Origin of the sequence: Proteus sp. fly-1089 (assembly GCF_040138965.1) — a bacterium.
GTDB classification, from domain to species: Bacteria; Pseudomonadota; Gammaproteobacteria; order Enterobacterales; family Enterobacteriaceae; genus Proteus; species Proteus vulgaris_B.
Genome location: NZ_JBEETS010000010.1, coordinates 1 through 115,343, shown reverse-complemented (window position 1 = coordinate 115,343; position 115,343 = coordinate 1). Strand labels below are relative to the sequence as shown.

General features: G+C 37.6%; 94 protein-coding genes and 7 tRNA genes (1 of these 101 running past the window's edge). 69 read left to right on the top strand and 32 right to left on the bottom strand.

Annotation, left to right across the window (positions count from 1 at the left end):
- The 4 genes in view from ABN080_RS17575 to sdhC are tightly spaced (at most 34 nt apart) and all read right to left on the bottom strand, a layout consistent with a single transcriptional unit that may run on beyond the window.
- Nucleotides 1-632 carry the 5' portion of a succinate dehydrogenase iron-sulfur subunit gene (locus ABN080_RS17575; protein WP_006537662.1) on the bottom strand. The gene continues 85 nt to the left of window position 1, outside the view, so only the first 632 of its 717 coding nucleotides appear in the window; its start codon is at nt 630-632; its stop codon lies beyond the left edge, outside the window.
- 34 nt (nt 633-666) lie between these two features.
- Nucleotides 667-2,433: a succinate dehydrogenase flavoprotein subunit gene (gene sdhA, locus ABN080_RS17570; protein WP_072070206.1), complete on the bottom strand. Its 1,767-nt coding sequence runs from the start codon at nt 2,431-2,433 to the stop codon at nt 667-669.
- Nucleotides 2,433-2,777, bottom strand: a complete 345-nt coding sequence (gene sdhD / locus ABN080_RS17565) for a succinate dehydrogenase membrane anchor subunit (protein ID WP_006537664.1) — start codon at nt 2,775-2,777, stop codon at nt 2,433-2,435. The genes sdhA and sdhD overlap by 1 nt, the downstream gene beginning before the upstream one ends.
- On the bottom strand, nt 2,771-3,151 hold the full coding sequence (sdhC, locus tag ABN080_RS17560) for a succinate dehydrogenase cytochrome b556 subunit (protein ID WP_129586864.1): 381 nt from the start codon (nt 3,149-3,151) through the stop codon (nt 2,771-2,773). The genes sdhD and sdhC overlap by 7 nt, the downstream gene beginning before the upstream one ends.
- 630 nt (nt 3,152-3,781) lie before the next feature.
- Here sdhC and ABN080_RS17555 point away from each other — a divergent pair.
- Nucleotides 3,782-5,065, top strand: coding sequence for a citrate synthase (locus ABN080_RS17555; RefSeq protein ID WP_196553422.1), 1,284 nt, complete (start codon nt 3,782-3,784; stop codon nt 5,063-5,065).
- Between the two features lie 76 nt (nt 5,066-5,141).
- Here the strand turns inward: ABN080_RS17555 and ABN080_RS17550 are convergent, their stop codons facing one another.
- Entirely contained in the window at nt 5,142-5,903 is a 762-nt protein-coding gene (locus tag ABN080_RS17550; RefSeq protein WP_072070207.1) for an AraC family transcriptional regulator, read from the bottom strand.
- A gap of 101 nt (nt 5,904-6,004) precedes the next feature.
- Here ABN080_RS17550 and ABN080_RS17545 point away from each other — a divergent pair, with 101 nt between their 5' ends.
- The 7 genes from ABN080_RS17545 (at nt 6,005) to ABN080_RS17515 (ending at nt 21,013) form a co-directional block, all read left to right on the top strand.
- A complete protein-coding gene (locus ABN080_RS17545) occupies nt 6,005-7,135 on the top strand; it encodes a multidrug effflux MFS transporter (protein ID WP_349441634.1) in 1,131 nt (376 codons plus the stop codon).
- A gap of 110 nt (nt 7,136-7,245) precedes the next feature.
- Nucleotides 7,246-9,864: a DUF4132 domain-containing protein gene (locus ABN080_RS17540; protein WP_349441633.1), complete on the top strand. Its 2,619-nt coding sequence runs from the start codon at nt 7,246-7,248 to the stop codon at nt 9,862-9,864.
- Between the two features lie 397 nt (nt 9,865-10,261).
- Nucleotides 10,262-13,990 (top strand): DUF4132 domain-containing protein, encoded by a 3,729-nt coding sequence (locus tag ABN080_RS17535; protein ID WP_349441632.1) that lies wholly within the window; start codon nt 10,262-10,264, stop codon nt 13,988-13,990.
- Between the two features lie 25 nt (nt 13,991-14,015).
- The gene (locus tag ABN080_RS17530; protein ID WP_197269425.1) at nt 14,016-15,125 is read left to right on the top strand and encodes an ATP-binding protein; all 1,110 of its coding nucleotides are present in this window, start codon (nt 14,016-14,018) and stop codon (nt 15,123-15,125) included.
- A gap of 98 nt (nt 15,126-15,223) precedes the next feature.
- Nucleotides 15,224-17,806 (top strand): DUF5682 family protein, encoded by a 2,583-nt coding sequence (locus ABN080_RS17525; protein ID WP_197269426.1) that lies wholly within the window; start codon nt 15,224-15,226, stop codon nt 17,804-17,806.
- The gene (locus ABN080_RS17520; RefSeq protein ID WP_072070213.1) at nt 17,793-18,947 is read left to right on the top strand and encodes a VWA domain-containing protein; all 1,155 of its coding nucleotides are present in this window, start codon (nt 17,793-17,795) and stop codon (nt 18,945-18,947) included. Before ABN080_RS17525 ends, ABN080_RS17520 begins: the two co-directional genes overlap by 14 nt.
- Complete coding sequence (locus tag ABN080_RS17515) at nt 18,944-21,013, top strand: SWIM zinc finger family protein (RefSeq protein ID WP_349441630.1); 2,070 nt, start codon at nt 18,944-18,946, stop codon at nt 21,011-21,013. Before ABN080_RS17520 ends, ABN080_RS17515 begins: the two co-directional genes overlap by 4 nt.
- Nucleotides 21,014-21,082: 69 nt before the next feature.
- Here ABN080_RS17515 and ABN080_RS17510 read toward each other — a convergent pair whose 3' ends face one another.
- The 7 genes from ABN080_RS17510 to seqA all read right to left on the bottom strand — a co-directional run bounded on the left by ABN080_RS17510 (nt 21,083) and on the right by seqA (nt 26,256).
- Nucleotides 21,083-21,826, bottom strand: a complete 744-nt coding sequence (locus ABN080_RS17510) for a type 2 GTP cyclohydrolase I (RefSeq protein ID WP_349439380.1) — start codon at nt 21,824-21,826, stop codon at nt 21,083-21,085.
- Between the two features lie 225 nt (nt 21,827-22,051).
- Complete coding sequence (locus tag ABN080_RS17505; RefSeq protein WP_072070216.1) at nt 22,052-22,258, bottom strand: YbfA family protein; 207 nt, start codon at nt 22,256-22,258, stop codon at nt 22,052-22,054.
- A 325-nt stretch (nt 22,259-22,583) separates the two neighbouring features.
- A complete protein-coding gene (gene nadS / locus ABN080_RS17500; RefSeq protein ID WP_197269428.1) occupies nt 22,584-22,868 on the bottom strand; it encodes a NadS family protein in 285 nt (94 codons plus the stop codon).
- 1 nt (nt 22,869) lies between these two features.
- A complete protein-coding gene (locus tag ABN080_RS17495) occupies nt 22,870-23,202 on the bottom strand; it encodes a type II toxin-antitoxin system RelE/ParE family toxin (RefSeq protein WP_340895608.1) in 333 nt (110 codons plus the stop codon).
- A gap of 163 nt (nt 23,203-23,365) precedes the next feature.
- Entirely contained in the window at nt 23,366-23,848 is a 483-nt protein-coding gene (locus tag ABN080_RS17490; RefSeq protein WP_072070218.1) for a YehS family protein, read from the bottom strand.
- 141 nt (nt 23,849-23,989) lie between these two features.
- The gene (gene pgm / locus ABN080_RS17485; RefSeq protein WP_196553431.1) at nt 23,990-25,630 is read right to left on the bottom strand and encodes a phosphoglucomutase (alpha-D-glucose-1,6-bisphosphate-dependent); all 1,641 of its coding nucleotides are present in this window, start codon (nt 25,628-25,630) and stop codon (nt 23,990-23,992) included.
- A 74-nt stretch (nt 25,631-25,704) separates the two neighbouring features.
- Entirely contained in the window at nt 25,705-26,256 is a 552-nt protein-coding gene (gene seqA, locus ABN080_RS17480) for a replication initiation negative regulator SeqA (RefSeq protein ID WP_072070220.1), read from the bottom strand.
- A 460-nt stretch (nt 26,257-26,716) separates the two neighbouring features.
- Between seqA and ybfF the strand changes: the two genes are divergently transcribed.
- The 4 genes from ybfF to fur all read left to right on the top strand — a co-directional run bounded on the left by ybfF (nt 26,717) and on the right by fur (nt 29,446).
- Entirely contained in the window at nt 26,717-27,499 is a 783-nt protein-coding gene (ybfF, locus tag ABN080_RS17475) for an esterase (protein WP_349441629.1), read from the top strand.
- Between the two features lie 203 nt (nt 27,500-27,702).
- Nucleotides 27,703-28,011, top strand: coding sequence for a LexA regulated protein (gene ybfE / locus ABN080_RS17470; RefSeq protein WP_109410031.1), 309 nt, complete (start codon nt 27,703-27,705; stop codon nt 28,009-28,011).
- Between the two features lie 271 nt (nt 28,012-28,282).
- Complete coding sequence (gene fldA, locus ABN080_RS17465; RefSeq protein WP_115351382.1) at nt 28,283-28,810, top strand: flavodoxin FldA; 528 nt, start codon at nt 28,283-28,285, stop codon at nt 28,808-28,810.
- A 189-nt stretch (nt 28,811-28,999) separates the two neighbouring features.
- Complete coding sequence (fur, locus tag ABN080_RS17460; protein WP_006537692.1) at nt 29,000-29,446, top strand: ferric iron uptake transcriptional regulator; 447 nt, start codon at nt 29,000-29,002, stop codon at nt 29,444-29,446.
- An 84-nt stretch (nt 29,447-29,530) separates the two neighbouring features.
- On the opposite strand, the gene ABN080_RS17455 is transcribed toward fur, so the two are convergent.
- The 4 genes from ABN080_RS17455 to nagE form a co-directional block, all read right to left on the bottom strand.
- Nucleotides 29,531-30,370 carry a DUF817 domain-containing protein gene (locus ABN080_RS17455; RefSeq protein WP_072070223.1) on the bottom strand — a complete coding sequence of 280 codons (840 nt, stop codon included), beginning with the start codon at nt 30,368-30,370 and terminating at the stop codon, nt 29,531-29,533.
- 490 nt (nt 30,371-30,860) lie between these two features.
- Nucleotides 30,861-32,255, bottom strand: a complete 1,395-nt coding sequence (chiP, locus tag ABN080_RS17450) for a chitoporin ChiP (RefSeq protein WP_115351380.1) — start codon at nt 32,253-32,255, stop codon at nt 30,861-30,863.
- 646 nt (nt 32,256-32,901) lie between these two features.
- Nucleotides 32,902-34,569 (bottom strand): glutamine--tRNA ligase, encoded by a 1,668-nt coding sequence (gene glnS, locus ABN080_RS17445; protein ID WP_115351379.1) that lies wholly within the window; start codon nt 34,567-34,569, stop codon nt 32,902-32,904.
- Between the two features lie 197 nt (nt 34,570-34,766).
- Entirely contained in the window at nt 34,767-36,809 is a 2,043-nt protein-coding gene (nagE, locus tag ABN080_RS17440) for an N-acetylglucosamine-specific PTS transporter subunit IIBC (RefSeq protein WP_349441628.1), read from the bottom strand.
- A 354-nt stretch (nt 36,810-37,163) separates the two neighbouring features.
- Here nagE and nagB point away from each other — a divergent pair, with 354 nt between their 5' ends.
- From nagB to fghA, 13 genes are all read left to right on the top strand, one after another.
- The gene (gene nagB, locus ABN080_RS17435) at nt 37,164-37,970 is read left to right on the top strand and encodes a glucosamine-6-phosphate deaminase (RefSeq protein WP_196553434.1); all 807 of its coding nucleotides are present in this window, start codon (nt 37,164-37,166) and stop codon (nt 37,968-37,970) included.
- A 124-nt stretch (nt 37,971-38,094) separates the two neighbouring features.
- Entirely contained in the window at nt 38,095-39,258 is a 1,164-nt protein-coding gene (gene nagA / locus ABN080_RS17430; RefSeq protein WP_196553435.1) for an N-acetylglucosamine-6-phosphate deacetylase, read from the top strand.
- A gap of 9 nt (nt 39,259-39,267) precedes the next feature.
- A complete protein-coding gene (nagC, locus tag ABN080_RS17425) occupies nt 39,268-40,500 on the top strand; it encodes a DNA-binding transcriptional regulator NagC (protein WP_082151829.1) in 1,233 nt (410 codons plus the stop codon).
- 410 nt (nt 40,501-40,910) lie between these two features.
- A tRNA-Met gene (locus tag ABN080_RS17420) sits at nt 40,911-40,987 on the top strand.
- A gap of 8 nt (nt 40,988-40,995) precedes the next feature.
- Nucleotides 40,996-41,080, top strand: a tRNA-Leu gene (locus ABN080_RS17415).
- A gap of 27 nt (nt 41,081-41,107) precedes the next feature.
- Nucleotides 41,108-41,182 (top strand) — tRNA-Gln (locus tag ABN080_RS17410).
- 41 nt (nt 41,183-41,223) lie between these two features.
- Nucleotides 41,224-41,298, top strand: a tRNA-Gln gene (locus tag ABN080_RS17405).
- A 20-nt stretch (nt 41,299-41,318) separates the two neighbouring features.
- Nucleotides 41,319-41,395, top strand: a tRNA-Met gene (locus ABN080_RS17400).
- A 4-nt stretch (nt 41,396-41,399) separates the two neighbouring features.
- Nucleotides 41,400-41,474, top strand: a tRNA-Gln gene (locus tag ABN080_RS17395).
- A gap of 50 nt (nt 41,475-41,524) precedes the next feature.
- Nucleotides 41,525-41,609, top strand: a tRNA-Leu gene (locus tag ABN080_RS17390).
- Nucleotides 41,610-41,848: 239 nt separating this feature from the next.
- On the top strand, nt 41,849-42,124 hold the full coding sequence (locus ABN080_RS17385) for a metal-sensing transcriptional repressor (RefSeq protein WP_036938507.1): 276 nt from the start codon (nt 41,849-41,851) through the stop codon (nt 42,122-42,124).
- A 20-nt stretch (nt 42,125-42,144) separates the two neighbouring features.
- A complete protein-coding gene (locus tag ABN080_RS17380) occupies nt 42,145-43,257 on the top strand; it encodes an S-(hydroxymethyl)glutathione dehydrogenase/class III alcohol dehydrogenase (protein WP_196553436.1) in 1,113 nt (370 codons plus the stop codon).
- A gap of 53 nt (nt 43,258-43,310) precedes the next feature.
- The gene (fghA, locus tag ABN080_RS17375) at nt 43,311-44,141 is read left to right on the top strand and encodes an S-formylglutathione hydrolase (protein ID WP_349441627.1); all 831 of its coding nucleotides are present in this window, start codon (nt 43,311-43,313) and stop codon (nt 44,139-44,141) included.
- 53 nt (nt 44,142-44,194) lie between these two features.
- Here fghA and ubiF read toward each other — a convergent pair whose 3' ends face one another.
- Nucleotides 44,195-45,382: a 3-demethoxyubiquinol 3-hydroxylase gene (ubiF, locus tag ABN080_RS17370; RefSeq protein WP_196553438.1), complete on the bottom strand. Its 1,188-nt coding sequence runs from the start codon at nt 45,380-45,382 to the stop codon at nt 44,195-44,197.
- Nucleotides 45,383-45,587: 205 nt separating this feature from the next.
- Between ubiF and miaB the strand changes: the two genes are divergently transcribed.
- The 6 genes from miaB to ABN080_RS17340 all read left to right on the top strand — a co-directional run bounded on the left by miaB (nt 45,588) and on the right by ABN080_RS17340 (nt 51,807).
- Entirely contained in the window at nt 45,588-47,018 is a 1,431-nt protein-coding gene (miaB, locus tag ABN080_RS17365) for a tRNA (N6-isopentenyl adenosine(37)-C2)-methylthiotransferase MiaB (RefSeq protein WP_072070231.1), read from the top strand.
- A gap of 28 nt (nt 47,019-47,046) precedes the next feature.
- The gene (locus ABN080_RS17360; protein ID WP_036912056.1) at nt 47,047-48,108 is read left to right on the top strand and encodes a PhoH family protein; all 1,062 of its coding nucleotides are present in this window, start codon (nt 47,047-47,049) and stop codon (nt 48,106-48,108) included.
- Nucleotides 48,101-48,568: an rRNA maturation RNase YbeY gene (ybeY, locus tag ABN080_RS17355; RefSeq protein WP_349441626.1), complete on the top strand. Its 468-nt coding sequence runs from the start codon at nt 48,101-48,103 to the stop codon at nt 48,566-48,568. Before ABN080_RS17360 ends, ybeY begins: the two co-directional genes overlap by 8 nt.
- Nucleotides 48,569-48,639: 71 nt before the next feature.
- Entirely contained in the window at nt 48,640-49,521 is an 882-nt protein-coding gene (gene corC / locus ABN080_RS17350) for a CNNM family magnesium/cobalt transport protein CorC (protein WP_023581153.1), read from the top strand.
- Between the two features lie 7 nt (nt 49,522-49,528).
- Nucleotides 49,529-51,052 carry an apolipoprotein N-acyltransferase gene (lnt, locus tag ABN080_RS17345; protein ID WP_349441624.1) on the top strand — a complete coding sequence of 508 codons (1,524 nt, stop codon included), beginning with the start codon at nt 49,529-49,531 and terminating at the stop codon, nt 51,050-51,052.
- Between the two features lie 71 nt (nt 51,053-51,123).
- Entirely contained in the window at nt 51,124-51,807 is a 684-nt protein-coding gene (locus ABN080_RS17340) for a hypothetical protein (protein WP_349441623.1), read from the top strand.
- Between the two features lie 8 nt (nt 51,808-51,815).
- Here ABN080_RS17340 and ABN080_RS17335 read toward each other — a convergent pair whose 3' ends face one another.
- From ABN080_RS17335 to ABN080_RS17320, 4 genes are all read right to left on the bottom strand, one after another.
- Entirely contained in the window at nt 51,816-52,319 is a 504-nt protein-coding gene (locus ABN080_RS17335) for a protein disulfide oxidoreductase (RefSeq protein ID WP_196553442.1), read from the bottom strand.
- Complete coding sequence (locus tag ABN080_RS17330; RefSeq protein ID WP_196553443.1) at nt 52,319-53,050, bottom strand: DsbA family protein; 732 nt, start codon at nt 53,048-53,050, stop codon at nt 52,319-52,321. Before ABN080_RS17330 ends, ABN080_RS17335 begins: the two co-directional genes overlap by 1 nt.
- On the bottom strand, nt 53,050-55,089 hold the full coding sequence (locus ABN080_RS17325; RefSeq protein ID WP_349441622.1) for a protein-disulfide reductase DsbD family protein: 2,040 nt from the start codon (nt 55,087-55,089) through the stop codon (nt 53,050-53,052). The genes ABN080_RS17330 and ABN080_RS17325 overlap by 1 nt, the downstream gene beginning before the upstream one ends.
- Before the next feature lie 85 nt (nt 55,090-55,174).
- On the bottom strand, nt 55,175-55,564 hold the full coding sequence (locus tag ABN080_RS17320) for a metal resistance protein (protein WP_115351371.1): 390 nt from the start codon (nt 55,562-55,564) through the stop codon (nt 55,175-55,177).
- A 365-nt stretch (nt 55,565-55,929) separates the two neighbouring features.
- Between ABN080_RS17320 and ABN080_RS17315 the strand changes: the two genes are divergently transcribed.
- From ABN080_RS17315 to nadD, 8 genes are all read left to right on the top strand, one after another.
- Nucleotides 55,930-56,823, top strand: coding sequence for an amino acid ABC transporter substrate-binding protein (locus tag ABN080_RS17315; RefSeq protein WP_196553445.1), 894 nt, complete (start codon nt 55,930-55,932; stop codon nt 56,821-56,823).
- Between the two features lie 114 nt (nt 56,824-56,937).
- Nucleotides 56,938-57,678 (top strand): amino acid ABC transporter permease, encoded by a 741-nt coding sequence (locus ABN080_RS17310; protein WP_072070240.1) that lies wholly within the window; start codon nt 56,938-56,940, stop codon nt 57,676-57,678.
- Nucleotides 57,678-58,352, top strand: a complete 675-nt coding sequence (gltK, locus tag ABN080_RS17305; RefSeq protein WP_349441621.1) for a glutamate/aspartate ABC transporter permease GltK — start codon at nt 57,678-57,680, stop codon at nt 58,350-58,352. Before ABN080_RS17310 ends, gltK begins: the two co-directional genes overlap by 1 nt.
- Complete coding sequence (locus ABN080_RS17300) at nt 58,353-59,078, top strand: amino acid ABC transporter ATP-binding protein (protein WP_349441620.1); 726 nt, start codon at nt 58,353-58,355, stop codon at nt 59,076-59,078.
- A gap of 327 nt (nt 59,079-59,405) precedes the next feature.
- A complete protein-coding gene (leuS, locus tag ABN080_RS17295; protein ID WP_349441619.1) occupies nt 59,406-61,988 on the top strand; it encodes a leucine--tRNA ligase in 2,583 nt (860 codons plus the stop codon).
- Between the two features lie 12 nt (nt 61,989-62,000).
- Nucleotides 62,001-62,549 carry an LPS assembly lipoprotein LptE gene (lptE, locus tag ABN080_RS17290; protein ID WP_349441618.1) on the top strand — a complete coding sequence of 183 codons (549 nt, stop codon included), beginning with the start codon at nt 62,001-62,003 and terminating at the stop codon, nt 62,547-62,549.
- Nucleotides 62,546-63,580 (top strand): DNA polymerase III subunit delta, encoded by a 1,035-nt coding sequence (gene holA / locus ABN080_RS17285; RefSeq protein WP_349441617.1) that lies wholly within the window; start codon nt 62,546-62,548, stop codon nt 63,578-63,580. The genes lptE and holA overlap by 4 nt, the downstream gene beginning before the upstream one ends.
- A complete protein-coding gene (gene nadD / locus ABN080_RS17280; RefSeq protein WP_349441616.1) occupies nt 63,573-64,244 on the top strand; it encodes a nicotinate-nucleotide adenylyltransferase in 672 nt (223 codons plus the stop codon). Before holA ends, nadD begins: the two co-directional genes overlap by 8 nt.
- A gap of 6 nt (nt 64,245-64,250) precedes the next feature.
- Here nadD and ABN080_RS17275 read toward each other — a convergent pair whose 3' ends face one another.
- Entirely contained in the window at nt 64,251-64,997 is a 747-nt protein-coding gene (locus tag ABN080_RS17275) for a YbgA family protein (RefSeq protein ID WP_349441615.1), read from the bottom strand.
- 513 nt (nt 64,998-65,510) lie between these two features.
- Here ABN080_RS17275 and rsfS point away from each other — a divergent pair.
- The 10 genes from rsfS (at nt 65,511) to crcB (ending at nt 74,402) form a co-directional block, all read left to right on the top strand.
- Nucleotides 65,511-65,837 (top strand): ribosome silencing factor, encoded by a 327-nt coding sequence (gene rsfS, locus ABN080_RS17270; RefSeq protein WP_006537732.1) that lies wholly within the window; start codon nt 65,511-65,513, stop codon nt 65,835-65,837.
- A 2-nt stretch (nt 65,838-65,839) separates the two neighbouring features.
- Entirely contained in the window at nt 65,840-66,310 is a 471-nt protein-coding gene (gene rlmH, locus ABN080_RS17265; RefSeq protein WP_072070247.1) for a 23S rRNA (pseudouridine(1915)-N(3))-methyltransferase RlmH, read from the top strand.
- 38 nt (nt 66,311-66,348) lie between these two features.
- Entirely contained in the window at nt 66,349-68,244 is a 1,896-nt protein-coding gene (gene mrdA / locus ABN080_RS17260) for a peptidoglycan DD-transpeptidase MrdA (protein WP_072070248.1), read from the top strand.
- 5 nt (nt 68,245-68,249) lie between these two features.
- A complete protein-coding gene (mrdB, locus tag ABN080_RS17255) occupies nt 68,250-69,362 on the top strand; it encodes a peptidoglycan glycosyltransferase MrdB (protein ID WP_072070249.1) in 1,113 nt (370 codons plus the stop codon).
- 10 nt (nt 69,363-69,372) lie between these two features.
- Entirely contained in the window at nt 69,373-70,344 is a 972-nt protein-coding gene (gene rlpA, locus ABN080_RS17250; protein ID WP_349441614.1) for an endolytic peptidoglycan transglycosylase RlpA, read from the top strand.
- Nucleotides 70,345-70,464: 120 nt separating this feature from the next.
- Nucleotides 70,465-71,676, top strand: a complete 1,212-nt coding sequence (gene dacA / locus ABN080_RS17245) for a D-alanyl-D-alanine carboxypeptidase DacA (protein WP_072070251.1) — start codon at nt 70,465-70,467, stop codon at nt 71,674-71,676.
- 200 nt (nt 71,677-71,876) lie between these two features.
- A complete protein-coding gene (gene ybeD, locus ABN080_RS17240; RefSeq protein ID WP_036912266.1) occupies nt 71,877-72,140 on the top strand; it encodes a DUF493 family protein YbeD in 264 nt (87 codons plus the stop codon).
- 162 nt (nt 72,141-72,302) lie between these two features.
- The gene (gene lipB / locus ABN080_RS17235) at nt 72,303-72,944 is read left to right on the top strand and encodes a lipoyl(octanoyl) transferase LipB (protein ID WP_196553452.1); all 642 of its coding nucleotides are present in this window, start codon (nt 72,303-72,305) and stop codon (nt 72,942-72,944) included.
- A 104-nt stretch (nt 72,945-73,048) separates the two neighbouring features.
- The gene (gene lipA, locus ABN080_RS17230; protein WP_349441613.1) at nt 73,049-74,014 is read left to right on the top strand and encodes a lipoyl synthase; all 966 of its coding nucleotides are present in this window, start codon (nt 73,049-73,051) and stop codon (nt 74,012-74,014) included.
- Between the two features lie 13 nt (nt 74,015-74,027).
- Entirely contained in the window at nt 74,028-74,402 is a 375-nt protein-coding gene (gene crcB / locus ABN080_RS17225; RefSeq protein ID WP_072070253.1) for a fluoride efflux transporter CrcB, read from the top strand.
- 133 nt (nt 74,403-74,535) lie between these two features.
- Here the strand turns inward: crcB and cspE are convergent, their stop codons facing one another.
- Complete coding sequence (gene cspE, locus ABN080_RS17220) at nt 74,536-74,745, bottom strand: transcription antiterminator/RNA stability regulator CspE (RefSeq protein ID WP_023581133.1); 210 nt, start codon at nt 74,743-74,745, stop codon at nt 74,536-74,538.
- Between the two features lie 197 nt (nt 74,746-74,942).
- Nucleotides 74,943-75,416: a methylated-DNA--[protein]-cysteine S-methyltransferase gene (locus ABN080_RS17215; RefSeq protein WP_349441612.1), complete on the bottom strand. Its 474-nt coding sequence runs from the start codon at nt 75,414-75,416 to the stop codon at nt 74,943-74,945.
- A 283-nt stretch (nt 75,417-75,699) separates the two neighbouring features.
- Here ABN080_RS17215 and ABN080_RS17210 point away from each other — a divergent pair, with 283 nt between their 5' ends.
- The 8 genes from ABN080_RS17210 to ABN080_RS17175 all read left to right on the top strand — a co-directional run bounded on the left by ABN080_RS17210 (nt 75,700) and on the right by ABN080_RS17175 (nt 84,245).
- The gene (locus tag ABN080_RS17210; RefSeq protein ID WP_072070255.1) at nt 75,700-75,924 is read left to right on the top strand and encodes a glutaredoxin family protein; all 225 of its coding nucleotides are present in this window, start codon (nt 75,700-75,702) and stop codon (nt 75,922-75,924) included.
- Nucleotides 75,925-75,935: 11 nt separating this feature from the next.
- A complete protein-coding gene (gene nrdI / locus ABN080_RS17205) occupies nt 75,936-76,355 on the top strand; it encodes a class Ib ribonucleoside-diphosphate reductase assembly flavoprotein NrdI (RefSeq protein WP_349441611.1) in 420 nt (139 codons plus the stop codon).
- A gap of 5 nt (nt 76,356-76,360) precedes the next feature.
- Nucleotides 76,361-78,487, top strand: coding sequence for a class 1b ribonucleoside-diphosphate reductase subunit alpha (nrdE, locus tag ABN080_RS17200; RefSeq protein WP_349441610.1), 2,127 nt, complete (start codon nt 76,361-76,363; stop codon nt 78,485-78,487).
- A gap of 24 nt (nt 78,488-78,511) precedes the next feature.
- Nucleotides 78,512-79,480, top strand: coding sequence for a class 1b ribonucleoside-diphosphate reductase subunit beta (gene nrdF / locus ABN080_RS17195; protein WP_349441609.1), 969 nt, complete (start codon nt 78,512-78,514; stop codon nt 79,478-79,480).
- A 620-nt stretch (nt 79,481-80,100) separates the two neighbouring features.
- Nucleotides 80,101-81,300 (top strand): glycine betaine/L-proline ABC transporter ATP-binding protein ProV, encoded by a 1,200-nt coding sequence (gene proV / locus ABN080_RS17190; RefSeq protein WP_109409502.1) that lies wholly within the window; start codon nt 80,101-80,103, stop codon nt 81,298-81,300.
- Nucleotides 81,293-82,492 (top strand): glycine betaine/L-proline ABC transporter permease ProW, encoded by a 1,200-nt coding sequence (gene proW / locus ABN080_RS17185; protein ID WP_349441608.1) that lies wholly within the window; start codon nt 81,293-81,295, stop codon nt 82,490-82,492. The genes proV and proW overlap by 8 nt, the downstream gene beginning before the upstream one ends.
- Nucleotides 82,493-82,613: 121 nt before the next feature.
- Nucleotides 82,614-83,609, top strand: coding sequence for a glycine betaine/L-proline ABC transporter substrate-binding protein ProX (proX, locus tag ABN080_RS17180; RefSeq protein WP_340895532.1), 996 nt, complete (start codon nt 82,614-82,616; stop codon nt 83,607-83,609).
- 285 nt (nt 83,610-83,894) lie between these two features.
- Nucleotides 83,895-84,245 (top strand): ribonuclease G, encoded by a 351-nt coding sequence (locus ABN080_RS17175; RefSeq protein ID WP_196553458.1) that lies wholly within the window; start codon nt 83,895-83,897, stop codon nt 84,243-84,245.
- Between the two features lie 105 nt (nt 84,246-84,350).
- On the opposite strand, the gene ABN080_RS17170 is transcribed toward ABN080_RS17175, so the two are convergent.
- Nucleotides 84,351-86,684: a TonB-dependent hemoglobin/transferrin/lactoferrin family receptor gene (locus ABN080_RS17170; protein ID WP_349441607.1), complete on the bottom strand. Its 2,334-nt coding sequence runs from the start codon at nt 86,682-86,684 to the stop codon at nt 84,351-84,353.
- A gap of 546 nt (nt 86,685-87,230) precedes the next feature.
- Here ABN080_RS17170 and ABN080_RS17165 point away from each other — a divergent pair.
- The 8 genes from ABN080_RS17165 to emrB all read left to right on the top strand — a co-directional run bounded on the left by ABN080_RS17165 (nt 87,231) and on the right by emrB (nt 96,789).
- The gene (locus ABN080_RS17165) at nt 87,231-87,866 is read left to right on the top strand and encodes a CDP-alcohol phosphatidyltransferase family protein (protein WP_349439797.1); all 636 of its coding nucleotides are present in this window, start codon (nt 87,231-87,233) and stop codon (nt 87,864-87,866) included.
- Entirely contained in the window at nt 87,863-89,632 is a 1,770-nt protein-coding gene (locus ABN080_RS17160) for a bifunctional alpha/beta hydrolase/class I SAM-dependent methyltransferase (RefSeq protein ID WP_349441606.1), read from the top strand. The genes ABN080_RS17165 and ABN080_RS17160 overlap by 4 nt, the downstream gene beginning before the upstream one ends.
- 107 nt (nt 89,633-89,739) lie before the next feature.
- Complete coding sequence (locus tag ABN080_RS17155) at nt 89,740-91,071, top strand: phosphatase PAP2/dual specificity phosphatase family protein (RefSeq protein ID WP_349441605.1); 1,332 nt, start codon at nt 89,740-89,742, stop codon at nt 91,069-91,071.
- A 10-nt stretch (nt 91,072-91,081) separates the two neighbouring features.
- Complete coding sequence (locus ABN080_RS17150) at nt 91,082-91,489, top strand: hypothetical protein (protein WP_349439794.1); 408 nt, start codon at nt 91,082-91,084, stop codon at nt 91,487-91,489.
- A 167-nt stretch (nt 91,490-91,656) separates the two neighbouring features.
- The gene (locus ABN080_RS17145; RefSeq protein WP_072070266.1) at nt 91,657-92,865 is read left to right on the top strand and encodes an MFS transporter; all 1,209 of its coding nucleotides are present in this window, start codon (nt 91,657-91,659) and stop codon (nt 92,863-92,865) included.
- 492 nt (nt 92,866-93,357) lie between these two features.
- The gene (mprA, locus tag ABN080_RS17140) at nt 93,358-93,885 is read left to right on the top strand and encodes a transcriptional repressor MprA (RefSeq protein WP_197269448.1); all 528 of its coding nucleotides are present in this window, start codon (nt 93,358-93,360) and stop codon (nt 93,883-93,885) included.
- 192 nt (nt 93,886-94,077) lie between these two features.
- Nucleotides 94,078-95,256 carry a multidrug efflux MFS transporter periplasmic adaptor subunit EmrA gene (emrA, locus tag ABN080_RS17135; RefSeq protein WP_349441604.1) on the top strand — a complete coding sequence of 393 codons (1,179 nt, stop codon included), beginning with the start codon at nt 94,078-94,080 and terminating at the stop codon, nt 95,254-95,256.
- A gap of 15 nt (nt 95,257-95,271) precedes the next feature.
- On the top strand, nt 95,272-96,789 hold the full coding sequence (gene emrB / locus ABN080_RS17130) for a multidrug efflux MFS transporter permease subunit EmrB (protein WP_072070269.1): 1,518 nt from the start codon (nt 95,272-95,274) through the stop codon (nt 96,787-96,789).
- 93 nt (nt 96,790-96,882) lie between these two features.
- Here the strand turns inward: emrB and ABN080_RS17125 are convergent, their stop codons facing one another.
- On the bottom strand, nt 96,883-98,007 hold the full coding sequence (locus tag ABN080_RS17125) for a tRNA/rRNA methyltransferase (protein WP_349441603.1): 1,125 nt from the start codon (nt 98,005-98,007) through the stop codon (nt 96,883-96,885).
- Nucleotides 98,008-98,181: 174 nt separating this feature from the next.
- The gene (locus ABN080_RS17120; protein WP_349441602.1) at nt 98,182-99,246 is read right to left on the bottom strand and encodes a C48 family peptidase; all 1,065 of its coding nucleotides are present in this window, start codon (nt 99,244-99,246) and stop codon (nt 98,182-98,184) included.
- A 142-nt stretch (nt 99,247-99,388) separates the two neighbouring features.
- Between ABN080_RS17120 and ABN080_RS17115 the strand changes: the two genes are divergently transcribed.
- From ABN080_RS17115 to ABN080_RS17100, 4 genes are all read left to right on the top strand, one after another.
- Complete coding sequence (locus tag ABN080_RS17115; protein ID WP_349441601.1) at nt 99,389-100,072, top strand: tRNA-uridine aminocarboxypropyltransferase; 684 nt, start codon at nt 99,389-99,391, stop codon at nt 100,070-100,072.
- 46 nt (nt 100,073-100,118) lie between these two features.
- The gene (locus tag ABN080_RS17110) at nt 100,119-102,761 is read left to right on the top strand and encodes a GNAT family N-acetyltransferase (RefSeq protein ID WP_196553467.1); all 2,643 of its coding nucleotides are present in this window, start codon (nt 100,119-100,121) and stop codon (nt 102,759-102,761) included.
- A gap of 205 nt (nt 102,762-102,966) precedes the next feature.
- Entirely contained in the window at nt 102,967-104,325 is a 1,359-nt protein-coding gene (gene pssA / locus ABN080_RS17105; protein WP_349441638.1) for a CDP-diacylglycerol--serine O-phosphatidyltransferase, read from the top strand.
- A 127-nt stretch (nt 104,326-104,452) separates the two neighbouring features.
- A complete protein-coding gene (locus tag ABN080_RS17100) occupies nt 104,453-104,797 on the top strand; it encodes a YfiM family lipoprotein (RefSeq protein ID WP_349441600.1) in 345 nt (114 codons plus the stop codon).
- A 71-nt stretch (nt 104,798-104,868) separates the two neighbouring features.
- Here ABN080_RS17100 and ABN080_RS17095 read toward each other — a convergent pair whose 3' ends face one another.
- Genes ABN080_RS17095 through ABN080_RS17075 form a run of 5 tightly spaced genes read right to left on the bottom strand, consistent with a single transcriptional unit; the run spans nt 104,869 to nt 114,964 of the window.
- Entirely contained in the window at nt 104,869-109,860 is a 4,992-nt protein-coding gene (locus ABN080_RS17095; RefSeq protein WP_349441599.1) for an RHS repeat-associated core domain-containing protein, read from the bottom strand.
- A 50-nt stretch (nt 109,861-109,910) separates the two neighbouring features.
- Nucleotides 109,911-110,366 (bottom strand): hypothetical protein, encoded by a 456-nt coding sequence (locus tag ABN080_RS17090; RefSeq protein WP_349441598.1) that lies wholly within the window; start codon nt 110,364-110,366, stop codon nt 109,911-109,913.
- Nucleotides 110,367-110,392: 26 nt separating this feature from the next.
- Entirely contained in the window at nt 110,393-112,027 is a 1,635-nt protein-coding gene (locus ABN080_RS17085; RefSeq protein ID WP_349441597.1) for a TULIP family P47-like protein, read from the bottom strand.
- Nucleotides 112,028-112,045: 18 nt separating this feature from the next.
- The gene (locus ABN080_RS17080; protein WP_349441596.1) at nt 112,046-113,320 is read right to left on the bottom strand and encodes a TULIP family P47-like protein; all 1,275 of its coding nucleotides are present in this window, start codon (nt 113,318-113,320) and stop codon (nt 112,046-112,048) included.
- Between the two features lie 18 nt (nt 113,321-113,338).
- Complete coding sequence (locus tag ABN080_RS17075) at nt 113,339-114,964, bottom strand: TULIP family P47-like protein (protein WP_349441595.1); 1,626 nt, start codon at nt 114,962-114,964, stop codon at nt 113,339-113,341.
- Nucleotides 114,965-115,343: the final 379 nt, after the last annotated feature.

Sequence of the window (115,343 nt, the reverse complement as noted above, 5' to 3'; positions counted from 1 at the left end):
TTCATAATGCCATGACAACGGAATACGCTGAACGCATCGTTAAGATCATCAAGGCGAGATTCTGTTTCTGTATCGCGACTATCAATCAAGAAACGATATGCAGCTAACAATCCAGCTGGCCCGATAAACTTATCTGGATTCCACCAGAATGACGGGCAAGATGTTGAACAACAAGCACAAAGGATACAATCGTAAAGCCCATCAAGCTTTTCACGTTGTTCTGGTGACTGTAAGTTCTCACGAGCAGGAGGATTTTTGCCATTATTAATTAAATACGGACGAATTTTCTCATACTGTGTATAGAACTGAGTCATATCCACTATTAAATCACGAATTACTGGTAAACCGGGTAACGGTCTGATCACAATTTTCTTACTTCCTTTCTGTAAAGATGAAATAGGTGTGATACAAGCCAAACCATTTTTACCATTCATGTTCACGCCATCAGAGCCACAAACACCTTCACGACAAGAACGACGGAACGATAAGGTAGGATCTTTTTCCTTTAATTGAATTAATGCATCCAACAGCATCATGTCACGCCCTTCTGGAACTTCGAGGGTGTAATCTTGCATATGCGGCGCATTATCAACGTCGGGATTGTAACGATAAATCGAAAATTCAAGTTTCATATTTAAGTCTCCGCAACTTCAATAACACCGCTAATTAATATGTACGCACTTTTGGTGGAAAGGCTTCACGCAGTTTTGGCTGCATATTGACTTCACGGCGTGTCATTGTTTCGGTTTGCGGTTGATATAATGTATGGCATAACCAGTTCGCATCATCACGTTCTGGGAAATCGAAACGGCTATGAGCACCACGGCTTTCTGTACGGAAGTTTGCAGATACCGCTGTGGCATAAGCTGTTTCCATCAGGTTATCTAATTCTAAGCATTCAATACGCTGAGTATTAAACTCGCTTGAATTATCATCCAGTCGTGCATTTTGTAAGCGCTCACGAATAACTTTTAGTTCTTCTAAGCCTTTTGCCATTGCATCGCCTTCACGGAATACTGAGAAGTTATGTTGCATACAAGATTGCAGTGCTTTACGGATCTCAACAGGATCTTCACCAGAGCGATTGTTTTCCCAGCGATTTAAGCGTGTTAATGCTGCATCAACATCCGACTCGCTTGCATCACGCATCGTGCCTTGTTCCATCAGAGACTCTTTTAAGTGAACCCCTGCTGAACGACCAAATACAACGAGGTCTAACAGTGAGTTACCGCCTAAGCGGTTGGCACCATGAACAGATACACAAGCAATTTCACCGACAGCAAACAGTCCAGGAATAACAACATCTTCGCCCTTCTCATTTACACGAATGGCTTGGCCTGTCACTTTTGTTGGAATACCCCCCATCATATAGTGACAAGTCGGAATAACTGGAATTGGCTCTTTGATAGGATCAACGTGTGCAAATGTACGAGACAAATCAAGAATACCCGGTAAACGTGATTCAAGGACTTCTTTACCAAGATGGTCGAGTTTCAATTTCGCATGAGGACCCCAAGGGCCATCACAACCACGGCCTTCACGAATTTCAATCATGATTGAACGAGCCACTACGTCACGACCAGCAAGGTCTTTAGCGTTTGGTGCATAACGTTCCATAAAGCGTTCACCGTCTTTATTCAACAGATATCCGCCTTCACCACGACAACCTTCGGTCACTAACACACCCGCGCCTGCAATACCCGTTGGGTGGAATTGCCACATTTCCATATCTTGCAGTGGAACACCTGCACGAACCGCCATACCAACCCCGTCACCTGTGTTGATATGTGCATTTGTCGTAGATTGATAAATACGGCCTGCACCACCTGTGGCTAAAATAGTGGCATTAGCTTTGAAATAGACAACTTCACCTGTTTCGATGCAAATTGCAGTACAACCAACAATATCGCCATCTTGGTTTTTCACGAGATCCAGTGAATACCACTCTGAAAAGATAGTTGTATGATTTTTTAAATTTTGCTGATACAGGGTATGCAACAGTGCGTGCCCAGTGCGGTCAGCAGCCGCTGCAGTACGCGCAGCTTGTTCGCCACCGAAGTTCTTAGACTGACCACCAAACGGACGTTGATAAATACGGCCATCGTCTAGACGAGAAAATGGAAGTCCCATATGTTCCAGCTCTAAAATTGCTTCAGGGCCAGTTTTACACATATATTCGATTGCATCTTGGTCTCCGATATAGTCGGAACCTTTTACTGTATCGTACATGTGCCATTCCCAGTTATCCTCATGAGTATTACCTAGCGCAACAGTAATACCGCCTTGAGCTGAAACAGTATGAGAACGAGTAGGGAAAACTTTAGAAATTAGCGCACAAGACAAGCCCATTTGGGAAATCTGTAAAGCAGCACGCATACCCGCGCCACCAGCACCAATAACAACGGCATCAAACTCTCTTACTGGCAGATTCATTACACACCCCACACCACAATTGTTCCATAAATAAGATAAACCAACAGCGCAACAACAATAATCAGTTGTAAAGTCAGGCGTAATGCCAGCGGTTTAATATAGTCCGTTAACACTTGCCACATGCCTATCCACGCGTGGATAAGAATAGAAAGCAACGTCAATATGGTGAACACTTTGGTTAGGGATGAGCTAAAGAACCCACGCCATACTTCATAGGTAATTTCTGTGGTTGCAATAAAACCCACAAGATAAAGAACATATAAAACGATGATGATGGCTGAGGCACGCAGAAATAACCAATCCTGTATACCAGTACGGCCTAAAGTAGAAGAATTACTTACCATACTAATACCCCCGCCAATATTGATAAGATTACTGTAATAACCATAGATGCAGCCGCTGAATTGCGACCCACAATCAAGGTTTCATCAATAAAGCCGAAGTCCATTAGCATGTGACGAATACCACCACAAATATGGTATGCCAATGCCGTCAGGATGCCCCACAAAATAAATTTCGCGAAGAAGCCAGTCATTATTTCAGCAGCTTGCTGAAAACCTTCAGGAGAAGAGAGAGAGGTGCCAAGTAACCACAGTAAAATGCCAACTGCGACTAACATGATAACCCCAGAGACACGATGCAAGATCGATGCGATAGCAGGGAGTGGAAACTGTATCGTCTGTAAATCCAGATTGACAGGTCTTTGTTTTTTCACAATTTATGCCCACACAGCTTTTATAATTTTTCCTTCCTCCGGACCTGGATGGAAATCAAACAGCGAATGGGGTACAAAGGCACATTTTAAGTAAAATGTTAAATCCGTCTATTTTACAAAAATTGTGGATTCGTTACGCTGGTTCTCCATACAACAAAGGTTCCGGAGACCTGCGCGCAGTATAAGTGCTTCACAAACTTATTACAATTACCACACAACTTGTGTGCCAGACATTTGCCTCGAACAGTGAGAGGGATCACTATTTAATATATCTGATGCAAAAATGATTATCATTTTTGACACACGTACAACATTTTTATTACATTTAATGCATAATTTTAATGTTTATGTTTTTTTTGTGCGCAAACACGCTTCCAGAAACCTCAAACTTATGTAAAAGTGTTGTCAGTACTAATTCTAAGTGCATTGCATAAAAAAGCACCTAAAAAAACATAACATCAAAAGCTCCTTAACATAAGTGACACACTATAGACCTAGATATGACGGGCATAAAATAAAACCCGACTGGGTACCTTACATCAACTATAGTTTCACTATCGAAGTGCATCTTTATTCTTTATGGAGATACCCTCGACTTTGTTAGGAGACATATAAGCGCTAAGGAGATTATAAATGGCTGATAACAAAGCTAAGCTAACGATTGATGAAACATCTGTAGACTTGGACGTTCTATCCCCTACACTCGGTTCCAAAGTTATTGATATTCGTACTCTCGGCTCCAAAGGTTATTACACCTATGATCCCGGCTTTACCTCAACCGCCTCTTGTGAGTCAAAAATCACCTTTATTGATGGTGATAACGGTATCTTACTTCACCGTGGTTTCCCTATCGGGCAATTAGCGACTGAATCAACATACTTAGAAGTTTGTTACATCCTGCTGTACGGTGAAGCACCGACCCAAGAGCAATACGATAATTTTAAAACAACTGTCACCCGTCACACGATGATCCATGAACAAATCACCCGCCTGTTCAATGGTTTCCGTCGTGACTCTCACCCAATGGCTGTATTGTGTGGTGTAACAGGGGCTTTAGCGGCGTTCTATCATGATGCATTGGATGTCAGTAATCCGGTTCACCGCGATATCACGGCTTATCGCCTATTATCCAAAATGCCAACAGTGGCAGCAATGTGTTACAAATATTCTATTGGTCAACCTTTTGTATATCCAAAGAATGACCTTTCTTATGCGGGTAACTTCTTGCATATGATGTTTGCAACACCATGCGAAGAATATGTTGTCAATCCAGTACTTGAGCGTGCTATGGATAGAATTTTCATCCTTCATGCTGATCACGAACAAAACGCGTCAACATCTACAGTACGTACCGCAGGCTCTTCAGGTGCAAATCCATTTGCCTGTATCGCCGCGGGTATCGCGTCACTTTGGGGACCTGCTCATGGCGGTGCGAACGAAGCATGTTTACGTATGCTAGAAGAGATCAAAACAGTTGAACACATTCCTGAGTTCATTAAACGTGCAAAAGACAAAAATGACTCCTTCCGTTTAATGGGCTTTGGTCATCGTGTTTACAAGAACTACGATCCTCGTGCAACAGTTATGCGTGAAACCTGTCATGAAGTGTTAAAAGAATTAAATCTCAATGACAGCTTACTTGAAGTGGCAATGGAATTAGAACGCATCGCATTAAACGACCCGTACTTTATTGAGAAAAAACTGTACCCTAACGTAGACTTCTACTCTGGTATTATCCTTAAAGCGTTAGGTATTCCATCCAATATGTTTACTGTTATTTTTGCGATTGCACGTACAATTGGCTGGATTGCTCACTGGAATGAAATGCACGAAGATGGACTGAAAATTGCGCGACCTCGTCAGCTTTATACTGGTTATGATGAGCGCGATTTCAAAAGTGAAATTAAAAAGAAATAATTGAATTCTATTAATTATTTATCTTGATAAGCCCCGTTTAAATCGGGGCTTTATAATTTTATTTACTAAAAATTAATCAGCTTTTTAAATATTCTTGTGGTGTCTGACCTGTCATTTTCTTAAAAAATGTAATAAAGGCACTGTCACTGGCAAATCCTAAAATCTGACTAATATCTATATAACGATGATGAGTTGCTAATAATTCAATGGCTTTCATTAATCGCCATTGTTGACGCCATTGCTGGTAACTTAAACCTGTTTCTTTATAAAATAAACGTGTGATCGTTTTTTCACTCGCTCCCACATATTTCGCCATATCTTGTAATGCTGGAGGCAAATCATCAAATGATAAACGCTTTAATCGCCTATCTTTCGGCATAAATAAATGATTGGGTTGTCGTTGAGCCTGCGTAATTTCATCAAAGAAAACAGCTAATAGATTCGCATAACGCCCTTCTTCCCATTGTGTATCAAAATCAGCCACAGAAATACGTTCAAGAATTTCTCGCAAAAGAGGAGAAAGCGTAAATATCTCACTCTCACTGGGAAATTTATCATGATATTTATCGGAAATATAAACAGAGCGATATCCCACAGAGGCATACATTTCGACTCGATGTTCTAACTTTGCGGGGATCCACGCAATTCTCATGGGAGGTAAAACAGAAACTCGAGAGGCTAAAGTAATTCGCATACATCCTGACTGCGTAAATAATAATTGTCCTCTATCATGAGAATGAAATCCTGAATCGTGCTTTCCCATTTCTGCTGCAATACCCACAACTGATGCAAGATGCTCTTCCGGCACAAAGTGGTCGTATTGATTAAGCCAAGCCATTACTTGTCCTATTTGAAATATAATATGTCTTTATGTTTATAACAAGACATTCATTATCTCTGTATTCTGCTCATCAAGATTTAAGGATGTAGGATAAGAAGATGAACAAAAAACTCTCTTTATGGTTAGCAATTGCGTTAATGATGTTTCCACAAATTGCAGAGACCATTTATAGCCCAGCACTTACTGATATTGCAAACGGCTTTCATGTCAGTGCAAACGAGGCTGGACAAACACTTTCGCTCTATTTCTTTGCGTTTGCATTAGGGGTCATTATATGGGGTCGGTTATGCGATGTCATTGGTCGTCGTCCGACAATGTTAGCTGGATTGTTTATTTATGCTATTGCTTGTCTTAGTGTTTTCATGACACAAGATTTTTCAGTATTACTTGGATTGCGCATGCTTTCCGCTTTTGGTGCTGCGGTAGGCTCAGTAGGCACACAAACCATTATGCGTGATGTTTATAGTGGTGATGAGTTAGCAAAAGTATTCTCAGTTATGGGAGCCGCTATCGCATTAAGTCCAGCAATAGGTATGTTAAGTGGTTCATTATTAGTCAGCTATGCAGGTTACCAAGGCGTATTTAGTGGTCTAGCTCTCCTAGCTGTGATTTTACTGTTATGGAGTACTTTTGCTTTACCTGAAAGTCGCCCTGAAACAATAAAAACAGCTCAATTAGGAGAAACTGCAATAAAAATGCTTAAGGATAAGCAAATTGCTAAAACAGTATTATTAATTGCCTTTTTTAATATCAGCCTTTTTGCTTATTATCAGTTAGCACCTTTTATGTTTGATAAACAAGGTTATAGTGCAAGCGCCTTTGGATATAGTGGCATTGTATTAGCAATAGGTGTCGGTATTGGCTCTTATATTAATAAAGTATTATTAAATCGTCATTGGTCATGTGGAAAATTAGTTTTACTTGCTAGCTTTATTGCATTAGTCAGTGCTGTGGGTGTTTATTTTTTACATGACCACATTAGCTTTATTATTCCAATGATGACGAGCGTTATTGCTTATGGCATTGCTATTCCAAATATCTTAGCCACAGCATTAGCACAGTATAAAGATCGTTTAGGCACTGCGGGGGCATTATTAGGCTTGTTCTACTATTTGTTAATTGGTGGTGGACTTGCACTTGCAGGGTGGGGACAAGATCTAGCCATCACCTTACTAATTTGTAGTCTAGGTTCATTGCTACTCTCTTTTTCTCATCAAACGACAAAATAATAAATTCGAAAGAACTTCTTATATCCATAAGAGGTTCTTTTTATTTTGTGATATTTATATAAACTCAAAAGGAGCAACATCAACAAATTAAAAATGAAGAAGGATAAAAAATGGCAAATGGAATAAGCGTGGCACAAAAGAATTTAGACAAAAAACTAGCACAATTTAGTAACGAAAATAATCTTTATTCCATTGAGATACCAGCATTAATTCAATTAGAAGACACACCTTTGCCTGATAGGGTATATGAGATAATTATCACCTCATATCAAGCACTATTAAAAGAAATGAAGCAAAAAGCAATTGAGGAGAAAAAATGGAATAAACACTCTTCATTTGTTTATAAAGAGGCTCAAGAAAATTATGATGCTTTTTCTCAATATAATGAAAGTAGCTTAAAAAACATTCTTATTCAGATTAATTCAAGTAACGGTATTTTAAATAAGTTTGACTGTCAGATCATTACCTATAAGAATGGCATTCCAAGCTCACCTGAGTTCACCCTTTTTCATCTTATTCGCTCATTAGATAACGATCCTTCATCGAAATATATTTCCAGTTATACTATTAATGATTATGGTTCAGCCCATATTTTTGAACATATTGAATTACGTCATATTGAAGAAGTTCTGATCCAACGAAATTACCCTAATGCTTCACGTATTGTTGCTGATTTTTTCCTTGGGCAATACGGCATAGAAGAGTTCTTACGACCTGAACAAATCTGGCCATTTTATTACCAACACCCAGAATATATTGCTGAAGCATTAAAGCTTATCCCAAATCAAGGCAGTAGTGAGAGCGATCAATTTAGCCTTGATAATGCCCTTCGTGTGCTAGAAACCTATCCTATTATTCCATCGCAATTTGTTCCTAAAATATTACAATTGGCTTTAGGTGATACACAAATTTATCGCTTTGATGCACAAAAACTTATTGAAAAACTCCCAGAGCCTCACTTATTTATTCAAGAAGGTCTAATTTCAAAGAAAAAAAACTCTCGAATTATTGCAATAAATTGGTTAATTGCACTCAATAATCATGATGCCGTACCCGCTTTAGCCACTTTATTAAAAACAGAAAATGATGAGGTCGTTCGGACTCTGTTAATTACTGCACTCGAACATTTTGGCGAAGATATATCAGATTATCTCGATCAATTAATGTTATTGGCAGAAGCTGAAATTGGCCTGAAAAATAAGATTCCTGATAATTTAGCGTGGTTTAATTTTAACGCCCTCCCTCAACTGACATGGAAAAATAATAAAACTGTTGAACCAAGAATTATTCAGTGGTGGATAGTATTGGCAGTAAAATTAAAGCTCCCTGCGAGTAACTCATTATTACACCATTATATCAATTTGCTTTCTTTGAAAAGCCAACAAACACTGGCTCAATTCTTATTAATTGCCTTTATTACTCAAGATGTTGATACGCCATCAGAAGAGAGAATTTACTTAAGCTCAGGAGTGTCTTATTCAGCATCTATGTCAGCAATTAAAGAAAAAGGGATGTTAGGACTTATTTTTCCAATTGAAGGGCATATTGCTGTACCTTTATTGCGAAATTATATGCGTGACCATTATGAACGCCGAGCACAAATAGAAGCGATGATTGACGCTATTGGTGGAAGTAATGACCCAATTATTATTCAATTTTTACTTTCTATTTCTCGCCGTTATCGTGCAGCATCTATTCAAACTAAAGCACGACAGTTAATCTCCCAAATAGCCCAACGCAATAATTGGACTGAAGATGAACTGGCAGATAGAACCATACCAACTGCCGGACTTGATGACTCAGGTGTACTGACTTTAGATTATGGTGAACGCACATTTACTGCAAAAATTAACGACAAACTGCAATTTGTCCTATTTAACACCGAAGGCAAAGTGATAAAAGCATTACCAGCTCCTCGCGTTAGTGATGACAGCACACTAATTAAAGAGACAAAAAAACACTTCACATCAAGTAAAAAAGAGTTAAAGCAGATTATCGAATCACAGACATTACGTTTATACGAAGCAATGTGCGTTCAACGCCAATGGCTAAGCACTGACTGGCAAGAATTTCTTCAAGCTAATCCGATTATGCATAAATTAATGGAGCGATTAATTTGGCAAGAAATTAAGAATGATAAAATCATTAATACATTTCGTCCTTCAAATGATGGTGCTTTATTAAATATTGAAGATGAAGAAATTACATTACAAAGTGATTCATCTCTTCGTTTAGCACATTGCGTATTTTTAAATAAAGAAGAAAAACACACATGGTTAGCACATTTTCAAGATTACAAAGTAAGGTTTTTATTCACCCAATTAGAACATGACATGCCAATATTAGAAGATAAACAAACTCAGATCGCAGAGAAAAAAGGTTGGTTAACAGATGCCTATACATTAAGAAGCGCAATGACAAAATTAGGCTATCAACGTGGCTCAGTAGAAGATGCTGGATTTTATAACTGTTATCACAAATATTTTTCTGGCTTAGATCTCAGTGTCATTATCAACTTTAGTGGTAACTGCGTACCTGAAGAAAATGTCACTGTCGCATTATTAGAGTTAGTTTTTGAAAAAGGTCGCCAAAGTGGATTAGATAGGCATCAATTAGCTATCAAAAATATTCCACCTATTTTATTAGCAGAAAGCTATGCGGAATACTTAAAAATCGCAGATGCTTGCGCGGGTTTTTCTTCTGATTGGGAAAAGAAGCTACCTTGGTAAACACTATTCACTGATGATTTTCTTATCCCGTACTAAATAAAAAGTACGGGATTTTTTCCAGCAGAATTAAGCTTCATTTTTTGCTGTTAATTTTCAATCAGTTTAGCTAAGGGTTAACGCTTACTTTATTAAACAGACAATTCTTAAATTTTTTAAATACCACAAAAAATGCCTTTATTATCACTTCTTCATTTTCAGCACTTTTTCCTGATATAGTGTTTTATATATTGCAGAATTGAATATTAATAAAGCTAGGTTAGCTTTTTTAGCGTTTATATCTATAAATTTAACAAATGATATATCTTGCCCACGATCCCAACTGTAATAATCAAATTGTTCGTTTCGCTATTTCATGGTAAAAAAAACTGTTTATCCATACATAGCTTAAGGAACTGGCGTGATAAAAAAAATCTTAGACATTTTTCCTATTTTTGGGAAAAAAGACGTCGATATTACTGAGAAATATCTCCAAGAATCTCTTGTACTGCTTGCTATATTTGATGAAGGATTACCTAAACGTGCATTAGATTATGTACTTACAGGTAAAAACCCTGAAATTCTTTTTGAATTAAATAAACTAGATGCAGCAAAAGCAGCCGTTTATTTTCATCGTGCAGGAACATTAGAATGGTGGTATGCCAGTAATATTGATACAGGAAAATATAGTAAAGTTATCACCCAAGGTCTTAATGCCCGCCATAAACTCTACTCTAAAGTTGGCGAAAGCTTTTCCTTAGAACAAGTTGCTCGTTATGCGAAAGTCATTGCAGCCGCATGCCAAGATATCAATATCAAAGTAACAACAACTGAAGTGCCAACTTGGGTTATTTACCTGTTAGTTGATGCGTTTTACACCACTTATGATAATGCACGTAATCTTAATTTAGAGCATCGTAAACATTGGAGTATGGAATTTATCGCCAAAATGGCCGAAGCAGAGGCCAATATTGCAGGCGAAAATGCATTATTCGCGGTATTCGATAGAAAAGATATCTCTGAATATTATGCTTCTAATCTTAAGCGTATTTATGAACTCCATGATTTAAAAGATTATCTGCTTTCACATCAAGAGTTTATTAGAACAGAATTAATTGAAAAACTTTCAGCAAATGGTTTAGTTGAGCTAATTAACTATCTAAATAAAAATACGATATTACGCGATACCTTTGCAGATATTATTGTTTTACTTGCCACCAGCAGTTTAAAAACAGTGAAAAAAGCCGCAGAACCTATTTTGAATACCTTACCGGCTAAAATTGTAAAAGAAAATTTAACCCATGTTTTAATGAATGGTACGCCAAAACAACGTACACAAGCAGCTGATTTATTTGCTCGCCAAGGTGAAAACCGTGATGCACTTGAAGAAGCATTAAAACATGAAACCTCAAAAGCAGTCATCAAGAGCATTGAAAGTGCCCTACAACGTTTTAGCGTTGCTGATAACGCAAACACCGTTGATGCCATCGAAGCGCCTGATTTTACGCCATTAGAAGATACTCCATTACCCGATAGTGCCCGTGATATTATGGTCAGTAACTTCAATGAGATGTTAGCTAAAGCGAAAGAAAATGCTGAACGCGAAATTGAAGAAAATAAAACATCGAAGCACTCTTATAATTGGGCACAACGTCATTATAAAGATTTATCTAAAATCGATGAAAAACAATGTCGTGCATTAGTTGATAAACTCAACAGCGGGCAAGGTACTATTCAGTCGAATGAAATCCTAATTATTAAACACAAAAATCGTATTCCTAATTTACCAGAATACACATTCTTCCATGCTGTGCGTGTGATAACCAACAACCGCCAACATGCCGATCACTTTTCTTCTCACTACTTTAATGGCGATATTCCTGAGCGTTTATTTAGTGATATTGAATTACGACAAGTTGAAAATGCATTAGAAAGATGTAGCTTCAAACGCGCAGCCCGTATCACCGCCGCACTATGCTTAGAATCTTATCAAGATGGCTTACGTCGTTTTCGTAAACCAGAACAAGTTTGGCCTTTTTTCTCTCAACATACTGATTATATTGCAGAAGCACTAAACTTAATGCCAAACCAAAGTGAACATCGCTATCGCCAATTTGAAACATCACAAGGTATTGAAGTATTAGGTCGTTTCCCAACAATTCCGGCACAATTTGTTCCACGTATCATGGAATTGGCATTAGGTGAAAATAAAACACACCGCGTTTCTGCACAAAAATTATTAGAAACACTACCTAATATTCATTTAAGTGCACAAGAAGGATTAACCTCTAGTAAACAAGAGATCCGTGTTACAGCCATTGAATGGTTAGCTCGCTTAAATAATCCGGATTCCTTACCTGCACTTAATGCCTTATTGAAAAAAGAGAAACGCGAAGTAGTTCGAGCCTCTTTACTCACTGCATTAGAGCAATTAGGTGAAGACATTTCAGGCTACTTATCGCCAAAAACGTTATTAGCAGAAGCTGAAAAAGGCCTTAAAGCCAAAGCACCAGCAAGCCTTGCTTGGTTTAACTTTGAGGCAATCCCAGCACTCACATGGGAAAATAAAAAAGCGGTTGATCCCGCGATTATCCGTTGGTGGATTATTCTGGCAGTAAAATTAAAAATGCCAGGAGGCAACGCGTTATTGCAACGTTATATCGGACTGCTTTCTACCGATAGCCAACATAAACTTTCAAGTTTTATTCTACATACCTTCGTTGCTCAGGATATTAAAGGGCCATCACTGGAAGAAGCGATGGTAGAAGCACAACGTGAAGCGCCGGGGCGTTTAAGTAATTATCAAAACTGGGCTAAACGTTATCCTGAATATTATGCTAAATATGAAAATTTCACTTTAGAACAAGTGGTTGAAGAGATTAAAAACGAGGTATTACGTCGTTATTTAGGCTCAGCAATCAGTGATAAAGGTATGCTTGCGCTTATCTGCGGAATTGAAGGCCATGTTGCGGTATCTGTATTGCGCAACTATATGCGCGATCATTATCAGCGCCGTGCTCAAATTGAAGCGATGATTGATGCGGTTGCTTCAAGCAATGATCCTATTATCATTCAGCTTCTTCTTTCGTTATCTCGTCGCTATCGCACTGCATCTGTTCAGGAAAAGGCCCGTAATTTAGTTACGCAAATCGCAGAGCGTAATGGCTGGAGTGCTGATGAATTAGCCGATAGAACTATTCCAACCGCAGGTTTTGATGATACCGGAACATTAGTGCTGGAATATGGTGAGCGTATCTTTACCGCAAAAATGGATGCAAAACAAAAGCTTGTTCTATTTAATCCAGAAGGTAAAGAAGTTAAAGCATTACCTGCCGCGCGCAAAAATGATGATGCAGAGTTGATTAAAGAAGCGAAAAAACTTTTCACTTCAAGTAAAAAAGAACTTAAACAAGTTATTGAATTACAAAGTGTGCGTTTATATGAAGCCATGTGTGCTCAACGTCAATGGTTAAGCGCAGATTGGCAGGAATATATTTTAGCTCACCCAATTATGCATAAATTAATTGAACAATTAGTTTGGCAGGAAGTAAAAGATGGCGAAGTGATCAATACGTTCCGCCCTTCTGATGATGGCGCATTACTTAACCTTGAAGATGACGAAGTCACTTTACAAAACGACTCATTTATTCAATTAGCCCACGCGGCATTAGTTAATGAAGATGAACGTAAAGCATGGATTGCTCACTTTAAAGATTACAAAGTGAAGTTCTTATTCTCACAAATGGAACATAAAATCCCTGAGTTAGATCTAAAACTGACTGAGATTGAAGATAGAAAAGGTTGGATCACTGATACCTTCACACTACGTGGCATTTTAACCAAAATGGGCTATCAACGTGGGCCAGCTGAAGATGGTGGTTCGTTCTCTCACTATTACAAATTCTTCTCTAGTTTAAACTACTATGTAAATATCGGTTTCAGTGGTAGCTATGTACCAGAAGAAAACATCCCTGCGGTCTTATTTGATTTAAGTTTTGAGAAAAATCAGCAAGATTACTGGGATCGCAATAATATTGAGCTAAAAGAAGTTCCGCCAATTTTATTAGCAGAAAGCTATGCTGATTATCTAAAAATCGCTGAAGCTTGTGCAGGATTCGATCCTGAATGGGAAAAGAAAACACCTTGGTAATAATTAGGGATAACTAGGAAAGAATATGGCTAAAAAAGCACCCACGGAACAACAAGCAATCAGGGAAAGTGCTGAGGTTCGATTTGCTCAAGAGCTAGAGCGTTTAACAAAAGCAGATGTTAATAATCCTAAACCACAAGGATGGCTTCGCTCTCCTCGTGCTGTACGCCAATTTATTTTAGGTGATGATGTGTTAGGTATCACGCCTAAATTTTTCGGCGACGATGCCTTGGTTGATCGCGCAATTGTCACATTATTAGGCAAGCAAGGTTTAATGCTAGTTGGTGAGCCAGGTACAGCAAAATCAATGCTCTCAGAGCTTTTTGCAGCCGCCATCAGTGGTGATTCAGGACTAACTATTCAGGGTACTGCGGGCACAACAGAAGATCACATCAAGTACTCATGGAACTATGCGTTGTTATTAGCAGAAGGCCCAACAGAACGCGCTTTAGTGGGATCGCCGCTTTATCAAGGTATGTTACAAGGTAAAATTGTTCGCTTTGAAGAGATAACCCGTTGTCCTCCAGAAATTCAGGACGTACTGGTTTCTTTGATGTCAGAAAAACAGTTAATGATCCCCGAAATGGGTGACGGTGCGCGTATTAGTGCAAAACCTGGGTTTAACCTTATCGGTACAGCAAACTTACGTGATCGCGGTGTCCACGAGATGTCTGCTGCATTAAAACGTCGTTTTAATTTCGAAACTGTAAAACCCATTCGTGATCCGGCATTTGAAATCAGCTTAATTCAATCACAGTTAGAAAATGAATTAGGCTCTTTAGCCAATGAAGTGACTGTACCTGCTGATGTAGTGGAATTGCTGGTAACCACCTTCCAAGAATTGCGTTCAGGTAATACAAAAGATGGCGGTAATATCAAAACCCCTGATGCGGTTATGTCTACCGCAGAAGCGGTCAATATTGCTTATGCTTGTGCATTAGAAGCACATTACTTAGGTGATGGCGTAATGAATGCGGGTGCGATTGCGCGCCAATTAATCGGGGTTGTTTTAAAAGATAATGCTGATGATATTAAACGTATTCGTTATTACATGGACAATGTAGCTAGAGAACGCGCAAGAAATAGTAAAGAGTGGAAAGCGTTCTTTGATGCATCAAAAGAGTTTTGGCAATAACACGCTGAGATTAATTGCTACAAAATAAATACGTTATTTATCAATTAAAGGCAGAGTTCACTGACTCTGCCTTTTCACCCAGAAAAGGGATCGACACGGTGACGCTACCTTCAATACCTTTGCCAGAAAGAATTGACCAAGCACGACTGAAATGGACGTCGTTACAGCAACAACATCTCTATTTTGCCCCTGTACGCCATCACAGCCCCGCTTGTGCTTATGCCGTCTTATCACTAATTGATTCGGTAAAGCCTGACTATATTTTAATTGAAGGCCCTGATACCTTTAATTCTCTTATTCCAAGCCTAATTGATAAAGATACCCTGCCTCCGGTGGCTATTATGGGGCAAGCAGAATATTTGCATAATGATGGTAACCAAGAAGAACGAGAAAAATCACTGCACTCTGCCTATTTTCCATTTTGTGAATACTCACCTGAATGGCAAGCATTGCGAGGTGGTTTACGCATCAATGCAAAAACACGCTTTATCGATTTGCCTTGGGGCGCTCAAGTTAATAACGAAGAATATAGTGATTCACAAAGTCGTAGCTTACAAAAAGAACGTTATTTAGCCCATAGCCAATTTATTGCACAATTAGCCAAAAAATGTCATTGCCGTGATCATGATGATGTTTGGGAGCATCTTTTTGAGCTACGCAATATTGAAGCTTTAGCAGATTGGCAAGCACTCTTTAATGATACCTTTATTTGGTGTGCACTTGCGCGTCTTGATTATGAACCTGAAGTGCTTGAATCTGAAGGCTCTTCGCAACGTGAAGCACATATGCTCACTCATATTCAAACCATCAAACAACAAGAGCCCAATGCCAAAATTTTAATCGTCACAGGGGGATTCCATACCCTTGCATTAATTGAAGGTCTAGCCGATCCACAATCTCAATCTTTCGCCATTTCTAGCACAGAACAAAAGCAATTCACTAAAATGCAAAAAATGGGTGAAAATGAACAAGCTTGGCTTATTCGCTACAGTTTTGACAGATTAGATGCACTTAATGGCTATTCTTCTGGTATGCCATCTCCGGCTTTTTATCAACAAGTTTGGCAAAGTTTGATGCAACAACATCATGATAAATTAGAGAATAATGATGCTGCAAAACAACCAACTCAAATTTATCGCAATAAAATGGGGATTGCTTTTCTAAGCTCGGTAGCTCAGGCGATCAGAGAAAAACAATTTGATAATCCGCCTAGCTATTTAGCTGTAAAACTGGCGGCTGAACAGAGTTTACGTCTCGCTTTACTTAGAGATCACGCTGGTATGGGTCGCTATGATTTGCTTGATGGTTTACAAAGTGCCTTTATTAAAGGCAGTTTAGATGATAGTCAAAACGAGTTGTGGACAGAAATTAAAACCTGTTTTTCCGGCTATCTATTAGGCAAAATTCCATTAGGCACGGCAACCCCACCGTTGGTAAATGAAACCTATGAACGTGCTAGAGGTTTTCGTTTTAAACTTGATGATACATTAGCAAAAACCACTAAATGTGATGTGTACCGCAATCCTCAACATCGCTTAAGAAGTCGTTTTTTACATTTACTGGCCTTCTTAGAAATTCATTTTGCACACCGTGTAAATGGCCCTGATTTTCTTTCTGGTCATCAACTAGATCTGTTATTTGAAGAGTGGCAATACGCTTGGACACCCAATGTAGAAGGTGAGCTGATTTCATTATCAGAGAAAGGCTCACAACTTGAAGCTATCGCCCTAAGTAAGCTGTTATCAATGGAAAAACAGCTTGAAGAACAAGGGCAAAGCCGTTCAAGCCAGAGTGCGGTCACGTTATTAATCCAAGCAGCATTAATTGGCCTCCACCAGCGTATTCCATCACTCTTTAAACTATTAGATAACTATATTCAGCAAGATTTTCGTCTTGAGTCATTAACTCAATGTGGACATAAATTGATCCATTTATGGCGAGGTCGTCAATACCTTGATATTACCGATGAACTGGCACTGGAAAATCGACTACATCAAGTTATCCCTCAAGCATTTTTTTGCTTAGAACAACTCGCTCAAGGTGATGAACAACAACAAGAAAGCAATTTACAAGCCTTGCTCTCTTTACGTGAACTGATTGAATTTATGCCATCACTTAATAATCCACATGATTACAAAAGTGATTTCTATCAGCAGCTCAATCGCCTTGATGGTCAACTAGATGCAGTGCCTTTATTAAAAGGTGCTGTTGATGCATTGCGTTATTTAGGCTCATATATTGATGAAACCACTCTAACAAACGCATTAAATGCCACGTTTAGTACCGGAAGTTCTCCTGAGCAGGCTATTGGCTATTTTGTCGGAATTATGCGAACAGCACCAGAGCTTGTGATCCGCTTACCTTTATTGGTTGATCACTTAAATACCTTGTTACAACAATGGGATGAAGAACGTTTTATTCAGATCTTACCTGATCTGCGTTTTGCCTTTAGCCAACTTAATCCCAAGCAAAATGCAGAGCTTGCACAATATATTGCCAACGATATTGGTTTAGACACACAAGCGCTATCATTATGGCAGTCAGAATTTAGTGCTAAACAAATGATTGAAGCCACAAAACTCAATCAAAAACTGCAACAGCGTATAACGGAACAAGGCATGATTTCTTGGTTTGATACTAAGAAAGCAGAGAAAGGAGACAATGTCCATGAGTCAGCATAATGACGATATGCCAGAAGATAAAATACAACAAGCAAAGCGCTGGCGCCTGATTTTAGGTCAATATGCGGATGATGCTCTGGGGCAAGCGACTTTTAATGCTGATGATTTAAAAGTTGAACGTACACTCGACTTTCTCTATCGCCGAGAATATCAGCGCCGAGGGCTTCGCCAAGAGCGAGGACGTCATGGTTCACTCGATGCATCGCAACTTACTGCGGTAAACTGGCTAAATCAAGCACGTAAGCTATTCCCTAATAGCACCTTTGAACGTATGCAATCACAAGCTATTGAGCGTTATCAAATCAGTAGTTTTCTTAAAGATCCCAATACGTTAAAAGCAATGGAGCCTACAAAAGCGTTAGCCAAAACACTATTAAGCTTGCGTGGGCGAATGAGCGAAGAAACACGAGATGCTGTTAAAACTATTATTCGCAAAGTAGTTGAAGACATTTTACGTCAGATTCGTAATAATTTTCGCCAATCATTAACGGGACGTCGTAATCGCTTTAGACGCTCTTTGGTGCCTAATAGTCGTAACTTTGATTGGCGTGCAACGATTGCCGCAAATTTAAAACATTACGATACCCAAAATCGTCGCTTAGTCATTGAAACGCCTTATTTTAACTCACGGATGCAACAGCATTTTCCCTGGGATGTTATTCTCTGCGTTGACCAAAGTGCATCAATGTCTAGTTCCATTATGTATGCGGCTGTTTGTGCCAGTATTTTAGCTTCATTGCCTGCCGTAAATGTCTCTTTAGTCGTTTTTGATACTCAAGTTGTCGATTTATCTCATTTAGCAGATGATCCTGTTGAGGTTTTAATGACCGTACAATTAGGAGGCGGTACTGATATTGCTGGTGCAATGCAATACTGTGAAAGTTTGATCAAAAACCCTAAACGTACAGTTATTTCACTGATCAGCGACTTTGAAGAAGGTGGCTCATTAAACCGCTTATTAGATTGCACACAACGCCTTAATAGCCAACAAGTTAAATTATTAGGGCTTGCGGCACTTGATGATGAGGCTCAACCTGTTTATGACTCTGCGATTGCACAAAAACTCGCGGATAGAGGTATGCAAGTTGCAGCCTTAACACCAGAACATTTCGCGCAATGGCTAGCAGAGGTAATGCAATGAGTTGGCAAACAGTTTACTTTCATTACGATGAAGATGCGCTAACGGTCTTTGCAAATGCTGGATTGTTAAGACGCGCAAAAAAAGATGTTGATAACGAAAAAGTTTCACTCACTGATCCCAATACAGGGCAGTTTAGTAGTGATGGACAACATGTTTTTTTACACGAAGCGGGTATTCAACAAGCAAGTTGCGATTGTTCTGCTTCTGGTTGCTGTAAGCATATTTTAGCTGCTGTTTTATGGCTCCAAGCTAGTAATGTCGATCATTCAAACAGCGATAATAGTATTGAAACATCATCAGAAACTATTAATGAATCTGTTGAAATCGCCCCTCTGTTACCCACGCTATTTGCTCTTGAGCCGGAAGCCTTAATCAAAAGAGCCGGAAAACCAGCCTGTCGTGCGGCCATTAAATTAGTTGAGCAGTGGGAAACGACAACATTAAATTTAGAAGACACAGGGACACAGTTAAAAATTCAACTCCCTGATGTTGAAGAGCCTGTTATTTTCTTACAAGGCAGTGGTTACGATGGCATGTTATCGCCTTTTTCTGACTCACAGAAAAAAGCATTCCACCTTGCTATTGTGGCTAAAATATTTGAACAACATGCTCAACCTTGGGTTTGGCCTGAAGATTTAATCATTGTGCAATCTTCAAAACGCCCTCTTAATGATGAAGAGTCAGCGTTAATAACAACCATTGAACAGTTTATTTATGATCTCTTACGCCAAGGGTTATCACATATCAGCTTAAGCAGTGCCACACAGTTGCACTTATTGAATATGTCGGCTCGAGCAGAAGGTTTACCTCGTTTAGCGTCTTATTTACGAACATTAAGTACTCAAGTTAAACTGTTAGCAGAAAGACATTTCACCATGGATGAAAGCCGTGTCTTGCGTTTATTAGCCCATATTTCTGCCTATCTATTCCAATTATCTAATGCAACACCAGAACAGCTAAAAGTGTTACGAGGACAACTTCGTCGTCAATATGACGATAAAAAAACGAGTCTCTCGCTTATTCCAATTGGTGCAAATTGGTGGACAGCACAAAGTGGCGCATTAGGAGCAACATTTACCTTTTGGGATAGTGAAGAAAAACAGCTATTACAAGCAACACAAGCTCGCCCTAATCAGTTAGATACCTTGTTTAATCGTTATGGTGTTTGGAACAGTTTGTCATTATGGAAACAAACTGCGGATAAATTAATGCGCCGTCCTTTTTTATTACAAGAGCCTCGTATTTCTGATGAAGGGAAACTTGCCACCATTGGTGATAGTTTTGCTCAAAATCAAGCGGATTTTCTTGGTATTACGGACTATAACAATTTACAAACTGAGCTAGGCATCAATAATTGGCAAGATTTACCCGATTACTTCGCCCATCAAACAGAAGGATTTCTCTCCCCTCTTGTTCTGCATATCAAAAACTACAAACCTTTAATTTGGTATGAGGTAGAGCAATGTGTAATTTGGGAAGTATCCGATAATCATGAAAACTCAGCATTCTTGCGCCTTTATTGGGAAGGAACAACACAAAATAATCTAGAAGAGTTGCGCTTTATTACCAAAAAAGAGTTAGAAATTGTCGCAGTCACAGTACAACCCGTTCGACGTGATCTCAATTTAGACTTATTACCAACGACCATTTGGATCAAAACAGAAAAAGGCATTGAACTGTTTTATCTCGATTTTGACCAATTTCCACGTAAGAAAAAACAGTCAGGCTTTATTAGCCGTATTCAAGAATATATGGCTAAACGTAAGCAACAAACAGCAATGCATCACAGTGAGCCGACCTTGGCACAAAAATTCTGTCGCCCTATTTTGTCAGTATTAGAAGCCCAAGCATGTACTGGGCGGGAGTTACTCTCTGAAATGCAAAAAGAGCAATTAGAAATAAGCAAACACACCGCAGATGATTTAGGAATGACATTAATTGCTGATCAATTAGCTTATTATTTGACATTAACTTCCCGTGACTCACGGGCGTTATTACAGTTAATTTGGCTATGCGATAATCTGCAACAATTGCAAAGTCCATTACCTATTCAATTTAACGAGTAATTGGTATTAACAAAAAAAGCTATCTCTCAAATTAAAGAGAGATAGCTTTTAAGATAACAATAAATGGGTTTACGCTGGATTATCAATATCAACAAATGTCACATCTAAATGATGTGTTTGAGTCAGCCATTCACCTAATGCTTTAATGCCATAGCGCTCTGTTGCATGGTGCCCCGCAGCAAAGAAATGAACCCCCATTTCTCTTGCGATATGAATGGTCTGTTCTGAGACTTCGCCTGTCACAAAAGCATCTACACCATGCTCTGCTGCATCTTGAATAAAGCCTTGTCCGCCTCCTGTACACCAAGCAATAGTACGAATAGTATCAGGTGCATTATCACCGCAATGTAATACATTGCGTTGTAATGATTTTTCTAAACGTGCTTTTAATTCAAGCGGTGCTAAAGGTAAATCAAATACGCCTTTAGGAACTAAAGGCATGATTTCACCTTCAACTTTAATGCCCATTTTTAATGCTAATTGAGCATTGTTACCTAAGATTGGGTGCGCATCTAATGGCAAGTGATAACCAAAAAGATTAATGTCATTGCAAAGTAATGTCTTTAAGCGGTTACGCTTCATTGAACGAATTACAACCGGCTCATTTTTCCAAAAATAGCCATGGTGAACTAAAATCGCATCCGCATTTAATCGTACCGCTTCATCAAGTAATGCTTGGCTAGCGGTCACCCCTGTGATTATTTTTTGAATATGAGGGCGCCCTTCGACTTGAAGGCCATTAGGTGCATAATCTTGAAAGTTTTCAATGCTTAGTTTCTCATTAATCACTCGTTCCAGATCAGTGTTTTTCATTTCATTCATCTCCCTGTTATCACGAATGCCACTATTTATATAACAATCTAATAAATAGCAATAGGTTAAAGCACCCGTTTAAGTAAACTATTATTCTTTATTGTAACGTAAAATTTGCGAATTATTTGAAGTTAAGAAAAAACGAGAAGATAGCATTGCTAAAATGCTTAAGAAAGAGAGGATAAAAATAACGCCTACATATGTAGGCGTTATTTTAATGTTCTGTTATTTGTGGCTATTTAATGCCACTTCTGATTTTGCCAGCCAAACTGGTTTATCACTTGTTTTAGACCATACACGATGTATATAGCTATAAAATTGTGCGCGTTTAGGATGAAAAACCATAACAGGAAATGCCGCAACACCTAGCGCAACAGCACCAGTACGACGGGCTAAAACATGTTTTTTTGTATATTCGTTATAAGCTGGCATAGTGCTCTCCTGTATAGAGATTAATTTGATGTTGAAATTTTACCTCATTTGATGAAATTTTACTACTGATCAGACCACTCAATTCGTGCGAAAAATCACCTTTATTTTGCTTGATATGTAATTAAATTTCAGAATATAAACATAAATAACATAATTGTTAACAAAATAAGATCAGTGTTTTTACTTAACTGAGTGAATAGTAAATAATTTCGAGGATAAATTATCAAAAAAGAAAAAAATCAAATCAGTGAGGAGATATGCAATATTCTAAAATAGGGGTTTACTGCCAAATAAGACAAATTTAGCAGTAAAAAAGTTAAAGGAATTAGATACTAGCTAACTCTTTAAATAAGCTAGGATTGTTATGAATTGCGATAAGCACTTTTGCGGTAAGCCCTGTTGGATTACGTCTTTTCAGTTCCCAACTTTTGACTGTATCAACACTAGTCCCCAGCGCATTTGCAAACTCGCTTTGTGAAACGTTAAGTTGTTTTCTAATTGCTTTTACATCAGCAACTTCAAAACGAGTAACTTTCGATGCCTTTTTATCGCCATTTTTAATTTCTACGGCTTCTTCTAAAGAGGCTTTTAAATCATTGAAGAAACTCATATCACATTTCGCCTTTAAGTCGTTTTGTGAGCTTTTTTAACTCCATCTTTTCTAGATCAGTTAAACTCACTTTTACTCTTTTTGGGTATGCCATAACTAAATAGATAACTTTTTTAGTTGCTAGAAAATAAATAACTCTAGCACTTGCGCTCTTTCCTTGGTTACCTACCGCCATTCTTATTTTACGTAACCCGCCAGTTCCTTGAATTAGATCGCCTTTATCAGGTCTACCTATCAGTTCATTTTGAAGTGTTCGTATTTCTTCATCTGTAGCTAATAACTTGATTTGCTGAGTAAACACTGACGTTTCAATAAATTCTATTGCATGACTCATTAAGTTCCCTTTCTAATCCGTCACCAAGAAGTGTACAATGTACACTATAAAAGTTCAAGATTAAATACGGGTTCTCGTACTACAGAGCGTTTTAAAAAAATCCCTCTATTAATAAACTGGGGTCAGTTCATTAAAGAGGGAATAATTATTAATTAAGATTTGTTTATTTCTTAACTGCTTTACCTTTGCCACGTAGAGTTTCGGTTAAGCCTTTCAGAAAATACCTTACCAGCTGATCACCGCAATTACGGTAGTTTTTATGTCCTGGTTTACGAAATACAGCACTAAGTTCTGGCTTAGAAACACGGAAGTCAGCAAGCTCATAAATTTTTAGAATATCCACATCTTTGAGTTCAAAAGCGACGCGTAATTTTTTCAAGATAATGTTATTTGTAATACGCTTTTCAACTTCAGGTGCTGGGAAGTTTTCATCTTTTCCGCGACGATAAAAAATAAGACCATTCAAAAAATGCCCCATTGCATTATCGTCACACTCGACAAATTCAGGTTCATCATCTTTTTTCAACCAACTATTAACTAATTCTTTCGTAACGGTGTAATCAGCTAGCTTCATGATCTCAACCATATGTGCATCACTGAGATCCAGCATGTAACGTACACTGCGTAAAACAAAATTATTTTGCATTGATTATCCACTCTATTTTTAATTCTAAATCAACCTCAATGATGGATATCAATGCTGTGATCTAAAAATATTTAATGATTAAAAAAATACACTCTACCTTTTGGTAGAGTGTATTCTATATAAATAGCTTATTACACTAACTTATTTGTTAGCAAAGACATTATTTACTATTTCAATGGCTTCTTTTTCAATTAACTCACGATGCTCAGGACCACGGAAGCTTTCGCAGTAAATTTTATACGCTTCTTCAGTGCCTGATGGACGAGCCGCAAACCAGCCATAATCTGTCATCACTTTTAAACCACCAATAGAGGCACCATTACCTGAAGCATGTGTTAAACGAGCCGTAATTGGGTCGCCCGCTAAGGTGCTTGCTGTTACCATTTCGGGTGATAAACGTGACAGCAATGCTTTTTGTTCATGAGTTGCTGATGCTTGAATACGGTTATAGCTTGGTGAACCAAAACGCTGCGCTAGTTCATTGTAATGCTCTTGTGGATCTTTGCCTGTGACTGCTTTCATTTCAGCAGCTAACAAACATAAAATGATACCATCTTTATCGGTTGACCATGGTTTACCGTTAAAACGCAAGAAAGATGCTCCTGCACTCTCTTCACCACCAAAGCCAAATTCACCACTAAATAAGCCTTGAACAAACCATTTAAAACCAACTGGCACTTCAACTAGCTCACGACCTAAGTCAGCTACAACACGGTCAATCATTGCACTTGAAACCAGTGTTTTACCTACTTTTACATCGTTAGCCCATTGCGGACGATGACGGAAAAGATAGTTAATCGCAGCCGCTAAATAGTGGTTTGGGTTCATTAAACCTGACGGCGTCACAATACCATGACGGTCATAATCAGGATCGTTGGCAAATGCTAAGTCAAATTTATCACGCAATTGTAATAAACCTTCCATTGCCCATGGTGATGAACAGTCCATACGAATAACGCCATCATGATCGAGAGTCATAAAACGGAATGTCTGATCGACTTGATCGTTAACCAATTCAAGATCAAGACCATAATATTCACCAATGCGTTTCCAGTACTCGATACCGGAACCACCTAATGGGTCAACACCTAATTTTAAGCCTGCTTTCTTAATGGCTTCCATATCAACAACGTCACCTAACGCTTTGACATAAGGCATAATTAAGTCTTGAGCTTCAATATAACCACTCACCAATGCTTCATCATAAGAAAGACGTTTGATCCCTGCTAAATTATTTTCAAGCAGTTCATTAGCGCGTTTTTCAATAACAGAAGTTAAATCGGTATCAGCAGGTCCACCGTTTGATGGGTTATATTTAATACCGCCATCTTCAGGGGGGTTATGTGATGGAGTGATCACAATACCATCAGCAATATCTTGATGCGCATCGTTGTAAGTCAAAATAGAAAAAGAGACCGCTGGCGTCGGTGTATAACCATTATTTTCTTGGATAATCACTTTCACTTTATTAGCAGCGAGTACTTCTAAAACAGAAATAAATGCAGGCTCTGACAGTCCATGGGTATCTTTACCCACGTAACATGGGCCTGTTACTCCATTTTTTGCGCGTACTTCAGCAATAGCTTGTGCAATTGCCAAAATATGGGCTTCATTGAAACTATGGCGATTTGCACTTCCGCGATGGCCAGATGTACCGAACTTCACACGATGAGCATTAATGCTAGCTTGTGGTTTAAGTGAATAATATTGCGACGTTAATTGCGCCACATTAATCAGATCACTTTGACGAGTATGCTGCCCTGCTCTTGGATGAATTGCCACAAATCTTCTCCTATTTGACATCACAAGCACGCTTTAAACAAAAGCCTTTGCAATGCATCAATTAACAATAGTGGTTAGATAGTTCCACACACCTTATCAATCTCATTCGCAGGAAATTGCATATCCTGCATGATGCTTTGTACCATTGTTCTTTTACGCTCTGTATTGGAGTTAGTAATAACCCAAAATGGCGTGCCTGAAATATGGCGCGGTTTTGTATGACGTCCACTATCGAGTAATGTTTGTTCATCACCAGCAAAATAGATGCGTGTTCGTCCATGTACTGTTTCAGCAGATTGAGTAAAAGTAGCGCTATCTAGGCTATATAACGTAGAAAGGATCTGTAAAAAACGATCAACTGATTTTGTTTTTTCTGCATAACTGTCAGATAACAACAGTTCTCGCATTTCACGGACCGGATTTTTTGCTGGTGTAATCGATTTAGGTTCAGCTTCCTGTTTAATAACAGGTGCTTGTACTGACTCAGTGACAACGACTGGCTGTACGGGCTGTTTGGCATCAAGCTTCAGTAGACGCCTTAAAATATCTGAAGCGCTTTCACCGATATGTCTAGTTTCGCTAGCAATATAGCGGTAAAGTTCGTCATCAATTTCTATCTTTTTCATTGCTACCCAGTACTGTTTTCAAAAAAAAGTAATTAGGATTATAAGATATAATCTTTAAAAACAAAATAGGTAAAATTTCAATAACTTAAAGAAGATCTATACAAGATCCAGCCATTTCAATGGCTAAGCTTGGTATTTATCCTATTGTTTATCTCGGTATCATCTTCTATTCTTTGAACTTATTCAAACAAAGTCTACTTCAAATACCGCCTTCTTACGCCACACCAGCCATCAAATAATATAAAATTCTAAATATTTATTTTTGAGCAATGTCAATATTTCAACTTTTTAAATAAGTTTGGAATAAACATCCAAATAATGTCAATTATGTGGTTTTTTATAAATTCCCCTTATCAATTATTTCTACTCTTAATCACTCACGCATATTATTACGATAAGTTGGCTTAGTATCTTGTGCATGTCATCATAGAAAAATCGTAATTATTTTTTGGTCATTAACATGAAACTCAATACATTATTAAATTATCAATTACATCAGCCTGAAACAGCACCTGCATCCAATTTACCTATTGTTTTGATCCACGGCCTTTTTGGTGACTTAAATAATTTAGGCGTCTTAGGGCGTGATCTACGCCAAGACCACACAGTGATCCAAATTGATGTGCGTAATCATGGACATTCCCCTCATAGTGAAAGTATGAGCTATCAAGATATGGCACAAGATGTACTTACATTACTTGATAGTTTACATATCTCAAAAGCCATCATTATCGGGCACTCCATGGGGGGCAAAATTGCAATGGCAATGACAGCATTAGCGCCTGAGCGAATTGCTCGCATTGTCGTAATAGATATGTCACCTGTAGCTTACAATGTTCGCCGCCACGATAACATTTTTGCGGCACTCGAAGCCGTCACTAAAGCTCAAGTTACACGACGTCAAGATGCAGTAGAAATCATGAGTCCCTTTATTAAAGAAGAGGGAGTTATTCAGTTTTTACTTAAATCATTTAAAAGTGGTGAATGGCTATTTAATTTATCTGCAATCAAAAATGCCTATTCAGAGATTATTGGTTGGCAAGAAGTCCCTACTTGGAATTATCCGGTGCTATTTATTCGTGGTGGTTTGTCGCCTTACATATTAGATGAATATCGTAATGATATTGCACGCCAATTTCCGCAAGCTAGCGCTTTTGTCGTAGCAAACACTGGACATTGGGTACATTCAGAAAAACCTAACACTGTTATTAACGCTATTCGTCGTTTTTTATCAAAAGCATAATTTATTACTGAAAGTGGCGTAATTAAGGAAGTAATAATTTATCTGAATGTATAATTATTGTACTTAATCACACAGTCTGTCGATAAAAACACCAAATGACAATAGGTTAAACTCAGGAAGCAGTGGCAGGACGTCACTATGTGGGGTATTATTGGGCGTTTCGCAATTTAGTCATTGGTATACGCCCTTTCACAGCAAAATTTATGGCAAAAGAACAAACTGATCGCACCACACTGGATTTGTTCGCAGATGAACGCAGACCTGGGCGACCTAAAACAAACCCGCTTTCTCGGGATGAACAGCTTAGAATTAATAAACGCAATCAATTAAGACGAGACAGAGTCAATGGTTTACGTCGAGTTGAATTGAAATTAAATGAAGATGCTGTGAATGCACTTAATGAGTTGGCGACTGCAAGAAATGTTAGCCGTAGCGAACTTATTGAAGAAATATTACTAGAACAATTGGCGCAAAATCACGCCTTGAAAATACATCAAAATGAGAATAGCTAGTAGCTAAACCACACAAATTTGACAGAATTACCCTGCTATTTTCGTCAAAATACGTTTTTTAGTTTTCTATTATGAAAACAAGATGTTTATTTTTCACTAGTAATTGTTCAAACACAGACAAATATACTCTAACTATTTCGAAGTGTGGCTAATTGGCAAGTAAAGGCGTTACTGTTACATACAAAGTATGTAATCAGTACGAATCAACGTAGTCAACAACGCGACAATTTGAAGTATAACGAATATAGAATAAAAGAGGTTATCTCACTTTATGGCAATCATAGGTATATTCTTCGGCAGTGATACCGGCAACACTGAAAATATTGCCAAAATGCTTCAAGAAAGACTGGGCGCTGATAATGCCGAAGTTCATGATATCGCAAAATCCAGTAAAGAAGATATCGAAGCATTTGATATTCTGTTACTAGGTATTCCTACTTGGTATTATGGTGAAGCACAATGCGATTGGGATGACTTTTTCCCAACACTAGAAGATATTAATTTTGAAGGTAAGTTGGTTGCACTGTTCGGTTGTGGCGACCAAGAAGACTATGCAGAATACTTCTGTGATGCAATGGGCACAATTCGCGATATTATCGAACCTCGTGGTGCTGTCATTGTGGGTCACTGGCCAACAGAAGGTTACCATTTTGAAGCCTCTAAAGGGCTTGCAGATGATAATCACTTTATCGGCCTTGCGATTGATGAAGACCGTCAACCAGAATTAACCGAAGAGCGTGTTGATGCTTGGGTTGCTCAAATCAAAGAAGAAATGAGCCTAGATGAAATTCTGGGATAAATAAATACTCAATATTGAGAATGATAATTATTCAATGGTGTGCTAAGATAGTGTGATAGGTAGGGGTGTTTATTTTTAAATATCATGCCTATAATCAATAAGGTTATTTATTCACCCGAGTGTTAATGAATCAACCCTATTAGTGAGCACAAAAATTAAATTCACCATTAGCAACAGGATTAAATCCGCATGACCGACAATAATAAAGCGTTAAAAAATGCTGGGTTAAAAGTTACACTTCCTCGCTTAAAGATCTTGGAAGTGCTCCAGGATCCTGAGTGCCATCATGTCAGTGCTGAAGATCTCTATAAAAAACTCATCGATATCGGTGAAGAGATTGGTCTGGCAACCGTGTATCGCGTCTTAAACCAATTTGACGATGCTGGTATTGTTACCCGACATAATTTTGAAGGTGGTAAATCAGTATTTGAATTAACTCAACAACACCATCACGATCATTTAATTTGTCTTGATTGTGGCAAAGTTATCGAGTTTACAGATGATGCGATTGAAGTGCGCCAAAGAAACATCGCTGAACGTCATGGTATCAAGCTTTCCAATCATAGCCTTTATTTATATGGCCACTGCGCTGAAGGCAATTGTAAAGAAGATAGCCACGCACATGATGAGAAATAATTCATTCTGGATAATCTCTCAGTAAAAAAAAGGAACTGTTCACAGTTCCTTTTTTATTACCTTAAATTTGAGGATAAAATAACTCTACTTAGGCACACTGATACTGTGTTTAATATGTTTTAAATGAACCACGATAGTAAATGTAACAATGACTAACAGTGACCAAGAGCCCCATTTCCCTGCATGCACAGCAGACCAAGCACCAATCTGGTTAGGATATTGCCAAACACCAAAAAATGTACCGAAATTCTCAGCAAGCCAAATAAAGAAACCTATCAGAACAAAAGCCAATAATAGTGGCATTTTTCGCTCTGTATCATAAGGCGTAAAATAAACCACACTACGAGCATAAAGACCTAAAATAAAAGCAGTTAAATACCAGCGATAATCACCGATAAAGTGATGAGAAAAGAAATTAATATAGATAGCGAGTGCAACTAAAGTTGCCATCCAATAAGGTGGATAATGTTCAATTCGTACTTTTAAAAAACGCCATGCTTGAATTAAATAACTTCCTACCGCGGAGTACATAAATCCTGTAAATAAAGGCACTTCCCACAATTTAGTGTAAGCAAAATCAGGGTATTTCCACGATCCAATTGCTGCTGATGTTTTAAATAATTCCATCACAAAACCAACGATGTGGAAAAAACAGATCGCTTTTAATTCATCCCATGTTTCAAGTTTTCCCCATACCATCCATAATTGGAAAGCAATAGCGAGAATAAGTAAAACGTCATAACGAGGTATCCCTAATATTCCTTTACTTGGTGTTGCAAATAAAATAAAAAAGAAAAATCCCGCAAATAAACAAGAACGCGCCTCTTTCACACCAAAAAAAAGAAATTCAACAATAAATCGTTTTATACCTTTAAAGGGCTTCAATGGTGGTTCTAATAAAAAATCATCCAATCGCTTTAACATGCTTCTTCCTGAAAACGTGCATTATCGAACTACATTCAATGCAGAATAATAAATAAGATGAGATAAAATGAATGGCAAGAAATTTGCCATAGAATAAAAAAACCTACAAGGATGAAAAGGACGAAAAAGGAAGGAATGAAAAAAATAAAGGTATTTACCCCCCACTACGATACCCACTCTGACTGCCTTTACTTAGGGTAAATACCTTACGCAAATTTTGCGAAATAACTGAAACACAAGAGATAAACATAACCCACTCACATTTATCTCAGACGACATGACATGACGACTTTACTTCATTACTTTTACTATATACTGCGATTTTAAAACGACTCTTTACTACTTTTTACTTCGACTCTTCTACTTCTTACTACTACTGACAATTTCACTTCATTAATGAGGTTTGTTTTTACTTATCGTAATCGTATTTAGCTTTTTTAGTTTTATTCAGGATAAAGTGTAATGAATACACTTTATCCTTATGCTGATATTAGAAAATAGTAAATGGCATTATCACGTTAAATTTAACGTCTTTTTCATCTTGGAAAATATTACCAAAACCACCTTCATAACTTGGAATATCGGAGTGGTTATCATAACGGGTATAGTGAAGTTTAAAGAGAGTGCCTTTAGCTCGACCTTCTTGAACCGTATACATAATATCCGCATTCCATGCGCTTTCTCTAATACGCTGACCTTGATCATAAATGGCTTTACCACTTGGCTTAGCATCCCATGCGTAAACATAAGAAGTACCTACCGCCCAGCCAGATAGATCCCAGTTTTTCAGATCGTACATTACACCCGCATAAAGTGCTTTTTCACCATTAGCGTTAAAGTCAGAACGACCATCCCACCAGACATCAAGACGACCATTAGATGTTGCCCAACCCGGAGTCATACGCTGTAAAAAATAACCTTGATTACCTTCAGCTTTAACCCACGTTCCTTCTACTTTGAAGTCAAATACATTGTAGGTATAACCAAAAGTCAGTGCTTGTAACCATGCCAGCCCATCATAAACATCATTAACGCCACCACCGGTCACTTTATCTTTAGCACCGTAGAATTGGTAAGACGTTCTTAATGCATTGTCAGCAATTGGGAAATCATAAGAAACTTTACCAAAATACTGATCGATATAACCATCGGCCTGACCAAATGCAGCTTCTAACACTAGGCTGTTTTTAAAATCATATTTGGCGCCGAAAGAGTGAAGATAGCTAATATTCGTTTCTAGATCAGCTTTGCGAAAGTTATACATATTCCGATACCATGGTGCTTTGTATTCATCTGTCCACATATAGGAGAAAGATAATTCACCACTTTTATCGAAATCGAAAACTGCTCCAGCTTCCGCCCCACGATAAGTTCCCGGTAAGAAGCTCCAGTGCGGGCGTAATAAACTTTGGCCTTTAGGTTGAATATATCCACCTTGTGCCCAGAAATTACCTAATTTGAATTTTGCAGCGGCTTTATACACGCTCATACCACTGCGATCGCCTGTCCATTTTTCATCCCAGCGACTTTTTGCATCACTAAAACCGATTTCATTAGGTGCCGCAGGGCCACTGTTATTCAATTCAGCAGCACCAAAGGCGGCTAAATCAATACCAATAAAATCACCAAGGTAACCTGATGAGAAGTCTAGATTAGCGTTAAAAGTAGAATGGTGTAAGTTAGCTTTGTATTTGCCGTAATCAGGACTATTTGGTGTTAACTCTTTTCTATCACGGTCACGTTGCCAATAAAAAAGACCACCCGTTAAGGTTGAGTCATCAATAAATCCTTCAGCATGAGACATTTTTGCAGGTAGTGCAGTTACAAGCAATGCGCCCATAACGACAAGTGCCACCCTGCCTGGTTTAGCATGTTGCATAACCATAGCATTGTTTCCTCTTTGACTTTGACTAAAAAAGAAATAAGCACAATGCCTATTTCCAAATATAAAACCCCAAGTGGGGAAAAACCTAAATTAGGTTAGAAACAGCATATTTTTCGCGACGCGAATTATCAACCAAAAAAAAAGAATTTTTATCAAAATATGACCAAGGGCACATAACTAAATAATCGTTTCATTTTCTTTCTTTTATAATCCCTCGTTAAAAACAAATATAACAAATTGATTTTATTTGTTTTTTATATCAATCTTTAAACAATATTAGATTTCGTTTTTATTAAAAAGAATAATAAGTAGCGCTTATAAATAAACTTTTTTAACGATGTGAAATATGTGCATTAAATCACACTTTTCTTACTACAGTCTTATTTAATGAGATGTTATGAAAAAACAGAAGAATAAAGTGATAACAAGTTAATTATTTCAAATGAAACAAATAAAAAATTATCATTTAAAATGAAAAAATTAAGATTAATTAATCCCTAAAGAATAAATACTGGATATAAATAGATGAAAAATTGTACGACATTAAAAAGAAAAATAGATAAAAAAATGCTCGATAAATAATTACCGAGCATTCTATTAATTTTGGCGCTAACTATACTTAATGTAACTCAAAATAAGGTTCAAATTAACCTTGTTGAGAAATCTTAGCCCAAGTGTCACGTAAGCCTACTGTACGGTTAAATACTAACTTATCTGCTGTTGATAGCTTATCAGCACAGAAGTAGCCTTCACGCTCAAATTGATACGCTTTTTCAACCGCCGCATCTTTTAAACTACGTTCAACAAAACCTTCACGAATAACTAAAGACTCAGGGTTAATTGTTGATAAGAAATCATCTTCTGCCGCTGGGTTTGGTACACTAAATAGACGGTCATAAAGACGAATTTCAGCAGGAACAGCATGTGGAATGCTTACCCAATGAATAACACCTTTTACTTTACGTCCATCAGCAGGATCTTTATTTAATGTTTCTGCATCATAAGTACAGTAAATGGTTGTGATTTCACCTTGCTCGTCTTTTTCAACACGCTCAGCTTTAATAACATAAGCATTACGTAAACGAACTTCTTTACCTAGTACCAGACGTTTATATTGACGATTTGCTTCTTCTTTAAAGTCAGCGCGATCAATATAAATTTCACGGCTAAATGGTACTTCACGCGTACCCATTTCTGGTTTATTTGGGTGATTTGGCGCAGTTAAAATCTCTTCGCCTTCTGGCATATTTTCAATAACCAAACGAACTGGATCGATAACAGCCATTGCACGAGGTGCATTTTCGTTTAAATCATCACGAATACAAGATTCTAATGCCGCCATTTCAACATTATTTTCTTGTTTCGTTACACCAATACGTAAACAGAATTCACGAATAGAGTCAGCGGTATAACCACGACGACGTAAGCCTGAAATCGTTGGCATACGAGGATCATCCCAACCATTGACGATATTTTCTGTCACAAGCTGATTCAACTTACGCTTTGACATCACAGTATATTCAAGGTTAAGACGAGAGAATTCATATTGACGAGGATGGCAAGGGATAGTGATATTATCCAGCACCCAATCATATAAACGACGGTTATCTTGGAATTCTAACGTACATAAAGAATGAGTGATATTTTCCAGTGCATCTGAGATACAGTGGGTAAAATCATACATTGGATAAATGCACCATTTATTTCCAGTTTGGTGGTGTTCGGCGAATTTAATACGATAAAGCACCGGATCACGCATAACAATAAAAGGTGATGCCATATCAATTTTCGCACGTAAGCACGCTTTACCTTCTTCAAAGCCACCCGCACGCATTTTTTCAAACAGCGCTAAGTTCTCTTCTACGCTACGTGAGCGATAAGGACTGTTTTTACCTGGCTCTTTTAATGTACCGCGATATTCACGAATTTCTTCAGCGCTCAGCTCATCAACATAAGCTAAGCCTTTATTAATCAACTCAATCGCATATTGATAGAGTTGATCAAAATAATCTGAGGAGTAATGAACGCTACCTTCCCATTGGAAACCTAACCACTGAACATCTTTTTGAATTGAGTTGATGTACTCAATATCTTCTTTTACTGGATTGGTATCATCAAAACGTAAATTACATTTACCCTGGTAATCTTTAGCAATACCAAAATTCAGACAAATTGATTTCGCATGGCCGATATGAAGATAGCCATTAGGTTCAGGTGGGAAACGCGTATGCACGCTATCATGTTTCCCTGTTGCCAGATCTTCATCAATTATTTGACGAATAAAGTTAGTTGGGCGGGCATCTGCCTCATTCATGGTCATTTTTTCCTCAAAGCAAAACGCATAATTAACCCACTATAATCCAATAAGCAGGTTTCATAAATACCTTAGCTAAATACACCCCTGAGATATTTATCAAAATAGAGATAAAAAAACGGGAAGTTTGAAAGACTCCCCGTTTTATCGTCTTATTTAACCATCTCTTTATAGAGGATTAAATATCTGTATAGAATTTATTTTAATACTTTGTAGATAACGGTTTTATTTCCAACCACTTCACCTGTAACTTGTTCAGCAATTTGATCAAAATCATCAATATTACTTACAATCACAGGACTTATCATCGATTTAGCATTAGCGTTTAGATATTCAAGATCTAATTCTAAGATAGGTTGACCGACTTTAACGTCTACTCCTTCTTCAACTAAACGCTTAAAGCCTTTACCGCCTAATGCAACCGTATCAATCCCCATATGAACGATGATTTCAACGCCATTATCGGTTTCAATACAAAATGCGTGGTTAGTATCAAAAATCTTAACAACCGAGCCTGTTGCAGGTGCCAATACAATATTAGAGGTTGGTTTAATTGCAAGCCCATCCCCTACAACACCACTTGAGAAAGCTTCATCCGGCACATCTTTTAATGCCACAACTTCACCATCAAAAGGCGCAACCATTTCAAGTAATACTTTTGCATTAGCATTAGCTTGTTTTACAGGTGTTTTTTCAGTAGACACGGTTGAAGCCGATGAGCCTTCATAAGCAGCAACTGGACCCTGTGTTAATACATCACGCATTGCGTTAGCCACAAGCTCTGCACGTGTACCCACAATCACTTGAACACTTTGCTTGTTTAAGCGAATAACCCCTGATGCACCTAAGCGTTTTGCATAGCTATCATTAACAATGGTTGCATCTTTTACATTTAAACGTAAACGCGTAATACAAGCGTCGATACCCGTTAAGTTGTCAGAACCACCAATTGCAGCGATATATTGACGGGCTTCTTGCTGGATGCCTTCTTTGCTATTTGCAGGGGCTGTTGTGATATCTTCATCATAACCATCGGCAGTTTCATCACCAGATACTTCATCTTCACGACCTGGTGTTTTTAGGTTGAATTTCGTGATAGTGAAACGGAAAATACCGTAGTAAATGAAGAAGAACACAATACCTTGAACAATAAGCATGTACCAGTGTACAGCAAGTGGGTTACGTGAGGATAAGAACATATCCACTAAGCCTGCACTAAAGCCAAATCCTGAAATCCACTCCATACTTGCAGCGATATAAACGGAAATTGCCATTAAGAATGCGTGAATAACATAAAGCACTGGTGCAACAAACATAAATGAGAATTCAAGCGGTTCTGTGATACCAGTGAAGAATGCAGCAAATGCACCCGCCATCATAATACCAGCAACTTTTGCTTTATTTTCTTTACGTGCACAGTGATAAATCGCCAGTGCAGCACCTGGCAAACCAAACATCATTACAGGGAAGAAACCAGCTTGGTAACGACCCGTTATACCCACTGTCGCTAAGCCTGAATCAATAGATTTCTGACCAGCAAGGAAATTAGGAATATCATTGATACCGGCAACGTCAAACCAGAATACAGAGTTCAATGCGTGGTGTAGACCAACAGGAATTAATAGACGGTTAAAGAATGCGTAAATACCAGCACCCAATGCCCCCATATCTTTAATACTTTCACCGAAGCTCACTAATCCACCATAAATAACAGGCCAGATATACATCAAAATAAAGGCAACGATGATCATGAGGAATGACGCTAAAATAGGAACTAAACGTCGACCACTAAAGAAAGAGAGTGCGAGAGGCAATTCAACTTGGCTAAAACGGTTATAAAGTTCCGCTGAAAGCACACCCACTAAAATCCCCACAAATTGGTTCTCTATTTTACCAAATGCGGCTGGTACTTCCTCTAATGGGATACCTTTGATCATAGAAACGGCCGCTGGCGAACAAAGTGTGGTTACGACTAAAAACCCGACAAATCCAGTTAATGCCGCTGCACCATCTTTGTCTTTCGACATACCATAAGCAACACCTATAGCAAACAAAACTGACATATTATCGATGATTGCGGAGCCTGATTTAATCAGTAAGGCTGCAAGCGCGTTATCGCTACCCCAGCCTACTGGATCAATCCAGTAGCCAATCCCCATCAGAATTGCAGCTGCAGGTAATGTAGCAACAGGCACCATTAGTGCCCGTCCTATCTTCTGCAGATAACTTAAAATATTCACAAACTCCCCCTTGGATAGCCCCTATACGGGATCTTATTCATACTCATTCATATTTTATAAAAAAATTGATGAGCTAATTATTTAATTCCATTTTCAGTCTAAAAAAATTATTTCGTATCGCAAATTAATTAGTCATAATTTGTGATTGAAGTCACCAATATCGTATATTTTTTAGCTGAAATGCTGGCTAAGTCAGAAAGCTTATTTTATGATTAAAAATATCTTTTGGCGGGACAATTGGGTCATCGACTAAAAATGAAAAGAAATTCGTGTTATAGATGAGCCACTGATAATCACACAATGAAATAACATGTTCCTGAATTATCAGATTTGTCTTTTTTCTATGAGGTTACTATGAGGTTAATCCCCCTATCCACGGCAAAACAAGTTGGTAAGTGGTCTGCAAATTACATCGTTGAAAAGATCAACGAATTTAATCCAACCGCAGATCGCCCTTTCGTGCTTGGTTTACCAACTGGTGGCACGCCATTGGCGACATATAAAGAGTTAATTGAATTACACCGAGCTGGAAAAATCAGTTTTCAACACGTTGTGACATTCAATATGGATGAATATGTTGGTATTCCATCAGATCATTCACAAAGTTATCGTACATTTATGTATGAAAATTTCTTTAATCATATTGATATTAAAGATGAAAATATCAATTTATTAAACGGCAATGCAGAAGATCCACAAGCAGAATGTGCACGTTATGAGGCTAAAATAAAGTCTTATGGCAAAATCAATCTGTTTATGGGGGGCGTTGGTAATGACGGTCACATTGCTTTTAATGAACCTGCGTCATCACTCTCTTCACGCACTCGCATGAAAACACTCACCGAAGACACCCGTTTAGCGAATTCACGTTTCTTCGACAATAATGTAAATCATGTTCCTAAATACGCACTGACAGTTGGTGTGGGTACTTTATTAGATGCTGAAGAGTTAATGATTTTGGCAACAGGCTTTAATAAAGCACAGGCTGTACATGCTGCCACAGAAGGTGCTGTTAACCATTTATGGACAATTTCCTGTGTCCAGCTTCATCCGAAAGCAATTATAGTGTGTGATGATCCTGCCACAATGGAATTACGCGTTAAAACATTGCGTTATTTCCAACAGATTGAAGCACAAGAGTGTCAAAAATACCAAGACTAAGTTTAGTAAAATAAGTACCTACTGATTAAGTAGTGGAAAAGGCTAAGCTCTCTTACTTATCAGCCAGAATTTACTGGCTGATATCGGCTTTTTAGATTAACTTCCCTTATCAGGAGACAAAGGTATGTTTGCCTTAACAAATGCTGTTATTTATACAGGTTACGACCGTTTAGAAAATCACGCCATTATTATTAACGGCTCCCGTATTGAGCAGGTTTGTCCACAGGATCAACTGCCAAAAGATATCTCTGTTCGTGATATGAAAGGTGCAATTGTTTCTCCTGGTTTTATCGATTTACAAGTTAATGGTTGTGGTGGCGTGCAATTTAATGACATACCAGAAAATGTCACCATTGAAACGCTAGAAATCATGCAAAAAGCAAATGAGCGTTTAGGCTGTACCAGTTATTTACCAACACTAATTACCTGTTCTGATGAATTGATGAAAATAGGCATCGAAGCAACTCGCGCCTATATGAAAAAACATAAAAATAAAGTACTGGGATTACATTTAGAAGGCCCTTACATCAATGTGATTAAAAAAGGGACGCATGATCCGCAATTTATTCGTCAACCAAGTGCTCAGATGATTGACTATTTGTGCGATAATGCTGATGTCATCGCAAAAATCACCCTTGCACCAGAAATGGTTGATGAAAAGTATGTTCGTCAATTAATCAAAGCAGGTATCATTGTCTCGGCAGGCCATTCCAATTCGACTTATGAAGAAGCACGTAAAGGGTTCCGTAATGGAATTTCATTATCGACCCATCTTTATAATGCAATGCCTTATATTACAGGCAGAGGCCCTGGCCTTGTTGGCGCTATTTATGATACACCAGAGGTTTATGCAGGTATTATTGCTGATGGTATGCATGTTTCATGGGCTAATATTCGCAATAGTAAGCGTTTAAAAGGCGATAAATTACTTTTAGTCACAGATGCAACTGCGCCTGCGGGGCTTGATCCTAATAAAAATGAGATGGATAGCTTCGTTTTTGCAGGAAAAACCATATATTATCGTAATGGATTGTGTGTCGATGCTGATGGCACATTAAGTGGATCATCACTTACCATGATTGGCGCGATTAAAAATAGCGTGATCCATGTAGGTATTCCATTAGATGAAACATTACGAATGGCTACACTTTATCCCGCTCGTGCGATTGGGGTAGAAAAAGAACTCGGTACAATTGAAGCTGGAAAAATTGCTAATCTTGCTTCTTTTGACAAGGACTTCAACCTTTGCACAACATTTGTCAATGGTATTGAAATAACTGATAACTAATGGATGTCTATGCTGATGAGTCATAACAACACTGAAACGCAAATTGGCAATATCGATCTTGTTAAACAACTTAACAGTGCGATTGTGTATCGACTGATTGATCAACACGGGCCCATTTCCCGTATCCAAATAGCCGAACAAAGCCAGTTAGCACCGGCCAGTGTGACTAAAATTACTCGTCAGTTGCTTGAACGTGGGCTGATTAAAGAAGTTGACCAACAAGCATCAACAGGTGGGCGCCGTGCTATTTCCATCATTGTTGAACACCGTAATTTTAATACCGTCAGTGTGCGGCTGGGGCGCAATGATGCGACTGTCGCACTCTATGATCTGAGTGGTAAGGTCATTATTGAGCAACACTATCCCATAGAACAAAGCACACAAAATGAAGTTGAGACTCTGCTTATTAACGCAATTGATGATTTTATTAAACAAAATCAACGTCGTATTCGTGAGCTTATTTCAATTTCCGTGATCTTACCCGGCCTTGTTGATCCCAATAAAGGCGTTGTTCGCTATATGCCTCATATGAAAGTGGATAATTGGGCTTTAGTAAACAGTCTTGAAAAACGCTTTAGCCTCCCATGTTATGCTGGTCATGATATTCGAAGCCTCGCATTAGCTGAAAACTATTTTGGTGCCACAAGAGATTGTGAAGATTCGCTATTAGTGCGAATTCACCGCGGTGCGGGTGCAGGGGTTATTATTAATAATAAAATTCTCCTCAATCAGCGCGGTAACCTTGGGGAAATTGGCCATATTCAAATAGACCCTCTGGGTGAGCGTTGTCATTGTGGTAATTTTGGCTGTTTAGAAACAATTGCATCAAATACGGCAATTGAAGCCAAAGTGCGCTATCAATTAGAGCAAGGCTACCCAAGCCAATATTTATCATCGACACAGTGTCAAATCCAAGATATCTGTCATGCTGCGGTTAAAAATGATCCATTAGCAGTGGAAACAATTAAACAGGTTGGCCTACATTTGGGTAAAGCCATTGCGATCGCAATTAACTTATTTAACCCACAAAAAGTTGTCTTAGCGGGAGAATTAACCGAAGCTGCTGAAATTTTGCTACCATCCATTCAAAGTTGTATTAATACGCAAGTATTAAAAGAATTTAGAGAAGAACTCCCTGTGGTCACATCAGAGCTTGATCATCGTTCTGCAATAGGGGCTTTTGCATTAACTAAACGAGCAATGCTTAACGGAGAATTGCTTCAACAGCTATTAGAAAAGTAAGTTATTGCTGATAAATTATACTTTTTGAGTTAAATAAATACTTTTTCTTAGTTAAATAGGAAAATGGTCTAAAATTCAAACAGTAATAGACTAAGAAAAAGAAATGTTGCATGATTTTTTCACTACATTTCTTTTTTTATGCCTTTTTGTCCCTACATTTTAATGATATTTATTCACCTCTCTCTTCTTACTGCTTTGTTTTTTCTTTTTATTCACACTTTACACTCTCTTCTTTTTGAGTATATTTTTTATCAATAAGGTTGTTTTTTGGATCTTTTTTCGACAAAATGATTAACCATCGAGCAAACGGACACGTTTCTCGAAAATTAATGCAAAAAGCAGTTGACGGATTTGTCTGTAATACGCATAATGCGCCCCGCAACGCCGACGAAGGTTATGCAAAAAAAGATGGCTATGTAGCTCAGCTGGTTAGAGCACAACACTCATAATGTTGGGGTCACAGGTTCGAATCCCGTCATAGCCACCATCTTTTTTGCGGGAGTGGCGAAATTGGTAGACGCACCAGATTTAGGTTCTGGCGCCGCAAGGTGTGCGAGTTCAAGTCTCGCCTCCCGCACCATTTTAACCTCGTCAAGAATTTATCAGTTGGGATATCGCCAAGCGGTAAGGCACCAGGTTTTGATCCTGGCATTCCCAGGTTCGAATCCTGGTATCCCAGCCATATTTCTGATAAATAAGTGTGTTGACAATTGAATTAGCGGATGGGATATCGCCAAGCGGTAAGGCACCAGGTTTTGATCCTGGCATTCCCAGGTTCGAATCCTGGTATCCCAGCCATCTTTCGCTAGATTCAATATGGCTATGTAGCTCAGCTGGTTAGAGCACAACACTCATAATGTTGGGGTCACAGGTTCGAATCCCGTCATAGCCACCATTTTTGGGATATCGCCAAGCGGTAAGGCACCAGGTTTTGATCCTGGCATTCCCAGGTTCGAATCCTGGTATCCCAGCCATATTTTGAAAGAGAGACTCGCAAAGCGAGTCTTTTTTTCTCCAAGTTGTTGCGGGAGTGGCGAAATTGGTAGACGCACCAGATTTAGGTTCTGGCGCCGCAAGGTGTGCGAGTTCAAGTCTCGCCTCCCGCACCATTGATTACTAACGTGTTTATCACGAAATCAACGATTAAGACTCGCAATAGCGAGTCTTTTTTGTTTCTGCGCTTCTATTTTCCCCCAAACAAGACTTCTGCCATTTGTACTTCTCTTTGCTTTCCTGCATTCAAAACAATTTTTTAATTCCATTTTTATTTTTCCAAGCCTTTTTGATCTCTCTGTACATACATTCACTCAAATACTATACTCCCCTATAGTATATTTAAGGATTATGTATGCCACACTCACCAGCAGAAAAAAAAGCCGCGTTAACTCGCGTAAGAAAAATAAAAGGGCAACTTCTTGCTTTAGAAACAGCCCTTGAAAATGAAAATGAATGCGGTCAGGTATTACAACAAATTGCTGCCATTCGAGGCGCTATCAATGGCCTAATGGCAGGTGTACTCGAAAGTCATTTACGTGAAGGTCTTATGGATGCTGTCGCTTCTCCTGAAGATCAAAAAAATTCCGTTGATGATGCCATTTCACTTATCCGCACTTACCTGCGTTAATAACAAAAAAAGGATACACCATGAAATCTCGTGCTGCGGTCGCATTTGGACCTGGAGAGCCTTTAAAAATTGTTGAAGTTGATGTTATGCCACCAAAAGCCGGCGAAGTGCTTATTAAAATTAGCCACACTGGCGTTTGCCATACAGATGCCTTTACGCTCTCAGGTGATGATCCTGAAGGTGTCTTCCCTGCTATTCTGGGCCATGAAGGCGCAGGTGTTGTTGTTGAAGTAGGTGAAGGCGTCACTAGCGTAAAACCTGGCGATCATGTTATTCCACTGTACACAGCAGAATGCGGTGAATGTCTATTTTGTAAATCAGGCAAAACAAACTTATGTGTTGCAGTCAGAGCAACGCAAGGGAAAGGCTTAATGCCCGATGGCACCACACGCTTTTCCTATAATGGACAGCCTATTTATCACTACATGGGATGTTCTACCTTTAGCGAATACAGCGTTGTTGCTGAAGTTTCATTAGCAAAAATTAATCCTGAAGCTAATCACGAAGAAGTCTGTTTATTAGGGTGTGGCGTCACAACCGGTATTGGTGCTGTTCACAATACGGCAAAAGTACAAGAAGGTGATTCAGTCGCTGTCTTTGGTTTGGGTGGTATTGGCCTTGCTGTTCTGCAAGGTGCAAGACAAGCCAAAGCGGGCCGTATTTTTGCCATTGATACTAATCCTGAGAAATTTGAATTGGCACGTCAATTTGGTGCGACAGATTGTCTAAATCCTAATGATTACGATAAACCTATCCAGCAAGTTCTTGTCGAAATGACCCAATGGGGTGTTGATCATACTTTTGAATGTATTGGGAACGTCAATGTGATGAGAGCCGCATTAGAAAGTGCGCATCGTGGTTGGGGGCAATCAGTCATCATTGGTGTGGCTGGCGCTGGGCAAGAGATCTCAACACGTCCTTTCCAATTGGTTACGGGTCGTTCATGGAAAGGTACTGCTTTTGGGGGGGTAAAAGGCCGTAGTCAATTACCCGGTATGGTTGAAGATGCAATGAAAGGTAATATCGAACTTAAACCTTTTGTTACCCATAAACTTCCATTAGAAAAAATTAATGAAGCTTTTGATTTAATGCACGAAGGTAAATCAATCCGAACTGTTATTCATTTCGATTAATCATCCACAAGCCTATGCCTCATAGGTTTGTCTTTGTTTTTAAAGGAGTCAAAATGGAAAGGATTGAACATCATGCCTGTTTTGGTGGCTGGCAAGAAGTTTATCAGCATACATCAAAGGTGTTAAATTGTGAGATGAAATTTGCCATCTATCTTCCTCCTATGGAAGAAGGGCAAAAATACCCTGTTTTATATTGGTTATCAGGCTTAACTTGTAACGAACAAAATTTTATTACCAAAGCTGGTGCTCAACAATTTGCGGCACAACATAGCATTATTTTAGTTGTACCAGATACCAGTCCCCGCGGTGAAAATGTCGCTGATGATAGTGCTTATGATTTAGGTCAAGGTGCTGGATTCTATTTAAACGCAACACAATCGCCATGGAATGCGCATTATCACATGTATGACTATATTGTTGATGAGCTGCCGACACTGATTGAAACACACTTTCCTGTCACGGATAAGCGCGCAATTAGCGGGCATTCAATGGGAGGGCATGGTGCATTAACCATTGCATTGCGAAATTCGACACGCTATAGCAGCGTATCAGCATTTTCTCCTATAGTGGCACCATCTATAGTTCCTTGGGGGAAAAAGGCGTTTAACACGTATTTAGGAGAGGATACTAAGCAATGGGAGCAGTATGATGCGATTGCTTTACTTAATAACGCAGAACATATCTTACCCATGCGTGTTGATGTAGGATCGGGCGATCCCTTCTATCAAGAGCAACTTAAGCCTGAATTATTTGCACAAGTTTGTGACAAAAAACATTTCCCTTATCAATTGAATTTACATCAAGGGTACGATCACAGTTACTATTTTGTGGCGAGTTTTATTGGCGAACATATTGCCTTTCATGCTAAACACTTAAACACTTAGCAATAATGCGGTGATCTCTTTGGGGAGATCATCGCATTACTTTATTACTTAAATTACTTAATGCCTAAAGCATAACGTAGCGCCGCTTCTTTAGCCTTACCTGCATGTTGAGCTGCTAAAAGACCGATATTTCTAATGACTTTTAACCCCGGTAATTGGTGACTAAAGGCATGATAAAAAACATCCATTCCCGCTTGCATCACTAAGTTATCAGGCATACGTCGGCGCTGATATTTTTTCAATAACACCATTGAATCCCAAGGCTCATAATGCTTTTTAGCTTCAGCCACTAAGTCTAAGAAACAATCTACATCACGATAACCTAAATTGACGCCCTGCCCCGCTAAAGGATTGATGGTATGAGCCGCATCTCCCAACAAAATAATCCCTTTATCAACGTAACGGCTTGCATGTTGACGCGTTAATGGAAATGAACCCGCAGCAATAGGCGTTGCTTTACCTAATCGCTCAGGAAAAGCATGTTGAATTTCTTTTTCTAACTGCATCATCGACATGTTTTGCAGTTTTCTAATTCTGTCAGGCGAGTCATACCAAACCAAACAAGCCCAGTTATCAAAAAGTGGTAAATAAGCCCGAGGCCCAGAAGGATAAAACCGTTGCCATGTTCCCTTTTCTGGTGGTAATTCTGTTTTTACTGTAATCAACATACAAGATTGGCGATATTGCCAACCATTGCTACCAATACCAGCAAATTGGCGTACTTGAGAATTCGCACCATCCGCACCTACCACTAAATTTGTGGTCACTTCACTGCCATCAGTAAGTGTTACTTTCCACTTATCATCTAAATAGGTCATTTTACTTAGACTGTTTGGGCATAATAAAGTGATATTGCTATAACGTTCAGCTTCTTGCCAAAGTGCTAATTGCAAAATACGGTTTTCAACCATATACCCCAATTCGGGCAACCCTAAGCTTTTTGCATCAAAAATAACATGAGCATTTTCTTCTTCCCATGTTTCAAGAGTAAGATAAGGCGCAGAACGCATAGCCAAAACATGTTGCCATGCACCTAGTTGTTTTAATAGACTAACGGACGCACAGCTAATCGCAGAAATACGGATATCAGGATGAGATGACGCATCAAAAGGTGCTGGGGACTGTCGTTCAATCATTGCGACACGCAATCCTTCTTGCGCCAGTCCAATTGCAACAGCAGCGCCAATCATCCCGCCACCCGCGATGATTGCATCAAAATCGTTTTTTACATTACTCATCATTGTTATGCCATAACTCATTACTTTAAATAATAGGTAAGCGCTGTTTCAGTTTATTTTGATTAAACTAAACGCCATAAAGAATTAGCGCCGACTTACTCTAGTCACTGACCACACAAATGACTACAATAACCGCCTTATTGGCTTATTACACGCAACGTTTTCCAGTGATTAGCTATTGTCTCACTGAAAATACCGGATTTACACAATGTCGACGATAAAAAAACTGTACATTAAAACTTGGGGCTGTCAGATGAATGAGTACGATTCATCCAAAATGGCAGACCTACTCGAAAGCACCCACGGTTATCAGTTAACCGATGTCGCCGAAGATGCGGACATTCTACTGCTAAATACCTGTTCTATCCGTGAGAAAGCACAAGAAAAAGTCTTTCATCAGTTAGGACGTTGGAAATATTTTAAAGATAATAAACCCGATATTATCATTGGCGTCGGCGGTTGTGTTGCCTCTCAAGAAGGTGAATACATTCGTCAACGTGCGCAGTGTGTCGATATTATCTTCGGACCACAAACCTTACACCGCTTACCTGAAATGATTAATCAGGTTAAAGGCACTAAAAGCCCAGTTGTTGATATCAGTTTCCCTGAAATCGAAAAATTTGACCGTCTGCCAGAACCTCGTGCAGAAGGCCCTTCTGCTTTCGTTTCCATCATGGAAGGCTGTAATAAATACTGCTCTTTCTGCGTTGTACCCTACACTCGAGGTGAAGAAGTCAGTCGCCCTTGTGATGATGTGTTATTTGAAATCGCACAATTAGCGGCTCAAGGTGTACGCGAAGTTAACCTATTAGGTCAAAACGTGAATGCCTATCGTGGAGCAACCTTTGATGGGCAAATTTGCAGTTTTGCGGAGTTAATCCGCTTAGTTGCCGCGATTGATGGTATTGACCGCGTTCGCTTTACAACTAGTCATCCAATAGAATTTACTGATGATATCGTTGCCGTTTATGAAGATACACCAGAGTTAGTCAGCTATTTGCATTTGCCAGTACAAAGTGGTTCTGACCGCATTCTAACATTAATGAAGCGTAACCATACGGCACTTGAATATAAAAGCATCATTCGCAAATTACGCAAAGCGCGTCCTGGTATTCTGATCAGCTCAGATTTTATCATCGGTTTCCCTGGTGAAACACAAGACGACTTTGAAAAAACGATGCAATTAATTGCAGATGTAAATTTTGATATGAGCTTTAGTTTTATCTATTCTGCACGTCCTGGTACTCCAGCCGCTGATTTACCTGATGACGTTAGCGAAGATGAAAAGAAACAGCGTTTATATCTGCTACAACAACGTATCAATCAACAAGCTATGAACTTTAGCCGAGCCATGCTAAACAGTGTACAGCGTATTCTTGTTGAAGGTCCTTCACGTAAAAATGTGATGGAGCTTTCTGGTCGTACTGAAACTAACCGTGTGGTTAACTTTGAAGGTACACCCGATATGATTGGTAAGTTCGTTGATGTTGAGATTGTGGACGTTTATGCCAACTCCCTACGTGGTAAAGTGGTTAGAACGGAAGATCAAATGGATTTACGTATCCATGAATCACCAGAATCCGTCATTGCACGTACTCGTAAAGAAGATGAATTAGGGGTAGGTGTTTACCAACCTTAATTAATCAGATTTAACAAAAGGATAATCAGTGACAGTAATAGCACATGCACAAGTAGCGACCCAAGAAATTTTCTTAGAGCCAGCTGACAATGCCCGTTTAATGAGCCTATGTGGTCCATTTGACGATAATATTAAGCAACTTGAGCGCCGTTTAGGTATCGAGATTAATCATCGTGATAACCGTTTTAAACTCACGGGTAAATCATTATGTGTCAATGCAGCAGCAGGAATTTTACGTCGCTTGTATGTGGAAACCTCGCCAATTAAAGGCGTGATCCCCGATATCGACCCAGAACAAATTCATCTTGCTATCAAAGAAAGCCGTGTGCTTGAGCAAAGTGATGAGCATGTTCCTGAATTTGGGAAATCAACCAATATTCGGACTAAACGAGGCGTGATAAAACCTCGCACACCGAATCAGGCACAATATATTGCCAATATTCAAACCCATGATATTACGTTTGGTATTGGGCCTGCTGGTACAGGGAAGACATATCTGGCTGTTGCTGCCGCTGTTGATGCCCTTGAACGTCAAGAAGTGCGTCGTATTTTGTTAACGCGCCCTGCGGTTGAAGCGGGTGAAAAACTGGGATTTTTACCTGGCGACCTTAGTCAAAAAGTCGATCCTTATTTACGACCGCTTTATGATGCGTTATTTGAGATGTTGGGTTTTGAAAAAGTTGAGAAACTAATAGAGCGTAACGTTATTGAAGTCGCTCCCCTCGCTTATATGCGTGGACGTACACTCAATGATGCCTTTATTATTCTTGATGAAAGCCAAAATACCACCATTGAACAAATGAAAATGTTCTTAACGCGTATTGGCTTTAACTCTAAAGCTGTTGTCACTGGGGATATAACTCAGATTGACCTGCCAAGAGGCAATAAATCAGGCTTACGTCATGCCATCGAAGTTTTGTCCGATGTGAATGACTTAAGTTTTAACTTTTTCCACAGTGAAGACGTTGTTCGTCACCCTGTGGTTGCCAAAATTGTTATCGCCTATGAAGCTTGGGAAACTGAAGACCAAAAACGTCGCCAAGCTATCAAAGCAGAAAAAGAGAAGCTTCAGAGAGAAAATCATGAGTGAAGTTATCCTTGATTTACAAGTTGCAAGTGAAAATACGCAAGGGCTTCCGAGTGAAGCCCAATTTATGGCATGGCTTGAAGCGGTATTACCACAGTTTCAACCAGTCAGTGAAGTCACCATCCGCATTGTTGATGAAGCAGAAAGTCACGAGCTTAATCTCACTTATCGCGGTAAAGATAGACCCACTAACGTGCTTTCTTTTCCTTTTGAAGCGCCACCTGAAATTGAACTGCCTTTATTAGGTGATTTGATTATTTGTCGACAAGTGGTAGAAAAAGAAGCCGTTGAACAGAGTAAGACCGTCGAAGAACATTGGGCACACATGGTTATTCATGGTTGTCTACATCTTTTAGGTTATGATCATATTGAAGATGATGAAGCCGAAGAAATGGAAGGTTTAGAGACAGAAATCTTACAAAATTTAGGTTATACAGATCCCTATTTAATTGAAAAAGAGTAACAGTTCTCTTATTTTTATGATAAATATTATATCTAATTAACCATTCAATGAGGAAAAATAGTTAAAACGCCATGAGCGACGACCAATCTTCGAGTAACGATAACCCAGGTCCTAAGAAAGGGTTTCTCACACTGCTTAATCAGTGGTTCCACGGTGAACCTAAAAACCGTGATGATCTGATGGAGCTTATCCGCGATTCTGAACAGAAAGAATTAATTGATCCTGATACCCGCGACATGCTTGAAGGGGTAATGGATATTGCTGAACAGCGTGTTCGGGATATTATGATCCCACGCTCCCAAATCGTTACACTAAAACGTAATCAAACTCTTGATGAATGTTTAGATGTAATTATTGATTCAGCACATTCTCGTTTCCCAGTCATAAGCGAAGACAAAGATCATATTGAAGGCTTATTGATGGCAAAAGATTTACTGCCATTTATGCGTACTGACGCAGAGCCATTTAGTATGGATAAAGTCTTACGTTCAGCGGTTGTTGTACCTGAAAGTAAACGGGTCGATCGCCTATTAAAAGAATTCCGCTCACAACGCTATCATATGGCAATTGTGATTGATGAATTCGGAGGTGTATCAGGGCTTGTCACAATTGAAGATATTCTAGAACTTATCGTAGGCGAAATTGAAGATGAGTATGACGATGAGGATGATATTGATATTCGTCCACTGAGTCGCCACGCTTACTCAGTTCGAGCTTTAACCCAGATAGAAGATTTCAATGAAGCGTTCGGTACACATTTCAGCGATGAAGAAGTTGATACTATTGGCGGCTTAGTAATGCAAGCCTTTGGTCACCTTCCTGCTCGTGGTGAAACTATTACCATTGATAATTACCAATTTAAAGTTGTTATGGCAGATAGCCGTAAGATCATTCAGGTTTATGTGCATATCCCAGATGATGCGCCCATTCCTGAACTAGGTAATGATGCATAGGATCTAAATGAATAAGACCTCTTTCTTAAACCGCCAGTGGGTCCGTGCCCTCCTGGCGGTTTTTTTAGGTGCTATCGGCACCTTCGCGTTTTCGCCTTTTGACTTTTGGCCTGCTGCCTTAGTTTCACTGCTGGGCCTATTACTGATAATTACGCAACGTACAACTCGACAAGGTGCATTTCTTGGCTTTGCCTGGGGCTTTGGATTATTTGGTACTGGTGTAAATTGGGTTTATGTCAGCATTGCTGATTTTGGCGGTATGCCATTTGCGATAAATATCTTTTTAGTGATTTTATTGGCTCTTTATTTATCACTCTATACCCTACTTTTTGCCGGCTTATTAAATAAGTTTTTCCCAAATCCGACTCTATGGCGATTTGTTTTTGCTGCACCCGCACTATGGCAAATTACAGAATTCTTGAGAGGTTGGGTATTATCTGGTTTCCCATGGTTACAATTTGGTTATAGCCAAATTGATGGCCCATTAAAAGGAATTGCACCTATTTTTGGTGTCACAATGATAACGTTGCTACTTACTGTTATCAGTGGTCTTATCGCATTTGCTCTCTTTCGAAAATCAATTTATAGTCTTGTTGTAGCACTCCTTTTATTGGTACTGCCTATCAGCTTTAAATCTTATCAGTGGTATCAACCATTACCGGATGAAACACAAGAGATAGCACTTGTTCAAGGAAATATTGCGCAGTCATTAAAATGGGAACCAGGTACATTAGAAAACACGCTAAAAACCTATCTCACCTTAAGCCGCCCTTTTATCGGTAATGCAAATCTTATTATTTGGCCTGAATCGGCGATCCCTGATGTTGAAATTCAACAACAAGGCTTTTTAGCTGAGCTTGATAAGCAACTGAGAGAGCAAGATACTCATTTAATGACAGGAATTATTGATGCTCGGCCGACATTAGAAGGTTACCGTTTCTACAATAGTGTCATCACATTAGGTGAACACTATGCTTATCAATACCCAGCAACAGATCGCTATAATAAACATCACCTTGTTCCTTTTGGTGAATATGTGCCATTAGAATCGCTATTACGCCCACTGGCGCCTTTCTTTAATTTACCAATGTCATCATTAAGCCAAGGCGAATATGTACAGCCTCAACTGACTGTCAATGATGCCAAAATTACCGCGGCTATCTGCTATGAAATTATTTTAGGTGAGCAAGTTCGTGCTAATTTCAAACCTGATACACGATTCTTATTAACGATTTCTAATGATGCGTGGTTTGGTAATTCAATAGGCCCTTGGCAACATTTCCAAATGGCGAGAATGCGTTCTCTAGAGTTAGGAAGACCATTATTACGTTCGACAAATAACGGTATTACAGCCTTTATTGCAGCCAACGGTGATGTTATTTCTCAGCTTCCTCAATTTGAAAAAGGTGCCTTAGTAGAAAAAATCACACCAACAACAGGATTAACTCCTTATTACAAATGGGGTAATACACCATTGTGGATACTGGTTGGATTATTTTTTATTATCGCCTTTATTAAACGCCGTAATTAAAATGAATAAAGCCCAACTCTATTAAGTTACTATTAATTAGGTTGGGCTTTTTCTAATAAGAGGGCTTTTTTATGGAACATTACCCTGAACATATTCTCGATATTATTTGGCAACGAGCTAAAAAAATATCAACAGATAATGAAACAAAGGGTTTCCGTACGGATAAAGAAAATAAATGGATCCAGCGCCAGATGTTCAATCGGCAACAACATGAATTTGGCTGGGTTTTATCAAAACAGCCAGAGTCAATTAATCAACTTATTGAAGATAAAACCATTGTACCTGTACATTGGAAAACTGTGATTAAAGTTAAACAAAAACAAGAGGCTGAGTCTAAACGCGTTAATGTCACCCTACTTGAGCCACCAGCACTATCTCAATTAATTCATTCAGCAGATATTCAATCTTATTGGCAATGTGCTCATAAGATTTCAAGCGATAACGAAGAAAAAGGTTTTCGTAAAGATTATTATGGTTATGTTATTCAGCAAAATGCGTTCGGAGATAAACAGCATCAATATGGTTGGACATTAGCCCAATTAACCCCTGTGAATAAAAATAATCATACCGTTATTCCTATTAATATTGTGCCAATACATATTAATACTGCAAAACGTATTGCCGATGAAAAGTCATTAATTGCCCAAAATACCGAAGAAGCCAAAATTGAGCGTAGACGCAAAAATATTATTTATGAAATAATCTATTTTATTGTCAGCTTACCCGGTACCCTTTTTTCTTTACTAAAATTCTGATAACCGATTTAAACAGAAGCCCACCATAAACGTAGTTTTAATCCCCACGAAGATGACCAACCACTCGTAAAGCCCACCATCTCCCCTTTATAAATAATAACGAATGAAGGTGTTGCACTAATTTCCCACTGCTGAGAAATATCTCCTCGGCTATCATTTATTACAGGAAAAACCAGCCCTTTAGATTGGATCCCGCGCTCTAGCTTTGCGTTATCACCCGAACGGATCGCAACTGATGTCACATTATACCCATCTTGCGCTAATGAATTCACCGCAGGTGTTGTTAGTTTACAAACACCACACCATGTTGCCCAAAAATAGATTAATAAGGGCTTTTCAGCACTCAATTCTGTTAATGAAACAACTTTATTATCAACAGTATAAAGCTCAGGTAAATTCGTTAAAGATGGTGGCGTAGGTTGTCGCCACCAATCCATCGCGAAAGAGGCTACAACGAAAATGACAACCAGAACAATAAGTTCTTTACTCCACTTTCGTAAGCGACTACGCATTATTTTTTCACTTTAGCCAGTTGCTCTTTCACAATCACTTCTAGCTGAGCATAATCAACGGCACCAGGGATAACCATTTCACCAACAACAGTTGCAGGCGTACCTTGAATACCTAATTTACGAGAAAGATCTAGGTTATTTTGTAACACTTTTAAACTGTCATCCGTTAATTTTACTTTGCTTGTATTGGTTGTTTTCATTGCATCATCAATACTTGCATTATCTAGCATTGTTTTCTTCTGCATTAAACGTTGGTGTAACGCTAAGAACGCTTTTGGATCTTCTTTCCATACAGAAAGCACAGCTTGAGATGCTTTAGCAGAACTTTCGCCTTTAAATGGTAATGGTTTAATGATCACAGCTACTTCTGGATAATCTTTTGTGATTTGTTCTAATAACGGATCAAAACGTTTGCAATAAGGGCAGTTATAATCAGTAAAAGAAACTAACACTAATTTAGCGTCTTTTGCACCAATACGAGGACTTGCTGCATCGTTATATAATGCATCATGTTCTGCCTTTAATGCGGTACGAAATTGTGCTTGTTGCTCATCGGCTTTTTGTGCTTGTAATGCAGTGATAGCTTCTTCCAAAATTTCTGGATTTTTGATTAATGTATCACGAACCAGTGCACGAACTTCTTTTTCCTGATCAGCACTTAATGCCGCTGCTTGCACATTTGCACCAAAAAGTAATGACGAAATAACCAGTGCAGAAAGTGTTTTTTTCATTATTGGGCTCCTTTAGCCTCTGAAAGAACAGTCAATGTTGAATCTTTATTTAAAAGAGGGGGTAAAACCACGCCATCTTTATGGCAAGGTCCATAAACTTGGTTAAAAGGTACAGCTACTTGACCTCGTTGTTTTAAAAACTGGGTGATCTTATCAGAGGGTTTAGTCCAATCCCCTCTTAATGCAACGACATCAGGGGCTGACAAAGCAGCCTGAATATCTTCTCTCAATAATACATTGTATTTGTTTGCTTTGCAGGTCACACACCAATCTGCCGTGACATCAACAAACACGCGTTTATTATCAGCCAAGGCTTGATGTATTGCTTCTTCAGATAAAGGTTGCCAATTTACCGTGTCTTGGCCTGCAAGTGTATGGCTTTCTGGTTGAGCAACAAATAAATAAGTACTTCCCGTTAAAAATAGGGCTATCACAGTAGAAATAAGAGCCGTTTTTTTGCCATAGTGCCGTACAATTGCGAGTAATAAAAGTAAAGTAATAACAATAAAAATGCCGGCAACAATTGTCATGCCAAAATGAGGAATTAAAAGTGTAATAAGCCAAATGCTAGACAACAGCATCATAAAACCTAAAACAACTCTTAGGCGATTCATCCATTTACCGGGTTTTGGTAGCACTTTTGCAACAGATGGGAATATTGCCACTAAGATCCAAGGCAAACTCATTCCTATCCCTAATGCAGTAAAAATAAGCCATAATTCACTTAATGGAGCAATCAGAGCATAAGCGACTGCAGTACCTAAAAATGGTGCGGAACATGGAGTGGCAAGTAAAGTAGCAAAAGCACCTTCCCAAAAATGGCGGCCATACCCCTGTCCACCTGCCGTTGCCATTTTAGTATTCATATTGCTACTTAAACGTAACTCAAATAGACCAAATAAATTAGCAGTAAAAATAGCCGTCACTAACACCATAAATCCAATAAACCAAGGGCTTTGAAACTGTATTCCCCAACCTAAGGCTTCTTGGCTATAACGTAAACCCGTCATAAATAGAGCTAATGCCCAAAAAGAAACTAAAATACCTAAAACAGATACCGAAAATTGCTTACGAATAACCCCTTTATCGCGATTCTCAAGATGTAAAATCGAACCCAATTTCATCGCGAGTACAGGCAATACGCAAGGCATTAAATTTAAGATCAATCCACCTAATAGCGCAAAAGCTAGAATGCCCCATAATCCAACACTTGAATTAGATGGAGGAGCAATACCTGTTTCCCCCTGTCCTATTGTGTCATTAACTTGGCGAGAAAAATCTTGGTCAGTAATAACAAATGAGAGTGCTTTACCCGAAATATCACCCGCAGCATCCCCCCAGTCATCAGTTACATCAACAGTGACAAATAAATTATTATCTTTTTGATTTAAATGTGGAACTCCATAAAGCATACCTTCGGGAGGATCGAGATAAATATTAGGTTTAACCCACGCTCCTTGCTCTCTTAGTAAAGAGATAGTGAGCTGGCTATTGTTATAATCAGAAGAAACCGAGGAGACGAGTCCTGTACCAACTGGAATTTTTGCCATCGCCTGACTATATTGCCATTCAAAATCAGCAGGTGCTGGCTCTGTAAGATCTAAATCTAAAGTGTAGTCCGTTAAAATACAGACATTACTGCATGTTGATAACGTTAAAACTCCAGTTAAACGATCAGCATTAGCAGAGGTTAATTCAATCGGAAAAACAACTTGTTTGTCATAGCCTTGAGTGTGAATACCTGCGACATCAAAAGCAGAAGGTGATGGCCAATGCCATATCATTGCACTCACATCTTGTGGCCAATTAATTTCAGGTGCAACACCACCTTCCCCTGGTGAGCGCCAATAAGTTTTCCACCCAGACTCAAGTTGCACTTCAAGTAACATTTTCACATCGCCCGTTGGTGACTTTTGTGCTGTCGCCCTAACTTGTGCGTGAGAATTATCAGGCATGGTTAACCAGCCTGTATCTGCTGCTTGAGATGTAGATAACGTAAATAGCGTTAATACCAACGCCATAACAAAAGAACGAAACATAACAACTCCCTAAAAATTCCTACAACGCTACACACAAAGCTACGCCCAAAGATAGACGTGCAATTTTTTAGCTAAAAGGAAATTTCTAATCCCTCAAAATACAATAATGAAGGTGAAGTCTTATCGGTGGGGGTGGATGGTGATGTTTTTTTTGGCTACGCTGGCGAGAGACATAGATAGCGGCCATGCTTAACAGTAATAGTACAGCCCATGAATGGAAAAAAGGCTCTATTGTTAGCGGAGGAACAGATAATAATGATTTAGCGCTTAATTCACAGGTAGAGAGTGAATAAGTATGTTCTGTTGCGCTATTCTCATCAGCAATCGGTGTTGATAGTGGGTATTGAGTTTGAGAAACAGCCGTCGCTAAGCGCTCACTAATGACGTGGGCACCTAATGAACGCTGAACAATGCAACACAAGATCAGCAAAACTGTTATTACCACTAGCCAGCGACCTGACCGCCAATTACTCATAGATGTTCCTCATCAATATGACCCGTTATCTTAACGGTAATCCACAGACAAACAACTCCTTAAGACAAACTTTACAAATCCCTACTTATTTTATTTTTCCTATTATCTCAATTTTTCATCTTTAACCTTTATTTCCATAAGGTTTCTACTACAATAGTTTTAAATATTGAAAACAACTTCCAAAAAAATAATCAACCATATTTGATTTCATTCTTTTATTGAGAGATACCTCTCGTATTTCACAAATTACACTTCCCAACAGTATATTATTTGTTCTATCTATTAACATTATCAAAACAAATTAAAACAAAAAAGCAACACGAAGCAAATCACAAATATCATTTATCACCACGACAGGAGTTATTATGCGCATGCGTAAACTAGCATTATCATTAATGATTTTAGGGGCTGCAGGAGCTGTGCAAGCAGAAGAACTCACTGGAACCTTAAAAAAAATCAACGACAACGATATTATTATTGTTGGACATCGGGAATCCTCCGTTCCTTTCTCTTACTATGATAATCAACAAAAAGTGGTTGGCTATTCTCAAGACTATTCCAATCTGATTGTACAAGCAGTAAAAGACAAAATAGGCAAACCTAACCTGCAAGTTCGCCTGATCCCTATTACGTCTCAGAATCGCATTCCATTATTACAAAATGGTACATTTGATTTTGAATGTGGCTCAACAACCAATAATGAAGCTCGTCAGCAACAAGCTAGTTTCTCTAATACTATTTTTATCGTAGGTACACGTTTACTGGCGAAAAAAGACGGTGGAATAAAAGACTTCTCTGATCTGTCCGGTAAAAACGTAGTTGTAACATCAGGAACAACATCTGAAATGTTACTTAACAAACTTAACGATGAGAAAAAAATGAATATGCGCATTATCAGCGCAAAAGATCATGGTGACTCATTCCGTACACTCGAATCAGGTCGTGCTGTCGCCTTTATGATGGATGATGCATTACTTGCTGGTGAACGCGCGAAAGCGAAAAAACCAGGTCTGTGGGAAATTGTAGGAACACCACAATCTGAAGAAGCCTATGGCTGTATGTTGCGTAAAGACGATGTTCAATTCAAAGCATTAATCGATGAAACTATCGCTAACGCACAAAAATCAGGTGAAGCAGAAAAATCCTTCAATCGCTGGTTTAATGCCCCGATTCCACCTAAAAATCTTAACCTAGAATTCACTATCTCTGATGAAATGAAAGCCTTATTTGCATCACCAAATGATAAAGCATTGAATTAAAAATACATACGCCGTTGATGCAAACAAATAATTATAAAGTATCTGTTGGACAGACAGATCAGTGAAGTTTGGGGCAGTCGTTCCCTGCCCCTATTTTTCACCGGAGGTGAAATCATGTCGATTGATTGGGATTGGGGGATATTCTTCCAAGAAGCCCCTTTCGGAAACACCACATACTTAGGATGGCTGATTTCAGGCTTTCAAGTCACCATCGCCTTATCTTTATGCGCTTGGGTTATTGCCTTTCTTGTTGGTTCTTTATTCGGAATTTTGCGTACTGTACCTAATCGTTGGCTTTCAAGTTTAGGTACAGTTTATGTTGAGTTATTCCGTAACGTACCACTTATTGTTCAATTCTTTACGTGGTATTTAGTTATTCCTGAACTATTACCTCAATCTATTGGCGACTGGTTTAAAATGGACTTAGCGCCAAATGTACAATTTTTTGTCTCTTCAGCTCTCTGTTTAGGTTTATTTACCGCGGCACGTATGTGTGAACAAGTCAGAGCAGCAATTAACTCATTACCCCGTGGGCAAAAAGCTGCTGGACTTGCCTTGGGTTTAACCTTACCTCAAACCTATCGTTATGTTTTATTACCCAATGCTTATCGTGTCATTATTCCACCAATGACCTCCGAAATGCTTAATCTCGTAAAAAACTCAGCGATTGCCTCCACTATCGGGTTAATTGATATGGCTGCACAAGCAAACAAGCTACTCGATTATTCAGCGAAAGCATATGAGTCATTCACTGCAATTACTCTCGCCTATGTTTTTATCAACGTCATTATTATGTTAATCATGAGTTGGCTTGAAAAACGTGTGCGTTTACCTGGCACAACAGGAGGTCAATAATGTATGAATTTGACTGGAGTTCTGTTGTTCCAAGCCTACCATTTTTAGTCGATGGTATGGCTATCACTTTAAAAATCACCATCACCGCTATTGTAGTTGGTATTTTATGGGGAACGGTGCTTGCTGTTATGCGCCTGTCTGCATTTAAACCTATTAGTTGGTTTGCGGCCGCTTACGTTAATACCTTTCGTTCTATCCCATTAGTCATGGTATTACTGTGGTTTTATTTAATTGTGCCTAACATATTACAAAATGTTCTAGGACTTTCACCGAAAAGTGATATCCGTTTAATTTCAGCAATGATAGCGTTCTCATTATTTGAAGCTGCGTACTACTCTGAAATTATAAGGGCTGGTATTCAAAGTGTGAGTAAAGGGCAATTTTCTGCCTCACTTGCATTAGGTATGACCAAATCACAAACGATGCGCTTAGTGATTTTACCTCAAGCATTTAGAGCTATGGTTCCACTTTTACTCACTCAAGGAATTGTCTTGTTCCAAGATACGTCCTTAGTTTATGTATTAAGCCTCACTGATTTTTTCAGAACAGCGGCAAATATTGGTGAACGCGATGGCACACAAGTTGAGATGATCCTCTTTGCTGGTTTTGTTTATTTTGTCATTAGCTTCGCAGCTTCAATGTTAGTGAACTTTCTTAAAAAAAGGACTACCTAGATGATTTCCCTAGAAAACGTATCCAAATGGTATGGTCAATTTCAAGTACTGACTGAATGTTCCACTGAAGTTAAAAAGGGGGAAGTTGTTGTTGTCTGTGGGCCTTCTGGTTCAGGTAAATCGACACTGATTAAAACAGTGAATGGCCTAGAGCCTATACAGCAAGGTGAGATCCTTGTTAATGAAATCAAAGTAAATGATAAACACACCGATCTTGCTAAATTACGAGCAAAAGTAGGTATGGTATTCCAGCATTTTGAACTTTTCCCTCATCTTTCTATTATTGAAAATCTTACACTCGCACAAGTTAAAGTGCTTAATAGAGAGAAAATCGCTGCAAAAGAAAAAGGCTTAAAATTATTAGAACGCGTTGGTTTATCCAGTCATGCGAACAAATACCCTGCCCAACTTTCTGGTGGTCAACAACAGCGTGTCGCCATTGCTCGTGCTTTATGTATGGATCCTATCGCAATGTTATTTGATGAACCTACATCTGCACTTGATCCCGAAATGATTAATGAAGTACTAGATGTTATGGTTGAGCTAGCGAATGAAGGAATGACAATGATGGTAGTAACTCATGAAATGGGTTTTGCCAAAAAAGTAGCTGACCGTATTATCTTTATGGATGAAGGTCGTATTGTAGAAGATAGACCTAAAAATGACTTTTTTGATAATCCAAAATCAGATCGCGCAAAAGATTTCTTAGCTAAAATCTTACATTAATACTTCATATCTCCTCTGCTGACGTGCTTTCTTAGCACGTCAGCCTCAAATAATAATTTTGAATAACCTCGCAACCAAATACCAAGTAATCTTATTTTCTCGCAATATCACCATTATTTTTCTAGAAAACACGCATTTATTCTCTTTTTGTTTTAACGCTTTCCAAGATATCTCGCAATTGTCTTGAAAAAGTTATGCAAACAGTGGCTTTCATTAAGATCAATAGTTGTGGCTATTAGACAAAATCAGCTATGCTATGCAAGTCTTAATTTCATAATAGCGGTTACCCTCCGGTAGCCATTAATTCACCATAGGATTATCGGTGCCATGCAAGAACAATATCGTCCCGAAGATATAGAGCAAACTATCCAGGAATACTGGGAAAAGAACAATACATTTAAAGTGACAGAAGATAATAACAAAGAAAAATATTACTGCCTGTCAATGCTACCTTATCCTTCTGGCCGACTACACATGGGACACGTCCGCAACTACACCATTGGTGACGTGATTTCCCGTTATCAACGTATGCAAGGTAAAAACGTCTTACAACCTATCGGTTGGGATGCGTTTGGCCTACCTGCTGAAGGTGCCGCAGTAAAAAATAACACCGCGCCTGCACCGTGGACTTATGAAAACATCGATTATATGAAAAACCAGTTAAAGAAACTGGGTTTTGGTTACGATTGGGATCGTGAAGTCACAACGTGTACACCAGAATATTATCGTTGGGAACAGTGGTTCTTTACTAAGTTATATGAGAAAGGCTTAGTGTATAAAAAAACCTCTGCTGTTAACTGGTGCCCACATGATTTAACCGTATTAGCTAACGAACAAGTTATTGACGGCTGTTGCTGGCGTTGTGATACCCCTGTAGAACGTAAAGAAATTCCACAGTGGTTTATCAAAATTACCGATTACGCAGAAGAACTGTTAAACGATTTAGATACGTTAGATGAATGGCCTGAACAAGTTAAAACCATGCAACGTAACTGGATTGGCCGTTCAGAAGGCGTCGAAATCACATTTGATGTTGCAGATAGCGACGACAAAATGACAGTTTATACAACACGTCCTGATACCTTTATGGGTGTTACTTATGTCGCCGTTGCAGCAGGTCATCCATTAGCGCAAAAAGCAGCTCAAAACAATCCTGAAATTCAACACTTCGTTGATGAATGCCGTAACATGAAAATGGCAGAAGCCGATATGGCAACGATGGAGAAAAAAGGGATTGCCACTGGTCTTTATGCCATTCACCCATTAACTAAAGAAAAAGTGGCTATTTGGGTCGCTAACTTTGTCTTAATGGAATACGGCACTGGTGCCGTGATGGCTGTTCCAGGTCATGATGAACGTGACTGGGAATTTGCAACCAAATATAACTTACCTATTAAAGCTGTTATTGCTGATGCTGAAGGTAACCAACCTGACTTATCTGAAGGTGCATTAACCGAGAAAAATAGCCTGATCAACTCTGGTGAATTCTCTGGTTTAGATAATCAAGCAGGCTTTAATGCTATTGCAGACAAACTTGCACAAATGGGTGTTGGTGAACGCAAAGTTAACTACCGTTTACGTGACTGGGGTGTTTCTCGCCAACGTTACTGGGGTGCACCAATTCCAATGGCAACCTTAGAAGACGGCACTGTTGTTCCTGTTCCTGAAGATCAACTTCCCGTTATCCTGCCAGAAGATGTTAAAATGGACGGGATCACCAGTCCAATTAAAGCCGATCCTGAGTGGGCAAAAACCACCATTAATGGTCAGCCAGCACTGCGTGAAACAGATACGTTTGACACCTTTATGGAATCATCTTGGTATTACGCTCGTTATACCTGTCCTGATTACGATAAAGGTATGTTAGATCCAAAAGCAGCTAACTATTGGTTACCTGTTGACTGGTATATTGGTGGTATTGAACACGCCATCATGCACTTAATGTATTTCCGCTTCTTCCATAAACTGATGCGTGATGCAGGTTTAGTTAACTCTGATGAACCGGCAAAACGTTTACTATGCCAAGGAATGGTGTTAGCTGATGCGTTCTATCACACAGGTGAAGACGGTGCTCGTCATTGGGTATCTCCTGCTGAAGCCATTGTTGAACGTGATGAGAAAAACCGCATCATAAAAGCGACTGACAGTGCTGGTCATGAACTGACTTATGCTGGCATGAGCAAAATGTCTAAATCTAAAAACAACGGTATCGACCCGCAAACAATGGTTGAACGTTATGGCGCAGACACCGTCCGTTTATTTATGATGTTTGCAGCTCCACCAGAATTAACACTTGAATGGCAAGAGTCTAGTGTTGAAGGTGCTAACCGTTTCTTACGTCGTTTGTGGCGTTTAGTTCATGAACACACTCAAAAAGGAACAGCGCAATCACTTGATCTGTCTGCACTAACAGAAGAACAAAAAGATTTACGCCGTGACTTACATAAAACTATCGCAAAAGTATCTGATGATATAGGTCGCCGATTAGCTTTCAATACCGCAATTGCAGCCATCATGGAGTTAATGAATAAATTAACTCGTGCAAGTCAAGAAACAGAGCAAGATCGTGCATTAATGCAAGAAGCATTAGAAGCCATCGTTCGTATGCTTTCTCCAATCATTCCTCACGCTTGTTTTGTGATGTGGCAGGCATTAGGTGGAAAAGAAGATGTTGATGTTGCGCCATGGCCTGTTGCTGATGAAGAAGCCATGATTGATGACACTAAACTGATTATTGTTCAAGTGAATGGTAAAGTTCGTGGCCGTGTCACTGTTCCAGCTAATTCAGAAAAAGAATATGTTCAGGAAATGGCGACAAAAGAGTACAGTGTTGCTAAATACTTGGACGATGTGACTATTCGTAAAGTCATTTATGTTCCAGGAAAATTACTGAACATCGTTGTTGGCTGATAAGGAGGCCTAGTGCGATATCTATTTTCGCTATTTTTCGGTTTAGCGGTGTTAATCACCGCTGGCTGCGGTTTTCACTTACAAGGGAAAACTCAGGTTCCAGCAGAATTAAAAACGCTTTATCTTAGCTCTGGTGACCCTTATGGCCCATTATCTCGTGTAATGCGTCAACAACTCAGACTTAGTGATGTTCAGCTTGTTGAAAATCCAACAGCCGATATCCCTATTCTCAAAATTGTGGGTTCGTCAGAGAGTAAAGAGACCGTTTCTGTGTATCAAGACGGTAAATCAGCAGAACGTCAGCTAACATTTGTGCTAGATGCGCAAGTGATTATGCCAGATGGAACGATTTACCCTATTTCATCACAGGTTTCACGCCCATTCTTCGATAACCCATTAGAGGCATTAGCAAAAGATGCTGAGAATGACATTATCAAGCAAGAAATGCGTGAACAAGCAACAGCAATATTAGTGCGTAAACTATTGGTTGTTCATAATGCTGAACGCCAAAAAGCCGCACAAGCTGAGCAAGCAAAACAGATAATATCTCCGGCCAAATGATCCGCTTATATCCAGAACAACTGAATGCGCAGCTCCAAGAGGGGCTGCGCCAAAGTTATCTACTCTGGGGCAATGAACCTCTATTGCTCCAAGAGTCTCAAGATACCATCCAATCCGTTGCTAAAGCCCAAGGATTTATTGAACACTATCAATTTACTCTTGATAATAATACGGACTGGAATGAAATTTACTCCCTCTGTCAATCGCTAAGCCTTTTTTCTCAAAGACAATCTATTTTGCTTCATTTACCTGATAGTGGTCCTAATGCAGCTATGTCAGAGAAACTCACAAGGTTATCTCAAGAGTTGCATCAAGATTTATTATTGATTTTACGTGGCAATAAACTAACCAAGGCTCAAGAAAACAGTGAATGGTTTAAAACATTAAGCCAGAATGGAACATATGTTTCTTGTCTCACACCTGAACTTGATAAATTGCCTAATTGGGTTTCTCGTCGAGCAAAACAAAAAGGATTAGTGCTGGATGAACAAGGTAACCAACTACTTTGCTACTGCTATGAAGGTAATTTGCTCGCATTAGCACAGGCGATAGAGCGTCTTTCCCTACTTTATCCTGATGGTAAATTGACATTACCTAGAGTAGAAGCTGCTGTTAATGACGCTTCACATTTTACCCCTTATCACTGGGTTGATGCATTGCTTGCAGGTAAAACACAACGCGCATGGCATATTTTACAACAACTCAAAAGAGAAGATAGCGAACCTGTTATTTTGCTCAGAACGTTACAACGTGAGTTAATGCAATTAATTACGCTGCACCGAGAATCTAAAACTGCCGCGTTAAAAACTATTTTTGATAAACATCGAATTTGGCAAAACCGACGTCCAATTTTTATAGCAGCATTACAACGTTTATCTGAGCATCAACTGCTAACTGCAATACGGTTATTAGCCAGTATTGAAATGACTATTAAACAAGATTATGGTCAAACTGTTTGGCCATCTCTTAGCGCATTAGGCTTATTGCTTTGTGGGAAAGCATTACCAGAAGGATTTGTAAATTATGCCTAAAAATAATGATCCTACACCTTTAATTAATCAAGCTATCGCCTTATATGGTGGCACATTTGATCCAATTCATTATGGGCATTTACGCCCTGTTGAAGCACTTTCAGGATTAATTGGTTTAAAAGAAGTGGTGTGGCTACCCAATAATATTCCTCCTCATCGCCCACAGCCTGAAGCATCTTCTCAGCAACGCCTTGATATGGTACGTCTTGCTCTTGAGACATATTCTTCATTTAAAGTGGATACTCGTGAGCTTGAGAAGCCAACACCTTCTTATACTATTGAGACATTAAGAGACTTCAGACAAGAAATTGGTAATAAACAACCTTTAGCATTTATTATTGGTCAGGATTCATTACTTTCGATTAATACGTGGCATCAATGGGAAAAGCTATTAGATGTATGCCATTTGTTAGTTTGCGCTCGCCCGGGTTATCAAACTCATTTCGAGTCAGCCCAAATGCAGGAGTGGCTAAAAAAACATCAAACCAATCAACAAGAAGATATTCATTGCCTACCTTCTGGCAAAATTTTTCTGGCTGATACGCCTCTTTATAATATTTCAGCAACAGATATTCGTGCTCGCCATAAAGCAGGATTAGATTGTCACGATTTGCTACCAAGTTCTGTCGAAGACTATATTCGCCAGCAACAACTCTATAAATAATTAAAGCTAAAGTTGCTCTCTTAAATAATTAAAAGCGAACGGATAAGGTGAAAAATAGCGTTGATGGCTCAAATACTCATTAGGATAAATGGCTAACCAATATTTGAGTAAATCATAAGGTTTAGATAAAGGCACGATACCTTGACGATATTGTAAAATTGTCTGCGCCATCTCTTGTTTTTGTTGTGAGCTTAGATTTCGCTTAAAATACCCTGCCATATGCATTAACGCATTAGTTTGCCCTTCTCTATTTGCAGCAACACTAAATGCCTTCATTAGCTTTTCCTGATATTTCGATGCAACTTGTTCAAGGGGAATAGCATCAGAAAAATTAGCAATGTCACGTCCCAATTCTCGATAAGCCACTAGTGAATAAGCCATAATTAAATATTTATATCGGCTATGAAATTTAACTAAAGCCCCTTTAGTTAATGATTGATTAACCTGTTTTTGGTAATCAAACAGTGTGAAAAATCGGGTCAGAAAATGGTCAAGAACAATAGGCTGTAAAAGTTGATCAATATTTAATTGAGGTAAAGTAAAATTCGGGGGTGAGGAAAGGCTGTCTCCTTTTTTTCCAACATAACCATAAAGTGGCAACAGATTATCTCTATTTTGAGCATCTATCTGCATAATGCTTATCTTTTCCGCCTGAACCGTGTCACAAAGCAATGCTAACTTTTCTTGCAATTGGTGATTGGAGTTACTCATAATTTCTGAAGATATCCCGAGATAATTCACTTTTCTTTCCATTCTTTTTCTCTCCAATTAAAAAGTCTGAGCATTACACGGTATAATCTGAAGCTAACAAAGTAAAAACACATCTAATTAGGTGCTTGATGAGCATTGACAGACGATGTTTAGCTGTTATTCTCACCCTCTGTTCCCTTAAGGGAACTGTAAGGTAAAACTGTCGTCTAACTGAAAAGTCCTTATATGCCTTCTTTTTATTATTGATTATGACGCAGTTAATGGGCATACATGAATTTTTCTAAATCAAACGTCGAAAAACAAAAGAATGAGGTTTATGTTCTTGTTATCGCTAACTGGAATTACTCATCGAGTAAAATAGATTTATTGGTATAAATTCCTTTAAAATAGCGTTCATACTCTAAATAATTCGAAGTACAGTAAAACGACAAGTAAATGGTCACTAAAGGCAGACAAAAATCTGCAACTAGTACAAATAAACCTAGTCAACAATACTGCAAACTGATGTATAACGAGTATAGTATTTTTCGATTGAATTAACTCATTAGATTAAAGGTGATCCTTTTGCAAGGTTCTGAATTACAACAATTTATTATTGATAAACTTGAAGATTCTAAAGCTCAAGACATCATTGCATTAGATGTCCGTGGAAAATCAAGTGTAACGGATTACATGATTATTTGCACAGGTACATCAAGCAGACATCTTATGTCTGTTGCAGATAATCTCGTTGATGATTGTCGCGAAGCGGGATTACAACCTTTAGGTGTGGAAGGACAAGGTGTTTCTGATTGGATTGTCGTCGATCTTGGTGAAGCCATGGTACACGTAATGCAAGAAGATAGCCGTCGTATGTACGAACTTGAAAAACTCTGGAGCTGAGTTTGAAATTACAGCTCATTGCCGTTGGTACAAAAATGCCGGACTGGATACAGACCGGCTTTATGGATTATCTTAATCGATTTCCCAAAGACATGCCTTTAGAACTTATTGAGATACCCGCAGGTAAACGCGGAAAGAATGCCGATATTAAGCGCATTCTCGAAAAAGAAGGCGAACAAATGTTAGCGACTGTGGGTAAAGGAAATCGTATTGTCACTCTTGATATTCCTGGCGCTCGCTGGGATACGCCAAAACTTGCAGAACAACTTGATCGATGGAAGCTTGATGGTAGAAATGTCAGCTTATTAATTGGTGGCCCTGAAGGATTAGCACCTGCTTGTAAAGCTGCAGCTGAGCAAAGCTGGTCTTTATCTCCTTTAACAATGCCACACCCCCTTGTTCGTGTCGTGGTTGCAGAAAGCCTTTATCGAGCATGGAGTATTACGACAAACCATCCTTATCATCGTGAATAATCAATAAATTGGCGGGTCAGTAAGTGAAGTCAAATGGGATGAAGAGAAAAAAACGTACCCCGTTTCGAGATTATACTGCGGAATCAAAATTATTTATCCGCCGTGTGATCGTCGCATTTTCAGTAATTATCATATTAAGTGGTATTTTGGTTTTTAACCTCAATCACTTACAAATCGCTCGCCATGACGATTATCAAACACGTTCAAATGATAACCGAATTAAACTCGTCCCAATTGCACCTAGTCGTGGCATTATTTATGATCGCAAAGGGATCCCTCTTGCGCTCAATCGGACTATCTACCAGTTAGAAGTCGTACCTGAAAAGGTAACAAACTTACAAGAAACACTTGAAAGTTTGAGAGAGGTTGTTGACTTAACTGATGAAGATATCGCAGCTTTTGAAAAAGAACGTAAGCGCTCTCGTCGATTTAGCTCTATTCCCTTAAAAACCACACTTAGCCAAGTGCAAGTTGCGCGTTTTGCTATCAATCAATATCGTTATCCGGGCTTAGAAATCAAAGGTTATCAACGCCGTTATTATCCTTATGGTTCAGCATTAACACATGTAATTGGTTATGTTGCAAAAATTAACGATAAAGATGTTGAACGACTTGATAAAGAAGGTTTGTCACCTAACTACGCCGCTACTCATGATATCGGTAAATTAGGTATTGAACGTTATTATGAGTCTGTATTACACGGAACAACGGGCTATGAAGAAGTTGAAGTCAATAGCCGTGGTCGCGTTATTCGCCAATTACATGAACAACCACCACAAGCAGGTAAAGATATTTACCTTACCGTTGATCTTGAATTACAGACCTATATTGAAACATTACTTACCACAAGCCGGGCTGCTGTTGTAGTGACTGATCCTCGCAATGGTGAAATTTTAGCCCTTGTATCAAACCCAAGTTATGATCCGAACTTATTTGTGGGCGGTATTTCTAATACTGATTATCAAGGATTACTAAATAATCCTGATAGACCACTAATAAATCGAACAACGCAAGGCCTCTATCCTCCAGCCTCAACGGTTAAACCCTTTATGTCTGTTGCTGCATTAAGTGAAGGGGTTATCACCGCGAATACAACTATTCACGATCCTGGCTGGTGGCAACTTCCTGGCTCTGAAAAACGCTATCGTGACTGGAAACGCTGGGGGCATGGTAAACTCAACGTTACCAAGTCCATTGTTGAGTCTGCAGATACATTTTTCTATCAAGTTGCTTATGATATGGGAATCGATCGTATATCAACTTGGATGGGCCGATTTGGCTATGGCGAATACACCGGAATCGATCTATCCGAAGAGCGTAATGGCATCATGCCAACGCGTGAGTGGAAACAGCAACGTTATAAAAAACCTTGGTATCAAGGTGACACGATCCCTGTAGGGATTGGTCAAGGTTATTGGACCGCAACGCCAATTCAAATGGCAAAAGCTTTAATGACATTGATTAATGATGGTCAAGTTAAAACTCCTCACCTACTTTACGGTACGAAACTTGGTAATGAAATGTTGCCTTATATTGATACCGAAACCCGTCAAATTGGTGATATTAACTCTGGCTATTGGGAATTAGCAAAACATGGTATGTATGGCGTGGCTAACTTCCCTAATGGTACAGGTCGCCGAAGTTTTGCTGATGCTCCTTATAAAGTAGCAGCTAAATCAGGAACTGCGCAGGTGTTTAGTTATGAAACATACAATGCTAGCCAATTGGCTGAACATCTTCGTGACCACAAACTGATGATTGCCTTTGCGCCTTATGATAAGCCGACTGTTGCTATAGCAATTATTTTAGAAAATGGTGGTGCTGGCCCTTCTGTCGGTGATATTACAAGACAAATTCTTGACCACATTCTCCTAGGTGATAACAACACAGTGTTACCTGATTCGCCACCTGCTCCACGCGGTTCAGAGGAATAATCATTATGACTGAAAATAATAAGAAAAAATCCTTCTGGACTCGAGTCCATATCGACCCTTTATTCTTGCTCTGTATTATTGCTTTATTGGGATACAGCGCATTTATTATGTGGAGTGCAAGTGGCCAAGATCCAGAAATGATGCAACGCAAATTAGGTCAGATTGGTATGGGTTTTATGATCATGATAGTCATGGCTCAAATCCCACCACGGGTCTATGAAAGCTGGGCTCCACATCTCTATTTCTTTTGCGTTATTTTGCTTATTCTTGTTGATGTCTTTGGTCAAATAAGTAAAGGTGCTCAACGTTGGCTAGATTTAGGTATTGTACGTTTTCAACCTTCAGAAATTGCTAAAATTGCCGTGCCATTAATGGTCGCACGATTTATGAACCGCGATATCTGCCCGCCTACGTTGCGTAATACTGCTATTGCTTTGGTACTCATTTTTGTACCAACGTTATTAGTCGCAGCACAGCCAGATTTAGGAACATCCATTCTTGTCGCTGCATCCGGTTTATTTGTTCTTTTTCTCGCGGGAATGAGTTGGCGCCTTATCACTGTAGCCATAGTTCTTGTTGCTGCTTTTATCCCTATACTCTGGTTTTTCCTTATGCATGATTACCAACAAGCTAGGGTAATGATGCTACTTGACCCTGAATCTGATCCACTCGGCGCAGGATATCATATCATCCAATCTAAAATTGCCATTGGTTCTGGCGGATTACATGGAAAAGGATGGTTACAAGGCACGCAATCTCAATTAGAATTCTTACCAGAGCGCCATACAGACTTTATTTTTGCTGTATTGGCTGAAGAACTCGGATTAATTGGTGTTTTGATACTGCTAGCTCTTTACATACTCTTAATTGCGCGAGGCCTTTACCTTGCAACGAAAGCACAAAATACATTTGGTAGAGTAATGATTGGCGGATTAATGTTAATCTTCTTTGTCTATGTCTTTGTCAACATAGGAATGGTGAGTGGTATTCTTCCTGTTGTTGGTGTTCCGTTACCGCTAATGAGTTATGGAGGCTCTGCCCTAATTGTCTTAATGGCAGGATTTGGCATTGTTATGTCTATTCATACACACCGAAAACTATTATCGAAAAGTTTATAATGAGGTTTCTATGCGTCTGCAATGGGTTTTGGTAGGTATCAGTGCATTGCTACTTTCAGGATGTGTTGTTGATAAGCAGAACACAAATAAACAGCCTGCACCATTACCCAATGTGCCAGCTCAACGTGTTCTTGGTGCTGAACCTCGTTATGAGCCTTATCACCCAACAGCAAATCAAGATTACCGAAAAAATGGTATGATCTATCGTATTGTGACTGATCCTGCAAACTTTAGTGAGCGAGGAGAAGCTATTGTTTATGATAGCTTAGCTATGAGTCGTTTAACGACTATTGGTGAACGTGTCAATCCTTATGAATTTGCAGCCGCACATCCTACATTACCCATACCAAGTTATGTAAAAATCACAAACTTACTCAATGGGCGCACAATGGTTGTCAGGATCAATGACCGTGGCCCTTACGTCAACGGTAAACAAATCCAAGTCACTCCCGCTGTTTCTGATAGTTTGCGTTTAATGCCAACAACACCATTGCAAATTGAAGGAATTGTTGTCGATCAAAATGGCTATATGAGTGGTATTGGTACACATGGGGCTCAAATTGAGAAGAAAACAACAGCTTTACCCGAACGCCCTAATTTTAATGCTCAATCAACAACATCTACGCCATTAACAACATCAACACCTGCTAATATGCCTATTGAGCCACCAGCACAACCGGAAGCAAAAATTACAGCTCCAGCTCCAGCTCCAGCTCCAGCTCCAGCTCCAGCTCCAGTATTACTATCAAACTCCATAGCACAAGGCTTTTATGTGCAAGTTGGCGCACTTAGTAATGAAAATAATGCTCAGTTTTGGCTCAATGATTTATTGTCATCATTTGGTACTCAAGGCGTGATTAATAAAACAGATGGACTATATAAGGTACAACTCGGCCCTTATTCCTCAAAAGATCAAGCCGAAGCAATAAAAAATAAGCTGAAACAAGTTAAAGATATCTCTGGGTTTATTATTACCCAATAAAGGTAAGATGACGTAAAATCCTTTTTATATCAGCAAATTCAAGCGTAGAATCGCCTGGTTTTGCTGATATTTTATTTATTAGCCCCTATTTTCCCCTGAATTTTCGGATTAAACAACAGAATGAAACAGACACTCCCAGCTAAATTACTAAGAACGAGCCTATTAAGTGCCACTTTTGCTTTATTGACAGTAACGCATCAAAGCTTGGCTGATGATTCACTAAAAACAATGATACCCGCTGTTCCTAATATCGAAGCCGAATCTTATATTCTTATTGATTATAATTCTGGGAAAGTGCTGGCTGAAATGAATGCCGATGTTCGTCGTGATCCTGCGAGTTTAACCAAAATGATGACCAGTTATGTTATTGGGCAATCTATTCGTGCAGGCAAAATTACTAATAACGATATCGTGCCAATTGGTGAAGAAGCATGGGCAACGGGCAATCCTATTTTTCGTGGCTCCTCTTTAATGTTTTTAAAACCTGGCGACCAAGTTACTGTCGCACAATTAACCCGTGGCATTAATTTGCAATCAGGTAATGATGCTTGTGTGGCAATGGCCTCTTATGTCGCCGGTAGCCAAGATACATTTGTCACCATGATGAATGATTACGTTAAACGTCTTGGTTTAAAAAACACCCAATTTCAAACAGTTCATGGACTTGATGCTCCTGGGCAATATAGCTCTGCTCGTGATATGGCGTTAATTGGTGCAGCATTAATTCGTGATGTACCTGACGAATATGCCATCTACAAAGAGAAAGAGTATACCTATAACAATATCCGCCAAACAAACCGAAATGGATTGTTATGGGATAGCAGTTTAAATGTGGATGGTATTAAAACAGGTCACACTTCCTCAGCAGGTTATAACTTAGTTGCCTCTGCAACTGAAGGTAATATGCGCTTAATTTCAGCTGTAATGGGTGGTCATTCATCTAAAGGTCGTGATGCTGAAAGTAAAAAACTGCTGACTTGGGGTTTTCGCTTTTTTGAAACAGTAAAACCACTACAAGTAGGTAAAGAGTTCGCAGCTGAACCAATTTGGTACGGTGAAACAGATAAAGTACAATTAGGCGTAGATAAAGATGTTTATTTAACTATTCCTCGTGGTCGATTAAAAGATTTAAAAGCAAGCTATGTCCTTGATAATGTAGAATTACATGCCCCAGTCACTAAAAACCAAGTTGTTGGAACCATTAATTTCCAACTTGATGGGCAAATTATTGAGCAACGTCCACTCGTGGTGATGAATGAAGTAAAAGAAGGTGGCTTCTTTAGCCGCATTATCGATTACATCAAATTATTATTCTCACACTGGTTTGGCTAAGACTTGAAAAAGGTAAATGTGGCCACATATAACTTATATATGGATATTGGCATAAACACACTTACCATTCCCCTATTTACCCTAATTACCAGTATCGCATTCCTTAATTATTAGGGAATGCGCTTTTTATTTGTCAAGATTAGGTGTAGATATAGATAATTAAAACAACAGTGTCTGTTGTCTTAAGGAATTACATTATGATGAAAACAAAATTAAATGAACTGTTAGAGTTCCCATGTTCTTTCACTTATAAAGTGATGGGTCATGCAAAACCAGAATTAGTGGATCAAGTCGTTGAAGTTATTCAACGCCACGCACCCGGTGATTATACTCCTTCTGTAAAACCAAGCAGTAAAGGCAATTACCATTCAGTTTCTATTACGATCAATGCAACCCATATCGATCAAGTAGAAACACTGTATAAAGAGTTAGGCGAGCTTGAACTCGTTCGTATGGTTCTATAATCTCTTCATTTAAAATGATGAATTTTTCAAAAGCGCCTTTCACTCAGGCGCTTTTTCTTATCTTAATTACGTTCATTTTCCTCTCCTCTTCGGAAAAAAAACATCTCAATCTGGTAGTTCATTTACTGGGGCGTTATACTGCTCTTCACAATTACGCTACAAATGAAGATTTTCACGGTGCAAGACAAAACAATCATTATTCGCCAATTAGGTGTGAAACCCTACTTACCGGTTTCTGATTCTATGCATCAGTTTACGGAGAAACGGGAAAGTCACACGCCTGATGAAATATGGCTCGTTCAGCATGAACAAGTTTTTACTCAAGGCCAAGCAGGTAAAGCTGAACACTTATTAAACACAGGAACTATTCCTGTTATTCAATCTGATCGTGGTGGTCAGGTGACTTATCATGGCCCTGGTCAACAAATCATGTATGTTTTAGTGGATTTAAAACGTAACCATATTGGTGTTCGACAACTAGTCACAGCACTTGAAAATACCGTTATTGATACGCTAGCGGAATTTAATGTAGAGGCCTATGCTCGCGCTGATGCACCGGGCGTATATGTGAAAGGCGATAAAATCTGTTCATTAGGGCTACGTATTCGTAAAGGTTGCTCCTTTCATGGTTTAGCCCTCAATATCGATATGGATTTATCACCTTTTTCACGAATAAATCCTTGTGGTTATTCTGATCTGAAAATGACACAGTTAATTGATTTTGCTCCTAATACGACAACGATACAGGTAGCACCATTATTAGTTAAGCATTTTTGTACACAACTAGGATTCCAACCACAGTAATAAAAATGCTATAATTTTTTTAACATTTGTCATTTTTTTTTAAAACCCTGATTACCTCAGTCACATCGTGTTAATCACTCTAGATAACTGGAACTGGCACAATTATGAGTAAACCTATTCAGATGGAACGCGGAGTTAAATATCGCGACGCCGATAAAATGGCACTTATTCCTGTTAAAACAGTCGCTACAGAACGTGAACAACTGCTACGCAAACCTGATTGGATGAAAATAAAGCTGCCCGCTGATTCAAGTAAAATTCAGGGCATCAAAGCGGCAATGCGTAAAAATGGTCTTCATTCTGTATGCGAAGAGGCATCTTGTCCTAACCTCGCAGAGTGTTTTAATCATGGAACAGCAACCTTTATGATCTTGGGCGCAATCTGTACACGCCGTTGCCCATTTTGTGATGTAGCACATGGCCGACCAAATGCTCCTGACCCACAAGAGCCAGAGAAACTCGCACAAACTATTAAAGATATGGGATTACGCTATGTCGTTATCACCTCAGTAGACCGTGATGACTTGCGTGATGGCGGTGCTCAGCATTTTGCAGATTGTATCTCCGCTATTCGTGCAAAGAATCCTACTATTCGTATTGAAACACTAGTACCTGATTTCCGTGGTCGTATGGATAAAGCACTTGAGATCCTTACAGACACTCCACCAGATGTCTTTAACCATAACTTAGAGAATGTACCTCGCGTTTATCGTCAAGTACGCCCTGGTGCTAACTATCAATGGTCATTAACGCTATTAGAACGCTTTAAACAAGCACACCCTGAAATTCCAACAAAATCAGGCCTGATGGTAGGTCTTGGGGAAACCAACGAAGAAATTATTGACGTTATGCGTGATCTGCGCAAACATGGGGTAACGATGCTGACATTAGGGCAATATTTACAACCAAGTCGTCACCATCTTCCTGTTCAACGCTACGTCAGTCCTGACGAGTTTGAATATATGAAAGAACAAGCACTTGCAATGGGCTTTACCCATGCGGCTTGTGGGCCTTTTGTTCGCTCATCTTATCATGCCGACCTTCAAGCTCAGGGGATTGAGGTTAAATAACAATTAATCTCTTATGCTTAACATTGCAATTGCTGTATTTATAGGTGGTGGCTTAGGTAGCGTATTACGCTGGCTAATTAGCTACCGCCTAAATTCTATTTTTCCTCATTTTGCCACAGGCACCTTTGTTGCTAACTGCATTGGTGCATTTATTATTGCCTTTGGTATCGCTTGGTTTAGCAAAGCACCACATATTGATCCTATTTGGAAAATTATGCTGACAACAGGCTTTTGTGGCGGTCTGACAACTTTTTCAACCTTTTCGGTTGAAGTGGTTGCTCTCTTAACCGAAGGGAAAATTGGATGGGCATTAAGCACTATGGGGGCTAACTTAGCGGGTTCATTTTTAATGACAGCATTTGCATTTTGGTTATTACGTGAAATGTAATATTAGAGCCATAATAGCCTATTAAATAATAGGTTTAGTTCTAGAAATATAAACCCCATTAAAAACGAGTTTGCTATATAAAATATAAAAACCCGTTAATAACGGGTTTTTACTGTCTCAAAGAAGTCGTTAATTAGATAGCGACAACGTTTGCAGCAGATGGCCCTTTCGCGCCGTCAGTAACTTCAAACTCTACTTTTTGACCTTCAGCAAGGGTTTTAAAGCCTTCTGATGTAATAGCGGAAAAGTGTACAAATACATCTTTGCTGCCATCTTCTGGAGTGATAAAACCAAAACCTTTAGTTTCGTTAAACCACTTAACGTTACCTTTTAATTTAGACATCAAGTTTACCTTTAAAATAGAAAATAAACGCAAGCGTTTTGCGTTGGCTATAGTAAAACAAAAATGATGATTCCCTGTCCACAGTCTAGATCACGAAACTCACATTTTTTTTCTGCCAAATGATTAATATTCAGACAAATCCCATGACTTAACGCATAGTTCACTTAAGAAACAATACTTAATACTTACAATCTGAACTATTCATCAATCTCTACTTTTTCATATCGAAGTAGCCAACGCTTAATATCTAATCCACCAGTGTAACCGACTAACTTACCGTTATGACCAATAACACGATGACAAGGAATAATTAAAGAAATCGGATTTCGTGAATTTGCCATTCCGACCGCCCTGCAATAATTGACTGAACCTAATGTAAGTGCCAATTTTTTATAACTCCAAATTTCACCATAAGGGATCGTTTGTAATGATTTCCAAACTCGACTTTGAAATTCTGTTCCTTTTGGCGTCAGTGGCACAGAAAAGGCGGTACGTTTACCCGCAAAATACTCTTTTAGTTGTTTTATGCATTGATTAATTACGGGGCTTGAATTCACAGCAACATCTTTGTCATTTACAAAATAGAGGCTGGTGATCCCTTTTTCATTGGCTGTAATAGAGATATAAGGTTTTGGGAAGCCAACAGGTGTATCGAGATAGTCTTGGTACATAATATTTTCTCTATTGATTTGTCTGTAACACTAAGAGTAAATCATGCTTGATTGATAAAGCAATCATCTAATTACTTGTATATCTAATAAAAATGGATCAATAACGCGGTCAAAAAATAAAATTAGTGCGCTAACTGTTTAATTTTAATGATAATCATTATCAAAACACAAAAACACCATATATTGTGTGGTTGAAAATAAATAACTCTATATATAGTATTTAAGTACTTCTCATTATGGATGTGAAAACAGACGCATCCATATTTTTATAAGGGTTATTTTTATGTCTGTTATCCTCTATACCAAACCGAATTGTGTTCAATGTAGTGCCACAGAACGCGCATTAAAACAGAAAAATATTCCGTTTGTTGCTGTTGATCTCACACAAGATACACAAGCCTTAGCTCAAATAGTTTCTATGGGATATCGCCAAGTTCCCGTTGTTGTTCATGGTGACCAACACTGGTCAGGTTTCTGCCCTGATAAGATAAGACAGATTACGCTCTAAAGGAGCTTTTCATGCAAACTGCACCTTTGATCTATTTTTCAAGTCGCTCAGAAAACTGCCATCGCTTTGTGCAAAAGCTTAATTTACAAGCGACTAGGATTATTGAAGATGAAATATTACTTGCAACACAACCATTCGTGTTGCTTTGCCCTACTTATGGCGGCGGCGGTACTAAAGGTGCAGTTCCTAAAGCGGTTATTCAGTTTTTAAATATTCCTGAAAACCGCCAATTAATACGCGGTGTTATTGCTTCTGGAAATACAAATTTTGGTGCAGCTTATGGATTGGCTGGCAACATCATTGCACAAAAATGCCGAATCCCTTTTTTATATCGATTTGAGCTATTAGGCACACCAGAAGATGTAAAACGTGTAAAGACTGGTTTAAGTACGTTTTGGTCAAACCTAGCAGACCACTGCGTTACGAGATAATTAATATGACACAACCAATAGAACAACTTGATTACCATGCCTTAAACGCCATGCTAAATCTGTATGATGAGCAAGGTAATATTCAGTTTGATAAAGACAAATTAGCGACACATCACTTTTTTCGCCAACATGTAAATCAAAACACGGTATTTTTTCATGATCTAAAAGAAAAACTCGAGTTTTTAGTACAGCAACACTATTACGAAGCGCAAGTATTAGAACAATATGAATTTGCCTTTATCAAACAGTTATTCAAACATGCTTATAGCAAAAAATTTCGCTTTCAATCTTTTTTAGGCGCTTTTAAATACTATACCAGTTACACCTTAAAAACCTTTGATGGAGAACGTTACCTTGAACGCTATGAAGATCGCGTCTGTATGGTAGCGCTTACTCTTGCACAGGGTAATACCGACCTAGCCATTCATCTCGTTGATGAAATTATTAGTGGTCGTTTCCAACCCGCAACACCAACTTTCCTAAATTGTGGAAAACAACAGCGTGGTGAATTGGTTTCCTGCTTTCTATTGCGTATAGAAGATAATATGGAATCTATCGGCCGATCGGTCAATTCCGCATTACAGCTCTCTAAACGTGGAGGTGGTGTCGCATTTCTACTCACTAATTTACGTGAAGCAGGCGCACCCATTAAACGTATAGAAAATCAATCCTCTGGCGTCGTTCCGGTTATGAAAATGCTTGAAGATGCGTTTTCCTATGCAAACCAATTAGGAGCAAGACAAGGTGCCGGTGCTGTTTATCTTCATGCTCACCATCCTGATATTTATCATTTTCTTGACACCAAAAGAGAAAATGCAGACGAAAAAGTTAGGATCAAAACCCTCTCTTTAGGTGTAGTGATCCCAGATATCACATTTGAATTAGCGAAACGCAATGAAGATATGTATCTATTCTCACCTTATGATGTAGAACGTGTTTATGGCGTACCTATGTCAGAAATCAGTGTTAGCGAAAAATACAGTGAGATGGTAAATAATGCACAAATACGTAAAAAGAAAATAAAAGCGAGAGAGTTCTTTCAAACATTAGCCGAAATTCAATTCGAGTCAGGCTATCCTTATATCATGTTTGAAGATGCGGTAAACCGTGCAAATCCTATCGCGGGTAGAATTAATATGAGCAATCTCTGCTCTGAAATTTTACAAGTCAACAGCGCGAGCGAATATCACCCAGACTTAAGCTATCGCCATATCGGTCATGATATCAGTTGTAACTTAGGCTCTATGAATATTGCTATGGCAATGGACTCTCCTAACTTTGCGCATACCGTTAGCACTGCAATTAGGGCATTAAGCAATGTCTCTGAAATGACGAAAATTGAGTCTGTTCCTTCTATTGAAAAAGGTAATCTCGCTTCTCATGCGATTGGTTTAGGGCAAATGAATTTACATGGCTATTTAGCGCGTGAAGGTATTTATTACGGCTCCGAAGAAGCATTAGATTTCACTAATATCTATTTTTATACCGTCACTTATTATGCGTTATTAGCTTCAAACCAATTAGCCATTGAAAAGAAACAACACTTTAAAGGTTTTGAGAACTCAAAATACGCAACAGGTGAATACTTTAATAAGTATGTATCACAACAATGGCTACCAAAAACACAAAAAGTCCACCAGTTGTTTAGTCAATCGAATATTCATATTCCTACACAAGAAGATTGGCAAACACTCAAGCAGTCTATTATGACGCATGGGATCTACAACCAAAACTTACAAGCGATACCACCTACTGGGTCCATTTCCTATATAAATCATTCCACATCAAGCATTCACCCTATTGCTGCCCCAATAGAAATTAGGAAAGAAGGCAAGATTGGACGAGTTTATTACCCGGCCCCATTTATGACTAATGAAAATCGCCACTATTATCAAGATGCGTATGAAATTGGTGCAGAAAAGATTATCGACACCTATGCAGAAGCTTCACAACATATCGATCAAGGCTTATCACTAACATTATTTTTTTCGGATGAAGCCACAACAAGAGATATTAATAAAGCACAAATCTATGCCTGGCGTAAGGGAATTAAAACCTTGTATTACATTCGTATCCGACAATCCGCATTAGCAGGCACTGAAATAAAAGGCTGTGTTTCGTGCGCACTTTAATAATTACAATAAGGAGAACATAGCATGCCATCACCTTTATTAAGTCATGTTAATGCGATTAACTGGAATCGTATTGAAGATGAAAAAGATTTAGAGGTTTGGAACCGTTTAACCATGAATTTTTGGTTACCTGAAAAAATTCCACTCTCTAATGATATTCCTTCATGGAACACATTAACTCAAGCCGAAAAACAGCTCACTATTCGTGTTTTTACTGGGTTAACGTTACTGGACACTATCCAAAATACAGTAGGTGCGCCAACATTGATGCCTGATGCACTCACGCCTCATGAAGAAGCCGTGTTATCTAATATCTGTTTTATGGAAGCGGTTCATGCTCGCTCTTACAGCTCGATATTTTCTACACTCTGCTTAACAACCGATGTCGATGAAGCATACCGTTGGAGTGAGGAAAATCCTTACTTACAAAAGAAAGCAGAAATTATTTTGCGTTATTATCAAGATGAAGATCCTTTAAAGAAAAAAATCGCCAGCGTATTTTTAGAATCCTTTTTATTTTATTCAGGATTCTATTTACCAATGTATTGGTCAAGCCGAGGAAAACTAACCAATACAGCTGATTTAATTCGGCTCATTATTCGTGATGAAGCCGTTCATGGTTATTATATTGGTTATAAATTTCAAAATCAGTTATTAAATAAATCCGAATTAGAGAAGCAAGATATTAAAGATTTTGCATTCTCATTATTATTAGATTTATATGACAATGAAGTTAAATATACTGAAGATCTTTATGATACTGTTGGTTGGACTGAGGATGTAAAAAAATTCCTTCATTATAATGCAAATAAAGCATTAATGAATTTAGGTTATGAAGCATTATTCCCTGATGAAATAACAAATGTTAGTGCTGCGATCCTTTCATCATTGTCACCAGATGCTAATGAAAATCACGATTTCTTTTCTGGCTCTGGTTCATCTTATGTTATTGGAAAAACCATTAATACTGAAGATGATGATTGGGATTTTTAATACGAAATAACACGATTAAATGTATTAAAGACAACACAATACATTCAATTTAATTATATATTTAAATTTTTACGTAACACACTGAAAAATAAACATTAATTTTCAGTGTGCTTTTATTTGCTTAATAAATAATCTAATTGATTGATTTTTACCGTTTGATTTATTCAAATAATCAATTTTTTACGAATGGTTTTAGCTTATTTAAAATATCCAAGCCAATAATAAGCTAAAAATCATTACATTTTCTAATGTATATTGATTTTTTTTCATTTATTTTTTCCTTACTTTTTCCTCAATTCAGTTATTTAATGTCCCTTTTTATTGATATCCTAATCAAAATAATAATATCTTTAAAAATAATTGTATTTCAGTAAGTTAAAAGAAAAATTATCTTTTAGTAAAAAAGTTTTATTTCACTTTATTTAATTATTAATCATTATAAAAATAAAGGAAAAACACCTTAATTTTTTAGTTAATTATAATTAACATAGGGTTGTCAGATGCAATCATTGTGGTAGGGTAATTCCCTTACTAAAAATCTTATTTAGGAAAATAACAATACTTATTTAATTAAATTTAATTTATTCCTTTCATTATTTAAATAGGAAATAATATATTGCATGGCAATTAAACTCGAAGTAAAAAATCTCTATAAAGTATTTGGCGAGCACCCAAAACGAGCCTTTGAATTATTAAAATCTGGTATGAATAAAGATCAGATTTTTGATAAAACAGGTTTAACCGTAGGTGTTCAAAATGCAAATCTGGCAATTGAAGAAGGCGAAATATTTGTCATCATGGGATTATCTGGTTCAGGTAAATCCACCCTAGTCCGCCTTCTCAATCGTCTGATCTCTCCTACAAAGGGAGAGGTGCTTATTGATGGTGAAAATATTGCCACCATGTCTGATAAAGAATTACGGCAAGTTCGACGTAAAAAAATCAGTATGGTGTTTCAGTCATTCGCCTTAATGCCACATATGAATGTGCTTGATAACACAGCTTTCGGAATGGATCTCGCGGGATTAAGCAAAGACGAACGCTATAAAAAAGCAATGGATGCGTTAGAGCAAGTCAACCTTGGTAGTTATGCAAACTCATGGCCTGATGAGCTTTCTGGTGGGATGCGTCAACGTATTGGCCTTGCTCGCGCACTTGCCAATGATCCCGATATCTTGTTAATGGATGAGGCTTTTTCGGCACTTGATCCATTAATTCGCACTGAAATGCAAGATGAATTATTGAGCTTACAAGGCGATAAACAACGTACTATTGTGTTTATTTCTCATGACCTCGATGAAGCCATGCGTATAGGTGATCGCATTGCCATTATGCAAGGCGGGGTCGTCGTTCAAATCGGCACACCCGATGAAATACTAAATAATCCGGCTAATGATTATGTACGCACATTCTTCCGTGGAGTTGATATTAGTCATGTATTTAGTGCAAAAGATATAGCCAAACGTCGCCCTGAAACCTTATTGCATGTTGCTCCTGGTTTCGGTCCTCGCTCAGCATTAAAAGTGCTTGAAGATGAAGATAGAAATTTTGGTTATCTCATTGAACGTGGTAGGAAGTTTATCGGTATTGTTTCTGTGAATTCTCTCGAAGAAGCTCTAAAAAATAAACAACCTATTGAATCAGCCATTTTATCGGAACCTTGCGCTATTAATGGTGATACACCATTAAATGAGCTGATTTCTACTGTTGCACAATCTCCCTGTGCTATTCCTGTTATTGATGAAAAAAACCGTTATATAGGTTTAATTTCTAAAGGAATGTTACTACAAGCACTGGATAAGGAGACGCCAAATGAGTAATACAAAAAATCAAGATACGGTTTTGGATACAACGATCCAAGAAACCGCAACAAGCGAGACTACACAAGAGACAACCCATAGCGTAAATGATGATCCTTGGGCTACAACCGATACCAGTACAACAGAAAGTGATCCTTGGAGTAGTGCTGACAGTTCATCAGCAGATGCCGATCCATGGGGAGCTGGCAGTGGTAGTGATAATATTGATACATCATCCGCAGGAAGTGATTGGTTAGATGCAACACCTACTGATGTTACGCCAGATACTTTTAATCTTATGGATCCCTTTCACAATACACTGATCCCTTTGGATTCGTGGGTTACCGATGCAATTGACTGGATAGTGTTGCACTTTCGTCCTGTGTTCCAAGGTATTCGTGTCCCCGTTGATTTTGTGTTAAGTGGCTTTGAAAATTTCTTAACCTCAATGCCAGCACCAGTTGCCATTATTCTATTTTCACTGATTGCATGGCAACTTTCAGGCAAAGTGATGGGCATCACCTCGTTTATTTCATTGATATTGATTGGTGCGATTGGCGCTTGGTCTGAAGCAATGGTTACGCTTGCGTTAGTGCTGACCTCTTTACTGTTCTGTTTAATTATCGGCCTTCCCTTAGGAATATGGCTTGCGAATAGTGATAAAGCATCAAAAATTGTACGACCTTTGCTGGATGCCATGCAGACAACCCCTGCATTTGTTTACTTAGTGCCTATCGTAATGCTATTTGGGATTGGTAATGTGCCAGGTGTTGTAGTCACTATTATTTTTGCTTTGCCACCTATTGTGAGACTGACCATTTTAGGGATCAAACAAGTTCCTGAAGATTTAATTGAAGCAGCCCAATCGTTTGGGGCAAACCCACGACAAATGTTATTTAAAGTGCAATTACCTCTCGCCATGCCAACGATTATGGCTGGTGTAAACCAAACCTTGATGTTAGCACTTTCAATGGTTGTTATTGCGTCAATGATAGCCGTTGGTGGGTTAGGTCAAATGGTATTGCGTGGTATTGGTCGCCTTGATATGGGACTTGCTGCTGTAGGGGGTGCCGGTATTGTTATTCTCGCGATTATTCTTGACCGATTAACGCAATCATTAGGTCAGAATAGCCGCCATAAAGGCAACCGATGCTGGTATATGACAGGGCCTATTGGTTTAATTTGCCGACTATTTGGCAAAAAAGCATCGTAATAACTATTTTTAACATTAATTAAAAATCTATAAAGAACATCACGTTCAATCAATATAAGAAATAGAGGCGACAGTTCGCTGTCGTTATTTATCTCTTACCATCACAACAGAAGGAAAAACTATGCGTAATCCAGTTATCTGGGCAACCGTATTGTCCGCCACACTGATAAGCACCCAGTTATCCGCTGCTGATTTACCCGGAAAAGGGATTTCGGTTCAACCTGTGCAAAGTACGATTTCGGAAGAAACGTTTCAAACCTTAATCGTCAACAAAGCACTCGAACAATTAGGCTACACAGTTCAACCGATCAAAGAAGTCGATTACAACGTTGCTTATTCCTCTATCGCCAACGGTGATGCCACTTTTATGGCAGTAAGTTGGGTTCCACTTCATAACTCACAATATGAAGCTGCGGGCGGCGACAACACCTTTTATCGCAAAGGTGATTATGTGGTTAATGCTGCTCAAGGTTATTTAATCGATAAGAAAACCGCTGAAAAATATAACATCACCAATATTGAGCAATTTAAAGATCCTAAAATCGCCAAACTCTTTGATGCCAATGGTGATGGTACAGCCGATTTAACAGGTTGTAACCCTGGCTGGGGATGTGAAGAAGCTATCAATAATCACTTAAAAGCCTATGATTTAGAAAAATCGGTTACACATAACCAAGGTAACTACGCGGCTATGATGGCAGATACCATTACTCGCTACAAAGAAGGTAAACCTATTTTTTATTACACATGGACACCATATTGGATAAGTGATGTGTTAAAACCGGGTAAAGATGTTGTTTGGTTACAAGTGCCATTTTCATCTTTACCTGGTGATGATAAAACAGACACCACATTAGCAAATGGTAAAAACTATGGTTTCCCACCAAGTACCATGCATATTGCAGCAAATAAAAAGTGGGCTGAAGAAAATCCTGCGGCTGCAAAACTCTTTGAAGTCATGAAAGTATCTGTTGCCGATATCAATGCGCAAAACTTACGTATGCATAATGGCCAAAAATCACAAGCAGATATTGAACGTCATGCAAATGCGTGGATCAAAGCCCATCAAAAAACTTTTGATGGTTGGATTGAACAAGCTCAAGCAGCTGCAAAATAATCAATAAATAATCTTAATTTAAGATTATCACAAAACAGGTCACACTCTTGTGTGCCTGTTTTTGTTTATAAAAAACTAAATTTATATGTAATTAAGCAAAATAAGTTTATATAAAAATTAAGAGATCCTAATACAACTTTATTATTAAGATTATTCTTTTTATTAATGGTAGAGATATCCCTGTCTTTCATTCTCTCATTTGTTCAATTATGATTATTCCTTTCTCCAGTTGCCATTTTGGCATTCTCATTTTGATATTTATTATTTTTAAATAAGGAATAAACTGTGTCTTACACTAACAAACCAGTACCTGAAGAAATTAAACGTTGGAACTGGGGTGCTTTCATGTTTAATATTATTTGGGGTTTTGGTAATAAATCCTATCTTCCATTATTAGTACTTGTTCCTTTACTTAATCTTGTTTGGCTCTTTGTCTGTGGTATTAAAGGAAATGAATGGGCTTGGAAAAATGGTGATTACGATTCTGTTGAAACCTTTATGAAAGTGCAAGAAACATGGAATAGAGCCGGATTTATTTACTTTATTATTAGCATCATTATGGCAGTTCTTTTCTTTATTTTCTTCTTCACCACCATGATGGCAATGATCGCAACTTCTGCATCATACGGTTATTAATTCAATATATTGAGTATTGAACTCTTAATGACAATAAACCCCATAATATCTATGGGGTTTATTTGTTTAAGCGACCAAAAACCGCATTTTTTATTTTCAGTAATATTAGAAACGTTTTACCACAGTAAATCGATAATCACGCCCTACACCTGAAACTGATTCACCTAAATAAGGGTAGTAATCACGGTTAAATAAATTTGCGACAGTAAAACGAACCTCAGTATTATCTATAAAAGAAGGTTCCCAATTCGCAAATAAACCGTGGATTGCATAGCCTTTACTTTTTGGTAATGACCAATAGGTAGCATCAGGATCGGCATCCATTGGTGAACGGCGTTGAGCACCAATAAAATCACCCGTCCATCCCATATTGACATTAATACTTGGTACTTTTACACCGAGGGTGACATGTAAAGCGTCAGGCTGGATCTCCGCAATCCATGTTTTTTGACCAAACCACGGATCACGCGGTGATTGGTCACGTTTTCCTTTCATTGTGGAATACGCTAAACGACCGAATACATTAGGGCTATCATAAAAGGCTTCAATTTCCAGCCCTTGTATATGATAGCCAGGTAAATTACGGTAGTTACCGATTGATGGTGGACAATTTCCATTATGTCCATCCACCTTTTGGCTTTCACAATAAACACCTCGACGACGGAAGATTTCGTCTTTACCACGAGTATCAAACAGTGTTGTTCTTAACTGTAGTTGATCTTCTTGTTGAATAACACTTTCAAAGTCTGCAATTGCGCCAATTCGTGCCGCTCTTACCGTTTCTTTATCTAGATGGCGGCTCGTGCCTGTTAAACTAGAAATACTTCCTTGTACTTCATATTGCTCATCAATCAATGGTGCTCGCCATGTATAGGTTAAATCACCAAAGAATCTGAAATTCTTGTTCATTTTCCATAATAAACCTAAATGAGGTGTTGCCCCGCTATAAGTCACATCCGAATAATCATGACCATAATAAGGATCAGGATCTTGATAGGTAATAGCTCTGCTTCCCTTACCTTGATTTTTAACAATATCGTAACGAACACCCGGTGTTATCGTCAGATTTCTATAACTCATCGAGTCTTGAAGATAGAAACTGGTTGTCGTTTGCGTACCTTCTGGCATATAAGGGGGTGCATAATATCCATAGTTATAATTTGGATTTTTAGCTTTATCGCGTGTAAACATTAAGACATCGCGATCATTACGATGCCAACGTGTTCCCACTAATACCTTATGCTCTAAAGCACCTTGCATAACAGTGCTTTCATTTTTAATTTCAATTTGATGATTTCGATAATCTACCCAACTCTGATTTCCCATACTGCTACTAAAATAGGAGCTAGCTGTCTCTGGACGACTATCGTTTTGTTTGGTTTTTGAATAACCGTAAGTCAGCGTTAAATTGATTAAATCGGAATCAACCGGCTGAATATTCCATTTCACACTGAAGGTATCATCTTTTTGGTCACGATAAACTAATTTGCGTTTCATCGCAGCATCAAAGCCATACTTATCTACGTCAGCTTGACTAGGCTTAGCTAATTCATCACGTTTGGCAGCCCAAGGTGTCCAGCCATCACTTTCTGATCGTGATGCTGATAACGTTAATGTTTGCGCTTCAGTTAGATAGATATTGGTTTTGATTAAAAAAGAATCTTGATCGGATTGTGAATAGCCAAATTTAGTTCCATCAGGACGTCGCAAATCATCACTTTCACGGCGGTTAAAATAGAATAACCCGTCTGCTTGCCCATCAAGTAATTTACCGTATACCGCACCACTATAACGATTTTGTCTATCATTCGTATGGTGACCATATTTTAAAAACATCCCAATATTCTGATCGGGTAATAATAAGTCATCAGGATCTTTAGTTTCAATTCTTACCGAGCCACCAAATCCACCATTACCTTGAGTAATATTATGAGGGCCTTTATCGACATCAAGACGACGTATTAATTCGGGATCAATAAAAATTGAACCTTGGCGATATTTTTCAAAGGTTTTGGGTGTACCATCAAGTGTGATTTTAATATCTTCAGGATTACCCATCCCCCAGATATTTAATGTTTGACCGCCAGGTCTTGGTGATCCAGATGATGAAATTCCCGGTAATTTATCCACCAGCTCTGCAATATTATTAGGCTGAATTCGGTCGATGTCTTTTAATGTCAAAACCGTACTTCCTGCATCAACACTCGAATTGAGTTCACCTGATACGTAGATAGGTTCAATAATAATTTTTTCACGCGATTTGGGTTGCGCAGGGCTCTCTGATTTTATGGATACCGTTATTTCTGGTTTAACACTTTCAGCAGCATGGCTATTTAACGAAGTGAGTGAAGTCAATAATAATGCAATCGCTGATGATGAAAATGAAAATATCCCAATTCCCTGACGATAAACATCATTTTTTGCTAAGAAATGGATCATAATAGTAGTATCTTTCGTATGGTTATAAGTTTGATAGATAATGAGAGCTGTAACTAACAGCGCTAATTATGATAATGATAATAATTATCATTATCTAGTTTTTTTGCACTTATCACTCAATACAGATAACTACACTATTGATACATTCTTGTTAGATTTAAATCTTATCTAAAATAATATTTACAATAAATTAAACTAATTTCATTAGTTATTATTGGGTATTTAATACCCCTTATTTTCATTCCACTCATATCATTCTCTAATTGTAACTACGTATATGTCACTAAAGAAAATTTAATCATTTTTGAAAAAAAGAATAAAACAGACACGGAACAGTCTGATAATTACAATTTTGCATCTCTAACTTTCTCTTTATTTTGAAAGCTAAATAATTATTAACTCAAGTAAATTTTAGGTATTAGTTTTATATTTAAATCGTAAATAAATTAAACCATTGAAATAAAGATATTCAACGAGATAAAAATCAGCTAATAATAAAATTATATTATGAGGTAACATACGCACTTTTGAACACAAGGATGCGTCATGACAATTTATGACCTAAAACCCAAATTTCAATCTCTATTGCGCCCTTATGTAGAACGATTATTCGCAAAAGGGATCACTGCAAATCAGGTCACGCTTTCAGCCTTACTATTATCCATTGTCGTTGGTGGATTACTTTCGCTTTATCCTTATCCTCATTTATTTTTATTACTCCCTATTGTCCTCTTTTTTCGTATGGCGCTTAATGCTATCGATGGCATGCTGGCACGAGAACATAATCAAAAAAGTGCGCTTGGCGCGATATTAAATGAAGCCAGTGATGTTATTTCTGATATTGCGCTTTATCTCCCTTTTGTCCTTATTTTTCCACAAGCCTACTGGTGGATCATGCTGGCACTTTTTTTAATGATAATGACTGAGTTCTTAGGGGTTCTTGCCCAAACAATTGATGCTACTCGTCGTTATGATGGCCCAATGGGAAAAAGTGATAGAGCCTTTATTTTCGGTACTATTGCCTTTTTTATCGGATTATTCCCCTCACTGACATCATCAGAAAACACGCATTATCTTTTTATTATTATTAATTTATTACTTTTGTTGACTTGTTATCACCGAATTCATCGCGCACTAAAAGAAGCAACGATGACAGATAAAGATAAGGATACATCGTTATGAATCAACAACCGCAATATCAAACTCAAAGGAGTATGATTGAGTCTGAATTTACCACCAGCGATAAAACACCTTTGTATTATCGCCATTGGCCAGCTCAAATTACCACTGAGCCCAAAGCAATTATTTTATTTCATCGGGGTCACGAACACTCAGGCCGAGTTTCTCATCTAGTTGATGAATTAGATCTTCCTGATTTCTCAATGTTTGCTTGGGATGCTCGAGGGCATGGTAAGAATGAAGGTGCTCGCGGTTATAGCCCCTCAATGGGAACATCAATAAAAGATATCGATGAGTTCGTCCGCTATGTTGCATCTAACTGTAATATTCCGATGGCGAACATTCTTGTTGTTGGCCAAAGTGTAGGCGCTGTTTTAGTTTCAGGTTGGGTACATGATTACGCGCCAAAAATTCGCGGTATGGTATTAGCTTCCCCTGCATTTAAAGTAAAATTATATGTTCCTTTTGCACGCACAGGCCTTGCCTTGATGCAAAAAATTCGCGGACTTTTTTATGTCAATTCCTATGTAAAAGCTAAATATTTAACCCATGATCAAAGCCGTATCGACTCTTTTAATCAAGACTCGCTAATCACTCGTCCTATTGCCGTTAATATTTTATTAGAACTTTATAAAACGGCCGATCGCGTGGTTGAAGATGCAAATGCTATTACCTTACCAACACAATTATTTATTTCGGGTAATGATCATGTTGTTCACGCAAAACCCCAGCATCTTTTCTATGAGCGTTTAAATACCTCTATTAAAGAAAAGCATGTTTTACCCGGTTTTTACCACGACACCTTGGGCGAGAAAGACAGAGCAATTCCTATCAATAAAATGCGTCACTTTATTGAAACGTTGTTTGCACAACCACTTTATCAACATGATTATCAAAATGAAGATATATGGAGCCATAGTGCTGATGTTTATCGTGCATTACAGACACCACTTCCCAAATTTTGCCCCAAAAGACTCTATTACAAAGTACTCAGTCGTTCGATGAGCACGTTAGGTAAAGCATCTGAAGGTGTAGCACTCGGTTACGATAAAGGTTTTGATTCTGGATCGACACTTGATTATGTCTATCGCAATCAACCACAAGGAAAAGGCTTATTTGGTCGTATCGTTGATAAACAATATTTGAATAGTATTGGTTGGCAAGGTATTCGCCAACGTAAAATTAATCTTGAAAATACAATTCGATATGCTATTCGCCAATTAACACAAAATAATATGCCAGTACATATTATGGATATTGCTGCGGGGCAAGGTCGCTATCTTTTTGATGCGGTTAATGACTATGGTAAGGTTGATTCAATTTTAATGCGTGACTATAGCCCGATTAATGTTGAACAGGGCCGAATTGCCATTAAAGAACGCCATTTAGAAGACAAAGTACGTTTTGAAGAAGGTAACGCTTTTGATACCGAAAGCTTGAGTACTGTATCACCTTCACCAACGTTAGGGATAGTAAGCGGGCTTTATGAATTATTTCCTGAAAATCATCTACTAAAAGCATCTTTAAAAGGGTTATCACAAGCGATCCCAAGTGGAGGGTTACTGATTTACACCTGCCAACCTTGGCACCCTCAACTTGAAATGATTGCCCGTGTATTACCTAGCCACCAAGATGGTCAACCGTGGATCATGCGTTGTCGCAGTCAAGGTGAAATGGATGCATTAGTGGATGAAGCGGGTTTTGAAAAGCTCGATCAACAAATTGATCATTGGGGTATTTTTAGTGTATCGATAGCAAAACGCCGCTAATAAAGTACGCTATGGACAAATGAACTATCGCTATATGGCAACATATAGCGATAATTTTAAGCAAACTACAAAAATAGAAAAACAATAAACAAAGAAAGGAATTTAGTATGGAGGGAACTCAACGCTCTCAAATAACATCATCAAGAAAAAGTATCTGGCTTGCTGGAATTGTATGGCTGTTATTTCTAGCCCCTTTTTTCTATTTAACTTATATGCAAGTCAATACTTACACTTCTACTTTATCTGATGTTCCTTCTTTTGTTTATTCGTGGGAAAACGCTATTCCCTTTTTACCGTGGACAATCATTCCTTATTGGAGTGTAAATATTGCCTATGGTATTTCTCTACTTATATGTACAACATTAAGAGAGCAATTTATACATGGATTACGTTTAATTGTTGCCTCTCTTATAGCTTGCTCAGGTTTTTTATTATTCCCTTTAAAATTTAGCTTTATTCGCCCAACAACAGAAGGATTTTCTGGTTGGTTATTTACTCAATTAGAAGGCTTCGATTTACCTTATAACCAAGCTCCTTCTTTACACATTATTTTATTGTGGATTATTTGGTTACGTTTCCGTGCCCATACGCCTAAATCATGGCAATGGTTTTTAAATTTATGGTCATTGTTAATCGCTATTTCCGTACTCACAACATGGCAACATCATTTTATTGATATTATTACCGGCTTTGGTGTTGGCGTATTTATTTGCTATTTATTACCAATAAATTCGCGTTGGAAATGGCATTTTACTGGCAGTAAACGCAGTTTACGTATTAGTAAAAACTATGCGTTATCTGCAATGGTGTTTTACTTATTATCTTTTGGTCTGCAAGGGTTCTTTTGGATCTTTCTATGGCCAGCAATTACATTAACTTTTGTGGCTTTGGGCTATTTAGGCGCTGGTGCTTCTATTTTTCAAAAAAATATACAAGGTAAAATTCCACTTTCTGCACAGATAATTCTATTACCTTATCGCTTCTTTGCATGGTGTACTTATCGTTATTATTTAAAGCGGTGCCAAACACCGAGTTTAGTCACTGAAGGCATTTTATTAGGTGGGCGCCCTCTTTATGAACTCAACGCCAATGCGGTATTTGATTTAACTTGTGAATGGCCAAGAAATAAATTTAGTCAAAATAAGCTTTATTTAGCACAGCCTCAAATCGATTTATTGCCTTTATCTCCAGATGATATTAACAAAGCAATGTTATCAATGGAGCAACTAAATCAAGCGGGTACTGTTTATATTCATTGCAAGCTAGGCTATTCGCGTAGTGCTACCGTTGTTGTTGCTTGGTTGGTTTATAATGGCACAGTAGCAACGTTAGAAGAGGCGATAAAAAAAGTCTCTCAAGCTCGTCCTCAAGTTATTTTAAATCCCGAAACACGAGAGGCGCTACAAATTTGGTATTCACATTTTCAGCACATTAAATAACGAGAAAACCATGTTAACCACTAAAACTAGCGGTAAAGTCATTATCTCTTTAACACAAAGTTGGCGTTATTTGCTGTTTTTATCGCTTTTTCCTTATTTGAGTACATGGCCTATATTTAGCCTCCACTTTCATCATCAACTGACTTTTTTTGTTGCTTCTTTTTTATTTTTATTTACCCAATACTTTCTTTTTCGTTTATGGCTTGATAATCACTTTTTTCAAGCACTGTATCGCTATCAAGATGATGTTAGCTTTGATAAAAGCCTTTCTACACTATTTCCTAAACGCCCCCAAAAACAGACAATGGAAACCCGTTGGCTAGGGACTAAGCGTCTATTCTCTTTTGCAATAATTGGAATTTCAATTCAATGGATATGGTGTTTGGCAATGCTCTTTTTTACGCTTTTTAGTAATTAAAAGGCTTAAGTGATAACTTTATTTAGTATATAAAACAATATGTTATAACAATTAAGCATAAGGATTTATATCAAATTAATTGAATATTTCTATCACAGTAATTCTTTTCTCAAAAAAATGACTCATGTTACTATCATTTACCTTACAAATTATTTGTTATGAGTATTATGGAAAACACCGCACCACAAACGTCACTTAGTAAAGGCCTTATTTTGCTAATGGCCGTTGCCACAGGCATGGTTGTCGCCAGTAACTACTACGCACAACCTCTACTTGATTCTATCGCAAATTATTTTCATATATCAGCGACTTTAGCCGGATTTATTGTCACCACGGCGCAACTCAGTTATGCCGTAGGACTGATGTTATTAGTACCTTTAGGCGATATTTTTGAACGCCGTTCACTCATTATTACCATGACATTAATTTCTGCCAGTGGGCTATTAATTACGGCGATGGCAACAAATATTTGGGTGATGTTAATAGGTACCGCACTCTCTGGTATGTTCTCTGTTGTCGCTCAAATTCTGGTTCCTTTTGCAGCCACTCTAGCCGCACCACACCAACGAGGAAAAGCCGTTGGCACGATTATGAGTGGCCTTTTGTTGGGTATTTTACTGGCTAGAACAGTGTCTGGGCTGATGGCGTCATTTACAAATTGGCAAGGTATTTTCTGGGTTGCAAGTGTTTTTCTAACAATCTTAGCTATTACGTTATGGCGTTGTTTACCCACTTATAAAAGCCAAACAGATTTAAATTACTTTCAGTTATTAGGTTCTATCTTCAAATTATTTGTTACAACCCCTGTACTTCGAACTCGTTCATTAATTGGTGCACTGATTTTTGCCCACTTTGGCTTATTGTGGACATCGATGGCCTTTTTGCTGGCAGCAGATCCGTTTAACTACTCTGATGCAGTTATTGGATTGTTTGGTCTTGTAGGTGCTGCAGGCGCATTAATGGCAGGAAAAGCAGGCGTATTAGTCGATAAAGGGAAAGGCAAGAAAACCACCACAATAGGGTTAATTATCCTCCTTTTGTCTTGGGGTTTTATTATTATCGCGCCTTATTATCACTGGGTTGGGCTCATCAGCTTTATTATTGGCGTTGTCCTGCTAGACTTAGCTGTTCAGGGTGTACATGTCACGAATCAAAGCACCATTTATCGTATTTTACCTGATGCTAGAAACCGCCTAACTGCAGCATATATGACAAGCTATTTTATTGGTGGGGCATTAGGCTCTTTATTATCAGGTTATGCCTATCATCAATATGGGTGGATGGGCGTTTCTATTGCTGGACTGGCCATTGGCATTATCGGTCTTATTGTTTGGTTATTAGGTTATAAAAATGATCCAATAATCCATGCTGAATAATTTTCAGACCCAAGGATGGGTTATATTATTCCTACAATCCCACTCTAATCAGAATAAAATGTGAATGTTTTAACAGCGTGATTACTATTGATGTATATCATCATCCCATTCTTTATTAAGAAAATTATATCAATCTTATCAATAAAGCACTGTATGAATAATTTCAACAAGGTATTATCCATATAGTAACCATTAGTGATTAAAATAAATTTATTACGTGTTTTATCGTAAAAAACGATCCGTTTTTTCGCAAATAGACTACTATTCATTGTCAGATAAGTGATAAATTGATTTTATTAACTTATTGCAAAGAGATAAGTACCTATCCTTTTTTTTGTGTTATCATTCAAAAAATTTATGAATCAGGTAACATAATCAAAAAAACATAGTGACTATAAATAATAAAAATTGCTAAATTGTGTGTTTAATATACCATTTAACATGTTGATAACAGCATTATCCTAATTTTCGAAACTAACAAGGTGTCTAAAAATGGAAAGCTCATTTACGCCAACAGAAGAATTACTAAACACTCGCGCTACACAACAGAAATCGCTTAACAAAGATATCCCTTATCAAGAAATTTTGTTAACTCGTCTTTCTATGCATGTTCAAAGCAAACTTCTTGAAAGTCGTAATAATATGTTGAAGTCTCAGGGTATTAACGAGACGTTATTTATGGCACTAATGATTTTAGATACAACAGAAAATCGAAGTATTCAACCTTCAGAGCTAAGTGCTGCACTGGGCTCTTCAAGAACAAATGCAACACGTATTGCTGATGAACTTGAAAAACAAGGTTGGATTGAGCGCCGTGAAAGTCATAATGACCGTCGTTGTTTGCATCTTCACTTAACAGATGCTGGTGAAGAATTTTTAAATAGTTTGTTACCTCCACAGCATCAATGTTTAAAACAAATCTGGTCTGTTTTAGATCAACAGGAACAAAAGCAACTTGAAACGCTAATGCGTAAGTTGTTATTACAACTGGATACTTTGGCTGAAAAAGGGTGTGAATAAGTCATATAATAAATAGTTTTATTGATCTAATCCTATTTACGCCATAAATCGGCAAACATACTTACCCATTAGCATTTATAATTTACCTTCACGCTAATAATTATTCTAAGATTGACTTTATAATTATGTTTCCAGTTTCAATACTGGAAACATATCTAATGATGTTTTTCTGGTTTTATGGAGATCTTCTAAATGAGTGTTAATGAGGAAAATACCCCCCCTCAGGCTCCCATTCGCAATAAAAAACGAACTCGCCGAAATGTTCTACTGTTGCTAACTATTCTATTTATTTTTGCTGGGGTGGCTTACGCCGCTTATTGGTTTATTGTGTTAAGACATCATGAAACAACTGATAATGCTTATGTCACAGGCAATCAAATCATGATTATGCCGCAAATTTCTGGTTCTGTTACCACCGTTTATGTTGATAACACCGATTTTGTGAAAGCGGGTGACCCTTTAGTTTTATTAGATTCAAGTGATGAAAAACTGGCTTTAGAAAAAGCAAAAACCGCATTAGCGAATAGTGTTCGTCAAATGCATCAACAAATCATTAATGGTCGCCAATTAAAAGCAAACATCGTTTTGCGCGAAACCGAGCTGACTAAATTACAAAATGACCTTCGCCGCCGTGAAGTTTTAGGCGAACGCAATGTGATTGGTAAAGAAGAACTTCAACACGCCAGAGAAGCTGTTTCCACTGCAAGGGCTGCTTTAGAAGTTGCTAAAGAACAATACAATGCTAATCAAGCGATTATCTTAAATACACCAATTACACAGCAACCTTCTGTTTTACAAGCATCAACCGATGTTCGTAATGCATGGCTCGCTTTAGAACGCACTAAAATTTTAAGTCCAACAGATGGTTATGTTTCACGTCGTAGCGTTCAAGTAGGTGCACAAGTCGCACCGGGTAAACCTTTAATGGCTATTGTTCCCGTAACAGGTATGTGGATTGATGCCAATTTTAAAGAAACCCAGCTCGCTAATATGCGTATCGGCCAACCAGCAAAAATCACAACTGACTTTTATGGTAAAAAAGTGATTTATCATGGCACTGTATTAGGTTTAGATATGGGAACCGGAAGTGCTTTTTCATTATTACCAGCTCAAAATGCTAGTGGTAACTGGATAAAAGTTGTTCAGCGCTTACCTGTTCGTATTTCGTTAGATGAAAAAGAATTAGCAGAAAAACCACTGCGTATTGGTCTTTCTTCTGAAGTTACCGTTGATACGATTAACCTCGATGGAAAAGTATTATCACACAGCGAACGCCAAGTACCTGCGTATCATACTGATGCATTAACTATTGATATGTCAGCGATTAATGAACTGATCAATGAAATTATTGAACAGAATGCGGGACAATAAAGGCGAGGTGTAAAGGTGATTAAAGAGCCATTACAAGGAGGAAAACTTGCCTTAATGACCATCGCCCTTGCGTTGGCTACCTTTATGCAAGTTCTCGATTCTACAATCGCTAACGTTGCTATTCCAACAATTGCAGGAAACTTAGGTGCCTCTAACTCACAAGGTACTTGGGTTATTACCTCTTTTGGTGTAGCAAATGCCATTTCTATCCCAATTACAGGTTGGTTAGCAAAACGCATTGGTGAAGTTCGACTCTTTATGTGGTCAACGGCACTTTTTGCATTAACATCTTGGCTTTGTGGTATTTCACAAAGTCTTGAAATGCTGATTTTCTTTCGTGTGCTTCAAGGGTTGGTCGCTGGGCCACTAATTCCTTTATCACAAAGTTTATTATTGAATAACTATCCACCAGCTAAGCGAAATATGGCACTTGCGCTATGGTCAGTGACCATTGTTGTAGCGCCAATTTTAGGCCCCATTTTAGGTGGCTATATTAGTGATAACTACCATTGGGGATGGATATTCTTTATTAACGTTCCATTTGGTGTGTTGATTATTATGTGTATATCAAACACCTTAGCTGGGCGAGAAACAAAAACCGAAATTAAACCAATTGATACCATTGGTCTTGTTTTGCTTGTTGTTGGTATAGGTGCTTTACAAATCATGCTCGATCAAGGTAAAGAGCTTGATTGGTTTAACTCAACAGAAATTATTGTACTCACCATTGTGGCGGTTGTTGCCCTTAGCTTTTTAATTGTGTGGGAGCTTACAGACGATCATCCAGTAATAGATCTTTCACTCTTTAAAAGTCGAAACTTTACCATTGGGTGTGTCACACTCAGCCTCGCTTATATGATCTATTTCGGTACCATCGTTTTACTGCCACTGCTTTTACAAGAAGTCTTTGGCTATACAGCAACATGGGCGGGATTAGCATCAGCATCGGTAGGTTTATTACCTTTAATTATCACACCGATTATAGGTAAGTTTGGTGGTAAAGTGGATTTACGCTATATCATCAGCTTTAGCTTTATTATGTTTTCTGTGTGTTTTTATTGGCGAGCTTATACCTTCGAACCAGGAATGGATTTTGCCACTGTGGCATGGCCTCAATTCTGGCAAGGTTTAGCCGTTGCGTGTTTCTTTATGCCATTAACAACAATGACATTATCTGGGTTACCCCCAGAAAAAATGGCATCAGCGTCAAGCCTTTCGAATTTCTTAAGAACATTAGCAGGGGCAATTGGTGCATCGTTAACTACTACAATTTGGACACAAAGAGAATCACTTCACCATGAAACCTTTGTAGAAAAAATTAATCCACTTGATCCTGATTCACAAATGGCATTCCAGCAAATGAATGATCTTGGTCTTTCAAATGAACAAGCATCTGCCTATTTAGCGAAAACCATTACAGAACAAGGATTAATTATTTCAGCCAATGAGATTTTCTGGTTAGCAGCGGGCATTTTCCTTATCATGATGATTGTGGTTTGGTTTGCTAAACCACCATTCTCTCCAGGAAAATAATGCGATTCATGTAGAGCTTATATATAAAAAAACCGCTTAAATCACAATAACTAAGCGGTTTTTTATCATTCTTTATTTAAAACTATAAAGCAATTAGCCTTGGTGCTGACGCCACCATTCTGCTAATAATACACCTGAAGCAACAGAAACATTTAAGCTCTCTACGTGTCCTGTTCCGCCGATGTAAATACTCATATCACCTTGATTTAAAGTGCTTTCACTTAAGCCATCTTTCTCTTGACCTAGGATAAGCACCATTTTTGCTGGTAATTGTGCTTTTGATAATGGCACACTGCCTTTATGACTTGATGTTGCCACCAACGTATAACCCGCTTTTTTAAATTTATCTAAAGTTTGAGCAAAGTTATCAGCATCAATACCTTGGATATATTCAGCACCACCTTCTGCGGTACGAACAGCCGCACCAGATTCTAATACAGCAGAATCAGGAGAGATAACCCCTTTTACGCCAAAGTGCGCGCAACTACGCATAATTGCACCTACGTTATGTGGATTACCTACATCTTCCAGTGCTAATACACAATCACTCTCAGGCGCATCTTTCAGGTAAGTTTCTGCATCATGACCAACACGCTTTTTAATTAAGAAGCATACGCCACCATGGTGATCGGTACGGGCGGCTTTGACCATCTCTTCTTCTTCAACAACGTGATAGGCTTTGCGATTTGCAGCCATCCATTTTAATGCATCACGAAAACGTGGTGTAACGTCTTGTAAAAACCAAGCTCGAACAATCGCATCAGGACGATTTTTAAACATTGCCTGACAGGCATTTTCACCATAAATACGCGTTTCTTCTAAGCGCTGACGACGAAGTTGTTCAGGATCGATTTGGCTCTTACCAGTAATGCCATCGTGCTCTTTTATTGCCTCTTCACCAGCAGGGCGAGAAACGGTTTTCCATGGAGAAAAACCTCCGCCTTCGCTATCGCGAGAAGGCTTTGATTCATTACGTGATGCGCCACGCCCTGAAGGCTTACCTGCACCGCGGTCATCACGACGAGAAAATTTGTTATCACCACGTCTGTTATCGCGATTTTTGTCGTCACGGTTATCACCGCGTCTGTTGTCACGACTGTCACCACGACCATTTTCAGGACGACGGGATGGTTTTTTAGGTTTATTATCGGCATTGTCCTCACTACGGACATACATCACTTTTACTTTGCCGTTTTTACCTTCATAAGAATCGTTCATTTGTCTCTCCAACTGCAATAGGGGCGCAGATTACATGATAGTTTAGCAACTGTCACCGAGAGAATCACGCAGAGTAAGAGATAAATCTATATCAAAAAACTCTCTCTTTAAAAATAAGATTAGATTTAACTTTTTTTTAATAAAAAAAAACCAGTATATCAATATGTAAGAGAGCTATTCATAACTAGATTTAACAAAATTAAAAAGTGTATCCATGATCAATTTTTTCCTAAAATCATGATTAAATACAACTTGGCCTTCATCAGTCTGGTCAAGAAAATTTTTTCCTGTATTTTGTAATACTGTTTTTATTGTGGATGTTAAATCAGCTGTTTTTTTATCATTTAATTTATTCAATTCATTTTGTAAACTACTAATATAATTAAGCACAAAAAGACCACATCCATTAGGTACATTTTTTTGTAAATTATATTCTATATTGAAAGTATTAAATTTCTTTTCTTCTAGTCTAGTTAATAATTTATGACGTTCATCATTTCTTTTTTGGAGTGAAGGTAATGAGTCACATAAAAAACAGCTATCTTTATAAGTAAATAATGCAACCCAATGATTATTGTTGACTAAAATTACGTAATTTTTTAATTCATCGGATTTTTTGTCATTTTCTATTTTTTTAAGTATTGTTTCATAATGACCAATATCACATTGATAGGGTTGAAATGAAGCCCAAGATTGTAATTCTGATGAAGAGATATAACGATTATTACTACTTACGCTTTCAGTACTATTGCTCAACACACTATCATTACATTTTATATTTAAATAGTTATCAATCGCAGAGATAAAAACATTATCCCTTTTTCCCTGTTGTTCAGCAATCTCATTCCCACAAGCCATAGCACTTAATAAAGGTCGTTCTTTGAAATATTCTCTATCACCTTTTACTTTTACTTCATAGAGTGATTTAATTAATTCCTTAATATATCCTCTTATTGAATCACTTAATTTTGAATAAATTAAGTAGAGTTGATTTGTTGCATGTAGGCTTATTTTTATATCATCATGAAACATGATATTTATTAAATGATCTAAATCTTTTAAATTTCCATTCCTTACTAAATCAGCAAGTTCATTTATTTGACTTTTAGCAATATCAAGATTAAAACTCAAACTATCATTATTAAAAAATTGAATATCAAAAACATCAACTAGATTTTTAATTTTATTATCATTATTACACTGTTGATTAGAAGAAAAAGAGATTGGTATTGTTTTCATAAATCACCATAAGTTATTAAATAATAATAATAATCCTATTGCCATCCCGTAAATTTACTTTCATAAAAAAAACAACTGATAGTAGACTTTTGGGTATCATGATAAAATCCGTTCCTTTTTTATTAGTGTTGGTTTATTTGCTATGCATGACAATGCAGTCTCTCGAATTCGTCAATATCGACTTTCGATTTCTACTCGTCCTTTTAAAGCGCGTGGTTTTCGTACAAAACGTTGTTCTTTTTGCTTATTACCCGAAAAACAGTGCCTTTGTGACACAATTGTCAGCCAACCAGCAAAAAGCCAATTTTGTTTATTGATGTATGATACCGAAGTAATGAAACCAAGTAATACAGGAAAACTAATTGCCGATGTATTACCAGACACGCAGGCTTTTTTATGGTCCCGTACTACTCCTGAACCGGCCTTGCTTGATCTCATCAATACACCGGATAAGCAAGCTTATGTTGTCTTCCCTGAAAGCTATGCTTCAAGTGAACGTGTTGTATACAACCAGCTTCCTGTTAATAGCAAACCCCCTCTGTTTATCCTTTTAGATGGAACATGGAGTGAAGCTCGTAAAATGTTTCGTAAAAGCCCTTACCTCGATTCATTGCCTATTTTTTCACTTAATGAAGCCAGTAAATGTGATTACGTTCTTCGCCAAGCCACAAGAGAAGATCAACATTGTACTGCTGAAGTAGCTGCGTCTATTTTAGAAAATGTGGGTGATATAAGTGCATCACAACAACTCTTTTCTCATTTTAGTTACTTTCGTCAACAATATTTAATCGGAAAACCAGACCGCCGTCAGGCAAAAGAAGAGTAAATCAGCTACATTGAATAAAAGTTGATAATCAAACTCTGGAGTGGATATGAGCCAACGAGGTCTTGAAGCACTATTGCGTCCTAAATCTATTGCGGTAATTGGTGCCTCTGAAAAATTAGGTCGTGCTGGAACCACTATGATGAAAAATCTACTCAGTGGTGGATTTAACGGCCCTGTATTCCCAATTAATCCCTCTCGTGGCTCTGTCTCTGGTGTTTTTACTTATCCGTCTATTGATAAATTACCCCAAGTTCCTGATCTAGCAATTATCTGTACCCATCATCACCGTAATCTTGAGTTGCTAAAACAATTAGGTGAATCAGGCTGTAAGGCTGTTATTGTCCTTTCAGCACAGCCTGAACAGTTCCAGACAATAAAGTTACTCTGCCAGCAATATCATGTCCGTTTACTAGGCCCCAATAGTCTGGGTCTTTTAGCACCGTGGCAAGGGTTAAATGCCAGTTTTTCACCTCTCCCTGTTAAAAAAGGAAAACTCGCATTTATTTCACAGTCAGCGGCTGTTGCCAATACTATTTTAGATTGGGCTTATTATCGTAATATTGGGTTTTCTTACTTTATTGCCTTAGGGGATAACCAAGACATACAAGTCGATGACTTACTGGATTTTCTAGCAAGAGACAGTAAAACTAGTGCTATTTTATTACATTTAGAGCATATTAAAGATGCTCGCCGTTTTATGTCTGCCTCTCGAAGTGCTTCACGCAATAAACCTATTTTGGTCATAAAAAGTGGTCGTACCCAAAAAGCCCAGCTGTTATTAGGTGATACACCAAGTTATGACATCGCTTATGATGCTGCATTTCAACGCGCAGGTTTATTACGCGTACAAGATACTCATGAAATGTTTTCTGCTGTTGAAACTCTTAGCTATATGACGCCCCTAAAAGGCGAAAGATTGATGATTATGAGCAATGGCTCTGCACCTGCTGCCATGGCGATAGATGAGCTATTTTTGCATTCAGGAAAGCTGGCAAAACTGACAGATGAAACAACGCAAAAACTACAAAGTGTTATTCAAGAAAAAAGCACCATCCGCAATCCATTAAACTTAGGTGATGATACAACTGTTGAACGCTATATTGCGACGCTTAATTGCTTATTAGATAGTCATGATCATGATGCTTTATTACTTATTCATACCCCAAGTGCTATAGCACCCAGTATTGAAACAGCACAACGCGTCATAGCAGCAATTAATCAGCATCCTAGACGAAAATGGCTCACCGTTTTTACTAACTGGGGCGGAGAATATTCATCTCAGCAATCACGTAAATTATTTAGTGAAGCCGGTATTCCTACTTATCGCACCCCAGAAGGCGCTGTTACTGCATTTATGCATATGGTGGAATATCGTCGGAATCAAAAACAATTAAAAGAAACACCCGCATTGCCTTTAGATATCAAAATGAATACGCAACAAGCGCATCATTGTATTGAAGAAGCATTACAGAATAAGCAGTATCGATTAGATACACACCAAGTCCAGCCTATTATGGAAGCTTATGGTTTCAATACACTGCCTACCTGGATTGCTCATAATGCACAAGAAGCCGTCAATATAGCAGAAAAAATTGGCTATCCTGTTGCACTAAAATTGCGTTCTCCTGATATTCCTCATAAATCTGAAGTTCAAGGTGTCATGCTTTACCTACGTGACAGCACTGAAGTTTCATCAGCGGCCCATGCCATTATTGAACGAGTAACAGAACTCTACCCTCAGGCTAAAATTCAGGGTTTGTTAGTGCAAAGTATGGCAAATCGAGCAGGCTCTCAAGAACTGCGAGTGGCAATAGAGCAAGATCCTATTTTTGGCCCATTAATTCTATTGGGTGAAGGGGGAGTTGAGTGGCAAATTGAAACTAAGGCTGCCGTTGCATTACCGCCTCTGAACATGGCACTTGCTCGTTATCTGGTAATTAATGCAATTAAAAGTGGAAAAATACAGCCAAGAAGTGCTTTACAACCTCTAAATATTTTAAGCTTAAGTCATTTTTTGGTACAGGTTTCTCATCTACTTTTAGATTGTCCGCAAATTGTTAGGCTAGATATTCACCCATTACTGGCTTCTGGCAATGATTTTACATTATTAGATGTTGCAATGGAGTTATCTCCACTGCAAGGTGATCCCCACCAAAGACTCTCTATCCGCCCTTATCCTAATGAATTAGAAGAAACATTTTATCTAAGAGATAGTAATCCTTGTTTTATTCGCCCTATTTTACCTGAGGACGAACCTCTACTAAAAACATTTATTAACCAAGTGACAAAAGAAGATCTTTACTATCGTTATTTTAGTGAGATAAGTGAGTTTACTCATGACGATCTCGCGAATATGACTCAAATTGATTACGATCGAGAAATGGCATTTGTCGCAATTCGAAATCCAGAAGATCAACCTGAAATCATTGGTGTCGCACGCGCAATGGCAGATCCGGATAATCAACATGCCGAATTTGCTATCCTTGTGCGATCTGATTTAAAAGGAAATACTCTAGGTCATCAACTTATGACTAAACTTATCAACTATACTAGAGTACACGGTATTAAACGTTTAACCGCAATAACCATGCCTGAAAATCGCAATATGATAAGTTTAGCGAAAAAATTAGGTTTTTCGGTTGAAGTTCAGTTTGATGAAGGAATAGTGAATCTTGACTTGCTTCTTTGATCCTCAAAAAATGTGTAAGTACGATAATCATAAGAGAAAGTTTTGTTATGTGATTATTCACGCAACCTTTGATAAATTAGCTATATATGATGATTTTATGCGTACATCCCATATAACTAATGTTATGATCAGAAGATCGGTTAAAGAAAATCTACATGGACGATGGCTCCATCTGCCATCATAAACAAGAGAACTAAGCACTGTGATGTTGTCTAAACTAAAACTTGCTAAGCATCAACAACACCTTGCACAACTGCCTAAATTAGCTCAGTCAGTTGCTGATGTTGAAACGCTTTATCAGACGTCCGCGTTTCGCAGCACCTTATTGAAATATATTGCTCAAGCAAAAAAAGAGATCTTTATTACAGCTCTTTATTTAGAGCACGATGAGGCTGGTGAAGAGATCCTTGATGCGCTTTACACTGCAAAACAACAACGTCCTGAATTATCCATTACCGTTATTGTTGACTGGCACCGTGCTCAACGTGGGCGTATTGGTGTCTCGGCTGATGCGACAAATGCAGATTGGTATTACCATGTTGCACAGCAACATCCTGGTATAGAGCTCCCTATCTATGGGCTCCCTGTTAATACTCGTGAAGCGCTAGGTGTATTACACCTAAAAGGTTTTATCTTTGATGATACGGTTATTTATAGTGGTGCAAGCATTAATAATGTGTATTTGCATAAGCTAGATAAATATCGCTATGACCGATATCACATTATTCAAAATAGTGAATTAGCGACCACAATGAAACAGTTTATTGTGGGTGATCTTCTACAATCTGAAGCTATTCAACGTCTTGATATTAAAGATAGGGTTCGTTGTGCCGAAATAAAAAATTGCATACGTCAATTTCGTTTTAATTTACGCACGCGTGATGGCTATGATATTAAATCCAATGCTTCTAATCATGAATTAGCAGTAACACCTTTAGTCGGTTTAGGTAAGAAAAATATCTTAAATAAGACTATTTCTCACCTAATGGCTTCTACAGAAGAAAAATTGGTTATTTGCACACCTTATTTTAATTTACCTGCGATCCTTGTTCGTCAAATCAGCCATTTATTAAGAAATGGCAAACAAGTCGAAATTATTATTGGTGATAAAACGGCAAATGACTTTTATATTCCACCTGAAGAGCCATTTAAAATTATTGGTGCCCTGCCTTATCTCTATGAGATCAATCTGCGTAAATTTACCCAGCGTTTCCAACGATTTATTGATAATGACCAATTAACAGTAAGGCTTTGGAAAGACAGTGATAATACCTATCACTTAAAAGGTATGTGGGTTGATGATAATTGGCAATTAATTACAGGTAATAATCTTAACCCACGAGCATGGGGATTAGATTTAGAAAATGCGATATTAATTCATGATCCTAAACATGAATTGTATGAACAACGACATAAAGAGCTAGCCTGTATTCGCCAAAAAACACGTATTGTAAAACATTACCAAGAGCTAGAAAGTATTAAGCTTTACCCACTTAAAGTGAAAAAATTGATCAAACGGTTACGACGTATTCGTGTTGATAGATTAATTAGCCGTATACTTTAACGCTAACACTTCCTGCTTCGAAGCCTTACTTAATATCAGTAAGGCTTTTTTGTCTTAACAATCATCTTCTATACTTTACGTATCTTATTTATGATCATAAATTCTTCGTGAGAAGGCTTTTATTTTTATGAAACTAAAGCTCAAAAACTATTTTTTGGTTATTTTATTATCAACAGCATTAACGGGTTGTCAGTCATTTCATTTTGCTAATGATAATTGGAAAGGAAAGGATAAAGCCCAGCACTTTTTATTTTCTATGGCGGCATCAGCAGGAGCAAACGCCTACGCAGATCACCAACATTATGGTCACAGAGAAGGATTACTTATTGGATTGTCATTTTCTATTAGCTTAGGTCTAGCTAAAGAACTTTACGATAGCCGCCCTGAAGGCACAGGCTGGAGTTGGCATGATTTTGCTTATGATGTTGCAGGAGCAGCCGCGGGTTCATTGCTTTATCAGCAATTAAAGTAACACAAAATAGTGTTCATGATAGAACAACTATTCTGTATTTCTTTAAGATATTATGAGTCAGCAACATAATATTAATATCTAAACATTGTGGGTTGATAAGTCCAGGAATAATAATTAAAAACATCAAATATTGAATATGGATTTGTTTTATGAATTTTAAAAACATGTCGTTCTGAAAATGTTTTCGCCATTTTAGCATGACCCGCTGGACCGGCTATTTTTACGGCTTCAGCAAAAAGTTCAAAAACGTCTTCTAAAACAAAGTTACCCGTCATAGGCCCAATAAAACTCTTAACATCTTTTTGTGCTAATTGCCCTAATTTATAGCCTATAGAATGGATCCCTCCTACACCAGAATGACACGCAAGAGTACGCAAACTAGCATAATCATCTAAATTATAACGTGTTTTCAATATACTATATAATTCATCAGCATCCATATTACGCAATCCACCTTCGGTTAATACGGTCAGTAAAGAGCCTTTACCAACCGGCTCACCATGAGAAACAATATTTAATCGGCTGGCATTTTTATAAGTGTCTTCAAAAGTATAAAATCCCTGATCCAACAAATCTATTTTCCTCATCGTTCCACCCAACGTTATGGGTTTATTTTTAAAGATTGACGCCGTTTTACTGATCCCTTTTCCTAACGAGTAGATCCCCAAACCAATAGAAGGGGTGGCTAAACCTAATGATACCCATCCTAGAATTTCTGAGGATTTTGGATCCTTTTCTTCTAGCGCACCAGCGGCAATTGCGGTTGCACCGCTAGCAACTTCTAATGCCGTTAATGCTAGTGCAACACCTAAACCAAATTCTAAAGACGCGCCAAATGTTAATGGTGCAAGCAATAGCCCAACACCGCCTAATATAATACTAGCCCATCCCCATCCACTAATATGCCCACTAGGATCACTTAAATTAACAGGATCACCATCACAATAAGCATATGCATTTAACCCGCCAGCTCCAAATGGACTTAAACTATCAGGGCAGGTAAAGCGCATTAAGCGAGGTTGATAAGCGCGATAGCCATTACCTAAAAGATAACTTTGACTGAAACTATCCCATAATTCACCTGTAAAACGAGGTCCAGCGCTGAACGCTCCTGCACCATCTCCCCAAGGTGAATAAGAAAGAAAAGAAGCGGGATCATCTGGAGTATTGAAAAAGGCAAAAGCAGATCCCATCATATCTGTTGCAACTTCAGTATAAAGCTCAGTATTATCATTATTGGATTTAATATCGTACTTAAAACCAACACAATATTTACCCAACAAATTATAGCGCACATTAACATTAGGATAGATTTCATTTGCTATAGCATCATTGCGATAATAGAGCTCTCCTACTCCACCTTTATATTCTTTTGTTAATAAGCGATTTAAACCGTCATAACCATAACTAATTGTATCTTTGTTATTAATAACTGTTTTTAATCGACCTAATTTATCATAAGTTAATTTATAGCCGAATATATCCTCAATCATCCGCCCATTCAAATCATAGTTTAAGGTAATGGAAGGTTTATTATTTGAATATGAAAGATGGGTTAATTGACAAGGATCATTCGAATTTTGGTAATGGTAGTCAACAACTTCATTACCATTATCAAAGATAGTTGTGGATTTTTTAATATTACCTAATGCATCCCATACATAACTTTGCTGTTTAATATTCCGCCCCTCGCTATCTTTAGAAAACATTTCACCTTTACATAAATAATTTAATAATCGTCCCATATTATCATAAGAATAAGTTTCATTTTTAATTTCTCTCTTATTTAAAAATAATTTCTTATTGGATAATTTATTTGTCATTAAAAATGTTTGTTCAACATCTATATTTTTTGTTTTATTATTTCTTATTTCAATTAATTCTCTTTTAGTTTCTCTTCCAAAATCATCTAACGTTAATTTAGTTTCTAACGTGCTATTGTTAACGTTATATATTGCCTTATGACCAATATAATTTCCTAACTCATTGTAATTAACAGTAGTAGTAACAGCTCTATCAACAATTTGTGTTATTTGATTGTTCTTATCATAAACATACATCTGAGTTTCATTATCAACGCCAGTATAGCTAACGAGTAAATTTCTTAGCGAATAAGAATAACTTACTCTACGTTCTGATTTCCCCTGTAAAGTTATTTTTTCATTTTTTAACTGACCTGATTTCGTATATGAAAAAAGATGATTGAAACCATTATTTTCAGAGTATTTTATTAATCTTCCAGTTAATGGCTCATATTCATATTGTTGTATTTCTCCATTAAATTTTATCGAAGATATCGCATTATCTAATTCTGAAATATATTCATAAGAAATAACGCTATTATCGGCTGTTGTAACCTGATGAGGATCTGGTGAAGCACCTTGATAACTCATTGTTAAATTACGCCCGCCACATTGATAACGTGTTAGCCTTCCAAAACTGTCAAATTCTTGTGTTCCGAGTATCATTTCATTACTATCATTTGGTTTTAATGAAATTTGAATAGGTAGGCTATCTTTATATTTTTTCTTAATAATAGATCCATCTGGTAATTTTTTTTCTATCAGTTGGTCAAAGTCATCATATTCAAATGTAGTCACATTATTTGATTTATCGATAGTTTTACGTATTCGCCCTAAACCATCAGTAAAAAATTGCCAGTAATACTCTTCAGTCACACCATCTGATTTAAGTTGAACGATCTTGTTAATTTTTCCTGATTGATTAAACTCTTTTTGAATAATACCTGATTTCTTATTCACATCGCGAAGTGATATCGATTGAGATCTGAACTGATTTTTTATTGGATCAAATATTTTTCTATTTGAAAAACCATTACTATAATCTTCACCAATCAAGTCACCCCAATCGTTATATTTATATAATATTAAATTTTCCTTAGGCTGCTCATTAGGATTATCTATATTATGCAAATCGTAATGTGTTACACTAATGACTTTTCCTAATGAATTATAATCATATTTTTCTATTCTAAATCCATTAGGAATTTCTTCAGTAAAATAAAATTTCTCAACAATCCGACCTTCTCCATCCATTTTACTTAAATATTTATTCCCTAACGCATCTTTAACCGAAAATTCAATTGGTACATTAGATAAAGCAATATTTAATTCATATTCAATTTTATTTTCATATGGGGTCTTAGGCGATAGGATATTTGATATCAGTTGCCCTAATTTATCATATTGATACTCTGAAATATTTCCTTGTGTATCTTTTTCCATAATTAATCGATAAGAAATAGGCGTCCAACGTTTTTCTGTAGAAACAACGATATTATCTTTAATTCCTGTTAGTTTCTTAATACAGGAAATATAATCACTATTTGAATAACTCCATTCATATTCTTCCTTAAGAGATAACGTCTCTACTTGTTGTTCTGTTATTGTTACTTTTTTTTCTAAAACTCGTCCCAAATTATCAGATGAAACATCATTATAATAAGAGATACTTTGCTTTCTTATTTGGTTATTATTAGATAAAATTATTTCTGATGTAAGTAATACCATATTATTAACAGGTAATAACTGGCTATTTTTTATGGAAAAACTGTCATAGAGATATTGTTTTTTTCTCGTCGGTGTTTCAAATTCAGTTGTAGCAGGTGTAATCGTTTCTTCTTTTATAAATTTTTTAAAACCATTTGGTTCTGCTGGACATTTTCCTGATTCACCACTGGGATCATAATAAGTAAATTCAGATTTGGTTGAATCAAAAGCAACCATTGAAATAATATTACATTCATTATCATACTCAGTTATACTTTTTTCTCGGCGATAATTATCACCTTGCTTCCAAATTATCAGGTATTCTTTTGGCATTTGATATTGAGGTAACTGCTGTTCAAAGCTTTTATTTATATCAGCGTAATATGTTATCTGAGTGATTTTTTCACATAATATCTCATTAGTATGAGAAATTGTTTGTTCTCTTTCTTCGATAACTAAATGAAAACTATTATATATTCGCTTCGTTGCAAAAGTAATATTTTTATCAGTATCTTTTCTTTTTTCTATTGAATCATATTGATAATTGTTTTCGACATTATATAAATAATCTTGTCCATTGGTCGTTATTCTGGCGCTAGCACCACCGTAACCAAGAAAATTTTTCTCTGAAAAATCATATTCAACTATTTGCTTTTTCGTGCCTAAACCAGGTGAAACAAAGTGTTTTTTCACATAAGCGATATAAGGGATCTTATTTATAACTCGAATTGGGCTTCGAGAATTAACTTGATAACTTTGATTGCCTTCTGGTAATCGATGTCCATTAGTTTGATATTCAACATGCTCAACTAATCCTGTTGGAGTAATAATTTTAGTTAAATACTTATGAATATTACTACGACCATAACGAGTATAAAATAATTGCCAAACTAAATCGGTATTTAGCGCGCGGATCGTCACTGTTGAAAGAAAAATATCTTGTTTATATAAGATGATTGAATAACTTTCATTCGTTTCTGGCCAAATATCAAATTGTATTCTTCCCAGTGTTTCTGAATAAGTCGCTTTGAATAACTCGCTACTGTTATCTCTTACCGATTTTAAACGAAAACTATCACCAAATGCTTCCCACTCTAAGGTAAGTTTATTGCCTGAAGGGCTGTATATCTCACGAACAACTTTTACATCATCAGCAGTATTATAAGAAGTTAATTTTTCACTGACTCCTGACTTATATAAAACCCAAAGTTCATTTCCTTTTTTAGAAAATTTAAAATTTTTTGGTTTAGCATGGATAAATGTGCTTTCTTGTTTTTCTTCTTTAACTTTATAGACTTGCCCTGTTGATAAAGTTAATATTTTAGAATTCTTATTATAGCTAGTTAAGTTATCAACAATACCAAAAACATAAAGAAGATTATAAAAATTTAATGGAGAATAAGAAAGTGTTAGTGATAATTCCGGTCCCATATGTTGATTGCCAATCAAATGGGCAATAGTAATATTAGTACAGAAAACACCTGTACGAGGATCAACATGACCTGTTAGCGCACTCGTAAAATTAAAAGCTTGAGATTGATGAAATTGTTCCATATTTTCACCTTATATAAATTTAATTTTTTATGTAAAAATAATTTTTTATTTTATTTTTCTTGATAAATTAATACTCTACTTTCAAATCCAGACATGGCCATAAATTCTGTTGAAATGGCTTTAGTGGCATCCGTTTTAAAAATAACACTAATCGGGGCATAACCTTTAAATGCCCCAGCAGTTACCTCAATAATATTCACATTATTTCTAATAAAAAACTTACTTACAAAAAAAGAATTATTATCAGGATCAGGATATGAAGCACTAACCGTATATTCTTCCCCTGTAAAAAAATTTACAAATTTTATTTCTTTATTTTTAATGGCAGATGTTAATTTATTTTCATCAAGTAAATAATAACTATCGTCAGATTTCCTCGCGACAAAAAATAAATAAAACTTTGCAATATGTTCAGGATCATTACGATAAGAAAATGCATTTAAATTCTCTTCTAGTAATTCAATTCTTTCAAATTCAGCGATTTCATTCAATGAATATGGTTCCATAATATATCCTTATAATATAATACAATTTATTTTAAGGTATCATCTAGGCTGATACCAATAACCAAACTATCAGCAAATTGTGCAGTTTGAACCTCTGAAGCTTTAAGACCAGATAATGCGCTTGTCCCTGTATAATTCGATGCAAATGAATTTAAAGACTCAAGATCGTCATAAAGCTCACTAAATGCAGCTCTAACCAAATTAGCAGAACTGACCTCTCCTTCAACAAAGGTTGAAGAAATTGATTGAGCAACAGAGAGGCTATTTTTAATCGGAATAGATGTTGGTCTATAAACCGGATTAGTACCAATATCTACGGTATCCCACATCATTTCAGCCAATTCAGCTTCTTCAACTCCAGCAAACGTTCTAGAAAGTGAAATCAACTCATAGCCTGTTTCTGTTTCCTGTCCAATCTTAGCAATTAAACTAATATCTCTCCATGCAGCGACACCGTAAACGAGTGATGCCATAATGGTGATAACACCTAAAATAATGTCAGTAATAATAATACCTTTATCGACTTTATTAGTGATATTAATATTTATATCATTGATATTTTTCAAATCAGGAATAAATATTAGTTCATTTTTATCATTCCTCACCATTTCAAATGTTAAAGATTGATTGATATTAATTGTTGAAGTGACATGTCCTTTTTTAGGTCTAAACGTTGCACCATTAATATTAATATGAATACGATCTTGTTGAAGATTAATATTTAATCCATTCGCAGGTATTAAAGGCTTTATAACTTCATTTTCTGTTTTTGAGCCAATAACAAATTCCCCCCATATGAGTTCTTTTTTATTATAAACAGATAAACCATATTCACTTATTTCAAAATCATCCTCTTTACTTCCACTAATAAAGTTAACAGCAGCTGGAAGTAAAAAATATTTAGTGTATATTTCTTTACTAAAAATAACTAAAGCATCAACATTATTCGTAAAAAAATGAGATATTCTATTATCAATAGATTGTTGTCTATCTCCAATATTTTTATTGCTATCAATAAGATTCAAGCATGAAAATATATCTGAACTTTCGTCGCTTTTTGTATGTGCAACAGCATAGCTAAATGCCGTCGGTTTAATCCATTGAAGATCCTCATTTATAGAGTCAAGGTCTAACATAACAATTGAAAATATATAATCAAATTCTTTAATATTTTCATTAAAATAGGATAAAAATAAAAGATCTAAAACCTCTTTCATTCCCTCTACAATATTCGTATAATGACTTTCGACTATAATAACTGCATTTGACATATCAATAGATTTATCATTAACTTGTAGTATCCACGGTACTCCATTATTTAAAGAAGAGGGATCTTCAATTGTTTTTGAAGTATCAATTTTTTTTTGTAATGTAATTTGAATCGTTATTGAACTCCCTTCTAATGATCCTATTAACGTATCTTTTTCATCATATAACCCACCAGAAGAAACAATACACTCAATTAAAATATTTTTTCCGGTTCCCCCCTTTTTTAACGACCAATTAGTCCATTCACCTGATATTTTAAATAATGAAGTTATAATTTTTTTCGAAGCTGAGAATTTTTGAGGATAATGTTTATTTTTATCGATATATTTATTAATTATTTTATAATTTGTAGCATAAACAACATCCCAACCATAAGTTGCAATTTCTTTCATAATTTAAATTCCATTTAATTAACTGCGCATGAAAAAGTTTTCAGATAATCCACATTCTTTATATTTAGCATCAATATTCATACTAATAGGGAAAACATCGAATTCCATACCATAATTACCAAAGCTCCAAAGAAGATAACTCATTTGACTACGGATCCCTTGAATTAAGGCATCAACAACCCATCCTCCAAAGATCCAAAAGATTAAAGCAACATCATCATGAGCTTGAGAAGTAAATAATGGAGAAGAAGAGGAAATGAGTTTCACTCGTGGTCTATTATTACTATATTCTAATGATATTTTGTATTGACTTGATAAGCTAAAAGAAACATAACTACTATACGAAACAACATCACAAGTTCCTGTTGCATTATTTATAATGATTTTATCACTAATTATTTCAATAAGTGCATTATCAAAATAAGGCGTATAACCATTCATTTTATTTAATGGGATCCGTCCATTATTGTGAATAATATTATTCTCCCCAATTTTAAAATGTTCTTTATGAGAACCTTGAAAAATATGGGGTAATCCTTCAAGAAGGACATATTTTATAAACGCCCATTTAGCGATAAGAAAACCTGATTTATCTTCTTTTCTAACCAAGTTATGATCAAATTGCAATTGTAGATCTGTTAATTTTGGTGGATTTGGATTAGCCTCCAAAATAGTTAATACACCAAGAACACCTAATTCACCATTAATACTCTCATTGTAAGAATATTGAATTATATGACTTTTCATCCATGTATTATTACCATCAGGTAAACTAATTAACTCAGAAAAAATAAATTGTAATTTTTCTTTATTTTCAATAATCATTTTAGCCATTAAATCAGAGAATAATTCTGATACGAATTTTTCATCGTTAGGAAAAATATTATTTATATCATCATCTAATATAACAATACTGCCATCACCTGAAAGGACATTTATTTGTTTTTTCTCTAACTTTTTACAGTTTATTTTTAATATAGTATGATTAACATCATTTCCCACAAACTCTAATTCAATTTCTATCTTAGGACATATTCCATCAACAACAATATCTAGTTTTTCACCTACAATTGTTGTTGTTAATTTTCCTTTTTTAATTGGTGTTATAAAATGAATTCTTTGAGAGCTTCCTCCCGATACAATTTGCCAACTATCAAATTCTCCTTCAATTAAACTATTATTTTCACTTTTAAAAGTAAATTCCTTAATAAATAATTCTCTGTTATTTGCAATTTTATCATTAATTGATGAACACTTTGCAGCACAAACCATATCCCAATTATACATATCCATATGAATATCCTTTTTCTTTTAACTCATTTTTAATCCGATAACAAAACTATCGACTAATGTTGCCGATTTTAATTCCATATTTTCAATACCAGGCCATTTCACTGCGCCAGTAAAATTACGTGCAAATATTTTAAAACTAGGTACATCATCAAAGATCTGATGATATATCGCTTCTGATAGTGTCGTTGCTCCCCATATAATACCTGTCGTTGCTGCAGTCACTGCTGAACCAATTTTTACAACATTAAATACAGAAGGATTTGAAGCCACACCTCGTTGAATTGCAGCAGCAATAGGCGCTAACTTTTCCAAGTTGATAGTAAAATTAAATAATTTAAATGAGAAAGAGGCAACTTTTGCACCTGCATTAGGGACTAATGTCGCCATTCCAGTCTCAGCAATAACCCCAGCTAGACTTGTTCCCAATGCAATAACTGAAGCAATTGATGTCACTATTCCAGTCACAATATTTAGCCAATCTAACCAATCATCAAATTTAACAGAACAACTAACAACCGCATCACCTAAACCTTTTTCATCTGGCACAAAAACAGGTTCCCCATCTTTATTTTTTTCTACTTTATATCGAAAGTTCTGTTCTATTCCCATATATACAGTTACCCCCCATCGAGGACGATAATGAGCGCCACTAATACTTATATGAATAAAATCAGATTGAAGAGTCAAAATAAAACTTTGTGCGGGAATGGTGGGAGACATGATTTCATCGTCAGGACCGACAAAATCCTGCCAAACAGTATCTTTAATATTGGTAAGTGATAATCCATTTTTGTCTATTTCAAAATCAGCTTTTGTAGAGCCCTTAACAAGGGCAACTGCCGCTTCTAACAGAATATGCTTAACAAACATTGATTTACTTATGATCAGCGCTGCATTAGCACCATATTCCTTAACAACCTGCAACGCTGCTATATCAACTGTTTGCTGTAGATCACCAATGTCAGTTTTTCCATCGACTAATGTTAAGGCAGCAAAAGCAGCAGATTTTTGATCTATAGAGCTATTTGCTGAATAACTATAGGCCGATGGTTTGAGCCATTGAAAATCACCTTTATTTGCTTTTAATCCTATTAATACGACGGAAAATACTTGTTTGAAAGTTCCTACATTTCGATTAAACCAATTTTTTAAAACGATATCTACAAGTGATGCTAAACCATTTTCGGGCGAATAAAGCTCTTTATTGGTGTAATTAGATCCCGTAACTACAATCACCGCTTTGCTATCCACCATTAACTTATAACATTTTGTATCTTTCGATATTTCAGACGTTTCATCATCACCTATCCATTCAGTAGGATCGGTCTCAATACCATCCAGTGAAATTTCTATATTTAATGTGGATTGTGAGGCATTTTTATCATCATTTATAGGATAAGATTTTCCTATATAAGTCACAGTGGCATTTTTAATGCTGCACTGCATGTAAATATTTTTACCGCTGGCTTCATTCGCGATAGACCAATCCCCCCATTCCCCTTCTACTTTTAAATCATTACCAACCACCGTTATATAGTCTGAAAATGATTTAGGATGGTTATCACCCTCATTAATAACTTTATTCAGTGTTTCAATATCTGTAACACTGACTACATCCCAGCCGCTTGTTGATACATCAGCCATAATTAATCCTTCTTATAAAAGAGATATACTTTTGATTAACAAACCATGTAATTTAACCTTTTTTATCTTCAACTTTTATTATGGGGAATTTCATTGGAAATAAAACATCAAATAAAATTAGAGAGTTATTAACTTTTTAATACAATAGAAAATTAATAAACGAAATGATGGGATATAAAAAAGGGGATAATTAAAAAAATTAAGTAGAATAAAAATGCGTTTTATTCACATTTAAAATGGAAATTCACACAGAAAATAAACACCCAAACGCAAAAAAGCCAACCCATTGGGTTGGCTTTCTTGTCTTATTTAATGCCTGGCAGTTCCCTACTCTCACATGGGGAGACCCCACACTACCATCGGCGCTACAACGTTTCAC

What these genes read in the sequence shown, in the direction of transcription:
- sdhA (WP_072070206.1), bottom strand. Translation starts at nt 2,433, where the DNA reads ATGAATCTGCCAGTAAGAGAGTTTGATGCCGTTGTTATTGGTGCTGGT.
- sdhD (WP_006537664.1), bottom strand. Translation starts at nt 2,777, where the DNA reads ATGGTAAGTAATTCTTCTACTTTAGGCCGTACTGGTATACAGGATTGG.
- ABN080_RS17555 (WP_196553422.1), top strand. Translation starts at nt 3,782, where the DNA reads ATGGCTGATAACAAAGCTAAGCTAACGATTGATGAAACATCTGTAGAC.
- ABN080_RS17550 (WP_072070207.1), bottom strand. Translation starts at nt 5,903, where the DNA reads ATGGCTTGGCTTAATCAATACGACCACTTTGTGCCGGAAGAGCATCTT.
- ABN080_RS17545 (WP_349441634.1), top strand. Translation starts at nt 6,005, where the DNA reads ATGAACAAAAAACTCTCTTTATGGTTAGCAATTGCGTTAATGATGTTT.
- ABN080_RS17540 (WP_349441633.1), top strand. Translation starts at nt 7,246, where the DNA reads ATGGCAAATGGAATAAGCGTGGCACAAAAGAATTTAGACAAAAAACTA.
- ABN080_RS17530 (WP_197269425.1), top strand. Translation starts at nt 14,016, where the DNA reads ATGGCTAAAAAAGCACCCACGGAACAACAAGCAATCAGGGAAAGTGCT.
- ABN080_RS17520 (WP_072070213.1), top strand. Translation starts at nt 17,793, where the DNA reads ATGAGTCAGCATAATGACGATATGCCAGAAGATAAAATACAACAAGCA.
- ABN080_RS17515 (WP_349441630.1), top strand. Translation starts at nt 18,944, where the DNA reads ATGAGTTGGCAAACAGTTTACTTTCATTACGATGAAGATGCGCTAACG.
- ABN080_RS17510 (WP_349439380.1), bottom strand. Translation starts at nt 21,826, where the DNA reads ATGAAAAACACTGATCTGGAACGAGTGATTAATGAGAAACTAAGCATT.
- ABN080_RS17505 (WP_072070216.1), bottom strand. Translation starts at nt 22,258, where the DNA reads ATGCCAGCTTATAACGAATATACAAAAAAACATGTTTTAGCCCGTCGT.
- nadS (WP_197269428.1), bottom strand. Translation starts at nt 22,868, where the DNA reads ATGAGTTTCTTCAATGATTTAAAAGCCTCTTTAGAAGAAGCCGTAGAA.
- ABN080_RS17495 (WP_340895608.1), bottom strand. Translation starts at nt 23,202, where the DNA reads ATGAGTCATGCAATAGAATTTATTGAAACGTCAGTGTTTACTCAGCAA.
- ABN080_RS17490 (WP_072070218.1), bottom strand. Translation starts at nt 23,848, where the DNA reads ATGCAAAATAATTTTGTTTTACGCAGTGTACGTTACATGCTGGATCTC.
- seqA (WP_072070220.1), bottom strand. Translation starts at nt 26,256, where the DNA reads ATGAAAAAGATAGAAATTGATGACGAACTTTACCGCTATATTGCTAGC.
- ybfF (WP_349441629.1), top strand. Translation starts at nt 26,717, where the DNA reads ATGAAACTCAATACATTATTAAATTATCAATTACATCAGCCTGAAACA.
- ybfE (WP_109410031.1), top strand. Translation starts at nt 27,703, where the DNA reads ATGGCAAAAGAACAAACTGATCGCACCACACTGGATTTGTTCGCAGAT.
- fldA (WP_115351382.1), top strand. Translation starts at nt 28,283, where the DNA reads ATGGCAATCATAGGTATATTCTTCGGCAGTGATACCGGCAACACTGAA.
- fur (WP_006537692.1), top strand. Translation starts at nt 29,000, where the DNA reads ATGACCGACAATAATAAAGCGTTAAAAAATGCTGGGTTAAAAGTTACA.
- ABN080_RS17455 (WP_072070223.1), bottom strand. Translation starts at nt 30,370, where the DNA reads ATGTTAAAGCGATTGGATGATTTTTTATTAGAACCACCATTGAAGCCC.
- chiP (WP_115351380.1), bottom strand. Translation starts at nt 32,255, where the DNA reads ATGGTTATGCAACATGCTAAACCAGGCAGGGTGGCACTTGTCGTTATG.
- glnS (WP_115351379.1), bottom strand. Translation starts at nt 34,569, where the DNA reads ATGAATGAGGCAGATGCCCGCCCAACTAACTTTATTCGTCAAATAATT.
- nagB (WP_196553434.1), top strand. Translation starts at nt 37,164, where the DNA reads ATGAGGTTAATCCCCCTATCCACGGCAAAACAAGTTGGTAAGTGGTCT.
- nagA (WP_196553435.1), top strand. Translation starts at nt 38,095, where the DNA reads ATGTTTGCCTTAACAAATGCTGTTATTTATACAGGTTACGACCGTTTA.
- nagC (WP_082151829.1), top strand. Translation starts at nt 39,268, where the DNA reads ATGCTGATGAGTCATAACAACACTGAAACGCAAATTGGCAATATCGAT.
- ABN080_RS17385 (WP_036938507.1), top strand. Translation starts at nt 41,849, where the DNA reads ATGCCACACTCACCAGCAGAAAAAAAAGCCGCGTTAACTCGCGTAAGA.
- ABN080_RS17380 (WP_196553436.1), top strand. Translation starts at nt 42,145, where the DNA reads ATGAAATCTCGTGCTGCGGTCGCATTTGGACCTGGAGAGCCTTTAAAA.
- fghA (WP_349441627.1), top strand. Translation starts at nt 43,311, where the DNA reads ATGGAAAGGATTGAACATCATGCCTGTTTTGGTGGCTGGCAAGAAGTT.
- ubiF (WP_196553438.1), bottom strand. Translation starts at nt 45,382, where the DNA reads ATGATGAGTAATGTAAAAAACGATTTTGATGCAATCATCGCGGGTGGC.
- miaB (WP_072070231.1), top strand. Translation starts at nt 45,588, where the DNA reads ATGTCGACGATAAAAAAACTGTACATTAAAACTTGGGGCTGTCAGATG.
- ybeY (WP_349441626.1), top strand. Translation starts at nt 48,101, where the DNA reads ATGAGTGAAGTTATCCTTGATTTACAAGTTGCAAGTGAAAATACGCAA.
- corC (WP_023581153.1), top strand. Translation starts at nt 48,640, where the DNA reads ATGAGCGACGACCAATCTTCGAGTAACGATAACCCAGGTCCTAAGAAA.
- lnt (WP_349441624.1), top strand. Translation starts at nt 49,529, where the DNA reads ATGAATAAGACCTCTTTCTTAAACCGCCAGTGGGTCCGTGCCCTCCTG.
- ABN080_RS17340 (WP_349441623.1), top strand. Translation starts at nt 51,124, where the DNA reads ATGGAACATTACCCTGAACATATTCTCGATATTATTTGGCAACGAGCT.
- ABN080_RS17335 (WP_196553442.1), bottom strand. Translation starts at nt 52,319, where the DNA reads ATGCGTAGTCGCTTACGAAAGTGGAGTAAAGAACTTATTGTTCTGGTT.
- ABN080_RS17330 (WP_196553443.1), bottom strand. Translation starts at nt 53,050, where the DNA reads ATGAAAAAAACACTTTCTGCACTGGTTATTTCGTCATTACTTTTTGGT.
- ABN080_RS17325 (WP_349441622.1), bottom strand. Translation starts at nt 55,089, where the DNA reads ATGTTTCGTTCTTTTGTTATGGCGTTGGTATTAACGCTATTTACGTTA.
- ABN080_RS17320 (WP_115351371.1), bottom strand. Translation starts at nt 55,564, where the DNA reads ATGAGTAATTGGCGGTCAGGTCGCTGGCTAGTGGTAATAACAGTTTTG.
- ABN080_RS17315 (WP_196553445.1), top strand. Translation starts at nt 55,930, where the DNA reads ATGCGCATGCGTAAACTAGCATTATCATTAATGATTTTAGGGGCTGCA.
- ABN080_RS17310 (WP_072070240.1), top strand. Translation starts at nt 56,938, where the DNA reads ATGTCGATTGATTGGGATTGGGGGATATTCTTCCAAGAAGCCCCTTTC.
- gltK (WP_349441621.1), top strand. Translation starts at nt 57,678, where the DNA reads ATGTATGAATTTGACTGGAGTTCTGTTGTTCCAAGCCTACCATTTTTA.
- ABN080_RS17300 (WP_349441620.1), top strand. Translation starts at nt 58,353, where the DNA reads ATGATTTCCCTAGAAAACGTATCCAAATGGTATGGTCAATTTCAAGTA.
- leuS (WP_349441619.1), top strand. Translation starts at nt 59,406, where the DNA reads ATGCAAGAACAATATCGTCCCGAAGATATAGAGCAAACTATCCAGGAA.
- holA (WP_349441617.1), top strand. Translation starts at nt 62,546, where the DNA reads ATGATCCGCTTATATCCAGAACAACTGAATGCGCAGCTCCAAGAGGGG.
- nadD (WP_349441616.1), top strand. Translation starts at nt 63,573, where the DNA reads ATGCCTAAAAATAATGATCCTACACCTTTAATTAATCAAGCTATCGCC.
- ABN080_RS17275 (WP_349441615.1), bottom strand. Translation starts at nt 64,997, where the DNA reads ATGGAAAGAAAAGTGAATTATCTCGGGATATCTTCAGAAATTATGAGT.
- mrdA (WP_072070248.1), top strand. Translation starts at nt 66,349, where the DNA reads ATGAAGAGAAAAAAACGTACCCCGTTTCGAGATTATACTGCGGAATCA.
- mrdB (WP_072070249.1), top strand. Translation starts at nt 68,250, where the DNA reads ATGACTGAAAATAATAAGAAAAAATCCTTCTGGACTCGAGTCCATATC.
- rlpA (WP_349441614.1), top strand. Translation starts at nt 69,373, where the DNA reads ATGCGTCTGCAATGGGTTTTGGTAGGTATCAGTGCATTGCTACTTTCA.
- dacA (WP_072070251.1), top strand. Translation starts at nt 70,465, where the DNA reads ATGAAACAGACACTCCCAGCTAAATTACTAAGAACGAGCCTATTAAGT.
- ybeD (WP_036912266.1), top strand. Translation starts at nt 71,877, where the DNA reads ATGAAAACAAAATTAAATGAACTGTTAGAGTTCCCATGTTCTTTCACT.
- lipB (WP_196553452.1), top strand. Translation starts at nt 72,303, where the DNA reads ATGAAGATTTTCACGGTGCAAGACAAAACAATCATTATTCGCCAATTA.
- lipA (WP_349441613.1), top strand. Translation starts at nt 73,049, where the DNA reads ATGAGTAAACCTATTCAGATGGAACGCGGAGTTAAATATCGCGACGCC.
- crcB (WP_072070253.1), top strand. Translation starts at nt 74,028, where the DNA reads ATGCTTAACATTGCAATTGCTGTATTTATAGGTGGTGGCTTAGGTAGC.
- cspE (WP_023581133.1), bottom strand. Translation starts at nt 74,745, where the DNA reads ATGTCTAAATTAAAAGGTAACGTTAAGTGGTTTAACGAAACTAAAGGT.
- ABN080_RS17215 (WP_349441612.1), bottom strand. Translation starts at nt 75,416, where the DNA reads ATGTACCAAGACTATCTCGATACACCTGTTGGCTTCCCAAAACCTTAT.
- ABN080_RS17210 (WP_072070255.1), top strand. Translation starts at nt 75,700, where the DNA reads ATGTCTGTTATCCTCTATACCAAACCGAATTGTGTTCAATGTAGTGCC.
- nrdI (WP_349441611.1), top strand. Translation starts at nt 75,936, where the DNA reads ATGCAAACTGCACCTTTGATCTATTTTTCAAGTCGCTCAGAAAACTGC.
- nrdE (WP_349441610.1), top strand. Translation starts at nt 76,361, where the DNA reads ATGACACAACCAATAGAACAACTTGATTACCATGCCTTAAACGCCATG.
- nrdF (WP_349441609.1), top strand. Translation starts at nt 78,512, where the DNA reads ATGCCATCACCTTTATTAAGTCATGTTAATGCGATTAACTGGAATCGT.
- proV (WP_109409502.1), top strand. Translation starts at nt 80,101, where the DNA reads ATGGCAATTAAACTCGAAGTAAAAAATCTCTATAAAGTATTTGGCGAG.
- proW (WP_349441608.1), top strand. Translation starts at nt 81,293, where the DNA reads ATGAGTAATACAAAAAATCAAGATACGGTTTTGGATACAACGATCCAA.
- proX (WP_340895532.1), top strand. Translation starts at nt 82,614, where the DNA reads ATGCGTAATCCAGTTATCTGGGCAACCGTATTGTCCGCCACACTGATA.
- ABN080_RS17170 (WP_349441607.1), bottom strand. Translation starts at nt 86,684, where the DNA reads ATGATCCATTTCTTAGCAAAAAATGATGTTTATCGTCAGGGAATTGGG.
- ABN080_RS17165 (WP_349439797.1), top strand. Translation starts at nt 87,231, where the DNA reads ATGACAATTTATGACCTAAAACCCAAATTTCAATCTCTATTGCGCCCT.
- ABN080_RS17160 (WP_349441606.1), top strand. Translation starts at nt 87,863, where the DNA reads ATGAATCAACAACCGCAATATCAAACTCAAAGGAGTATGATTGAGTCT.
- ABN080_RS17155 (WP_349441605.1), top strand. Translation starts at nt 89,740, where the DNA reads ATGGAGGGAACTCAACGCTCTCAAATAACATCATCAAGAAAAAGTATC.
- ABN080_RS17150 (WP_349439794.1), top strand. Translation starts at nt 91,082, where the DNA reads ATGTTAACCACTAAAACTAGCGGTAAAGTCATTATCTCTTTAACACAA.
- ABN080_RS17145 (WP_072070266.1), top strand. Translation starts at nt 91,657, where the DNA reads ATGGAAAACACCGCACCACAAACGTCACTTAGTAAAGGCCTTATTTTG.
- mprA (WP_197269448.1), top strand. Translation starts at nt 93,358, where the DNA reads ATGGAAAGCTCATTTACGCCAACAGAAGAATTACTAAACACTCGCGCT.
- emrA (WP_349441604.1), top strand. Translation starts at nt 94,078, where the DNA reads ATGAGTGTTAATGAGGAAAATACCCCCCCTCAGGCTCCCATTCGCAAT.
- ABN080_RS17125 (WP_349441603.1), bottom strand. Translation starts at nt 98,007, where the DNA reads ATGAACGATTCTTATGAAGGTAAAAACGGCAAAGTAAAAGTGATGTAT.
- ABN080_RS17120 (WP_349441602.1), bottom strand. Translation starts at nt 99,246, where the DNA reads ATGAAAACAATACCAATCTCTTTTTCTTCTAATCAACAGTGTAATAAT.
- ABN080_RS17115 (WP_349441601.1), top strand. Translation starts at nt 99,389, where the DNA reads ATGCATGACAATGCAGTCTCTCGAATTCGTCAATATCGACTTTCGATT.
- ABN080_RS17110 (WP_196553467.1), top strand. Translation starts at nt 100,119, where the DNA reads ATGAGCCAACGAGGTCTTGAAGCACTATTGCGTCCTAAATCTATTGCG.
- pssA (WP_349441638.1), top strand. Translation starts at nt 102,967, where the DNA reads ATGTTGTCTAAACTAAAACTTGCTAAGCATCAACAACACCTTGCACAA.
- ABN080_RS17100 (WP_349441600.1), top strand. Translation starts at nt 104,453, where the DNA reads ATGAAACTAAAGCTCAAAAACTATTTTTTGGTTATTTTATTATCAACA.
- ABN080_RS17095 (WP_349441599.1), bottom strand. Translation starts at nt 109,860, where the DNA reads ATGGAACAATTTCATCAATCTCAAGCTTTTAATTTTACGAGTGCGCTA.
- ABN080_RS17090 (WP_349441598.1), bottom strand. Translation starts at nt 110,366, where the DNA reads ATGGAACCATATTCATTGAATGAAATCGCTGAATTTGAAAGAATTGAA.
- ABN080_RS17085 (WP_349441597.1), bottom strand. Translation starts at nt 112,027, where the DNA reads ATGAAAGAAATTGCAACTTATGGTTGGGATGTTGTTTATGCTACAAAT.
- ABN080_RS17080 (WP_349441596.1), bottom strand. Translation starts at nt 113,320, where the DNA reads ATGGATATGTATAATTGGGATATGGTTTGTGCTGCAAAGTGTTCATCA.
- ABN080_RS17075 (WP_349441595.1), bottom strand. Translation starts at nt 114,964, where the DNA reads ATGGCTGATGTATCAACAAGCGGCTGGGATGTAGTCAGTGTTACAGAT.